The organism is Primorskyibacter flagellatus, assembly GCF_048268605.1.
In the GTDB taxonomy this organism is placed as follows: Bacteria; Pseudomonadota; Alphaproteobacteria; order Rhodobacterales; family Rhodobacteraceae; genus Primorskyibacter; species Primorskyibacter flagellatus.
The window spans coordinates 173,015-283,419 of sequence record NZ_JBLWVF010000002.1 but is presented as its reverse complement, the minus strand read 5'-3'; the positions used below and the strand labels follow the sequence as shown (position 1 = coordinate 283,419).

115 protein-coding genes, 1 tRNA gene and 1 riboswitch (2 of these 117 running past the window's edge) are annotated in these 110,405 nt (G+C 61.2%); of the genes, 60 read left to right on the top strand and 56 right to left on the bottom strand.

The annotated features are described in order from the left end of the window. Positions 1-713: the 3' portion of a 2-hydroxyacid dehydrogenase gene (locus tag ACN0WV_RS04575; protein WP_417604045.1), read on the top strand. The gene continues 220 nt to the left of window position 1, outside the view; 713 of the gene's 933 nt are visible here — the last part of the coding sequence; its start codon lies beyond the left edge, outside the window; its stop codon occupies positions 711-713. Positions 714-745: 32 nt separating this feature from the next. Then, positions 746-1,435 (top strand): ribulose-phosphate 3-epimerase, encoded by a 690-nt coding sequence (gene rpe, locus ACN0WV_RS04570; protein WP_084350411.1) that lies wholly within the window; start codon positions 746-748, stop codon positions 1,433-1,435. Between the two features lie 153 nt (positions 1,436-1,588). Here the strand turns inward: rpe and uvrC are convergent, their stop codons facing one another. From uvrC to ACN0WV_RS04540, 6 genes are all read right to left on the bottom strand, one after another. Next, positions 1,589-3,466 carry an excinuclease ABC subunit UvrC gene (gene uvrC, locus ACN0WV_RS04565; RefSeq protein ID WP_084350412.1) on the bottom strand — a complete coding sequence of 626 codons (1,878 nt, stop codon included), beginning with the start codon at positions 3,464-3,466 and terminating at the stop codon, positions 1,589-1,591. A gap of 284 nt (positions 3,467-3,750) precedes the next feature. Beyond that, positions 3,751-4,533, bottom strand: coding sequence for an SDR family oxidoreductase (locus ACN0WV_RS04560; protein WP_417604044.1), 783 nt, complete (start codon positions 4,531-4,533; stop codon positions 3,751-3,753). A gap of 29 nt (positions 4,534-4,562) precedes the next feature. Beyond that, positions 4,563-5,519: a calcium/sodium antiporter gene (locus ACN0WV_RS04555; protein WP_417604123.1), complete on the bottom strand. Its 957-nt coding sequence runs from the start codon at positions 5,517-5,519 to the stop codon at positions 4,563-4,565. 1 nt (position 5,520) lies between these two features. Next, on the bottom strand, positions 5,521-5,709 hold the full coding sequence (locus ACN0WV_RS04550) for a hypothetical protein (protein ID WP_417604043.1): 189 nt from the start codon (positions 5,707-5,709) through the stop codon (positions 5,521-5,523). Beyond that, positions 5,690-6,487, bottom strand: a complete 798-nt coding sequence (locus ACN0WV_RS04545) for a S49 family peptidase (protein ID WP_417604042.1) — start codon at positions 6,485-6,487, stop codon at positions 5,690-5,692. Before ACN0WV_RS04545 ends, ACN0WV_RS04550 begins: the two co-directional genes overlap by 20 nt. Positions 6,488-6,592: 105 nt before the next feature. After that, entirely contained in the window at positions 6,593-8,791 is a 2,199-nt protein-coding gene (locus tag ACN0WV_RS04540) for a primosomal protein N' (protein ID WP_417604041.1), read from the bottom strand. Positions 8,792-8,889: 98 nt separating this feature from the next. On the opposite strand from ACN0WV_RS04540, the gene fsa reads away from it, so the two are divergent. From fsa to ACN0WV_RS04520, 4 genes are all read left to right on the top strand, one after another. After that, positions 8,890-9,543, top strand: coding sequence for a fructose-6-phosphate aldolase (gene fsa, locus ACN0WV_RS04535; protein ID WP_417604040.1), 654 nt, complete (start codon positions 8,890-8,892; stop codon positions 9,541-9,543). A gap of 240 nt (positions 9,544-9,783) precedes the next feature. Next, positions 9,784-10,491: a DUF484 family protein gene (locus tag ACN0WV_RS04530; protein ID WP_417604039.1), complete on the top strand. Its 708-nt coding sequence runs from the start codon at positions 9,784-9,786 to the stop codon at positions 10,489-10,491. Continuing rightward, positions 10,488-11,414: a tyrosine recombinase XerC gene (locus tag ACN0WV_RS04525; protein WP_417604038.1), complete on the top strand. Its 927-nt coding sequence runs from the start codon at positions 10,488-10,490 to the stop codon at positions 11,412-11,414. The genes ACN0WV_RS04530 and ACN0WV_RS04525 overlap by 4 nt, the downstream gene beginning before the upstream one ends. Before the next feature lie 133 nt (positions 11,415-11,547). Next, positions 11,548-12,156 (top strand): glutathione S-transferase, encoded by a 609-nt coding sequence (locus ACN0WV_RS04520; RefSeq protein WP_084350418.1) that lies wholly within the window; start codon positions 11,548-11,550, stop codon positions 12,154-12,156. Between the two features lie 105 nt (positions 12,157-12,261). On the opposite strand, the gene ACN0WV_RS04515 is transcribed toward ACN0WV_RS04520, so the two are convergent. Continuing rightward, positions 12,262-12,915: an outer membrane protein gene (locus ACN0WV_RS04515; protein WP_417604037.1), complete on the bottom strand. Its 654-nt coding sequence runs from the start codon at positions 12,913-12,915 to the stop codon at positions 12,262-12,264. 224 nt (positions 12,916-13,139) lie between these two features. On the opposite strand from ACN0WV_RS04515, the gene petA reads away from it, so the two are divergent. Genes petA through ACN0WV_RS04500 form a run of 3 tightly spaced genes read left to right on the top strand, consistent with a single transcriptional unit; the run spans position 13,140 to position 15,863 of the window. Further along, positions 13,140-13,709 (top strand): ubiquinol-cytochrome c reductase iron-sulfur subunit, encoded by a 570-nt coding sequence (gene petA / locus ACN0WV_RS04510; protein ID WP_084350420.1) that lies wholly within the window; start codon positions 13,140-13,142, stop codon positions 13,707-13,709. A 10-nt stretch (positions 13,710-13,719) separates the two neighbouring features. Further along, on the top strand, positions 13,720-15,048 hold the full coding sequence (gene petB, locus ACN0WV_RS04505) for a cytochrome b (RefSeq protein WP_084350421.1): 1,329 nt from the start codon (positions 13,720-13,722) through the stop codon (positions 15,046-15,048). Positions 15,049-15,065: 17 nt separating this feature from the next. Then, positions 15,066-15,863: a cytochrome c1 gene (locus ACN0WV_RS04500; protein WP_417604036.1), complete on the top strand. Its 798-nt coding sequence runs from the start codon at positions 15,066-15,068 to the stop codon at positions 15,861-15,863. A 127-nt stretch (positions 15,864-15,990) separates the two neighbouring features. Here ACN0WV_RS04500 and ACN0WV_RS04495 read toward each other — a convergent pair whose 3' ends face one another. From ACN0WV_RS04495 to ACN0WV_RS04485, 3 genes are read right to left on the bottom strand one after another with little or no spacing between them, the layout of a single operon-like run. After that, positions 15,991-16,686, bottom strand: coding sequence for a thiamine ABC transporter ATP-binding protein (locus ACN0WV_RS04495; RefSeq protein WP_417604035.1), 696 nt, complete (start codon positions 16,684-16,686; stop codon positions 15,991-15,993). Continuing rightward, entirely contained in the window at positions 16,673-18,190 is a 1,518-nt protein-coding gene (locus ACN0WV_RS04490; RefSeq protein WP_417604034.1) for a thiamine/thiamine pyrophosphate ABC transporter permease ThiP, read from the bottom strand. Before ACN0WV_RS04490 ends, ACN0WV_RS04495 begins: the two co-directional genes overlap by 14 nt. After that, complete coding sequence (locus ACN0WV_RS04485) at positions 18,166-19,149, bottom strand: thiamine ABC transporter substrate-binding protein (RefSeq protein ID WP_417604033.1); 984 nt, start codon at positions 19,147-19,149, stop codon at positions 18,166-18,168. The genes ACN0WV_RS04490 and ACN0WV_RS04485 overlap by 25 nt, the downstream gene beginning before the upstream one ends. 39 nt (positions 19,150-19,188) lie before the next feature. Further along, positions 19,189-19,288: riboswitch (TPP riboswitch) on the bottom strand. A gap of 92 nt (positions 19,289-19,380) precedes the next feature. Here ACN0WV_RS04485 and aroC point away from each other — a divergent pair. Together aroC and ACN0WV_RS04475 are read left to right on the top strand one after the other, a co-directional pair. Beyond that, a complete protein-coding gene (aroC, locus tag ACN0WV_RS04480) occupies positions 19,381-20,505 on the top strand; it encodes a chorismate synthase (RefSeq protein WP_417604032.1) in 1,125 nt (374 codons plus the stop codon). Next, positions 20,498-21,442, top strand: coding sequence for an AEC family transporter (locus ACN0WV_RS04475; protein ID WP_084350427.1), 945 nt, complete (start codon positions 20,498-20,500; stop codon positions 21,440-21,442). The genes aroC and ACN0WV_RS04475 overlap by 8 nt, the downstream gene beginning before the upstream one ends. Before the next feature lie 6 nt (positions 21,443-21,448). On the opposite strand, the gene ACN0WV_RS04470 is transcribed toward ACN0WV_RS04475, so the two are convergent. The 4 genes from ACN0WV_RS04470 to ACN0WV_RS04455 all read right to left on the bottom strand — a co-directional run bounded on the left by ACN0WV_RS04470 (position 21,449) and on the right by ACN0WV_RS04455 (position 24,931). Continuing rightward, positions 21,449-22,327: a DMT family transporter gene (locus ACN0WV_RS04470; RefSeq protein WP_417604031.1), complete on the bottom strand. Its 879-nt coding sequence runs from the start codon at positions 22,325-22,327 to the stop codon at positions 21,449-21,451. A gap of 99 nt (positions 22,328-22,426) precedes the next feature. Continuing rightward, positions 22,427-23,539, bottom strand: a complete 1,113-nt coding sequence (locus tag ACN0WV_RS04465; protein ID WP_417604030.1) for a site-specific DNA-methyltransferase — start codon at positions 23,537-23,539, stop codon at positions 22,427-22,429. A gap of 88 nt (positions 23,540-23,627) precedes the next feature. Next, the gene (locus tag ACN0WV_RS04460; protein ID WP_417604029.1) at positions 23,628-24,272 is read right to left on the bottom strand and encodes a ribonuclease HII; all 645 of its coding nucleotides are present in this window, start codon (positions 24,270-24,272) and stop codon (positions 23,628-23,630) included. A gap of 122 nt (positions 24,273-24,394) precedes the next feature. Beyond that, on the bottom strand, positions 24,395-24,931 hold the full coding sequence (locus tag ACN0WV_RS04455; protein WP_417604028.1) for a hypothetical protein: 537 nt from the start codon (positions 24,929-24,931) through the stop codon (positions 24,395-24,397). Between the two features lie 194 nt (positions 24,932-25,125). Between ACN0WV_RS04455 and ACN0WV_RS04450 the strand changes: the two genes are divergently transcribed. From ACN0WV_RS04450 to ACN0WV_RS04440, 3 genes are all read left to right on the top strand, one after another. Further along, positions 25,126-25,419 carry a hypothetical protein gene (locus tag ACN0WV_RS04450; RefSeq protein WP_084350432.1) on the top strand — a complete coding sequence of 98 codons (294 nt, stop codon included), beginning with the start codon at positions 25,126-25,128 and terminating at the stop codon, positions 25,417-25,419. Next, positions 25,391-26,095 carry a winged helix-turn-helix domain-containing protein gene (locus ACN0WV_RS04445; protein ID WP_235866531.1) on the top strand — a complete coding sequence of 235 codons (705 nt, stop codon included), beginning with the start codon at positions 25,391-25,393 and terminating at the stop codon, positions 26,093-26,095. The genes ACN0WV_RS04450 and ACN0WV_RS04445 overlap by 29 nt, the downstream gene beginning before the upstream one ends. A gap of 127 nt (positions 26,096-26,222) precedes the next feature. After that, positions 26,223-26,624: a hypothetical protein gene (locus tag ACN0WV_RS04440; RefSeq protein WP_417604027.1), complete on the top strand. Its 402-nt coding sequence runs from the start codon at positions 26,223-26,225 to the stop codon at positions 26,622-26,624. A 6-nt stretch (positions 26,625-26,630) separates the two neighbouring features. Here ACN0WV_RS04440 and ACN0WV_RS04435 read toward each other — a convergent pair whose 3' ends face one another. Next, on the bottom strand, positions 26,631-27,011 hold the full coding sequence (locus ACN0WV_RS04435; RefSeq protein WP_417604026.1) for a GNAT family N-acetyltransferase: 381 nt from the start codon (positions 27,009-27,011) through the stop codon (positions 26,631-26,633). Between the two features lie 268 nt (positions 27,012-27,279). Between ACN0WV_RS04435 and smc the strand changes: the two genes are divergently transcribed. Beyond that, complete coding sequence (smc, locus tag ACN0WV_RS04430) at positions 27,280-30,735, top strand: chromosome segregation protein SMC (protein ID WP_417604025.1); 3,456 nt, start codon at positions 27,280-27,282, stop codon at positions 30,733-30,735. Positions 30,736-30,809: 74 nt separating this feature from the next. On the opposite strand, the gene ACN0WV_RS04425 is transcribed toward smc, so the two are convergent. Beyond that, positions 30,810-31,886 (bottom strand): PRC-barrel domain-containing protein, encoded by a 1,077-nt coding sequence (locus tag ACN0WV_RS04425; protein ID WP_417604024.1) that lies wholly within the window; start codon positions 31,884-31,886, stop codon positions 30,810-30,812. Between the two features lie 63 nt (positions 31,887-31,949). On the opposite strand from ACN0WV_RS04425, the gene ACN0WV_RS04420 reads away from it, so the two are divergent. Together ACN0WV_RS04420 and ACN0WV_RS04415 are read left to right on the top strand one after the other, a co-directional pair. Then, positions 31,950-32,150 (top strand): hypothetical protein, encoded by a 201-nt coding sequence (locus ACN0WV_RS04420; protein WP_417604023.1) that lies wholly within the window; start codon positions 31,950-31,952, stop codon positions 32,148-32,150. 487 nt (positions 32,151-32,637) lie between these two features. Further along, entirely contained in the window at positions 32,638-33,006 is a 369-nt protein-coding gene (locus ACN0WV_RS04415; protein WP_417604022.1) for a response regulator transcription factor, read from the top strand. On the opposite strand, the gene ACN0WV_RS04410 is transcribed toward ACN0WV_RS04415, so the two are convergent. Together ACN0WV_RS04410 and ACN0WV_RS04405 are read right to left on the bottom strand one after the other, a co-directional pair. Then, complete coding sequence (locus tag ACN0WV_RS04410; protein ID WP_417604021.1) at positions 33,003-33,992, bottom strand: glutathione S-transferase family protein; 990 nt, start codon at positions 33,990-33,992, stop codon at positions 33,003-33,005. The genes ACN0WV_RS04415 and ACN0WV_RS04410 overlap by 4 nt on opposite strands. A 174-nt stretch (positions 33,993-34,166) precedes the next feature. Next, positions 34,167-35,345 (bottom strand): MalY/PatB family protein, encoded by a 1,179-nt coding sequence (locus tag ACN0WV_RS04405; RefSeq protein ID WP_417604020.1) that lies wholly within the window; start codon positions 35,343-35,345, stop codon positions 34,167-34,169. Between the two features lie 124 nt (positions 35,346-35,469). On the opposite strand from ACN0WV_RS04405, the gene def (ACN0WV_RS04400) reads away from it, so the two are divergent. The 4 genes from def (ACN0WV_RS04400) to ACN0WV_RS04385 all read left to right on the top strand — a co-directional run bounded on the left by def (ACN0WV_RS04400) (position 35,470) and on the right by ACN0WV_RS04385 (position 37,713). After that, positions 35,470-35,988, top strand: a complete 519-nt coding sequence (gene def, locus ACN0WV_RS04400) for a peptide deformylase (RefSeq protein ID WP_417604019.1) — start codon at positions 35,470-35,472, stop codon at positions 35,986-35,988. Then, positions 35,985-36,482 carry a peptide deformylase gene (gene def, locus ACN0WV_RS04395; RefSeq protein WP_417604018.1) on the top strand — a complete coding sequence of 166 codons (498 nt, stop codon included), beginning with the start codon at positions 35,985-35,987 and terminating at the stop codon, positions 36,480-36,482. Before def (ACN0WV_RS04400) ends, def (ACN0WV_RS04395) begins: the two co-directional genes overlap by 4 nt. A 77-nt stretch (positions 36,483-36,559) precedes the next feature. Continuing rightward, entirely contained in the window at positions 36,560-37,471 is a 912-nt protein-coding gene (gene fmt / locus ACN0WV_RS04390; protein WP_417604017.1) for a methionyl-tRNA formyltransferase, read from the top strand. 5 nt (positions 37,472-37,476) lie between these two features. Next, entirely contained in the window at positions 37,477-37,713 is a 237-nt protein-coding gene (locus tag ACN0WV_RS04385; RefSeq protein ID WP_417604016.1) for a hypothetical protein, read from the top strand. A gap of 103 nt (positions 37,714-37,816) precedes the next feature. Here ACN0WV_RS04385 and ACN0WV_RS04380 read toward each other — a convergent pair whose 3' ends face one another. The 6 genes from ACN0WV_RS04380 to ACN0WV_RS04355 form a co-directional block, all read right to left on the bottom strand. After that, the gene (locus tag ACN0WV_RS04380) at positions 37,817-38,440 is read right to left on the bottom strand and encodes a trimeric intracellular cation channel family protein (protein WP_417604015.1); all 624 of its coding nucleotides are present in this window, start codon (positions 38,438-38,440) and stop codon (positions 37,817-37,819) included. Continuing rightward, complete coding sequence (rnhA, locus tag ACN0WV_RS04375; RefSeq protein WP_417604014.1) at positions 38,437-38,913, bottom strand: ribonuclease HI; 477 nt, start codon at positions 38,911-38,913, stop codon at positions 38,437-38,439. The genes ACN0WV_RS04380 and rnhA overlap by 4 nt, the downstream gene beginning before the upstream one ends. Further along, positions 38,906-39,151 carry a hypothetical protein gene (locus tag ACN0WV_RS04370; protein WP_417604013.1) on the bottom strand — a complete coding sequence of 82 codons (246 nt, stop codon included), beginning with the start codon at positions 39,149-39,151 and terminating at the stop codon, positions 38,906-38,908. Before ACN0WV_RS04370 ends, rnhA begins: the two co-directional genes overlap by 8 nt. After that, complete coding sequence (locus ACN0WV_RS04365; protein ID WP_417604012.1) at positions 39,127-39,498, bottom strand: class I SAM-dependent methyltransferase; 372 nt, start codon at positions 39,496-39,498, stop codon at positions 39,127-39,129. The genes ACN0WV_RS04370 and ACN0WV_RS04365 overlap by 25 nt, the downstream gene beginning before the upstream one ends. A 100-nt stretch (positions 39,499-39,598) precedes the next feature. After that, on the bottom strand, positions 39,599-40,549 hold the full coding sequence (ispH, locus tag ACN0WV_RS04360) for a 4-hydroxy-3-methylbut-2-enyl diphosphate reductase (protein WP_417604011.1): 951 nt from the start codon (positions 40,547-40,549) through the stop codon (positions 39,599-39,601). 141 nt (positions 40,550-40,690) lie between these two features. Beyond that, positions 40,691-41,263, bottom strand: a complete 573-nt coding sequence (locus ACN0WV_RS04355; protein WP_084350447.1) for a LabA-like NYN domain-containing protein — start codon at positions 41,261-41,263, stop codon at positions 40,691-40,693. Positions 41,264-41,362: 99 nt separating this feature from the next. Here ACN0WV_RS04355 and folK point away from each other — a divergent pair, with 99 nt between their 5' ends. From folK to recO, 12 genes are all read left to right on the top strand, one after another. Beyond that, the gene (gene folK, locus ACN0WV_RS04350) at positions 41,363-41,974 is read left to right on the top strand and encodes a 2-amino-4-hydroxy-6-hydroxymethyldihydropteridine diphosphokinase (RefSeq protein WP_417604010.1); all 612 of its coding nucleotides are present in this window, start codon (positions 41,363-41,365) and stop codon (positions 41,972-41,974) included. A 78-nt stretch (positions 41,975-42,052) separates the two neighbouring features. Then, complete coding sequence (gene rpoZ, locus ACN0WV_RS04345; protein ID WP_084350449.1) at positions 42,053-42,406, top strand: DNA-directed RNA polymerase subunit omega; 354 nt, start codon at positions 42,053-42,055, stop codon at positions 42,404-42,406. 35 nt (positions 42,407-42,441) lie between these two features. Then, on the top strand, positions 42,442-44,583 hold the full coding sequence (locus ACN0WV_RS04340) for a RelA/SpoT family protein (RefSeq protein ID WP_417604009.1): 2,142 nt from the start codon (positions 42,442-42,444) through the stop codon (positions 44,581-44,583). A gap of 15 nt (positions 44,584-44,598) precedes the next feature. Then, complete coding sequence (locus ACN0WV_RS04335) at positions 44,599-45,261, top strand: DUF2062 domain-containing protein (RefSeq protein WP_084350451.1); 663 nt, start codon at positions 44,599-44,601, stop codon at positions 45,259-45,261. A 34-nt stretch (positions 45,262-45,295) separates the two neighbouring features. Next, positions 45,296-46,045 carry a pyridoxine 5'-phosphate synthase gene (locus ACN0WV_RS04330; RefSeq protein WP_084350452.1) on the top strand — a complete coding sequence of 250 codons (750 nt, stop codon included), beginning with the start codon at positions 45,296-45,298 and terminating at the stop codon, positions 46,043-46,045. Between the two features lie 76 nt (positions 46,046-46,121). Then, on the top strand, positions 46,122-46,559 hold the full coding sequence (gene acpS / locus ACN0WV_RS04325) for a holo-ACP synthase (protein WP_417604008.1): 438 nt from the start codon (positions 46,122-46,124) through the stop codon (positions 46,557-46,559). A gap of 100 nt (positions 46,560-46,659) precedes the next feature. Next, a complete protein-coding gene (gene lepB, locus ACN0WV_RS04320) occupies positions 46,660-47,508 on the top strand; it encodes a signal peptidase I (RefSeq protein ID WP_417604006.1) in 849 nt (282 codons plus the stop codon). Continuing rightward, positions 47,505-48,179 (top strand): ribonuclease III, encoded by a 675-nt coding sequence (gene rnc / locus ACN0WV_RS04315; protein WP_417604005.1) that lies wholly within the window; start codon positions 47,505-47,507, stop codon positions 48,177-48,179. The genes lepB and rnc overlap by 4 nt, the downstream gene beginning before the upstream one ends. Before the next feature lie 27 nt (positions 48,180-48,206). After that, positions 48,207-49,109 carry a DMT family transporter gene (locus tag ACN0WV_RS04310; protein WP_417604004.1) on the top strand — a complete coding sequence of 301 codons (903 nt, stop codon included), beginning with the start codon at positions 48,207-48,209 and terminating at the stop codon, positions 49,107-49,109. 16 nt (positions 49,110-49,125) lie between these two features. Next, positions 49,126-50,034 carry a GTPase Era gene (gene era / locus ACN0WV_RS04305; protein ID WP_417604003.1) on the top strand — a complete coding sequence of 303 codons (909 nt, stop codon included), beginning with the start codon at positions 49,126-49,128 and terminating at the stop codon, positions 50,032-50,034. A gap of 3 nt (positions 50,035-50,037) precedes the next feature. Next, entirely contained in the window at positions 50,038-50,370 is a 333-nt protein-coding gene (locus ACN0WV_RS04300; protein WP_417604002.1) for a DUF1491 family protein, read from the top strand. 175 nt (positions 50,371-50,545) lie between these two features. Then, positions 50,546-51,280, top strand: coding sequence for a DNA repair protein RecO (recO, locus tag ACN0WV_RS04295; protein WP_417604001.1), 735 nt, complete (start codon positions 50,546-50,548; stop codon positions 51,278-51,280). Here recO and ACN0WV_RS04290 read toward each other — a convergent pair. Then, complete coding sequence (locus ACN0WV_RS04290) at positions 51,243-51,650, bottom strand: META domain-containing protein (protein ID WP_417604000.1); 408 nt, start codon at positions 51,648-51,650, stop codon at positions 51,243-51,245. The genes recO and ACN0WV_RS04290 overlap by 38 nt on opposite strands. Before the next feature lie 83 nt (positions 51,651-51,733). Here ACN0WV_RS04290 and pgsA point away from each other — a divergent pair, with 83 nt between their 5' ends. Genes pgsA through ACN0WV_RS04275 form a run of 3 tightly spaced genes read left to right on the top strand, consistent with a single transcriptional unit; the run spans position 51,734 to position 53,087 of the window. Beyond that, positions 51,734-52,393: a CDP-diacylglycerol--glycerol-3-phosphate 3-phosphatidyltransferase gene (gene pgsA, locus ACN0WV_RS04285; protein WP_084350461.1), complete on the top strand. Its 660-nt coding sequence runs from the start codon at positions 51,734-51,736 to the stop codon at positions 52,391-52,393. Between the two features lie 4 nt (positions 52,394-52,397). Then, complete coding sequence (gene moaD, locus ACN0WV_RS04280; RefSeq protein WP_417603999.1) at positions 52,398-52,643, top strand: molybdopterin converting factor subunit 1; 246 nt, start codon at positions 52,398-52,400, stop codon at positions 52,641-52,643. Between the two features lie 3 nt (positions 52,644-52,646). Continuing rightward, positions 52,647-53,087 (top strand): molybdenum cofactor biosynthesis protein MoaE, encoded by a 441-nt coding sequence (locus tag ACN0WV_RS04275; protein WP_417603997.1) that lies wholly within the window; start codon positions 52,647-52,649, stop codon positions 53,085-53,087. A gap of 7 nt (positions 53,088-53,094) precedes the next feature. On the opposite strand, the gene ACN0WV_RS04270 is transcribed toward ACN0WV_RS04275, so the two are convergent. The 3 genes from ACN0WV_RS04270 to ubiA are packed head-to-tail and all read right to left on the bottom strand — an operon-like array spanning position 53,095 to position 56,372. Then, positions 53,095-53,427 (bottom strand): hypothetical protein, encoded by a 333-nt coding sequence (locus tag ACN0WV_RS04270; RefSeq protein WP_084350464.1) that lies wholly within the window; start codon positions 53,425-53,427, stop codon positions 53,095-53,097. Next, entirely contained in the window at positions 53,414-55,348 is a 1,935-nt protein-coding gene (locus ACN0WV_RS04265) for an OmpA family protein (RefSeq protein ID WP_417603995.1), read from the bottom strand. Before ACN0WV_RS04265 ends, ACN0WV_RS04270 begins: the two co-directional genes overlap by 14 nt. A 58-nt stretch (positions 55,349-55,406) precedes the next feature. Continuing rightward, complete coding sequence (gene ubiA, locus ACN0WV_RS04260; RefSeq protein ID WP_417603994.1) at positions 55,407-56,372, bottom strand: 4-hydroxybenzoate octaprenyltransferase; 966 nt, start codon at positions 56,370-56,372, stop codon at positions 55,407-55,409. A gap of 12 nt (positions 56,373-56,384) precedes the next feature. On the opposite strand from ubiA, the gene ACN0WV_RS04255 reads away from it, so the two are divergent. From ACN0WV_RS04255 to ACN0WV_RS04240, 4 genes are all read left to right on the top strand, one after another. Then, entirely contained in the window at positions 56,385-57,107 is a 723-nt protein-coding gene (locus ACN0WV_RS04255) for a 16S rRNA (uracil(1498)-N(3))-methyltransferase (RefSeq protein WP_417603992.1), read from the top strand. 22 nt (positions 57,108-57,129) lie between these two features. Further along, complete coding sequence (locus ACN0WV_RS04250; RefSeq protein WP_417603991.1) at positions 57,130-57,657, top strand: hypothetical protein; 528 nt, start codon at positions 57,130-57,132, stop codon at positions 57,655-57,657. A 69-nt stretch (positions 57,658-57,726) separates the two neighbouring features. Beyond that, positions 57,727-59,097 carry a glutamate--cysteine ligase gene (locus ACN0WV_RS04245; protein ID WP_417603990.1) on the top strand — a complete coding sequence of 457 codons (1,371 nt, stop codon included), beginning with the start codon at positions 57,727-57,729 and terminating at the stop codon, positions 59,095-59,097. Positions 59,098-59,323: 226 nt separating this feature from the next. After that, complete coding sequence (locus ACN0WV_RS04240; RefSeq protein ID WP_084350468.1) at positions 59,324-60,094, top strand: FadR/GntR family transcriptional regulator; 771 nt, start codon at positions 59,324-59,326, stop codon at positions 60,092-60,094. 115 nt (positions 60,095-60,209) lie between these two features. On the opposite strand, the gene ACN0WV_RS04235 is transcribed toward ACN0WV_RS04240, so the two are convergent. After that, on the bottom strand, positions 60,210-61,469 hold the full coding sequence (locus ACN0WV_RS04235) for a glycosyltransferase family 4 protein (RefSeq protein WP_417603989.1): 1,260 nt from the start codon (positions 61,467-61,469) through the stop codon (positions 60,210-60,212). 172 nt (positions 61,470-61,641) lie between these two features. Here ACN0WV_RS04235 and leuS point away from each other — a divergent pair, with 172 nt between their 5' ends. The 4 genes from leuS to ACN0WV_RS04215 all read left to right on the top strand — a co-directional run bounded on the left by leuS (position 61,642) and on the right by ACN0WV_RS04215 (position 66,430). Continuing rightward, a complete protein-coding gene (gene leuS / locus ACN0WV_RS04230) occupies positions 61,642-64,197 on the top strand; it encodes a leucine--tRNA ligase (protein ID WP_417603988.1) in 2,556 nt (851 codons plus the stop codon). Beyond that, the gene (lptE, locus tag ACN0WV_RS04225) at positions 64,187-64,669 is read left to right on the top strand and encodes an LPS assembly lipoprotein LptE (protein WP_417603987.1); all 483 of its coding nucleotides are present in this window, start codon (positions 64,187-64,189) and stop codon (positions 64,667-64,669) included. Before leuS ends, lptE begins: the two co-directional genes overlap by 11 nt. Beyond that, entirely contained in the window at positions 64,666-65,691 is a 1,026-nt protein-coding gene (gene holA, locus ACN0WV_RS04220) for a DNA polymerase III subunit delta (protein ID WP_417603986.1), read from the top strand. The genes lptE and holA overlap by 4 nt, the downstream gene beginning before the upstream one ends. Before the next feature lie 148 nt (positions 65,692-65,839). Further along, positions 65,840-66,430: a glutathione S-transferase family protein gene (locus ACN0WV_RS04215; RefSeq protein WP_417603985.1), complete on the top strand. Its 591-nt coding sequence runs from the start codon at positions 65,840-65,842 to the stop codon at positions 66,428-66,430. Between the two features lie 87 nt (positions 66,431-66,517). Here ACN0WV_RS04215 and ACN0WV_RS04210 read toward each other — a convergent pair whose 3' ends face one another. From ACN0WV_RS04210 to ACN0WV_RS04195, 4 genes are all read right to left on the bottom strand, one after another. Next, a complete protein-coding gene (locus tag ACN0WV_RS04210) occupies positions 66,518-67,690 on the bottom strand; it encodes a TIGR03862 family flavoprotein (RefSeq protein WP_417603984.1) in 1,173 nt (390 codons plus the stop codon). After that, positions 67,687-69,033: a mechanosensitive ion channel family protein gene (locus tag ACN0WV_RS04205; RefSeq protein ID WP_417603983.1), complete on the bottom strand. Its 1,347-nt coding sequence runs from the start codon at positions 69,031-69,033 to the stop codon at positions 67,687-67,689. Before ACN0WV_RS04205 ends, ACN0WV_RS04210 begins: the two co-directional genes overlap by 4 nt. A 236-nt stretch (positions 69,034-69,269) precedes the next feature. After that, positions 69,270-69,878, bottom strand: a complete 609-nt coding sequence (locus ACN0WV_RS04200; RefSeq protein WP_417603982.1) for an enoyl-CoA hydratase/isomerase family protein — start codon at positions 69,876-69,878, stop codon at positions 69,270-69,272. Further along, the gene (locus ACN0WV_RS04195) at positions 69,875-70,627 is read right to left on the bottom strand and encodes an SDR family oxidoreductase (RefSeq protein WP_417603981.1); all 753 of its coding nucleotides are present in this window, start codon (positions 70,625-70,627) and stop codon (positions 69,875-69,877) included. Before ACN0WV_RS04195 ends, ACN0WV_RS04200 begins: the two co-directional genes overlap by 4 nt. A gap of 208 nt (positions 70,628-70,835) precedes the next feature. On the opposite strand from ACN0WV_RS04195, the gene ACN0WV_RS04190 reads away from it, so the two are divergent. From ACN0WV_RS04190 to lpxK, 6 genes are all read left to right on the top strand, one after another. Beyond that, positions 70,836-72,347 (top strand): DUF2125 domain-containing protein, encoded by a 1,512-nt coding sequence (locus ACN0WV_RS04190; RefSeq protein WP_417603980.1) that lies wholly within the window; start codon positions 70,836-70,838, stop codon positions 72,345-72,347. 134 nt (positions 72,348-72,481) lie between these two features. Next, entirely contained in the window at positions 72,482-73,828 is a 1,347-nt protein-coding gene (locus tag ACN0WV_RS04185; protein WP_417603979.1) for a TldD/PmbA family protein, read from the top strand. Between the two features lie 26 nt (positions 73,829-73,854). Further along, on the top strand, positions 73,855-74,631 hold the full coding sequence (locus ACN0WV_RS04180; protein WP_417604122.1) for an inositol monophosphatase family protein: 777 nt from the start codon (positions 73,855-73,857) through the stop codon (positions 74,629-74,631). Between the two features lie 80 nt (positions 74,632-74,711). After that, positions 74,712-74,954, top strand: coding sequence for a DUF4170 domain-containing protein (locus ACN0WV_RS04175; protein ID WP_116597940.1), 243 nt, complete (start codon positions 74,712-74,714; stop codon positions 74,952-74,954). A gap of 2 nt (positions 74,955-74,956) precedes the next feature. Further along, on the top strand, positions 74,957-76,177 hold the full coding sequence (locus tag ACN0WV_RS04170) for a 3-deoxy-D-manno-octulosonic acid transferase (protein WP_417603978.1): 1,221 nt from the start codon (positions 74,957-74,959) through the stop codon (positions 76,175-76,177). After that, entirely contained in the window at positions 76,177-77,181 is a 1,005-nt protein-coding gene (lpxK, locus tag ACN0WV_RS04165; protein WP_417603977.1) for a tetraacyldisaccharide 4'-kinase, read from the top strand. Before ACN0WV_RS04170 ends, lpxK begins: the two co-directional genes overlap by 1 nt. Positions 77,182-77,268: 87 nt before the next feature. Here lpxK and ACN0WV_RS04160 read toward each other — a convergent pair whose 3' ends face one another. Next, positions 77,269-78,147, bottom strand: coding sequence for an N-formylglutamate amidohydrolase (locus ACN0WV_RS04160; protein WP_417603976.1), 879 nt, complete (start codon positions 78,145-78,147; stop codon positions 77,269-77,271). A 149-nt stretch (positions 78,148-78,296) separates the two neighbouring features. Between ACN0WV_RS04160 and ACN0WV_RS04155 the strand changes: the two genes are divergently transcribed. Both ACN0WV_RS04155 and ykgO read left to right on the top strand, forming a co-directional pair. Continuing rightward, positions 78,297-78,371, top strand: a tRNA-Val gene (locus ACN0WV_RS04155). 77 nt (positions 78,372-78,448) lie between these two features. Next, positions 78,449-78,574 (top strand): type B 50S ribosomal protein L36, encoded by a 126-nt coding sequence (gene ykgO, locus ACN0WV_RS04150; RefSeq protein ID WP_005850168.1) that lies wholly within the window; start codon positions 78,449-78,451, stop codon positions 78,572-78,574. A 138-nt stretch (positions 78,575-78,712) separates the two neighbouring features. On the opposite strand, the gene ACN0WV_RS04145 is transcribed toward ykgO, so the two are convergent. The 7 genes from ACN0WV_RS04145 to ACN0WV_RS04115 form a co-directional block, all read right to left on the bottom strand. Beyond that, positions 78,713-79,885: a phenylacetate--CoA ligase family protein gene (locus ACN0WV_RS04145; RefSeq protein ID WP_417603975.1), complete on the bottom strand. Its 1,173-nt coding sequence runs from the start codon at positions 79,883-79,885 to the stop codon at positions 78,713-78,715. Positions 79,886-79,999: 114 nt separating this feature from the next. Next, on the bottom strand, positions 80,000-80,824 hold the full coding sequence (locus tag ACN0WV_RS04140; protein ID WP_084350484.1) for an ABC transporter ATP-binding protein: 825 nt from the start codon (positions 80,822-80,824) through the stop codon (positions 80,000-80,002). 69 nt (positions 80,825-80,893) lie between these two features. Then, positions 80,894-82,186 (bottom strand): ABC transporter substrate-binding protein, encoded by a 1,293-nt coding sequence (locus ACN0WV_RS04135; RefSeq protein WP_417603973.1) that lies wholly within the window; start codon positions 82,184-82,186, stop codon positions 80,894-80,896. Between the two features lie 61 nt (positions 82,187-82,247). After that, positions 82,248-83,324: a branched-chain amino acid ABC transporter permease gene (locus tag ACN0WV_RS04130; RefSeq protein ID WP_417603972.1), complete on the bottom strand. Its 1,077-nt coding sequence runs from the start codon at positions 83,322-83,324 to the stop codon at positions 82,248-82,250. Between the two features lie 265 nt (positions 83,325-83,589). Beyond that, positions 83,590-84,543 carry a branched-chain amino acid ABC transporter permease gene (locus ACN0WV_RS04125; protein ID WP_417603971.1) on the bottom strand — a complete coding sequence of 318 codons (954 nt, stop codon included), beginning with the start codon at positions 84,541-84,543 and terminating at the stop codon, positions 83,590-83,592. Between the two features lie 93 nt (positions 84,544-84,636). Then, on the bottom strand, positions 84,637-85,392 hold the full coding sequence (locus tag ACN0WV_RS04120; RefSeq protein WP_417604121.1) for an ABC transporter ATP-binding protein: 756 nt from the start codon (positions 85,390-85,392) through the stop codon (positions 84,637-84,639). Positions 85,393-85,537: 145 nt separating this feature from the next. Beyond that, positions 85,538-87,517: an AMP-binding protein gene (locus ACN0WV_RS04115; RefSeq protein ID WP_417603970.1), complete on the bottom strand. Its 1,980-nt coding sequence runs from the start codon at positions 87,515-87,517 to the stop codon at positions 85,538-85,540. A 190-nt stretch (positions 87,518-87,707) separates the two neighbouring features. On the opposite strand from ACN0WV_RS04115, the gene ACN0WV_RS04110 reads away from it, so the two are divergent. Then, positions 87,708-89,597, top strand: a complete 1,890-nt coding sequence (locus ACN0WV_RS04110; protein WP_084350489.1) for a PAS-domain containing protein — start codon at positions 87,708-87,710, stop codon at positions 89,595-89,597. Continuing rightward, on the top strand, positions 89,594-90,298 hold the full coding sequence (locus tag ACN0WV_RS04105) for a response regulator transcription factor (protein ID WP_417603969.1): 705 nt from the start codon (positions 89,594-89,596) through the stop codon (positions 90,296-90,298). Before ACN0WV_RS04110 ends, ACN0WV_RS04105 begins: the two co-directional genes overlap by 4 nt. Before the next feature lie 28 nt (positions 90,299-90,326). Here ACN0WV_RS04105 and ACN0WV_RS04100 read toward each other — a convergent pair whose 3' ends face one another. Next, positions 90,327-91,499 (bottom strand): thiolase family protein, encoded by a 1,173-nt coding sequence (locus ACN0WV_RS04100; protein ID WP_417603968.1) that lies wholly within the window; start codon positions 91,497-91,499, stop codon positions 90,327-90,329. A 98-nt stretch (positions 91,500-91,597) separates the two neighbouring features. On the opposite strand from ACN0WV_RS04100, the gene ACN0WV_RS04095 reads away from it, so the two are divergent. Then, a complete protein-coding gene (locus ACN0WV_RS04095; RefSeq protein ID WP_417603967.1) occupies positions 91,598-91,936 on the top strand; it encodes an STAS domain-containing protein in 339 nt (112 codons plus the stop codon). Beyond that, positions 91,911-92,426, top strand: a complete 516-nt coding sequence (locus ACN0WV_RS04090) for an ATP-binding protein (RefSeq protein WP_417603966.1) — start codon at positions 91,911-91,913, stop codon at positions 92,424-92,426. The genes ACN0WV_RS04095 and ACN0WV_RS04090 overlap by 26 nt, the downstream gene beginning before the upstream one ends. Positions 92,427-92,862: 436 nt before the next feature. Here ACN0WV_RS04090 and hspQ read toward each other — a convergent pair whose 3' ends face one another. Next, a complete protein-coding gene (gene hspQ, locus ACN0WV_RS04085) occupies positions 92,863-93,189 on the bottom strand; it encodes a heat shock protein HspQ (RefSeq protein WP_417603965.1) in 327 nt (108 codons plus the stop codon). Positions 93,190-93,440: 251 nt separating this feature from the next. On the opposite strand from hspQ, the gene ACN0WV_RS04080 reads away from it, so the two are divergent. Further along, positions 93,441-94,028, top strand: coding sequence for a transglycosylase SLT domain-containing protein (locus ACN0WV_RS04080; protein WP_084350494.1), 588 nt, complete (start codon positions 93,441-93,443; stop codon positions 94,026-94,028). Between the two features lie 43 nt (positions 94,029-94,071). On the opposite strand, the gene ACN0WV_RS04075 is transcribed toward ACN0WV_RS04080, so the two are convergent. From ACN0WV_RS04075 to ACN0WV_RS04060, 4 genes are all read right to left on the bottom strand, one after another. Continuing rightward, entirely contained in the window at positions 94,072-94,674 is a 603-nt protein-coding gene (locus tag ACN0WV_RS04075; protein ID WP_417603963.1) for a LolA family protein, read from the bottom strand. Between the two features lie 300 nt (positions 94,675-94,974). Continuing rightward, positions 94,975-97,947 carry a DNA translocase FtsK gene (locus ACN0WV_RS04070; RefSeq protein ID WP_417603962.1) on the bottom strand — a complete coding sequence of 991 codons (2,973 nt, stop codon included), beginning with the start codon at positions 97,945-97,947 and terminating at the stop codon, positions 94,975-94,977. Between the two features lie 11 nt (positions 97,948-97,958). After that, positions 97,959-99,137 (bottom strand): aminotransferase class I/II-fold pyridoxal phosphate-dependent enzyme, encoded by a 1,179-nt coding sequence (locus ACN0WV_RS04065; RefSeq protein ID WP_417604120.1) that lies wholly within the window; start codon positions 99,135-99,137, stop codon positions 97,959-97,961. Positions 99,138-99,336: 199 nt separating this feature from the next. Beyond that, a complete protein-coding gene (locus ACN0WV_RS04060) occupies positions 99,337-100,665 on the bottom strand; it encodes an amidase (protein WP_417603961.1) in 1,329 nt (442 codons plus the stop codon). Between the two features lie 48 nt (positions 100,666-100,713). Between ACN0WV_RS04060 and ACN0WV_RS04055 the strand changes: the two genes are divergently transcribed. Then, positions 100,714-101,967, top strand: a complete 1,254-nt coding sequence (locus tag ACN0WV_RS04055; protein ID WP_417603960.1) for a UbiH/UbiF/VisC/COQ6 family ubiquinone biosynthesis hydroxylase — start codon at positions 100,714-100,716, stop codon at positions 101,965-101,967. On the opposite strand, the gene ACN0WV_RS04050 is transcribed toward ACN0WV_RS04055, so the two are convergent. From ACN0WV_RS04050 to ACN0WV_RS04020, 7 genes are all read right to left on the bottom strand, one after another. Beyond that, positions 101,912-102,313 carry a hypothetical protein gene (locus tag ACN0WV_RS04050; RefSeq protein WP_417603959.1) on the bottom strand — a complete coding sequence of 134 codons (402 nt, stop codon included), beginning with the start codon at positions 102,311-102,313 and terminating at the stop codon, positions 101,912-101,914. The two genes, ACN0WV_RS04055 and ACN0WV_RS04050, sit on opposite strands and share 56 nt — an antisense overlap. A 161-nt stretch (positions 102,314-102,474) precedes the next feature. Further along, on the bottom strand, positions 102,475-102,660 hold the full coding sequence (locus ACN0WV_RS04045) for a Trm112 family protein (protein ID WP_084350501.1): 186 nt from the start codon (positions 102,658-102,660) through the stop codon (positions 102,475-102,477). Then, entirely contained in the window at positions 102,657-103,298 is a 642-nt protein-coding gene (locus ACN0WV_RS04040) for an LON peptidase substrate-binding domain-containing protein (RefSeq protein WP_084350502.1), read from the bottom strand. Before ACN0WV_RS04040 ends, ACN0WV_RS04045 begins: the two co-directional genes overlap by 4 nt. Positions 103,299-103,325: 27 nt before the next feature. Next, entirely contained in the window at positions 103,326-104,237 is a 912-nt protein-coding gene (locus tag ACN0WV_RS04035) for a tetratricopeptide repeat protein (protein WP_417603957.1), read from the bottom strand. 135 nt (positions 104,238-104,372) lie between these two features. Further along, a complete protein-coding gene (locus ACN0WV_RS04030) occupies positions 104,373-105,161 on the bottom strand; it encodes an exodeoxyribonuclease III (RefSeq protein ID WP_084351127.1) in 789 nt (262 codons plus the stop codon). Between the two features lie 158 nt (positions 105,162-105,319). Next, a complete protein-coding gene (locus ACN0WV_RS04025; RefSeq protein ID WP_417603956.1) occupies positions 105,320-106,126 on the bottom strand; it encodes a nucleotidyltransferase domain-containing protein in 807 nt (268 codons plus the stop codon). A gap of 230 nt (positions 106,127-106,356) precedes the next feature. Further along, positions 106,357-107,043 carry a response regulator transcription factor gene (locus tag ACN0WV_RS04020; protein WP_084350505.1) on the bottom strand — a complete coding sequence of 229 codons (687 nt, stop codon included), beginning with the start codon at positions 107,041-107,043 and terminating at the stop codon, positions 106,357-106,359. A gap of 173 nt (positions 107,044-107,216) precedes the next feature. Here ACN0WV_RS04020 and ribA point away from each other — a divergent pair, with 173 nt between their 5' ends. Both ribA and ACN0WV_RS04010 read left to right on the top strand, forming a co-directional pair. Beyond that, positions 107,217-108,302 (top strand): GTP cyclohydrolase II, encoded by a 1,086-nt coding sequence (gene ribA / locus ACN0WV_RS04015; RefSeq protein WP_084350506.1) that lies wholly within the window; start codon positions 107,217-107,219, stop codon positions 108,300-108,302. Beyond that, positions 108,299-108,799, top strand: a complete 501-nt coding sequence (locus ACN0WV_RS04010; RefSeq protein WP_417603955.1) for a L,D-transpeptidase family protein — start codon at positions 108,299-108,301, stop codon at positions 108,797-108,799. The genes ribA and ACN0WV_RS04010 overlap by 4 nt, the downstream gene beginning before the upstream one ends. A 6-nt stretch (positions 108,800-108,805) precedes the next feature. Here ACN0WV_RS04010 and ACN0WV_RS04005 read toward each other — a convergent pair whose 3' ends face one another. Together ACN0WV_RS04005 and ACN0WV_RS04000 are read right to left on the bottom strand one after the other, a co-directional pair. After that, entirely contained in the window at positions 108,806-109,459 is a 654-nt protein-coding gene (locus tag ACN0WV_RS04005; RefSeq protein ID WP_417603954.1) for a YggS family pyridoxal phosphate-dependent enzyme, read from the bottom strand. After that, positions 109,459-110,405, bottom strand: partial view of a tetratricopeptide repeat-containing sulfotransferase family protein gene (locus ACN0WV_RS04000; RefSeq protein ID WP_417603953.1) — the 3' portion only. The gene runs 514 nt beyond the window's last position; only the last 947 of its 1,461 coding nucleotides appear in the window; its start codon lies beyond the right edge, outside the window; it ends in the stop codon at positions 109,459-109,461. The genes ACN0WV_RS04005 and ACN0WV_RS04000 overlap by 1 nt, the downstream gene beginning before the upstream one ends.

Below are 110,405 nucleotides of genomic sequence, written 5' to 3'. Positions count from 1 at the left end.
AGGGCGTCACTGGCAACGAAACCTTGAACGTGCCGCTGGCGCGGATGGTCGATCCCGGCCTGACGCAAGGCATGGTGGAATGGGTCACGGGCCACGTCCTGCGTCATCACCTTGGCATGGATGCGCATATCGTGAACCCCGACCATAGCTGGCACCACTGCGCTCCGCCTCTTGCGCAAGATCGCCCCGTGACAATCTTGGGGTACGGTGCCCTTGGTGCCGCTTGCGGAGAAATGCTGCGCAGCCTCGGCTTTCCCGTCACCGGATGGAGCAGACGACCCGGCGATGCGCCGGGCATCCGCCGCTTGCACGGTGCCGACGGCCTGATCCAGGCGCTTGAAACGGCTGAAATCCTCGTCCTGCTTCTGCCGCTCACCGGGGATACGGAAAACCTGCTGGATGCGACGTCACTCGCCCGCCTTCCAAAAGGTGCCGTCCTGGTCAACCCCGGTCGCGGTGCCCTGATCGACGATGGCGCTCTGATCGACGCGCTGACCAGCGGACAAATCTCTCACGCCACGCTCGACGTCTTCCGCACCGAACCCCTGCCCAAGGAGCACGCCTTCTGGTCGCTCCCGAACGTGACCGTAACGCCCCATGTCGCGTCGGAAACGCGCCCCCGCACCGCCGCCCTCACCATCGCAGAGAACATCCGCCGCGCCGAAGACGGCCAACCCCTAAAGCATCTTGTGGACCGGGCCCGCGGCTACTGATAAAGCGCCCCCAACCAGCGCAGGAGACCGCCATGACCTTCGACCGTTCGATCAAGATCGCCCCGTCCATCCTCTCCGCCGATTTCGCCGATTTCGGACGCGAGATCCGCGCCATCGAAGATCAGGGTGCCGATTGGGTGCATGTCGATGTGATGGACGGGCATTTCGTGCCGAACCTCACCTTCGGCCCTCCCGCCGTCAAAGCCTTCCGTCCACATGTCAAAACCTTCATGGATGTCCACCTGATGATCGCGCCGGTCGATCCCTATATCGACGCCTATGCCGAGGCAGGAGCCGATATGATCACCGCCCATGTCGAGGCCGGACCGCATATTCACCGCACGCTGCAAGCAATCCGCGCGACGGGTAAGAAAGCCGGTGTTGCGCTCAATCCCGGCACGCCGGCCTCCGCAGTGGAAACCCTGCTGGACCTCGCCGATATGGTTCTGGTGATGACCGTGAACCCCGGCTTCGGTGGACAGAAATTCATCCACAACCAGGTGGAAAAGGTAAAGACCATCCGAAACATGATCGGCGACCGCGAAATTCACATCCAGATCGACGGCGGAGTCGATCCGACAACCGCCCCCCTGGTCGCCGCGGCAGGGGCCGATGTCCTGGTCGCCGGATCGGCAGTCTTCAAAGGCGGCTCGGTCGATGCCCCACAGATCTACGGCGACAACATGCATGCGATCCGGTCAGCCGCGCAAAGCGTCGCCTGACCCCCGCCCTGCTTCTTCTTGGCAAAAATACTCACTGCGCGCCGCCCGCCAAACGGCGCGCGTCAAGAGCGTCGCGTCACCTCTCAAAACGCCCCTAAAAACAGAGTGCGCGAAAGCGCTCAATTCGGTCGGTTCGGCTCTGCCGAAACGACGCTAACCGTGCTCGTGAAAGAAGGCATAAATCCGCTCTGCAAGCGCGTCTGACACGCCCTCCACGGCCTTCAGATCCGACAGGTTCGCGCGGCTCACCGCCTTGGCCGATCCGAAATGCGCCAACAGCGCGCGCTTCCGGGCTGCTCCGACACCGGGCACGTCGTCCAACGGCGTCGCCCCGACGGCTTTGGACCGTTTGGCGCGATGCGTCCCGATGGCAAACCGATGCGCTTCGTCGCGCAGACGCTGCACGAAATACAACACCGGATCATTGTGGCGCAGCGCGAACGGTCGCTTGCCGACGCGGTGGAACTCTTCCCTGCCGGCATCGCGATCTATGCCCTTGGCCACGCCCACCATCGGAATATCCTCGACACCGTGTTCGCGCATGATCTCTGCCACGGCAGAGACCTGCCCCGCCCCGCCGTCAATCAACAGCAGATCCGGCCACATCCCCTTGTCACGATCCGGGTCCTCTTTCAGCAACCGCTTGAAGCGTCGGGTCAGCACCTCTTTCATCATCCCGAAATCATCGCCCGGCGTCAGGTCATCGCCGCGAATATTGAATTTCCGGTACTGGCCTTTCATGAATCCTTCCGGTCCGGCGACAATCATGCCCCCCACCGCATTGGTGCCCTGAATATGGCTGTTGTCGTAAACTTCGATCCGCTGCGGCGGAGCGTCCAGCGCAAAGGCCTCTGCCAGCCCTTTCAGCAACCTTGTGTGACTTGCGGTCTCTGCCAGCTTGCGCGCGAGGCTTTCGCGGGCGTTGCGCGCGGCACTCTCGATCAGTTCTGCCTTTTCGCCTCGCTGGGGAACAAGAATTTCGACCTTCCGGCCCAGCTTGCCTGACAGGGCCTCTTCCATCAGGTCGGTATTCTCGATCGCATGAGACAGAAGCAACATGCGCGGCGGTTCCTTGCTGTCATAGAACTGGCCGATAAACGCTTCCAGCACTTCGGCCTCTTCGACATCCGCGCCGATCCGCGGATAGAAATCGCGGTTGCCCCAGTTCTGGTTGCCGCGGATGAAGAAAACCTGAACGCAGGCCTGTCCGCCATCCATATGCAGCGCGATAATATCGGCCTCTGCCACGCCACGCGGGTTTATGCCTTGCGACGTCTGCACCTGCGTCAGCGCGCGGATGCGGTCGCGCAACGCCGCCGCGCGCTCGAACTCCATCGCCTCGGACGCTTCCTGCATCTGCCGCGCCAAAGTTTCCTGAATCTGGGTCGATTTGCCGGAAAGATAGCGTTCGGCCTCGGCCACGCTTTCAAGATAGTCGGCCTCTGCGATCTTGCCGACGCAAGGGGCGGAACACCGCCGAATCTGGTGCAGAAGGCACGGCCGCGTGCGGCTTTCGAACATCGCATCCGAGCAATTGCGCAGCAAGAACACCTTCTGCAACTGGTTCAGGGTCCGGTTCACCGCGCCTGCGCTGGCGAACGGCCCGTAATAGGCACCCTTCTCTTTTTTTGCGCCGCGATGTTTCTTGATCTGCGGAAAGGCGTGGTCTTTGGAGACCAGAATGTTCGGGAAGGACTTGTCGTCGCGCAGCAGCACATTGTAGCGCGGTTTCAGCTGCTTGATGAGATTCTGCTCCAGCAGCAGCGCCTCTGTCTCGGTCCGCGTGGTCAGAAACATCATCGAGGCTGTTTCGCGGATCATCCGGGCAATCCGCCCCGAATGCCCAGAAGGCCGCGCGTAGTTCGACACCCGCGCCTTGAGGTTGCGCGCCTTGCCGACATAAAGCACGCGCGCCTGTGCATCCAGCATCCGGTACACCCCCGGAGAGCTGTCAAGGGTCTTGAGATAAGACTGGATCAGGGCGTGTCCGGTCTTCTCATCGGCGGTCGTATGCGAAGCGTCGTCGGTCATCGTGTCCCTTGGCTGATTCTTGCATTTTGCTACATGCCTAGGCAGCGGAGGCAAGAGTTAAGACATCCACGGTTCTTGTGGATAACTCTGCGTACAAGTTTCGTTCACACGGAAATTTCCCTTGATTTCGGCCCGCTTCCTGCATTTGCCCATTTTTTAGGCGCTTCCCTAGGCTATTGTAATTAAATGATTTTATTTTTAACGGGTGCCAAATTATTGAAAACATTACAGTTTCTGTAACAGATTTGCGACCGGCAAGAGCGGCGTGTACAACTTTCCAAGAGTCAACCATCACCGCCCAGAATATCGGGTGTTTTCCAGCCCAGATGCTGCCCACCATCGACGCAGATCAATTGGCCCGTCACCCCCGGTGAATCGAGGAAAAACCCAAGTGCGGCGGTTATATCGGACCGATTCGCCCCCCGCTTCAGAACGGTCGCGGCCCGTTGTCTTGCAAAATGGTCGTCGCTTTGCCGCGCGCCTTGCATGGTCGGGCCGGGTCCGATGGCATTGACCCGGATGCGCGGCGCGAGCCCCTGGGCCGCGGTCTGGGTAAAGGCCCACAGGCCCATCTTGGCGATGGTGTAGGTCATGAATTCCGGCGTCAGCTTGCGCACCCGCTGATCGACCATATTGACGATAAGGCCCTGCGCCACCGGTTCGTCGTTTTCATCGGCGACTGGATCGGGAATTTCTGCCGCCATCGCCTGGGTCAACACGAACGGCGCGCGCAGGTTGCTTTCCAGATGCCGGTCCCAACCTTCTCGCGTGGCCGTTTCAATCCGGTCATAGTCGAAAATCGACGCGCTGTTGACCAGACAGGTTACGGGGCCGCCCAACGCGTCCCGACAGGCGGGCAGCAGGGCCTGCACCTGCGCCTCGTCCAGCAGGTCGGCTTGCAGGGGCACTGCACGGCACCCCATCGCGCGAACCTCTTCCGCGACGGCCTGTGCGGCATCAGCGGATGTGCCGTAATGCACGCCCACGTCATACCCGCGCCCTGCAAGGTAGAGCGCCATCGCGCGGCCCAGCCGTTTTCCAGCGCCGGTCACAAGTGCGATCGACATGACTTGCCTCCATTTGGCCTCTGCGGGCCTCAGAACAGAATTGCCACCACATAGATGACGTAAAGGGCGGTGAACACGCTGCCCCAGATGCGCGACATGTTCCACCCCAGCCACACGAACGGGAACAGGATCAGCGACGCGGCAAGCATGACCCAAAGATCAAAGCGAAGGAACTCCGGGTCGACCGGAATTGGCCCGACAAACGAGGCAATCCCGATGATCGCAAGCAGGTTGAACATGTTCGACCCGATCACGTTGCCAAGCGCCACGTCGGCTTGCCGCCGCAGCGCCGCCATCACGGTTGTCGCCAGTTCCGGAAGCGACGTGCCGACCGCAACCAGCGTCAGCCCGATCACGGTATCACTGACCCCATAGGTTCGCGCGATGACCGACGCATTGTCGACCAGAATATCCGCGCCCAAAGGCAGACCAATAAGCCCTAGAACAAGAAAACCGCAAATCCGCCACCAGGGCATATCCGGGTCTGCGCCTTCCACCTCGTCGAGGGTCTCCGCCGCCGTGGCCTTTGACGCACGACGGTGAGACATCGCCTCTCGCATGGCATCTGCCAACATGAAGGCCAGCGCCGCAAGCAGGATAAGCCCGACCTTCCAGTCGAACGTCCCGGTAAAGGCCAGCCCTATGAACAACACGGATGCGATCAGCATGAAGACATAGGTCTTGCGCGTCTTGCATTCAGAAGTGTCCAGGGTCGATATCAGCGCGGGCACACCCAGCACCAGCAGAATGTTGGCGGTGTTCGACCCCACGACATTGCCAAGCGCCAACCCCGGCGCGTTATCCAGCACGGCACTGATCGAAATCAGAAGCTCGGGTGCCGAGGTACCGAACGCCACCACCGTCAGGCTGACGATCAAAGCGGGGATACCGACCCGCAGGCTGAGGTTCACAGCCCCTTTCACCAGCGCATCCCCTGCCAGCAGCAGGATCACCAGTCCCAGCCCGCACATCAACCAAACCACGATGTCAGCCCTTTCCGTGTCCGCAGGAACAAGGCCCGCGTCCGATCTTGTAACGACCGCATTTTGGACATTTTGCCGACGCCAGTCGCTTGCTGCCCGGAAACCGCAACTTGCCGAACATGGCCATCACGCCCATACCGACCAGAAACAGGATGACGACCTTTACAACCACGTCAAAGGCCGAACCGCGCATAATGGGCGCGTTCTTCGATACCGGACAACGCGTCCTGTGCCAGCGACATCCCGAACCGTGACAGGAAAGGCCGCTTGATGCCGTAGCGGCGCAGACGGACCTTGTCGCCAAAGCGTTTTTTCAGTTCCGGCATCATATGGCCAACCGCATCCGCCAGTCCGACATCGACCGCGGATTTGCCGACCCAGATTTCTCCGGTGAAAAGATCCGGATCCTGCGCCAGCTTGGGCCCGCGTCGAGTCTGGACATGCGAGATGAAGTTATCGTGAATCTGGCCCAGCAGGCGGGTCAGACGGGCCACGTCTTCCTCTTCCTCCGGGCGAAACGGGTCCATCATGGATTTCGACTTGCCCGCCGTGTGCACGCGCCGCTCGATCCCTTGTCGCGCCAGAAACACATGCGCGCCGAACCCGGCAGAGATGACTCCGATCGACCCTACGATAGAGCTTTCGTCAGCAAAGATCTCATCCGCCGCCGCCGCCAACCAATAGCCACCGCTTGCCGCGACATCCTCGACGAAGGCCAGGACCGGCACGTTTTTTTCCTCGGCAAGCCGCCGAATGCGCGCGCCGATCAGCGAGGATTGCACCGGAGACCCGCCCGGAGAGTTGATCTGCAACGCCACGGCCGCGGGTTTGCCGCGCCGAAAGGCCTTTTCCAGAACCGGCCCGATGGTCTCGTCATTCAGGCTGACGCGCCCGGACGTGCCAATAGCGCCCGTCAGCCGGACAACCGCCACGGTCGGGGCCTTGTTCAGATAGGGGATCCACTGTTTCATGGCTTTGGATGTAGATTGCCGCCGCCCGACAAACAAGGTGGCAGGCATACAATCCCGCGCGAAGTGGCGCGCTTGCCCGTATTCATCGGTGGAAAAGCGGAGGTTTCAATAAAAACTCTGCGGATCAATGTCCACCGCCAGCCGCATGTCGCCTTTCAGGCGGAACTGCCCCACCCATTGCCGCAGGGCTGTTTGCAGCGGCGTGCCACGGTCAGCCTTGACCAGCAAGCGCACGCGGTGCCGGCCACGGACCCGCGCGATGGGGGCCGGGGCCGGGCCGAAGACCTGCGCCCCGATACGGCGCAGGGGCGCATCCTGCCGGGCCAATGCGTTGCCAAGGTCGAATGCCTCCTGCACATCCGACGAGGACAGGATGATCCCCGCCATTCGCCCGTAAGGCGGCACACCCGCATGACGGCGCTCGCCCGCCTCGGCCTTCCAGAACCCTTCCTCGTCGCCCGACAGGATCGCGCGGATCACCGGATGTTCGGGCTGGTAGGTCTGCAACAGCGCCACCCCGGACTTTTCGGCGCGTCCGGCCCGGCCCGCGACCTGACGCATCAATTGAAAGGTACGTTCCGCGGCCCGCAAGTCCGACCCTTGCAGTCCAAGATCCGCATCAATCACGCCCACTAGCGTCAGAAGCGGAAAGTTATGCCCCTTGGCCACCAGTTGCGTGCCGATGATGATGTCGGCAGAGCCTTGCGCAATGCCCTCGATCTCGGCCTTCAGCGCGCGGGCCGATCCGAACATGTCCGAGGACAGCGTTGCCACACGCGCGTCCGGGAACAGCTTTACCGCCTCTTCGGTCAGCCGCTCCACACCCGGCCCGACTGCTGCCAACCGCCCCTCTGCCTCGCAAGAGGGGCAGATTTCCGGCATCGGCTTGGTCTCGCCGCATTGATGACAGACAAGGCGTTTCAGAAAGCGGTGCTCGACCATCCGCGCGTCGCAATGGTCACACCCGATCTGATGCCCGCAAGCCCGGCAGATCGTGACAGGCGCATAGCCACGGCGGTTGATGAACAACAGCGCCTGTTCGCCCTTCTCGATCCGCGCGTTCACCGCCGATTGCAGCGCGGTGGAAATCCAGCGATCCGAGGGCAGTTTTTCCGCCCGCATGTCCAGGCTGCGCATTTCCGGCATCACGGCGGGCCCGTAGCGCGAGGTCAGTTCAACCTTGTCATACTTGCCCGCGTCAGCATTGGCCCAGCTTTCCAGCGACGGCGTGGCCGAGGCCAGCACCACCCGCGCCCCGCAAAGCGAGGCCCGAAGCACGGCCATATCGCGGGCGTTATACAACACACCCTCTTCCTGTTTGTAGGACGTGTCGTGTTCCTCATCGACCACCACCAGCCCCAGATCGCGGAACGGCAGAAACAGGGCAGAGCGCGCACCAACGACAAACTGCGCGCCGCCCTGCCCGATCATCTTCCAGACCCGGCGGCGTTCGGTCATGGTCACACCGGAATGCCACTCCGCCGGTTGTGCGCCGAATCGCGCCTGCACACGGGTCAGGAATTCCGCCGTCAGCGCGATTTCCGGCAGCAACACCAGCGCCTGACGCCCCCGGCGCAGGCACTCGGCGACGGCCTCCAGATACACTTCGGTCTTGCCGGACCCGGTGACGCCTTTCAGCAGCACCGTACCGTAACTGCCAGATGCCACGCCTGCCCGAAGCGTTTCAGCCGCCGCCGCCTGATCGCCGGTCAGATCCTTGCTGCCCATATCCGGGTCCAGCCGCGGGAAGGGCAGATCGCGGGGGCTGTTTTCTTCGGCGACAACCCCGTGCTTGACCAGCCCCTTGACCACGCTGGTCGTGACGCCCGCCATCTCGGCCAGTTCCTTGAGCGTGAAGGACAGCCCGCCATAGTCGCGCAATGCCTCCAGCACGCGTCGGCGCGCATCGGTCATACGCTCTGGCTCTGCATGGCCCAGCCGGTAGACCTTGCGCATCGACGGCGGGTCGCCCAGCCCCGGCGCGCGCGTTGCCAGCCGCAACATCGCGGACATGGGCGTCAGCGTGTAATCGCCGGCCTTTTCCAGAAAGGCGCGCAGCTCGTCGCGCATCGGGGCGGCATCCAGCACGCGGATGACGTGGCGCACCTTGGCGATGTCCCAGTCGCCCTTGCCCGGCCCCCAGACCACGCCCAACACCTTGCGCGGCCCCAGCGGCACCTCGACAAACGCGCCCAATTGGCAGCCACCTTCGGGCGCACGGTAGTCCAGAACCCGGTCGAGCGGCTGTGCCGTCAGCACGCCGATCAATGCGCCTTCGTCGAAATACCCAGCCTCCATGACCATCCTTGCTGTTAGCGCTGACCGAAAGGGGTTTTGCTCTGCCCCCTGCTTGGGGTATGACAGCCGCAATCGAAAGCCAAGCCAACCAAGGATGTGCTGCCATGAAATTCTTCGTAGACACCGCCGACACCAAAGCCATCGCCGAGCTGAACGACCTGGGCATGGTTGACGGCGTCACCACCAACCCTTCGCTGATCCTGAAATCCGGACGTGACATCCACGAAGTCACCAAAGAGATTTGCGACATGGTTTCCGGCCCGGTTTCGGCCGAAGTCATCGCGCTGAAGGCCGATGACATGATCGCCGAAGGCCGCAAACTGGCGGAAATCGCCGACAACATCGCCGTGAAAGTCCCGCTGACTTGGGATGGTCTCAAGGCCTGCAAGGTGCTGACCGACGAAGGCAAGATGGTCAACGTCACGCTGTGCTTTTCGGCCAATCAGGCGCTTCTGGCGGCCAAGGCAGGGGCGACGTTCATCAGCCCCTTCATCGGCCGTCTTGACGACCTGAACCTAGACGGGCTGGACCTGATTTCCGACATCCGCGAGATTTATGACAATTACGGGTATGAGACCAATATCCTTGCCGCGTCGATCCGCTCTGCCAACCACATGAGCGAATGCGCCAAGATCGGTGCCGATGTGGCGACCGCCCCGCCGAATGTGATCAAGGCGATGGCCAACCACCTGCTGACCGACAAGGGTCTGGACCAGTTCGTCAAGGACGCCAAAGAGGCGGGCATCAAGATCGTCTGAGCCGGTCGATATGACTGACTTATCGGTGCCGCGCGGTTCTACCGTCGCGGCGCTTTTTCGTTGTAAATCCGACAAGTGTGACTCAGGCGCGCCGGTTTCGGGCGGACATGGGCCGAAACCGGTGCCCGCAGTTGACACATTGGCCCATTGCGGGGAAACCAGAGGGACAAGCCGAAAAAATCGGCATCTCGCAGGCTGGTCTTCGCGCCGCTTCGGGAACCCATAAAACCAGAGGCACGCATGAACAGCAGCCCCCAAATCGACGACTCCCTTCGGGAGACGATTATCTCGCGCCCTGACGTGATCCTTGACGATCAACATGTCATGCAGGCCCTGATCGGCGCGAATGACCGCAGCATGGGCGGCAATATTGTCGATCTGCGCGGCATTGCCATGGAACGGCTGGAGGCGCAGCTTGCCCGGCTGGAGGACACCCACCGGTCGGTGATTGCGGCGGCCTACGACAATCTGGCCAGCACAAATCAGGTGCATCGCGCGATTTTGCGGATGCTGGACCCGACCGGGTTCGAAAGCTTCCTGCGTGATCTGGGCGGGCCGGTGGCGGAAATCCTGCAAGTGGACCGGATCAAGCTGGTGCTGGAAACAGCGCAAGAAGAAGAGGGCGCGGCGGTCAAACGTCTTGGCGACGTGCTGTCGGTCTGTGCGCCCGGATATATTGACGACTATGTGAACGGCGCACGCGGCGGCACCCCGCGTCAGGTCACGTTGCGCGGCATTCAGACAGGCGATGCACGCATTTACGGAGACATTGCAGCGTCCATCCGGTCGGAGGCCTGCCTGCGGCTTGATCTCGGAGAGGAGCGCCTGCCCGGTCTTCTGGTCATGGGGGCAACAGACGCGAACCAATTCACGTCGCAGCAAGGCACTGATCTGCTGGCCTTCTTTGCCGGCGTATTCGAGCGCGCCATGCGGCGCTGGCTGGCATGACACTGGCCCTGTCCCCCGCCGCGCGTGACGCGTTGGAGGACTGGTTGAGCGCGCAGAAATCGCTGCAAGGCGCTGCGGCCAACACGCTGACGGCCTACGCTGCGGATGTGCGCGATTTTCTGGTGTTCCTGACATTTCATCAGGGTGGCCCGCAGGGGCTGGCACCGCTGACGCGAATCAGCATTTCCGAAATGCGCTCCTGGATGGCAGGCTTGCGTGCCGAGGATGTGGGCGCACGATCGGTGGCGCGCAAATTGTCGGCGGTCAAATCCTTCTACCGCTGGCTGGGCGAGCGCGAAGGCTTTGAGCCCACGGCTGTCCTGTCCACGCGCGCCCCGAAGTTTGAAAAGAAACTGCCGCGCCCGTTGAGTGTTGATGCGGCGCGCAATCTGATCGCCTCCGTTGAGGCACAGTCGCAAACGCCCTGGGTCGCAGCGCGGGATGTGGCCGTGGTGACACTGCTTTACGGATGCGGGTTGCGGATTTCCGAAGCGCTTGGCCTTACGCCTGCACATTTGCCGATTGGCGATGTGCTGCGGATCATCGGGAAGGGGAACAAAGAGCGTATCGTTCCGGTAATCGGCCCCGCGCGCGACGCGGTAGAGGCGTATTTGCGGTTGTGCCCGTTCGACCTGACCGAGGATACCCCCATTTTTCGCGGCGTTCGGGGTGGCGCACTGAACCCGCGCAGCATGCAACAGCTTATGTCCGGATTGCGGTTGCAGCTTGGCCTGCCCGCCACGGCCACACCCCACGCGCTACGCCACAGTTTCGCGACGCATCTTCTGGCCGCGGGCGGTGATCTGCGCGCAATCCAGGAGCTTTTGGGCCATGCATCGCTGTCCACTACCCAGGCCTATACATCGGTCGATTCTGTGCATTTGATGACCGCCTACAACAAGGCCCACCCCAAGGCGCACTAACGCCCTTTTCCCAAAATCCTGCGGGTTGTGCGCGATTCTGTGCGCTCAAAATCCATACGCCCCGGTTTCCACCGTCCGGATTCCCGCCTAGGCTGATGTGTATATCAAAACGCCGAGCAGCGAGGTCCCTCCGATGAAGCTCTATCACAGTCCGACATCGCCCTATGTCCGCAAGGTCATGGTGGTTCTTCATGAAACCGGACAGCTGGAAGATGTCACGCTGGAAGCCACGACCGGCACACCTCTGGCGCCGGCTGCGGGGCTTGTGGCGAAAAATCCGCTGACCAAGGTGCCCGCGCTGGAGCGCCCGGATGGTTGCACGCTGTATGACAGTCGGGTGATCTGTCGTTTTCTGGATGCTCGCGCCAAGGCCGGACTGTATCCACAAGGCGCGCGCGGCTGGGAAACCCTGACGCTGGAGGCGACGGGCGACGGAATTACCGATGCGGCATTATTGATGACCTATGAAGCGCGGCTGCGCCCGGAGGGACAGCGCATGGATGCGTTTGTCGATGCGCAATGGGAGAAGATCGAAAATGCCTGCGCGGCCTTGAATGCGCGCTGGATCAGCCACCTGTCCGGGCCGCTTGATGCCGGTCAGATCGCTGTGGGCTGTGCGCTGGCTTATGTGGATTTCCGTCACGAAGCGCGCGGCTGGCGCAATGGCAATGACGCATTGGCGGCGTGGTATGCAGGTTTTGCCGAGCGCGGGTCGATGCGGACGACAACCCCGCCAGCGTAACACGGGCCGTGGGCCGAAAGGCGCCGCGTCAAGCGCGGCGCGCGTTGTGCATGAATGCGATCTGTCGCGCGGCATTGCATAAGGCGCGCATGGCCGCAGCGACGATCAGAACTTCAGCGTCACACCGAAATTGAGCGCATTGGTCTTGATTTCGGTCTCAAGCGATCCGCCGCCATCAAGATCGGCCTCGTTGTTGGAATAGGTGAACTGATATTCGCCAAACACGGCAAAACGCTCGCTCAGATCATAGTTGACGCCGGCCAGCAACCGCACCGCCGGACCTGTCACCTGATAGCCGAAGGTCTTTTCGCCGCCCGCCGATTCGACATCCACATGCGGAATGGACAGGCCGATGCCGCCGCCAACATACGGAGTGACATCGCGCCACTGATTCTGCCAGCGACGATAGGCATTCACGGTAATCAGGTTGATCCCGTCGGTGAATTCCATCCGGTTGAAGCCGATTGCTTCTTTCTCAGAATCAGGCGCGTAAACCTTGGCATGGGTGAATTCCAGACCGAAGCCCAGTTTCTCATCCCGCCACCAGGTGCCGCGAACACCGTAATAGGGCGGTGCCTCGAAGGAGCGGCCTTCCCAGCCGATAAGCGCGTTATAGCTACCGCCATCAGGGTGATCGCCCGATGCGCGGCTATGCGGCGCAGTTTGCCAGCCGGAATAAAGACTGACCTCCATCTCTGCCGAAGCAGGCGCAACGCCCAGGCACAGGGCCGCCACGGCCGAGAGAATCACCAGTTTCATATATGGACCTCTGTCCTTCCGAGGGAGAATATTGACCCATTCATATAGGCTGTTTCGCGTCGGCTCAACCGCGACACATCCGCGCTAATCGACTTCCGCCCATTTTGTGTTCTGGACGGCCCTAGTTAGCCCCGTTAAATACGCCCTCGGAAACGCTGCGGCCTTTGGCTGCGGCCAGAACCCGTATTGGCCGCACTCAAGGCCCAACGAATGGAGTTAACCTCGTGTCCCACGCAGAAGATCACGAAGGCACCCGTAGGGATTTCCTCTACTACGCCACGGCGGGCGCCGGAGCGGTTGCCACTGGTGCCGCAGTCTGGCCTATGGTCAATCAGATGAACCCTGCCGCCGACGTGCGCGCGCTGGCGTCGATACAAGTCGATATCAGCGGTGTCGAAGAGGGCACACAATTGACGGTGAAATGGCTGGGCAAACCGGTCTTCTTCCGTCACCGCACTGCCAAAGAGATTGAAGAGGCCCGCGCGGTTGACGTGGACACGCTGATCGACCGGACTGCACAGAACCCCAATCTGGGCAATGGTGCCCCCGTACCCGCGACAGACCAGAACCGCGCCCTTGATGAGGACGGCAAATGGCTGGTCATGATCGGTGTCTGTACGCATCTGGGCTGTGTGCCGATCGGCAACGGTTCGGGTGAATTCGACGGCTGGTTCTGCCCGTGTCACGGTTCTCACTACGATAGCGCTGGCCGCATTCGTAAAGGCCCGGCCCCGCAGAACCTCCATGTCCCGGTCGCCGCATTTGTCGACGATACCACGATCAAACTGGGTTAAGGAGAGATCCATGTCAGGAATTCCTCACGACCATTACGAGCCGCGCACCGGGGCCGAGAAGTGGGTTCACTCACGGCTTCCCATCGTTGGCTTGCTCTATGACACGCTGATGATCCCCACACCCAAGAACCTGAACTGGATGTGGATCTGGGGCATCGTTCTGACGTTCTGCCTTGTGTTGCAGATCGCCACCGGCATCGTTTTGGCAATGCATTACACACCGCATGTCGACATGGCCTTTGCCTCGGTCGAGCATATCATGCGAGACGTCAATGGCGGCTATATGCTGCGCTACCTGCACGCCAATGGCGCGTCGCTGTTCTTTGTGGCGGTCTATGCGCATATTTTCCGGGGTCTGTATTACGGGTCCTACAAATCCCCGCGTGAGATCACCTGGATCATCGGCATGCTGATCTACCTGTGCATGATGGGCACGGCGTTCATGGGCTACGTTCTGCCCTGGGGCCAGATGTCTTTCTGGGGTGCGACGGTTATCACCGGCCTGTTTGGCGCGATCCCATTCATCGGTGAGCCGATCCAGACATGGCTTCTGGGCGGACCGGCGGTGGACAACGCAACGCTGAACCGCTTCTTCTCGCTGCACTACCTGCTGCCCTTCGTGATCGCGGCGCTGGTGGCGGTGCATATCTGGGCTTTCCACTCGACCGGCAACAACAACCCCACCGGGGTCGAGGTACGCCGCGCATCGAAGGCCGAGGCGGAAAAGGACACGGTTCCGTTCTGGCCCTATTTCGTGATGAAGGACCTGTTCGCGCTGGCCGTGATCATGGTGATCTTCTTTGCCATTGTCGGGTTCATGCCGAACTATCTTGGTCACCCGGACAACTACATCGAAGCCAACCCGTTGGTAACGCCCGCGCATATCGTTCCGGAATGGTACTTCCTGCCGTTCTACGCGATCCTGCGTGCGTTCACCTCCGAAGTTTGGGTCGTGCAGATCGCCTCGTTCGTCACCGGCGGCCTGATTGACGCGAAGTTCTTCGGTGTTCTGGCGATGTTCGGTGCGATTGCCGTCATGGCGCTGGCACCCTGGCTTGACACATCCTCGGTGCGGTCCGGTCGCTACCGGCCGATGTTCAAGTGGTGGTTCGTCCTGCTGGTCATCGACTTCTTCGCGCTGATGTGGCTGGGCGCGATGCCCGCGGAAGAACCCTACGCGTCGTTCTCGCTGATCGCATCGGCCTATTGGTTCGGCTATTTCCTTGTCATCCTGCCACTGCTTGGCGTGATCGAAAAGCCGCGTGCCCAGCCCGCGACGATCGAGGAAGACTTCAACGCCCACTACGCCAAGCCGTCCGACACGGCGCCGGCGGAATGAACAGGGGACTGACAGGCATGTTCAAGAAACTCACCATCGCGGCTGTCACGGTCCTGGGCCTTACCTCCGGCAGCGCCTTTGCTGCCGGTGCCGAGGGCCATGTCGAAGACTTCGCCTTCTCGTTCGAGGGGCCCTTCGGCAGCTATGACCAGAACCAGCTTCAGCGTGGCCTCAAGGTCTATACCGAGGTCTGTTCGGCCTGCCACGGGCTGAAATTCGTCCCGCTGCGGACCCTCGGTGACGAGGGTGGACCCGGCTTTTCTGAAGAGCAGGTCCGCGCCTACGCTGCGGCAAACTTCGAAGTTTTCGACCCCGAGCTGGACGATTACCGCCCCGCGGGCCCGGTTGACAAATTCCCAGCCAATACGGCAGCCGGTGCGCCGGACCTGTCGCTGATGGCCAAGGGGCGCGCCGGTTTCCACGGGCCTTATGGTTCTGGCATCAACCAGTTCTTCCGTGGCATCGGCGGCGCAGAATACATCGCGTCGCTGCTTGACGGTTATACTGGCGAAGAGAAGGAAGAAGCGGGCACAATATTTTACGAAAACACCGCCTTTCCCGGCGGCTGGATTTCGATGGCCCCACCGCTGTCGGACGAGATTGTCGAATTTGACGACGGCCACGACAACACCGTTCATCACATGTCGCAGGACGTCGCGGCCTTTCTGATGTGGACGGCAGAGCCGAAAATGATGGCGCGCAAGCAGGCAGGCTTTGTTGCCGTTCTGTTTCTGACCGTTCTGTCGGTGCTGCTCTATCTCACCAACAAGCGCATCTGGGCACCGCTCAAGGGCAAGCACAAGCCCGAAGCCTAAAGCCGTCTCCGGATTGAAAAGTTTGAAAGGCCCTGCTGACGCGGGGCCTTTTTACGTTCGGGTGCTGGTAAGGGGTCGCAGGCCTGCGCCGTGTACCACCTGCCATTTTTCTGCCGACCCGGTTGTTTTAGCGCCCCAGATAGGCGCGCAGCGCCTTTGGCGGATCGGAAAACAGGGCGTCGGTGTCAAACGGCCCCTGCGCCACCCCTGCATTGACAAAGACCGTCTGTCCGGCAAAGCGCATCGCGTCCTGTGGATCATGGCTGACCATCAACACAAGCGCCCCGATTTCGGCGGCGACCTGCGCGACCACATCAAGCATCTCGATCTTCAACGCAGGCCCGAGTGCCGCGAAAGGTTCATCCAGCGCCATGATGGGCCGCGCCTGCAACAGCACCCGCGCCAGCGCCGCGCGACTGATCTGCCCACCGGACAGACCAGAGGGGCGACGGTTTTCCATCCCTGCCAGCCCCACACGGTCCAACGCAGCGGCAATCGCTGCGTGGTCGGCACTGGCAAGCCGGCCGTCCGGGCGCAGCGCAAGCGCAAGGTTCTGCGTTACAGTAAGATGCGGAAAAAGGTTATTGTCCTGAAACAGCATGCCCACGGGCCGTTTGCCCGGCGCATCGCGGGTGATCTCCTGCCCGTCCCAAAGAATGCGGCCCGAAAGCGGGCTGCGGAATCCGGCAATCGCATCCAGAAGCGTCGATTTCCCTGCGCCCGACGGCCCGATGATGGCAACGGACGCGCCGGAGTGTAGGGTTAGATCCGCTGTCACACGAAACGCCCCTGCCCCGATCACCAGATCTTCAAGAACCAGCATTTGCGCGGCCTCCTCGGTCAAAAATCCAGAACAGCCCAAGGCTGAGCGCCAAGAGCAGGACCGCCGCCGCCGAGGCCTGATCCATCCGGTAGGCACCCATCAGACGGTAGATCTGCAAGGGCAGCGTTGCGCGGTCAGGATCGGCAAACAGCGCGATCACGCCCAGGTCGCCCATCGAAAGCGCCGCGCACAGACCCGCGGAAAACCCCAATGGGCGGCGCATACGCGGCAGATAGACCCAGCGCAGCCACGCAAGCGGGCTTAACCCCAGCGCGCCGCCAAGGCGACTGAAATCCTGCTGCAACGCCTCTGCCTCGGGCCTCAGGATGCGCAGCACGAAAGGCAGCGACAGCAGCGCATTAACCACGCCCGTCACCGGCAGGGCCAGCGAGAACGGATTGACGAATGCGCGCAGGATCAGGAACAATCCGGTGCCCAGCACCAGCGGGGACAGCGCGATGCCCGCAAGGCCCAGCAGCTCTCCGCGCCGTGTGGCCAGCGGGATGGCCCAGAAGATGCACAAAGCCGTGGACCCCAGCGCCACCGCCAGCGAATGCGCCGCTGCCGTCCAGACCGGCTCCGGCAGGCTGAACACGCCCAACGCGCCGCGCGCGGCCACCAATCCAAGCGGCGTCAAAAGAAACAGCGCCACCAGCATCAGCCAAAGCGTATCCAGAAGCCGCAGGCCCGTGCCGCCCGCATCCCAGCGCGGCACGACCCGGTCCATCCCTTCGGCCCCCAGACCCGTGCCTGACAGACGCAGCGCAACCAGACCGGCGACAAGTGCCAGTCCAAGCTGCACCAGCGCAAGCGAGGCCGCATGGGCAAGGTCGAAATCGAACCGCACCGCCTGATAGATCGCCAGTTCCAGCGTCGTCGCACGCGGCCCCCCGCCCAGCGTCAGCGCCACCGCGAAGCTCGACAGGCAGATGACAAAGATCACCGCGAAGGCACCGGGCAGAATCGAGGTCAGCATCGGCCGTTCCAGCACCCGGAAGACATCGCGCGAGGTGAATCCCAGCGTCGCGGCCAGCCGGAAGCGCTCGCCGGGAATCGCCAGCCACCCTTGCAGGATCAGCCGCGTGGCCAGCGGCAGGTTGAAGAAGACATGTGCAAGAACCACGCCGTGCAACCCGTAGATCGAGACTTCGGGCAGCCCAAACGCCTCAAGCACACGGTTCAACACCCCCGCCCGTCCGAAAACGGCCAGCAAGCCAAGAATGGCCACGATCACCGGCAGGATGAACGGGGCACCCAGCAAAGCGATCAGCAAACCGCGACCGGGAAAGGCGCGCCGCGCCAGCGCCCGCGCGACCGGGATCGCGAAGGCCACGCTTAGCGCTGCCGACAGAAGCGCCTGCACCAGCGTGAAACGCAGCGCGGCCCAATCGGCCGGCTCCAGCCCCGTCAGGACGCCTGCGCGCCACGCCACCGCCGCCACTGGCCCGAGCGTCAGCCCGGCAACCAGTGCCCCGGCGATCAGCGCGACAGGGCGCGTCGCCATTCCTCGACCGCTTCTTTCTGCACTGTGGCGGCTTCCGCCTCGTCAAAGAACAGCGTCTTTTCCGGCAGCGGCAGCGTGTCGAACCCTTCGGGCCACTCGGACCTTGGCAAGGCGGCGGGCAGCGACCAGTTGCCGGTCGGGATCATGCGCTGGAACTCTTCGCTGAGGACGTATTCCATGAACTGATCGGCCAGCTCCGGCTGATCGGTGGCCGCGATTTTGCCAACCAGTTCGACCATGAAATAGTGGCCTTCGGGAAAGATCGCGGCGACCTTGCTGTCGTCATCTTCCGCGATGATGTGATAGGCTGGCGAGGTCGTGTAGCTGAGCACCATGTCGGCCTCGCCATCGGTGAACAGGCCGTAGCTTTCCGACCAGCCCTTGGTGACGGTCAGGATCTTCGGCGCAAGCTGCTCCCACACGCTTTCCGCCTTGTCGCCGTAGATCGCCTTGACCCACAGCACCAATGCCAGACCAGAGATCGAGCTGCGCGGATCCTGAATCACGATCTTCAGATCATCCGGCGCGGCAAGAAGCGCCTCGAAACTGTCGGGCGCGGTGTCCACGCGCGTCTTGTCGTAGACAAAGGCCGTCTGGCTGTAGTTGAACGGCAGGAAGGTTTCGTCCGTCCACTCAATTGGCAGCGTCAGGGACGAAAGATCCTGCCCATGCGGTCCGAACAGCCCACTTTCGCGTGCCTTGGCCGTCACGTCGGTGTTCAGCCCGATCACCACATCGGCGCGGGTCTTGTCGCCTTCCAACATGATGCGTGGCAGCAGGTCGCCGGGCTTGTATTGCAGATCACAGCCGCAGAGCGCCTCGAATCCCGCCTCGATCGACGGGCCGGGGCCCCATTCGGATGTGAAGTAATCCGGAGCATAGACCGTCAGCACGGGCGTCTGTGCGCCTGCCGTGCCGGCAATCATCATTCCCGCAGCAAATGTCAGGGCCTTTTTCATCGGCATCCTCCTTATTGCGGCAGATGGGCAAGATAAGGAGCGTGTGTCCGATACCTTCCCTCCGCCGGTGTTAACCGGGTCAGGTTCAACGGGTTCGCGTCATGCATCTCAGCCTTTGCAGGCACCCCGAGGCTCAGCAATTGGTAAGGCTGCGATGCCCCGGTTTCAAGCGAAATCCCTTGAGGGTCCGGCGGCTCTGGCCTAACACCAACGCCCAAAGGAGCCCGTCCCATGAGCATGAATTCGTTTGGCCAACTTTTCCGCGTCACCACCTGGGGCGAAAGCCACGGGCCTGCACTTGGTGCCACGGTGGATGGCTGCCCGCCGGGGGTAAAGGTGGACGAGGCGATGCTTCAACACTGGCTGGACAAGCGCAAACCGGGCCAGAACAAATTCACCACCCAGCGGCAGGAGCCCGATCAGGTACGCATCCTGTCCGGCGTGTTCGAGGGCCAGACAACGGGAACGCCGATCCAGCTGATGATCGAAAACACCGATCAGCGCAGCAAGGATTACGGCGACATCGTCGAAAAGTTCCGCCCAGGTCATGCCGACATCACCTATTGGCAGAAATACGGCATTCGCGACTATCGCGGCGGGGGTCGGTCTTCGGCGCGCGAAACGGCGGCGCGGGTGGCGGCGGGCGGCATTGCGCGCGCCGTTATCGACGCGCTTGCGCCCAGCGTGAAGATCACCGGCTACATGGTGCAGATCGGGCCGCATACGATCACGGGCGAGCGGGACATGTCGCAGATTGACCAGAACCCTTTCTGGGTGCCCTCGGCAGAGACGGCTGAAACATGGGCCGACTATCTGAACGGGTTGCGCAAATCCGGCAATTCCGTGGGCGCGATGATCGAGGTCGTGGCGCAGGGCGTCCCCGCCGGTCTGGGCGCGCCGGTCTATGCCAAGCTGGACACCGATTTGGCCGCCGCAATGATGAGCATCAATGCGGTCAAAGGCGTGGAGATCGGCGAAGGCATGGCTGCCGCGATGCTGACCGGTGAAGAAAATGCCGACGAGATCTTCATGGGCAATGACGGCAAGCCGGTGTTTTCGTCCAACCATGCGGGCGGCATTCTGGGGGGCATATCGACCGGGCAGGATGTCGTGGTGCGCTTCGCGGTCAAGCCGACCTCTTCCATCCTCAAAACCCGCCAGACAATCACCAAATCGGGCGAAGCAGCAGAGATCATCACCAAGGGTCGGCACGATCCATGCGTGGGTATCCGCGCCGTACCGGTGGGCGAGGCGATGATGGCCTGCGTGATCCTCGACCACATCCTGTTACACCGAGGCCAGATCGGCGGCGAAGTCGGCGAGACGCGCGGCAAGGTCGGCCCAACGCTTGGCTGACATCTTTGCGATCACCTTCCCGATCTTTGCGTTGGTGGCACTGGGCTATGGCTGCGTCAGGGCTCGGGTTTTCAAACCGTCGGACATGCGGGTTCTGGGGCAGTATGTCCTGATGATCGCCCTGCCCGCGCTGCTGTTCAACGCCGTGGCGACGCGCAAGATCGCCGAGGTCATCGTGCCGTCATACATCGCGGTTTTCGCGCTTGGCGGGCTGGCGACGATTGCAATTGTCTACATCCTCGTAACGCTGCAAGGCACCGGACCTGCCCGCCGGGCGATTGCCGTGATGGGCTCTGCCTGTCCCAACTCTGCCTATATCGGCTTTCCGATGATGCTGCTGGTTTTTCCGGATCTCGCGGGACTGATCCTGGCGATGAACCTGGTGGTTGAGAATTTCGTGCTGGTCCCGATCAGTTTTGCCTTGCTGGAGCTGTCACGACCGCGCCAGGGCATGTCGCTGTGGTCAAGCGGCTGGCAGACATTGCAATCGGTTCTGAGACGACCGCTCGTCATCGGACTTCTGGCGGGTATGGTTGTCTCGGTGCTGGGGGTTTCCATTCCCCCCGCCCTTAGCCGCGTTTTGGAGATGACGGCAGCCTCTACCAGTGCCATCGCGCTTTTCGTCATTGGCGGAACATTGGCCGGATTGCCGATTGTGGGCAATCGTCTGCTTGCCGGTCAGATCGTCTTTGGCAAGCTGATCCTTCATCCGGCGATGACGGCACTATGCGTGCTGGCCGTTCCTTTGCTCGGTCTACCTGCCCTGTCATCGGATCTGGCCACGGCGGTGGTGATTTCCGCCGCCGTACCGATGATCGGCATCTATACGATCATTGCGCAGGATTATGGCCATGAAGGGCTGGCCTCGCTCGCGTTGCTGGCGGCGACTGTCGGCGCGTTTTTGACGCTGAACGGGCTTCTGATCTTGCTGACGTGACGCGCCCTATGGCTTGCCGGGATGCTGCTTGGCGATCTGAACGGCCAGAATACCGGCCGCGATGATCGCCACACCCAGAACGTCCAGCGGGCCGATTGCCTCTCCCAGCAGGACGGCGGCAGTGGCGACACCGAAGAACGGGTTTAGGAAATGGAATGTCGCGGCCTTGATCGCGCCGATATGGTTGACCAGCGAGAACCAGACCACAGTTGCCAACAAACCCGGCACCAGCGTGGTGTAGATGAAGGCAAGGATCAGCGGCGTCGTCATCTCGACAGTCAACGGCCATTCCAGCAGCGCCGAAGCCACCGCCAGCACGATTGCCCCCACGAACATCTGCAAACCGACGATCATCATCACATTGCCACCAGAGGATGCCCCGCGCACCGACAACGTGGCAATTGTCAGGGCTGCCGCGCCGATGACGCAAAGCCCGATGCCCCAAAGGTCGCCGCCCGCTTGCAGACGCGCGCCCATGATCAGCGCCACGCCCAGCATCCCTGCGATCAACCCGGCAACCGCAAGCCAACGCAGCCGGTCGCGAAAGACGATCCAGCCTGCCAAGGCGACCATCAGCGGCATGGTTGACGCAATGATCGAGGCAAGCGACGCCTCCACCGTCTGCATCGCCACGAAATTCAGCCCCAGATACAGCGCGTTCTGGCAAACGCCGAAAATGATCGTCGCGCGCCATTGGTTGCGGGTAAGACGAAAGCTCTGCCCCATGGCTTTCGCGATCAGCACCCCGATCACACCTGACACGAAAAAACGAAGCGACAAGGACGCGAGCGGCGGGGCGTATTCCACGATGATCCGTGCCGACGTGAAGGCCGACGACCACATGAACACAAAGGCCAGACCCATCAGAATCGCGCGCAGATCCATGTTCAGCCCCTTGACTTGAAAACGAAAAAAGACCCCGCCAGACCGGCGGGGTCAAGTCGAGTGCCTTGTGTTAAACACAGGCACCGGCGGTGTTCAATTCTAATGAGGGCGTTCGACCATCTCGGCCCGGACCTGTTGGCGCAGCACGTCGATGGACACGGTCTTGCCCTCGCGACGGAAGTGCCAATAGGTCCAGCCATTGCAGCTTGGCGCGCCTTCCAGATGGGCCCCGACCTGATGGATCGACCCCTTGACGTCATCGCCGATCAGCGTGCCATCGGCACGCACCTTGGCGATCTTGCCCGATGGCGAGGTCAATGTCTCACCGGGGCGCAACATACCACGTTCGACCAATTGGCCGAAGGGAACGCGCGGCTCGGCGCGTTTCGAGGTGCTGACCTGAAGGGCTTCACGGTCGTATTTGCGCACCGATGCGATGCGACGGGTGGCGACCTCTCGGTAGGCCTCTTCGCGCTCGATCCCGATCCAGTCGCGGCCCAGCATCTTGGCAACGGCACCCGTCGTTCCCGTGCCGAAAAACGGGTCCAGCACAACATCGCCGGGGTTGGTCGAACCGACGAGAATGCGGTGCAGCAGGCCTTCGGGCTTTTGCGTCGGATGCGCCTTGTCGCCATTGGAATCCTTCAACCGTTCGCCGCCATTGCAAATCGGCAGCACCCAGTCGGATCGCATCTGGATGCCCTCGTTCAATGCCTTCAGCGCCTCGTAGTTGAACGTGTATTTGGCACCTTCGGATTTGGACGCCCAGATCATGGTTTCATGCGCGTTGGTGAAACGTTTGCCGCGGAAGTTCGGCATCGGGTTGGATTTGCGCCAGACGACATCGTTCAGGATCCAGTAGCCCTCGTCCTGAAGGGTAGCCCCGACGCGGAAAATGTTGTGATACGATCCGATCACCCAGATCGCGCCATCCGGTTTCAGCAAGCGCCGCGCCGCCTTCAGCCAGGCCTTGGTGAACGCGTCATAAACCGCAAAGGACGAAAACTGGTCCCAATGGTCATCAACCGCGTCCACACGGGAATTGTCAGGCCGGTGCAGATCGCCCTTCAGCTGAAGGTTGTAGGGCGGATCGGCAAAAATCAGATCCACGGATGCCTCCGGAAGACTGTTCATCGCCTCGATGCAGTCCCCGGCCAGAATCGTATTGAGAGGGAGCGCCGAAGCGCCCTTTTTCTTTGTCATGGTTCTCATCTCTGCCTCTGTCCCCGGCGCTTTTTGCGCTCGTTGGTTGGCTATGAAGATGAGTCAAAGCTGATTCGTGGTCAATTTCTTTTTTGAATCAGCCACTTATCATTTCATCTTGATACAAGATATTGTGTACCGGTTTAAACGAACGTCTATGGTGTGGGGTTACACCAATATTTTCCAATGCCGATTTGTGACATTTTGACGGATATCCCATATTCGTCTCCCAACCATAGCCGGGATAGTGTTGCGCCAAATCCCACATGATCCGGTCGCGACAGATTTTCGCAATGATCGACGCCGCCGCAATGCTGACGGAGCGCGCATCGCCACGCACCACAGTCTCTGCCGAAATACTCAACCCACGCGGAACCATGTTGCCATCAATCAGGACATGATCGGGGGCAACCGCCAAGCCGAGAATGGCGCGCTCCATCGCAAGATGGCTTGCACGGAGGATGTTGAGCGCGTCAATTTCTTCCACCGTGGCATGGGCGATGGAAACCTGCGCGACCTCTGCCAGCTCTGCGGCAAGCTCTGCACGACGCTTTGCCGACAGTTTCTTGGAATCGTTCAGCCCTTGCGGGATGCGCGCGGGATCGAGAATGACGGCCGCCGCTGTCACCGGTCCGGCCAGGGGACCGCGCCCGACCTCGTCCACGCCAGCAATCAGCCGCGCACCGCGTTTCAGCGCGTCAGCCTCAAGGGAATAATCGGGGGATAGAAGTGATTTTGTCATGGCTTGTTGAACCCCACGGAGCCGTTTTTGCCAAGCGGAAAACGGAAGAAGGGGCCAGACCCTGACCCCTTCCCCTTGGAACGCGGCGCTGGGGTGCGGCCACGCACCTGCTCGACGCCGCCCTATTCCGAGCGGTGCCAAACTTGGCGACCTGCCGTGGTGTAGCCACGCGCACGCAGGCAATGCCCGCTATAGGCCTGTCGTTCACCCCGGAACGAACGCACATCGCGCAAGCATTCGCCGGGTAGACGTCTTGCGCTTTGATAGCTGCGGTCAAGGCACCGTGCACCGAACAGGGTTTCATGGCCGCTCCGGGTGCGGGCGGTCACCTGACAGTGTTGCGGCAGCGGTGCAGGCCGGTTGCCATAAGACCGACGGCCATGGTCATGGCGATCATAGCGGTCGTGTTTCCCCGACATGTGTTTCTGCGGTTTGTAGCGATCACGATCTTTGCGGTCCTTGTACGATTTGCTCTTCTTCTTGTCGTCCTTGTCATTGTCGCGGCTGCTCTGGATCGCTTTGCCGATAATGAAAATAGTGGCCGCGCCCGCCAGAATGCGGGCTATATCCTCTTCACTGGCCGCCTCTACGGGCTTGGCAGCAAAGGCGGTGATGGCCAAACTGGCGGCGAGAACGGTGGAAATGAATTTGCGTGACATGAACGGGGGTCCTTGTGGTTGGATCGTGCGAGTCCTTGGGTCTAATCTGGCGTGGCCTGCATGGCACCGCTTGTGAACTCACCCTCCCCCCGAGGCCGAAAGTCAGGCAATAGCGCCCCCTTGCTATCGGATAACATCACGCTTTTTTCGCTTGGTTATTGAATTGCCGCCGGGCTTTGCGCAGAGTTCATCGCATGACACATACGCGCCCCCTTCACGCATTGATCCTGACGCTGCTGCTGGCCCTGCCCGCTGCCGCGCAGGCCGACTGCTACGCCGATTACAAGGCCAAACGCGATGCGCCCCTGCGTCTGCACTATGGTGTGGCTCGGATCACAGGGGCCTGTTCGCAATCTGCCGCCCAGGCACAGCTGACACCGCGCCTTGCCGCTGATGGCTGGACGCTTCTGACAATCCTGTCCGTATTCGACGATGTCGGGCTGGCCGAAAGGAGAGACAGTGCCGGACAGTATTACCTCCGCTACTGACGCGCGGCGGTCCGGCACCCGCATCGTCATCGGCGGGATAGCCGCCATCGTCATCCTGCTGCTTGGGGCGGCGATCTGGCTGTTTGCTTCCCTGCCGGATGCGGGCGCGTTCAACGAACGGGTGGAACAGCTGTTCGTTGCCAATGACGATCTGACCGCGCAGGCAGAGATCAAGCTGCTGGAAATCCTCGCGCAGTCCGGCACCTCCTTTGCAGAAACGCTTGCCAGCTACCGGATGGTGATCTTCGTATTGCTGATTTTCGCCACGGCCCTGCTTGTGGCCGCGCTGGTATTTCTGGTGATGCTGGTGACGCTGAACCGTCGCATGGCGCAAATTGAACGCTCGGGCATTCAGGTATCGTCGCTTCTGATCAGCCGCGAGGAAAAGACCGTCTATCTCAACAATATGGGGTTCAAACTGACCGAGGCGGCGATGGAAACGCTGAGCGTGCTGGCAGAGGCGCGCATGGATGACGATGTGATGACCGGAGCAGAGATAGAGGCGGTGATCTCTGGCCGTGATGCGTCGGATTGCGAGGAAGCAGCCGGTGCCACGAGGATCAAACGGTTGCGCGACGGGCTGGGCAACCAACTGGTTAGCGAATTGCTGGTCAAGAACATCGCCCGCCGCGGCTATATGCTGACCATCGACAAAGCTGTGATCAAGGTGGTCTGACAGGGCAGTTCCGTCCAACAACAGCGGTTGCGCTGCCGTTGGTTTCGCAAAAGCACAGGGCAGACGCCTGGGCGCAAAACCATGCGGCTTTACTCAATCTTAATTGCAGATGCGCAAATATCGGACCATGCGTGTTCTGCTTGTCCTGTTCGTTATGCTGAGTGCCTGCAACATGGCCGGTCCCGGCTTTCGCGGCGCGCCGGCAACGCGGGCAGAGGCCGGAGGCAGCCATTTCCTGCTGCGTTACAGCGACGGGATGGTAGAGGTTACGCGCACCTCCCGCGCCTTTCTTCCCCGCTTTCCGGTGATCGCATCACATGCGGCAGAGGCGATCCTGATGCAAACCGGCTGCGAAAGCCGTTGGTTCGTGGGCGATCCGGCCATGATGATCGCAGGCCTGTCCTGCAATGGTGGACGTGCCCCGCCAAAACCACGCAAGCGGCGCAGCTATGTCTGCGATGTGACGGGCGGTTATCTTTCCGGGCGTCGCGGCGTATCAGAGTTGGAACTGGAGTGCCGCCGTAGTTGACGGCAGTCAGGCCAGCTGTTTTTCCATGAAAATGCTCGCCGATGTGTCTGCATAGTCGCCGAAAGGTTCACATAGATCAAACCCTTGCCGGGCATATAGCCGATGCGCTTCGTGCAACAGATCGCCGGTTTCCAGCCGCAGCAAAGGATAGCCGCTCTCGCGGGCGATCTCTTCAAGACGGTTGACCAGACCGGCGGCAATGCCACGCCCACGCGCTTCTGGCAGGGTGAACAGGGACTTGATTTCGCCATAGCCGTCCATACGTCTCATCGCGACACAGCCCAGGATGCGCTCGTCTTCCTCAGCGACCAGAAAGACGACACTCTCCGCACACAGAACCTCGACTGTCAGGTAGTAGTTTTCTTCGGCTGTAAACAAATCTTGCATAAGCCGCTGACTGCTTTCCAGCAACGCGGTTGCCTGAGGTTCATGCGGTGATCCGGCTCTGATCCTGAAGGGCATTATCCTACACTCATCAAGTTATTGGATTTGAAGATAAAAAATTTCACGCGTCAAGATGTGCTGTTATTTCAAAATAATCTATATCTTGTGGACAAAATGCAAAATGCCGCCATATGCAGCGCGCAACACTTGACTCACCCCCGGCTCAACCGTCACTCTCGGTCGACACGAGGGAATCACGGAACCCGTTGTCTTGCGCTTTTCAAAACTCAGACTCACCGGCTTCAAAAGCTTTGTCGACCCCACGGACCTGATCATCGCCGATGGGTTGACTGGGGTTGTGGGGCCGAACGGCTGTGGCAAATCCAACCTGCTTGAAGCACTGCGCTGGGTCATGGGCGAAAATCGTCCGACTGCCATGCGCGGTGGTGGGATGGAGGATGTGATCTTTGCAGGTGCCGCGACACGTCCGGCGCGCAACTTTGCCGAAGTTTCCCTGAGCATCGACAATTCCGACAGGCTGGCACCCGCCGGTTTCAACGACAGCGACATGCTGGAGATCGTGCGTCGGATCACCCGCGACGTCGGATCCGCCTACAAGACCAACAGCAAGGATGTGCGCGCACGCGATATTCAGATGCTGTTTGCCGATGCGTCGACCGGGTCGCACTCTCCGGCGCTGGTCCGGCAGGGTCAGATCAGCGAATTGATCAACGCCAAGCCCAAGGCGCGCCGGCGCATTCTGGAAGAAGCCGCCGGAATTTCGGGGCTGTATGCGCGCCGCCACGAGGCCGAACTGAAGCTGAAGAATACCGAAACCAATCTGACCCGCGTCGATGACGTGGTCGAACAGCTTGCCACCCATTTGGCGCAGTTGGAGCGACAGGCCAAACAGGCCGCACGCTACCGGTCCATCGGCGAAGATCTGCGGCGCGCCGAGGGCTTATTGCTGTACCGTCGCTGGAAAGAGGCGGATGTCGCCTGTACCGAGGCGGAGACCGTTCTGCGCGAACGCACCACTATGGCCGCACAATCGGAAACCGCGGCGCGTCAGGCCGCGAAGATCCGCGCAGAACGCGATACCGGACTGCCCCCCCTGCGCGAGGAAGAGGCGATCGCCACAGCTGTCCTGCAACGGCTACAGGTCCAGCGCGACACGCTTGCCGATCAGGAAAAGCGGGCTTTGGATGCCATCGAAAGCCTGAAACGAAGCATCACCCAGATGATGATGGACATGGAGCGCGAGACCGGACTGAACCACGACGCGGGCGAAACCATCGCGCAACTGGAATGGGAAGCCCGCGAACTGGACAAGGCCGGAGACGGCCATGACACGCGGCTGGAGGAAGCCTCTGCCGCCTCGCATGAAGCGGCAGAAATCCTGCAAGCCCGCGAATCCGACCTGTCGCAACGCACCGAAGACGTGGCCCGCCTGGCAGCGCGGCATCATTCCGCCATGCGTTTGCTGGAAGACAGCCGCAAGACGCTGGACAAGAACGAGGGCGAGGCGACGCGTGCGCGCGACGCCATGACCGCCGCCAAAGAAGCCATGGAAGCCGCGAACGAAACGATGGAACGCGCCGCCCATGCCGAAGATCTTGCCCGCGAAAACGCCGAGCGTGCAGAGACCGCGCTGACCCTCGCCGAGGAGGCCCGTTCCGAGACGCAATCACGAGAGGCGGATGCCCGCGCTGAACGGTCCGAGGCAGAGGGCGAGGCAAACGCGTTGCGCGCCGAGGTCACAGCTTTGGCGCGTCTGCTGGAACGTGACACGGCCGAGGGCGGGCAGGTGCTTGACCGTTTGCAGGTTGAGCAAGGGTTTGAAAAGGCGCTTGGTGCGGCGCTTGCCGACGATCTGCGTGCGCCCGAGGTTGACGCCGATGGCCCGTCGGGCTGGACAACTCTGCCGGACTATGACGCGCGACAGACCCTGCCCGAAGGTGTGACGCCGTTAACCAACCACGTCTCGGTGCCCGAGGTTCTGCAACGCAGAATGGTGCAAATCGGGCTGGTGGGCGACGGCGACGGCCAGCGCCTGCAAAAGTTGCTGAAGCCCGGCCAGCGCCTTGTCAGCCTTGAAGGCGACCTTTGGCGTTGGGACGGCTTCCGCGCTTGGGCGGCAGATGCGCCCTCGGCTGCGGCGTTGCGTTTGGAGCAGCTGAACCGGCTTGAGGCACTGAAACAGGAAAACGCCCATGCCGAGGCCCGCGTTGACGGGGCACGCGCGGCCCATGAAACGCTGACCGCCCGCATGGCAGAACTGTCCACCGCCGACCAAGAGGCCCGCAAGGCGCGGCGCGAGGCTGACGCGCAGGTCAATGAGGCCAGCCGCGCCCTGAGCCGCGCCGAAGCGGATCGCGATCTGTCGCAGGGCAAGGTGGAAAGCCTCGCCATGGCGGTGACCCGCTACGAAGAAGAGGCGATTGCTGCGCGCAAGCAATTGACCGAGGCCGAACGCGGCGCACAGGGTCTGGAAGATCTGGAAAGCGCCCGCGCCGAGGTCGAAGATATCAAGATGACGGTCGAGGCCGCACGCATGACCATGATGGCGCGACGCTCTGCCCATGATGAAATACGCCGTGAGGGCGAGGCCCGGCGTGCGCGCCTCCAACAGGTCACGAAGGATCTGAGCGGCTGGCGGCACCGGCTGGAGACCGCCAAGACGCGCAGTCAGGAATTGCTGGACCGTAAGCAAGCCGCCGAAGAGAAACTGCAAGAGGCCAGCGCGGCACCCGAAGAAATCGCCATAAAGCGTGACGAGTTGACCCAAGCGATTACCGAGGCGGAGGCGCGCCGGGCGAATGCGTCCGATGCGCTCAGTACGGCCGAAGGTGCCTTGCGCGAAGCCGAAACCGCCGAACGCGATGCCGAGCGCGCTGCGTCAGAAGCCCGCGAATCCAGAGCCCGCGCAGACGCCCGCGCCGAGGCTGCGCGCGAAACCGCCACTGCCGCCGCGGATCGCATTGAGGACGAACAAGAAACCACGCCACAAAAGCTGCTCGAACAGCTGGATGCCGACCCTGACAAAATGGCGGATTCCGACAGTATAGAAGCGGATGTAAACCGTTTGAAACGCCAGCGCGATGCGTTGGGGGCAGTAAATCTCCGCGCCGAAGAGGACGCCCGCGAAGTCCGCGAAGAGCATGACACGCTGGTCACCGAAAAGGCCGACCTGGAAGAGGCCGTGCGGACCCTGCGCAACGGCATTGCCAGCCTGAACCGCGAAGGGCGTGAACGCCTGCTGACCGCCTTCGAGCAGGTCAACAGCAACTTCCGGCTGCTCTTTACCCATCTGTTCAACGGTGGCGAAGCCAATCTGGTGATGGTTGAATCGGATGATCCACTAGATGCCGGGCTGGAGATCATGTGCCAGCCACCGGGCAAGAAGCTGTCGACGCTTTCGCTTTTGTCAGGCGGCGAACAAACCCTGACCGCGATGGCGCTGATCTTTGCGGTGTTCCTGGCAAACCCGGCGCCGATCTGTGTACTGGACGAGGTCGATGCGCCGCTGGACGATGCCAACGTCACACGGTTCTGCGATTTGCTGGACGAGATGTGCCGCCAGACCGATACGCGTTTTCTGATCATCACCCACCACGCCGTCACGATGAGCCGCATGGACAGGTTGTTTGGTGTCACCATGCAGGAACAGGGCGTCAGCCAGTTGGTATCGGTCGATCTGAAGCGGGCAGCAACACTGGTCGCGTGACAAAAAAAAGGCCCCGGAGTTTCCTCCGAGGCCGATACTGTTAAAACAAGTTACTCGTTAGCTTCAAAAGTGGTTTACTTCTCGTAATCTTCCATGGCTTCCAGTTCTTCTTTGGTCGCCGCGACGTAGACACGCAGATCGTCACCACCATCTTCTTGTTGCAGGTTCAGCTGGTCGAACGGCATCGAGACGTGCTTTTCGCCAATCCCAAGGAAGCCGCCGACATCAAGGATGACGTTGCTGATCTTGCCATCTTCCGAAACGATCACTTCCGAGATCTCGCCGACCCGTTCGTCGCGACCGTCATAGACTGCCGCACCGTCAATCTGCTCGGCGGTCATGGTCGTCGCATCAACGGCCATGTAGCCTTCGGGCGAGTAGGTCATGCCATCGATGATCTCGCCATCTGTTTCAGCGGCCATCTCAGTTTCTGTTTCAACGGCCATCTCGCCGTCTGTCTCAGCGGCCATCTCGTCGGCTTCCTGCTCCATCTCTTGACCGGCGGCCTCGGCCGATTCGGCGACCTCGTCACCAGCTTCGACAACTTCGTCGCCCGCTTCATTCAACGCGGCACCTGTGGCCACGACCGCACCTTCGGCATTTTCGCCAGCTTCGGTTGCAGCGCCTTCAACGGCAGCAGCAGTCTGGTCCGTGGTTTCTTCAGCCATATCGTCTGCATTCTCACCGGAACGCTCGGCCGCATTCCACGCACCAATCAGGTCGGTGTCGAATTCTGGTGCATTCTCCAGTGTTTCACGGTCACTGTTCACAACGACAAAGAAGTCACCAGCCGCGTCTGTGTCAGAAACGAGTTTCAGATCCGACAGGTTAACCGCGACGGTGCGCTCGCCGATGCCCAAGAAACCACCGATGTCGAGAAGCACGGCTTCCATGTCACCGGACCTTGACAGGATCACATCGTTAATCTCACCGATGCGTTCCCAGTTGTCTCCGGCATCGACCATGCCCTCATCACCGACTTCGTCTTCGGTGGAATAGACACTCATACCGATCAGGCGCGAGGCGCGCAGGTCAGCCGTAGTTTCCATGGCAGAGCTGTCGACGAACGGGCCACTCATGCTGTGTTGTTCGGCAAAGGCGGGGAATGTCCCGGCCATCACGATGGCTGTTGTAGCGAGAAGAGTTTTCATGTTTCATTTCCTCCAGATTCATTTCGTCCTGAGCAGGATGTGTTTGCTGCCCGGCTATGGAGGATGAACACGCTCGACGGCGGGAATGTTCCTCGGCGGTTCGCCAAAAAGTCTTCATCGACGGGGCTTGAAGTGGGGCGGCACCAGACTATCGCGAAGCGACAACCAAGCATTGTTCGCGTGCTTTTCAGAACTGATCTTCTTTCTATTGGCAGCATCGAGGCGACGATAGATCTCTGGAAATTGTCTATTTCTATATTTTAAATCAATATGTTATTTTTATTTCGACAGGCAGACACCGGGCAATCGCTTCGGGGTTGCACACCATTTCCGCCTCGTGCCCGTCGCTTCATTAAAAGACGCGCGGAATTTCGCTCACGGCTGATATACTGCTCTTCACGACTGAAAATGCGGCGACGCGGTTTGCGAACTTCGCGGCAGCGGACACCGGTGAGACCTGAGGTCGACAAGAATCCGACGTTAGTAACTGCGGGCGAGTATAGCATCTGCACCGAAATTCATGCCTTCGACCTGTCATTAAGCATGATGTCGGCCCGTTGCAGACAGATGCAACGGATATGTTGATACAAATGCGAGGTCGTGCCATTTTACATAATGCTGTATTTCTACGGTATCATTAGGCGGATTTACGCTTCCTCCATCAAGATTACGCAGACGTTAACTTTTTGTTATGATCAAACCTTTCAGATTACCCGCAAAGGCGGCGCGGGCATTGTGCCGGAGATTGTGAATGAATGTTCTTATTGTTGAGAGCCGGGCAGAGCTTGGTAAAATCTGGAAAAGCCATCTGGAACGATTGGGTGCACAGGTCTGGCTGGTGACGTCGCAAGACGAAGCTGTGTCACTGTTGAGGGCCACTATTTTTGACGTGCTTGTGCTGGATCTGGTGCTGAAAGATGGCAGCGCCATGGCAATCGCCGATTTTGCAAGCTATCGCCAGCCGGGGGCAAAGGCGATTTTTGTGACCAACACATCTTTCTTTTCGGACGGATCCATTTTCCAACACTGCTCGAATGCCTGCGCGTTCGTTCAGAGCGAAACGCCGCCAGATGATCTGGCGGCGATGGTCGAGCATTACGCCCGTCACGAGCCGACCTAAGCGGCGTTCAGTCTTTCGCGATCTTGCGGTGCCATAAAATCCGGGTCCGGCGTGATCGGCACGATCCGGTGCGGATTGATGGTGTCGTGACTGTAATAGTAATGCCGCACGATATGATCGAAATGGACAGTCTCTGCGACACCCGGCCACTGGTAAAGTTCTCTGACATAAGCCCACAGGTTTGGGTAATCGACGATCTGCCGCAAATTGCATTTGAAATGCGTGTGATAGACCTTGTCGAAACGCACCATTGTGGTGAACAGTCGCCAATCCGCTTCGGTAAGACGGTCGCCCATCAGATAGCGGTTGCGCGACAGAATGTCCTCGATCCAGTCCAGACTGTCGAAAAGCGGATGCACGGCCTCGTCATAGGCCTCTTGGCTGGTCGCGAAACCGGCCTTGTAGACGCCATTATTGACCGTATCGTAGATGCGCGCATTCACCGGTTCTATCGCGTCGCGCAGGTTTTCGGGCCAATAGTCATCGTGGTTGCCGGTCACATCGTTGAAGGCGCTGTTGAACATGCGGATGATTTCGGCGCTTTCGTTCGAGACAATTGTGTCGCGCTGTTTGTCCCACAAAAGCGGCACGGTCACGCGCCCGGTCATATCTGGCTCTGCCTTCAGGTAGACGTCGCGCAAAAACGGCAGCCCGTACAGCTTGTCACCTGTGGTGCCCGCGAAACCGGTCTTCAGCTCCCAGCCTTCCGAAAGCATTTCGGGATGTACGACGCTGACACCGATGTGATCCGTCAGGTCCTTGATCGCGCGGAAAATCAACGCGCGATGCGCCCAAGGGCAGGCATAAGAGACATATAGATGATACCGCCCGGATTCGGCCTTGAACCCACCTTCACCCGAAGGTCCGGCGCTTCCGTCGGCGGTGATCCAGTTTCGGAAACTGGCCTCTGATCTTTCGAATTTACCTCCAGTGGATTGCGTATCGTACCACTTGTCTTGCCACGCACCGTCAACCAGCAAACCCATTTTGCCTACTCCCTATCCATTCAACTCTCTGTCCACCAGATAGAGCTTTCGCAGCTCGCATGAAGAGCAAATGACGCGCAACGCATGTGCGCAGGTGAACGGAACTCGCATATCAGCGCTGCGATCATCACATGATCGCACGTCTTGGACATTATGCTGTCGCGTTTTGGATAACTACTGAAGGTCTGAAAACGCCTCCTGCAAGCGCGCGGCTGCTTCGGACACGCGGGCGTGCTGGGTCGCGAGGTTAAAGCGCATGAAACTCTCGCCGCCTTGACCGAAATCCGGACCGGGGCTGGCGGCGATGCGGGCGGTGCCTTTCACGCGGGCCTCGACCTCGGCATAGGTCATGCCGGTGCCGGAAAAATCCACCCAAGCAAGATAGGTTGATTGCAGCGGCAGCGACCGCACACCGGGGATGGCATTGATCGCCTCGTCAAAATCCTGTCGGTTGCGATCAATATGCGCCACTTGCGCGTCGACCCATTCGGCCCCTGTTGGAGTATAGGCGGCGGTGACCATCTCCAGCCCCAGACGGTTGGGGCCCAGATCCAGCGCCCGCATCCGGTTGTTCATCGCCCCGCGCAGCATCGCATCGGGGATGATCATGTTGCCCGTCTTTTGTCCGGCAATGTTGAACGTCTTGGAGGACGCCGTCAGCACGATCAGGCGGTCGCGTATCTCTGGCGCGGCTACATCCATGGGCACAAAGATATTGCCCGGCATGATCAGATCGTGATGCACCTCGTCCGAGACAAGTACCAGATCATTGGCGCGGGCAAATTCCGCCACGGCGCGCAGTTCATCCCCGGTCCAGATCCGGCCAGAGGGGTTTTGCGGCGAACACCAGATCAGCATCTTCTCGGCACCGGTCAGCAGGGTCTGCGCCGCGTCCAGATCAATCTGGTAGCGATCCCCGTCAAGGATCAGCGGAATTTCCACGACCTCGCGCCCCGCCCTGCGGATCTTGCCGGAAAACTCGTGATAGACCGGCGAGAAGATCACCACCCCGTCACCGGGATCGGTATAGACATCAAGGCAAAGCCCGATCGCATTGCCCAGCCCGGCAGAGGTAAGGATCCAGTCCGGCTCTATCTGCCAGTTGTGGCGCGTTGTCATCCACCAACAGATCGCAGCGTTATACGCGCCGGGGTCCGCGAAATAGCCGAATATGCCCAGATCAGCCGCAGCCCGGACCGCGTCGATCACGCAAGGGGCTGTCGGATAGTCCGAATCTGCCGTCCACATCGCCAGGCCGTCTTTTGGAGAAACCCCGAAAAGCGGCTCCATCGCGTCCCATTTCGACGAATGGGTTCCACGACGATCAATAAGGCGGTCGAAATCGAACGTCATGGACGGCTCCTGATTGGCTTGTACCGGTATGTGCTGCGCGCAACGTCGGGGACGCTATCTTATTGGTCATCAAGTGCAAGCGCCGGATATTGCGCCTTAGCGTTTCATCGCCTAAATGATTGCCATGAAACGGCCCATTCTCATCCATCCCGATCCGCGCCTGAAAAAGGTCTGCCCGCCCGTTGCCGATATTTCGGACGAGTTGCGTGCGCTTGCCGATGACATGCTTGAAACCATGTATGACGCCCCCGGTATTGGCCTTGCGGCGCCGCAGGTCGGTGTGCTGGACCGGCTGATCGTGCTGGATTGTGTCAAGGACGAGGCCGCGCCCGCGCAACCCATGGTGATGTTCAACCCCGAGGTGCTGGCGGTTTCAGACGACTTGAACATCTACGAGGAAGGCTGTTTGTCGATCCCGGATCAATATGCCGATGTCGAGCGCCCGCGCGAGGTGCGGATTGGCTGGCTGGACCGTGACGGCAATCCGCAAGAGCAGGATTTCGACGGGCTGTGGGCGACATGCGTGCAGCATGAGATCGATCATCTTAATGGCAAGCTGTTCATCGACTATCTCAAGCCCCTGCGCCGTCAGATGATCACCCGCAAGATGCAAAAGCTGAAGCGAGAGAAGGCCCGCGCGTGACCGTCCGGCGCTGCCTGCCCTGGCCTGACAAGCGTTTGCGGACCCCGGTCGCCCCTGTGGATGCCATCACGGACGAGATCCGTGCCCATTGGCAGGACATGATCGACACGATGGACGCAATGCCCGGTGTGGGCCTTGGCGCGCCGCAGATCGGCGTGATGCTGCAACTGGCCGTGGTTGATGCGTCCGAGGCGCGCGGTCAGGCCGTGCGCATGGCAAATCCCGAAGTGTTGCACGCATCCGCCCGAGGTCGCGATCACGAGGAGGCCAGCCCGAACCTGCCGGGTTTTTCGGCCAGGATCACCCGGCCCCGCGCGGTGACCGTGCGGTTTCTGAATACAGATGGCGAGATTGAGGAAAAGGATTTCGTCGGGCTTTGGGCAACCTCGGTACAGCACCAGATCGACCATCTGAACGGCCGGATGTATTTCGATCACCTGAGCAAGGTGAAGCGGGACGTTTTGCTGCGAAAGGCGCGCAAGTTCGGGCGTTAGTCTGTCATACCGATCTCGGAGCGGGGGCCAACCCCCGCACCCCCGGAGTATTTTGCCAAGAAGAAGGAGGGATCAGGTTGCGGATCGTGTTCATGGGGTCGCCCGAATTTTCGGTTCCGGTGCTGGAGGCATTGGTCGCGGCCGGGCATGAGATCGTTTGTGTCTACTGCCAGCCGCCCCGCCCTGCCGGGCGCGGCAAGAAGGATCGTCCGACGCCCGTTCATGCCCGCGCCGACGCGATGGGGCTGGAAGTGCGCCACCCGGTCAGTCTGAAGTCCGAGGAGGCGCTGGCGGCATTTGCGGCGCTTGACGCAGATATTGCGGTGGTGGTGGCCTATGGTCTGATCTTGCCGCAGGCGGTACTGGACGCGCCCCGGCTTGGCTGTCTGAACATCCACGCGTCGCTTTTGCCGCGCTGGCGGGGGGCCGCGCCCATCCACCGCGCGATCATGGCCGGGGATGCCGAGACCGGCGTTTGCATCATGCAGATGGAGGCCGGGCTGGACACCGGCCCGGTCTTGTTGCGCCGTGCCACGGCCATTGGCACCGAAGAAACGACGGGCGTGCTGCATGACCGTTTGTCAGCTATTGGTGCCGAAGCGATTGTCGAGGCGCTGGACGTGCTGCCAAGCCTGACGCCGGAGGCACAACCCGATGGAGGGGCGACCTATGCCGCCAAGATCGACAAGGCGGAGGCTGCGGTTGACTGGACGCGCACAGCCGCCGATGTCAGCCGTCAGATCAGAGGGTTGTCACCCTTTCCCGGTGCCTGGACACTCGCTGATGGCGCGCGGATCAAGCTGCTGGGGGCCGCGCTGGCACTTGGCAACGGCCCTGCGGGAACCGTGCTTGACGACGCGTTTACAGTGGCTTGCGGCACGGGCGCGGTGCGCATCACCCGCGCGCAGCGGGCTGGCAAGGGGGCGCAGGATGCCGAGACCTTTCTGCGCGGAAATCCCATCCCCAAAGGTACACAGTTAGGAGGCTGAGCCGCATGTTTCCAACCCTCATCGGTACGGTGGTCATCGCCGGGATCGTCGGCTATCTGTCCGAACGCACGGGCTTTACCCGCAATGGCATTCTGCAAAGCATCATCATCTGTATCGGCGGGGCGTTTCTGGCCTATTTCGTCCGGTTGATGTTCGGAATCGGGTTCGGGTCGCCGGGCCTGAATGCGGTTGCGTCCTCGATCGGGGCGTTGATTATCGTTCCGACGCATTGGCGCAGATAGGCGGCGCGCAAGGCTCGGCCGTTATCCGACATCCGACGCTGGATGTGACGGTTTGGTGCGGCATTGACCGGCATGGATTGTTGAGAGGCATTACCCGGAGCGGTCACACGCGCGGCGGGCGGCTGCGGTAGACCGGCAATCGCCAGCCGAACGCGAGAGAGCCTGCCCGCAATGCCAGTGTCAGCCCTGCGCAGGCCGCGAGGACAATCCATTCCGTTCCGATCAACGTGTCGACGACCACGGCTGCGACGGATCCGGCAAACGCGGCCGTCACATACAGTTCGCCCGCCTTCAGGACCAGCGGCACCTCGTTGCAGACCACATCGCGCATGAGCCCGCCCATGCAGCCGGTGATCATGCCCATCAAGACCACGACCAGTGGTGTTTGCGCCATGGCCATCGCCACGCCGGTGCCCGCTGCAACCGCGATTGCCAGCGCGCAGGCATCAACCCAGAGCAAGGCGCGGTAACGACTTTCCAGAAAATGCGCGCCAAAAAACACCACGATGGAGGCCAGCACAGCTATGCCGATATAGGTGGGGGTGCCGATCCAGAATACCGGATCACGCAGCAGAAGAACATCGCGGATCGTCCCGCCCCCGACCGCCGTCAGGCAGGCCAGAAAGGCAAACCCAACGATGTCGAGCTGCGCCCGGCTGGCAACCAGCGCACCGGTCAGGGCAAAGACCAGCACCGAGGCGTAATCGAGCAGGGCAAGCAGGCTCACGCGCCGGCCTTGCCTGATCGGGATGCCTTGAAAGGTGCCATTCCGGCGCGGGCCAGTTCGTCTGCGCGCTCGTTCTCGGGGTGGCCCGCATGGCCCTTGACCCATTTCCAGATCACGTCATGCCGGGCCTGTGCCTCGTCCAGCCGCTGCCATAACTCGACATTCTTCACCGGTTTCTTCGCCGCCGTTTTCCAGCCGTTGCGTTTCCAGCCGTGAATCCAGGTTGTGACACCGTTTTTCACATAGGCAGAGTCGGTAACGATCGTGATGCCGCTCGGACGACCCAAGGCTTCAAGCGCGTTGATCGCGGCCAAAAGCTCCATCCGGTTGTTGGTGGTGTCGGCCTCGCCGCCTTGCAACTCGCGTTCCTTGACGATCTCGTCGCCCGCCATGGCGCGCATCAACACCCCCCAGCCGCCCGGTCCGGGGTTTCCGCTGCACGCGCCGTCGGTATATGCAAAAAGCTCAGCCATGAGCGGTCAGGGTGAACCAAGCCGCGACCGTGCCGTCAAGCCCTTTATCGGCCCCGGTTCGCAGATCGCTGACAGAAAGCCCGATTTGCGCAAGCAATTCGCGGATTTCGGCGACCGTGTAGTATGTGTAGAAACGGCCAAGACTGTCGCGCGCCTCACCGGTGCCTTCCTTCAGGCCAAGATGTAGCCGACCGTCGGACCTGAGGGCCGTTTTCAACCGAGCCAGATGCGCGGGCATTTCCGCACGCCGGGCGTGCAGGAGGCTGAAGTTTGCCCAGATCCCATCATATTTCGCGACGTCCTGAATATCGCTGAAATCCGCTTGCCAGACGTCAACCCCTCTATCGCAGAGGCCTTCTCGACCATTCCGGCGCTTGCATCTATCGCGTCCACCCGGAAGCCCGCCTTGACCATGTAGCGCGCCCAACTGCCCGGGCCGCAGCCCAGATCCAGGACAGTACCACGCTCGGGCAAAGCCGAAAGGAACTTGTTCAGCGCGGTCGGCGCTAAGGCGTCGTGGTCCATCAGTCGCGCGTAATCGCCCGCCTTCTCATCATACACGCCGAGGGTCTTGTCGTCGGTCACAAGACTACCGCGACTGCAAGGCAAGCGATGGCGACCAGCGCGGATGTGGGGATTGAGCGGTTGCTGGCAGGGGCGGACATGCCTGACGGCTCCGGCGCGCTTATGCCGGTTCGCGCAGAACGCGCGGAACCTTGAACTCGACGTTTTCTGTCGCGGTCTCGATCGTGCGCAGCGTTACGTCGAACCGATCTTGGAAGGCGTTGATAACCTCGTCGATCAGCACTTCGGGCGCAGAGGCACCAGCCGTGATGCCCACGGCCTGCGCGCCATCCAACGCGCGCCAGTCAATATCCGTGGCGCGCTGGACCAGTTGCGAATAGCCGCAGCCCGCCTTGCGACCGACCTCGACCAGACGCTGCGAGTTTGACGAATTCGGCGCGCCGACCACCAGTATGGCATCAACCTGAGGGGCCATGGCCTTGACCGCCTCTTGCCGGTTGGTCGTGGCGTAGCAAATGTCTTCCTTATGCGGGCCGACGATATTCGGAAACCGCGTCTTCAACGCCGCGACAATCCCCGCCGTGTCATCGACCGACAGAGTGGTTTGCGTGACAAAGGCCAGCCGGTCAGGATCACGCACTTCGACATCGGCGACATCCTCCTCGGTTTCGACCAGCAAGACCTCACCAGGCGGCAACTGCCCGATCGTGCCTACGGTTTCCGGGTGGCCGTCATGGCCGATCATGATCATCTGAAGGCCGCTATCGGCATGGCGTTGCGCCTCGATATGCACTTTCGAGACCAGCGGACAGGTGGCATCAACGAAAACCATCTCGCGGCGCGCGGCCTCTGCCGGTATGGCCTTTGGCACGCCATGCGCGGAAAAAATCACCGGGCGGTCACCGGGGCACTGGTCCAGCTCTTCTACAAACACCGCGCCCTTGGCACGCAATCCGTCGACGACGAACTTGTTATGCACGATTTCATGGCGAACGAAGACCGGCGCGCCCCATTTCTCCAGTGCCATCTCGACGATCTTGATCGCACGATCGACACCGGCGCAGAATCCGCGAGGGGCGGCCAGACATAAGGTGAGGGTCGGTTTGGTCATGTGCGTCTCCTGTCATCGCAACAGGTAAGGCGCGCAAGGCATATCGTCCAGAGCCTGCAACGCCGCAAATGCAAGACGGCGACCGCCCGGTCGCCGCTTGCGTCGCAAATTTGCCAATTCGATCAGCGAAAATTCCGCTGATCAGCTGCTGCTGGCAACTTCAAAGCTGCGTTCTGCCGGGTGCTCACGAGGCGGACGCCCGATAACCTCTTTCAACTCATCGAGTTCGATGAAGTTGTCGGCCTGACGGCGCAGTTCATCGGCGATCATCGGCGGCTGGCTGCGGATCGTCGAAACGACCGAAACGCGAACGCCCTGACGTTGCAAGCTTTCAATGAGCGGACGGAAATCACCATCGCCTGAGAACAACACAATGTGATCGACACGCGGGGCAAGTTCCATGGCATCGACTGCAAGCTCGACATCCATATTGCCTTTGACTTTCCGACGGCCCTGACTGTCAGTATATTCCTTGGCAGACTTGGTCACCATCGTGAAGCCATTATAGTGAAGCCAATCAACCAAAGGGCGAATGGGTGAGTATTCGTCATTTTCCAGAAGCGCGGTATAGTAAAATGCCCGAAGCATCTTTCCCCGACGCACGAACTCTTGTCGCAAGAGCTTGTAATCGATGTCGAACCCAAGCGCCTTTGCCGCAGCGTACAGGTTCGATCCATCGATGAACAGCGCAAGCCGTTCGTCTTTGTAAAACATAAAATGTCCTTCCGATAATTTTAGGTCTTGCCTGCATGGTGGAGTGTGAGTGGAATTCCAGACAAAACCGGATAACCTAGAATTTAAGGATTTATACGAATGCTTCAAGCCCGAAGACCTGACGTTAAGAATAGCAAAATATATGAAACCGATCAAGAATTGCTGATTGCCGTAGGGTCAAATCTGGGTTCGCAATATGGTAACGCTACGGAAACCGTCGCCGCCTCTGTAAACGCGATCGCAAATTCGGGAAGGCAGATCAGGGCTATCAGTCGCTTTTATGCAACGCCCTGCTTTCCAAAAGGTGCCGGTCCGGATTATGTGAACGCCGCTTTGGTATTGCGCGCGGCCGGGAAATCCATAAGCGGAGAACTGCACAACCTACACGCGATTGAGGCGGAATTTGGCCGATCGCGCAAGACACGCTGGGGAATGCGCACTCTGGATCTGGACCTACTGGCCGCAGGCGCTACCATTCGGCCAGACCGCGCGACTTTTGATCAGTGGCACAATCTGGACGAAGCCGCACAGCGGCGCGACGCGCCTGACACCCTGATTCTCCCGCATCCGCGCCTTCAGGATCGTGCATTCGTACTGGTCCCGCTTTGCGACGTGGCACCCGACTGGCGACACCCCGTTCTGGGACGATCCGTCGCAGAACTTTGCGCGGATCTGCCGGAAAACATGCGGCGCGAGGTGGTCGCGCTTTGAATCCCGGCTTGTCAATCGTGATTTGCCCCATTACATACACCGCTTGCCTAGGTGATATGAAAAACCACGGAGAGTTTAATGGCCCGCGTGACCGTCGAAGACTGCGTAGACAAGGTACCGAACCGTTTCGAGTTGGTGATGCTTGCATCCCACCGGGCGCGCGAAATCTCCTCTGGCGGGGCGATAACCGTGGACCGCGACAACGACAAGAACCCGGTTGTTGCGCTGCGCGAGATCGCGGACGAGACCCAATCCGCTGACGAACTGCGCGAGCGTCTGATCGAATCCAACCAGACCCAGATCGAGGTCGATGAGCCTGAAGATGACGCCATGGCGCTTCTGATGGGTGCTGAAGCTGACAAACCGGCCGATGACGACCTGTCCGAAGAAAAGTTGTTGCGCGCATTGATGGAAGCCCAAGGTCAGGGCTGATCTCGCGCAAGCGACCAGGGGATGAGGATAGGGGAATGATCCCGGCAGAAGACCTGATCGCGCTGGTTCATAACTATAATCCCAAGACCAACGAAAAACTGATCCGGGCGGCCTATGACTATGGCCGCCGGATGCATGACGGCCAGATGCGCCGCTCTGGCGAGCCGTATTTCACCCATCCCGTCGCCGTTGCCGCCATTCTGACAGAGCAGCAGCTTGACGATGCCACGATCATCACAGCCTTGCTGCATGATACGATCGAGGACACCAAATCCACCTATTCCGAAATCTCGCAGCAGTTTGGCGACGAAATCGCGATGTTGGTGGATGGCGTGACAAAGTTGACCAACCTTCAACTATCTTCGACAGAGACCCAGCAGGCCGAGAATTTTCGCAAACTGTTCATGGCGATGTCCAAGGATCTTCGGGTGATCCTGGTCAAGCTGGCCGACCGTTTGCACAATATGCGCACCATAAAGGCGATGCGCCCGGAAAAGCAGGTCCAAAAAGCGCGCGAGACAATGGACATCTATGCGCCGCTGGCCGGTCGGATGGGCATGCAATGGATGCGCGAAGAGCTTGAAGATCTGGCATTCCGCGTACTTAACCCCGAAGGCCGCGCCAGCATCATCCGCCGCTTCATCACCTTGCAAAGGGAAACCGGCGACGTCGTGCACCGGATAACCGGCGACATGCGCAAGGAGCTGGAAAAAGTCGGCATTGATGCCACAGTTTATGGCCGCGCGAAAAAGCCGTACTCAATCTGGCGCAAGATGCAGGAAAAAGAGATGGGCTTTTCCCGCCTCTCGGACATCTACGGCTTTCGCATCATCACACGGTCTGAAACCGACTGCTACGGCGCGCTTGGCGCGATCCATCAGCGCTGGCGTGCGGTGCCGGGACGGTTCAAGGACTATATCAGTCAACCCAAGACCAACGGCTATCGCTCGATCCACACCACTGTGTCGGGGCGCGACGGCAAAAGGGTCGAGGTGCAGATCCGCACCCGGCAGATGCATGACGTGGCCGAAACCGGGGTGGCGGCGCATTGGTCCTACCGCGACGGCGTACGCTCGGAAAACCCGTTTGCGGTAGACCCGGCGAAGTGGATTTCCTCGCTCACCGAACAGTTCAACGCCGAAGAGGATCACGACGAGTTTCTCGAAGCCGTGAAGCTGGAGATGTATTCCGACCAGGTTTTCTGCTTCACGCCCAAGGGCGACGTGGTCAAACTGCCCCGCGGAGCCACGCCTCTGGATTTCGCCTATGCGATCCACACCCGCATCGGCTCTGCCTGCGTGGGTGCCAAGGTGGACGGGTTGCGGGTGCCAATGTGGACGCGGCTGAAAAACGGCCAGTCGGTCGAGATCATCACCGCCGAGGGACAGGTGCCGCAAGCCACCTGGCTGGAGATCGCCATCACCGGCAAGGCCAAATCGGCGATTCGCCGGGCGCTGCGCGAGGTTGACCGGGAGCGGTTCATCAAGCTGGGGCGCGAACTGGCTCGTTCGGGGTTTGAGCATGTCGGCAAGAAGGCAAATGACAAGGTTCTGGAAACCGCTGCGCGCACATTGCGGCTTGAGGACCGGCAGACCTTGCTGGCCCGCCTGGGCAGCGCGGAACTGTCGGTGCGGGCCGTGGTTCAGGCCGTTTATCCCGACCTGGCCCCCAAGGAAGGCGAAAGCATCGAGCCGAAGCGTGCCGTCATCGGCCTTGCGCCGGGCCAAAGTTTTGAACGTGCGCCCTGTTGCCAACCCCTGCCCGGCGAACGGATTGTCGGGTTGACCCAACGCGGCAAAGGGGTGGTCGTGCATTCCATTGATTGCCCGACGCTGGCCTCTTACGAAGATCAGCCTGTCCGCTGGCTTGACCTGCATTGGCACTCTGGCAGCCATCCGGCGGCCTACACGGCGACGCTGGAACTGACGATAGGCAATGACGCGGGTGTGCTCGGTCGGATTTGCACATTGATCGGCGAACAGAAGGCCAATATCTCTGACATGCAATTTGTCGATCGCAAACCGGATTTTTACCGTCTTCTGATTGGTGTGGATCTGCGCGATGCCGAACATCTGCATTCCGTCGTCACCGCTTTGGCGGCGGAAAGCGATGTCGCGGCGATTTCGCGGCGTCGGGAGACAGCCCTGAGCATTGCGCAGGACAGCGCGGCGGAGTGAACGAAAGGACAAGGCTTGGTCTTCAAGCGGCGCGACAGACGGCCGATCTGGAAGATCGCACTCGAAGGTCTTTGGCCTCGTGGCGGGTGGGGCCGTGCCGCGCAATATGTCAAGCATCGCCTGCGCCGCCTGCCAGATTCCCCTGAAAAAATCGCGCGCGGCATTTTTGCCGGGGTCCTGACGACATTCACGCCATTTTACGGCATGCATTTTGTCGTCGCGACCCTGCTGGCCCTGACCGTGCGCGGCAATATCCTTGCCGCTTTGCTTGGCACGTTTTTCGGCAATCCGCTGACCTATCTGCCGATCGCCGTGATTTCATTGAAGACCGGCAACTTTCTGCTTGGCAACCGCCATCATCCGGCCAGTGCAGATCACGAATGGCTGGGCCGTAAATTCGTGGGCGCTGCCGCGGATCTAAAGAACAATCTGGTGGCCGTGTTCAGCGACAAGACTGCCGACTGGCACAACCTGTTGCGATTCTACGATGACATTTTCTTTCCCTACCTGATCGGGGGCATCCTGCCGGGCATCTGCGCCGGGTTGGTGGCCTATTACCTGTCCGTTCCGGTGATCCGGGCCTATCAGAAACGCCGCACCAGCAAACTGCGCGCCAAGTTGGAGAGCTTGCGAAAAAAAGCGGCGGCCAAGGCTGACGAGGCTGCAAAAGGCGAATAAGGTCCGACGAAAAGCACCTGAAAGGAACTCTGTCATGCCGCAATTGGACAAACTCCGTCTTGGCGTGAATATTGATCATGTCGCGACCGTAAGGAATGCACGCGGCGGCGGCTATCCCGACCCGCTTCGGGCGGCGAAACTGGCAGAAGACGCAGGTGCCGACGGCATCACGGCGCATCTGCGCGAGGATCGTCGACACATTTCAGACGCCGATATCGACGGGCTGATGGACGTGCTGACCGTGCCGCTGAACTTTGAAATGGCCGCCACTGACGAAATGCAGCGCATCGCCCTGCGTCACCGTCCGCATGCCGTCTGCATCGTGCCGGAAAAGCGCGAGGAAAAGACCACCGAGGGCGGGCTGGAAGTCGCGCGCGAGGAAAACCGGCTGGCGCATTTCATCGCTCCTCTGCGCGAGGCCGGTTGCCGCGTGTCCATCTTCATCGCCGCCGACCAGCGCCAGATCGAGGCCGCGCACAGGATCGGCGCTCAGGTGATCGAATTGCATACAGGTGCGTATTGCGATGCCCATGCAGAGGGACGCATGGACGATTGCACAACGGAGTTGGAGCGTATGCGCGAAATGTCCACCCTGGCGCATTCGCTGGGCCTAGAGGTCCACGCCGGGCACGGGTTGACCTATGACACGGTCAAACCCGTCGCGGCCTTTCCGGAAGTGATGGAGTTGAATATCGGTCACTTCCTGATCGGCGAGGCAATCTTTCGCGGCCTGACCCCGGCCATTGCCGAAATGCGCCGCCTGATGGATGAGGCACGCGCGTGAAAAGTGCCGGGAGTTTCTTTGTCGACCTTTGGCAAGGCCGATCAAAAAGCCCAGATGTCAGGCTCGTGCGTGCCGGATGATCCTCGGCATTGGCACTGATTTGGCGAATATCGACCGCATACAGGGCACGCTGGACCGGTTCGGCGACCGGTTTCGCAATCGTGTCTTCACCGAGACGGAGCAGCGCAAGGCAGAGCGGCGGGCCGATACGGCGGGCACCTATGCCAAACGCTGGGCCGCGAAAGAGGCGTGTTCGAAGGCGCTTGGCACCGGGCTGCGCATGGGGATCGCGTGGAAGGACATGGCAGTCAGCAACCTCGCGACCGGCCAGCCCGTCATGCAAGTCACCGGATGGGCCGCCGAACGGCTGGCGCAGATGACGCCTGCGGAACATGAGGCGATCATTCACGTCACCCTGACGGACGATCACCCTTGGGCGCAGGCTTTTGTCGTGATCGAGGCCCGGCCAGTCGCAGCCGGGGTTCATATCAGCGCTCCACCACCCAAGCCATGACGCTACAGCGCGCAAGCCCCGGCGCGGCAGGGCATGGCCGCTTGACACCCTTCGCCTGCCCCCTCATGTAGCGCCAGACCCACCTAGATCGGAGACCATCATGGCCGAAGCCAAACAGGGTAATTCCATTATCGAGACGATCAAGACCATCGTCTATGCCCTGCTGATAGCCGGTGTCTTTCGCACCCTGTTCTTTCAGCCCTTCTGGATCCCGTCCGGGTCGATGAAGGACACGCTTCTGATCGGCGACTTCCTGTTCGTCAACAAGATGGCCTATGGGTATTCCTACGCGTCCTGCCCGACGGTCCTGATCCCCGCGATCGGCATCAATATCGACGCCGAGGATATTTGCGGCTGGATGAAATCCGGCGATCCGTCCAAGGGCGGCGAACGGTTCATGGCCGGCGCGCCGGAACGCGGCGATGTGGTGGTTTTCCGTCACCCGGTGACAGGGCGCGACTTCATCAAACGGCTGACCGGTCTGCCGGGCGACAAGATCCAGGTCAAGGCAGGCGTGTTGCAGATCAACGGCGAGCCCGTGAAGCTAGAGCCCTCAGGCACGTTTGAAGAGATTGCAGAGCCGCAAGGCCCCCAACGGCTGCGCCCGCGCTGCGAAAACGGCCCCGTGGGCACAGGTGGTCTGTGCACCAAATCACGCTTTACCGAAACGCTGCCCAACGGCGTCAGCCACGATATTCTGAACATCGCCATGCAGAATTCCGACAACACGCCGGTCTACACTGTCCCCGAGGGCTTTTACTTCTTCATGGGCGACAACCGCGACAATTCCTCTGACAGCCGCGTGCCGCAGCAGGTCGGTGGCGTTGGCTTTGTGCCTTACGAAAACATCGTCGGCCGCGCAGATCGCATCATGTTCTCGTCCTCCGGGCGGTCGATGCTGTTTTTCTGGACCTGGCGGAGCGATCGTTACTTCAAGAGGGTCGAGTGAAACTGTCAGCCGACCTAAAGGCCCTTCAAGGCCGTCTCGGGCATGAGTTTTCCGACCCCGAACTGCTGATCCGTGCGGTTACGCATGGCTCTATCTCGTCTGCCCGTGGTGACAATCAGCGGCTGGAATTTCTCGGCGACCGGGTGCTGGGTCTGGTGATGGCCGAAACCCTGCTGGCCGGCGACAAAACCGCCAGCGAGGGCCAGCTTGCGCCGCGCTATAATGCGCTGGTGCGCAAAGAGGCCTGCGCAGACGTCGCGCGCCAGATAGATCTGGGTGCCGCGCTGAAACTTGGGCGCTCGGAACAGCTTTCCGGTGGGCGGCGCAAACAGGCGCTGCTGGGCGATGCGATGGAAGCGGTGATCGCGGCTGTCTACCTTGATGCTGGGGTCGAGGCGGCACGCGCAATGATCCTGCGGCTCTGGGGCGTCCGCATCGACACCGTTGACGAAGACGCCCGCGACCCCAAAACCTCGCTTCAGGAATGGGCGCAGGCACGCGGCATGCCCCCGCCCCGCTACGAGGAAACCGCCCGCACCGGCCCCGATCATGCCCCGGAATTCACCATCCGCGCGTCGCTGGCCGATGGCACCAGTGCCGAAGCAACGGCACCGTCAAAGCGGCAAGCCGAACAGGCCGCAGCCAGAACCTTGCTGGACGGTCTGGCGTGAGCGCTACCTGCCTCTCGCGGCGCAGCCATGAGTGACAACCTGCGCGGCAGTCTGTTGATGATCTTCGCGATGCTGGGATTCGGCATCGAGGACGCATTCTTCAAGGCGGCGACCGGGACAGGCGGGATCACCGCTGGCATGGCAACGCTGCAATTCGGCCTTCTGGCGATGGTGCTATACGCCGTCTATGCGAAGGCGCAGGGCGTGCCGGTCTGGACCACCGCGTATCTGAAAGCCGGCTTGATGATCCGCACCGGGTTCGAGATCGTCGGCCGCTTGTTCTTTGCGCTCAGCCTCGCCTACACGCCGCTTTCAACCACCTCGGCCATCCTACAGGCGGCGCCGCTTGTGGTGATGCTTGGCGCTGTATTCGTGCTGGGTGAACGCATTGGCCCCCGTCGCTGGGCCGCCATGGTGGTAGGCTTTGTCGGGGTTGTGCTGATCGTGCGCCCCTCGCCTTCGGGGATCGAACCCAACGCGATCTTCGCCCTGCTTGGCATGATCGGCTTTGCGGGCCGCGATCTGGCCACCCGCACCGCGCCCGCAACCGTTCACGCGGCACAGCTTGGGGTGCTGGGATTTGCCGTCGTTTCGCTGGCGGGGGTGGTCATCCTGTGCTTTGAGCCCGGAATGCCTGCGCTGCCCGCGCCGGGTGCCGCATTGTTGATCTGCGGCACGGCTGTGTCGGGCGTGCTTGGCTATACGGCCATGACCTACGCCATGCGCACCGGAGAGGTCGGCGTGATCGCGCCCTTCCGCTATTCCCGGCTGATCGTCGCGCTGATCCTCGCCTACACGCTGTTCGGCGAACGGCCCGACGCGATGACGCTGTCGGGCGCTGCGCTGATTGTCGGCGCAGGGATCTTTTCGCTGTTGCGTGATCGCAGGGCTGGCGCGAAGCCCGACTCTGCGCTACATCGCCTGTCTTGATAGCCAAGGAACCCCAATGACCACACGCGCCGGATTCGTCGCCCTGATCGGAGAGCCCAATGCGGGCAAATCGACGCTGACCAACCAATTGGTCGGCGCCAAGGTCAGCATCGTGACCCACAAGGTCCAGACCACGCGCGCGCGTATCCGCGGCGTGGCGATGGAAGGGGACGCCCAGATCGTGCTGGTCGATACACCCGGCATGTTCCGTCCGCGCAGACGGCTGGACCGCGCCATGGTTGCCGCCGCGTGGGGCGGTGCTGCGGATGCCGATATCGTCGTGCTTCTGGTCGAGGCGCATCGCGGCATCACGCCCGGCGTCGAAGCCATCCTGGAACGTCTGGCAGAGATCGGACAGGACGGCCACATTGCACTGGCGATCAACAAGATCGACCGGGTCAAATCCGACGTGCTTCTGGCGCTGTCCAAGGAACTGAACGACAGGTTTGCCTTTGCCAATACCTTCATGATTTCCGCCGAAAAGGGGTTTGGCTGCGCGGATCTGAAGGCCTGGCTGGGCGCGGAACTGCCCGAAGGCACATGGTTTTACCCCGAGGATCAGATCGCTGATCTGCCGATGCGCATGATCGCCGCCGAGGTCACCCGCGAAAAGCTGACGCTTCGTATGCATCAGGAATTGCCCTATCAGTTGACGGTCGAAACCGAGAACTGGGAAGAGCGTCCCGACGGTACGGCGCGTATCGACCAGATCATCTATGTCGCCCGAGACGGCCACAAGGGCATCCTGCTGGGCCACAAAGGCGAGACCATCAAGGCCGTGTCCAAGGCGTCACGCGAGGAGCTCGAAGAGTTTCTGGGCCGCCGTGTTCACCTGTTTCTGCAAGTCAAGGTGCGCGAGAAATGGCTGGAAGAGGCCGAGCGTTATTCCGAAATGGGACTGAATTTCCGCGACGGCAACGCCTGATCCATGGCTCGTCTGACGGCCGAGTTCTGGGTGCATGCCTATCTGGCACGGCTGCGGTTCCAAAACATCCCGGCCTTTGTGACGGCCCATGGGGATGACACCGCTGGTGCGGTTCTGGTCAAACTCAACACATTGAACGGGCGGGCCCAGGCGTTTCAACGCAGCTTTGATCTGATGAGCGGCGCGCGGGCCTGGGTCACGCTGGCCGAAGGTGATGAGGCGGAGGTTGATGCGGCAATCAGCAGGCAGCGGCGGTTCGATCCCGACCTTTGGGTGATCGAGGTCGAGGACCGTGACGGGCACCATCTGCTGGATGAGCCGGGTCTGTCCGACTGAGTGTTCCGTGCGCTGAAAGGGACGGAGCGAGGGGCCAGCCCCTCGCGCTCCCCGGAGTATTTTTACCAAGAAGAAGACAGGGGCGTTTTTGCGCGGTAACATACGCCCGGGCTGAAGCGGTGCGGCGGATAAGAACCCGCTTGCAGGCGGCACGGATTGCAGCACATTCGTACAGATGGATTGGCGCGACACAGGCATATTGCTTTCGGCCCGCAGGCATGGCGAGACAAGCGCCATTCTGGAGGTCTTTACGCCGGAGCGCGGGCGGCATGCCGGTGTCTTGCGCGGTGCGTCCAGTCGCAGGATGGCCCCGCTGCTGCAACCCGGCGCGCAGCTTGATCTTGCATGGCGGGCGCGGCTGGAGGATCAGCTGGGCAGCTTCACGGTCGAGCCGATGCGCGGGCGGGCGCATGAGGCGATGTCGGATCGGTTGATGCTGGCAGGGCTGAACGCCGTGACGACGCTGTTGCTGTTCTGCCTGCCCGAGCGTGAGGCCCATCCGGCGCTGTACCGCGACACCGAGACTTTGCTGGACCTGCTGGACCAGCCCCAGATTTGGCCGCTGGCCTATATGCGGTGGGAGATGTCGCTGCTGGAAGAACTGGGCTTTGGTCTTGATCTGCGGGTGTGCGCGGTGACGGGGACAACCGAGGGGCTGATCCATGTCTCGCCGCGGTCCGGTCGGGCGGTATCGGCCAAAGGCGCGGGCGAATGGGCGGACCGCATGTTACCATTGCCGCCGGTTTTGCGGGGGCAAGGCAGTGCCGAGGATGGCGAGGTGGCGCTGGCGCTTGGTACGACAGGGCATTTCCTGGCCCATCGCATCGCCGCAGATATGCTGCACAAGCCGTTGCCCGCAGCGCGGGCACGCTTCATCGAGGCGCTTCAGCGTCGGGCGCGACAGCAGTGAAAATCATTTCGCGCCCGGCATCATTGGTCAGAAGCAACGTGTCGCCCGCAACCTCGGACAGTGTCATCTGCGACAGCGCCGTGAAAAAGGCGGTTTCGGCCTGAAGTTCAGGGCAGGCGCGCCGGGTCGATATGATCGGTGACAGATCAAACCACGGATAGGGCGCGGACTGCGTCGCGCTCCAGCTGTTGCAGGGGGCTTTGCCGGTGACCGCGCCAGCGGTGCCCAAAGTCATCGTCGCCTCGGCGCTGTAATCGGCGCCATCCATGGCAGACAGACGCCACGTGCCTGCGCCACCATAGGACACAAGCGTTTCATCCTGATCACAGGCGGCCAGAGCCAAGAGCGGAACAAGCAGGAGTTTGTGCATATCAGGCACGTTATCCGATTCTTTCAGGGATGCAATTCAGCACCGCTCTTCCCTGTCCCGGTCAACCGCGCTAGAGCTAAGGCATGAAATGGACGTTGCCCAATATTCTGACCGTTTTGCGCCTGCTGGCCGCGCCCGGCATTGCCGTGATGTTCCTGTACTTCACGCGCCCCTATGCCGACTGGTTCGCTCTGGTGCTGTTCATTGCGGCCGCCGTGACAGACTGGTTTGACGGGCATTTGGCGCGCACGTGGAAACAGGTCACCAAGCTTGGCACCATGCTGGACCCGATTGCCGACAAGGCGATGGTGGTGATCGCGCTGATGGTGATCGTAGGGTATTCCTCGATGTCGCCCTGGCTGGTGTTGCCTGCGACGGTGATTCTGTTCCGCGAGGTCTTTGTCTCGGGTCTGCGCGAGTTTCTGGGCGACACGGCGGGCACGCTGAAGGTGACGAAGCTGGCCAAGTGGAAAACCACCGCGCAGATGGTGGCGATCTCGGTGCTGTTCGCGCAAGGCGTGTTCGAGCATTATCTCGGCATGTCGACCTTCGGGCTGGACCAGCCGCTGTTCGAGGAAATCATGGCGGGCCGCGAAGAGGATGTGCTGGGATTACGCTGGAAATATCAGGGGATGATCTGGGCCGGAAATCTCGGGGTCGCGTTGCTTTGGGTTGCTGCAACCCTGACGCTGATCACCGGTTGGGACTATTTCCGCAAGGCGGTCCCCTTTCTGAAGGATTGATGACATGGATGTGCTGTATTTTGCATGGGTGCGCGAGCGCATCGGCATTCCAAAGGAAACCGTCGAAACGCAGGCAAGCACAGTGACCGAACTGGTTGCTGAACTGAGTGGGCGCGAAGACCGCTATGCCGCTGCCTTTGCCGACATATCCGCGCTGCGGGTGGCTTTGGATCAGGAACTGTCGGATTTCGATGCCTCTCTGACCGGTGTGCGCGAGGTCGCGTTCTTTCCCCCGATGACCGGAGGCTAGGCAATGCGCATCGTTGTGCAGGAAAAGCCATTCGATTTCGGTGCAGAGGCCGCTGCATTTGCGACGGATCGGCACGATATGGGGGCTGTGGTCACATTTACCGGCATCGTGCGTGACATCTCCGGTGATCTGTCTGCCATGGAGATCGAGCACTACCCCGGCATGACCGCGAAGGCGCTGGAAAAGATCGCGACAGAGGCCGTCACCCGCTGGTCACTGGGCGATGCGCTGGTGATTCACCGCTATGGGCGCATGGTGCCGGGCGAGATGATCATGATGGTTGCAACGGCCGCCCCCCACCGCGCCGACGCGTTTGAGGCGGCGGAATTCTTGATGGATTACCTGAAATCACGGGCACCCTTCTGGAAAAAAGAGATCGGCAAGGACGGGGCCGAATGGGTCGCGGCCAAGGATGCCGATGAGGACGCGCTGACCCGCTGGTAGCAACGCCTCAGCTTTTGCCTTGGCTCATCCGTTCGACATAGGCGCGAAGCTCTTCGGATTCGTAGCGCGCATCACGCAGACCTTCCATTGCGGCGCTGCGCTCTGCCTCTGACTGCGCCAACTGGTTGGTCAGTTCAGCTTCGCGCTGTTGCAGATAGGTGATGGCCTGATCGCGGGTCTCTTCCGCATCGTGCAATTCCTGGCTCATCCGTTCCAATTCATCGACATCCGATTTGGAAACGCGGGTGAAGCGGTGCAGCAACCAATTGGCAAACCAACCCATGCAAAATGCCACGAACAGAATGATGGCCGTGGCCACCACAAATTCAGTTCTGTTCATCCTCTTGGGTCTCCTCGTTCTGGTCTGCGGCCGCGTCGGCCTCTGTCTCTGCGTCGGCCTCTGTCTCTGTCTCGGAACCGTCCTGAGATTCGGCATCTTCTTCTGTCACGTCCGGCCGGACCAGTTTGAATTCAATCCGGCGGTTGGCTTCGCGTCCGTCGGCACTGCCATTATCGGCGATCGGCTGGTCTTCACCGTAGCCCACCGCCCGGTATGAGGCGGTCAGGACCCGGCGGTTGCGCAGCGCATCCAGCACCGCTTGCGCGCGTTCCTGACTAAGCTGCTGGTTCATCGTTTCGCGGCCCTGACTATCGGTATGTCCGCCGATCTCAAGCGGGATGTCACCGCATTTCTTCAACAGTTCGGCAATATCGTCCAGGATGTCCTTGGCCGCACTGTCAAAGGTCGACGCGCCGGGCTCAAAGCTGATCTTGCGGTTGCCGATAATCTCGACGATGCCCGCCTCGCATTCATCGGGGGTAGGTATACCCAGCGTCGGATCAAGCTTTTCGAGGTAGGTCACCTTGATGTCGAAATCGGCACCTTCACCCAGCTTGGTCGACAACAATTGCGCAATCGTCGCGTTGGCGTCGACCAGTCCGGTATCGCCCGCAACCACGAATGTGTCGGGCGTGATCGTGACCGCGCCGTTTTTAAGTTGCGCCAGCGCTTCCAGCCCGGCCAGAACGCGGACCGACCACGAGGCGGGAAGCGTCTCGTCGATGCGGGCGGACATGCGGGACGCGCCGCTGCCGAACCGTGCCTTCGCATAGCTTTCGGCGGTCTGGCGTTCCAACGCGCCGGCAACCCGGCCGCGCATCTGCACGGCACCTTCGGGGCTGAGGGTGGCAACGAACTCGGGCGGTCCCTGTTCGCCCTCGTCCGGCGTTTCGGGCAGCACTGCCGTCAGTGCGAAAACCTCCGGCAGCGCGTTCTCCAGCTCTCCGACCACATGATCGAACACCCCGCGATCCGTGCCTTCGGGCACAAGCAGCGAAATATCGGCATCCGAGAAGGTGACGCTGCCGCCGCCGACCTCGGCCAGCGCGTTGATTGCCAGCTCCGCGGCCTGTGGCCAGGTCTTGGACGGAATGCCCAGTCCGATCGTGCAGCTGGCCTTTTCGTTCAGCCCGGCAGCATTTGCAGCGGCAAGGATACGGTCACGCCCCTCCTCGGTCCCGGCAGAGCAGGCATCGAATTTGGCTTTGCCGTCTTCGATCAGGAATCGCAGTGTGAAGGGGCTGATCACCGGGCGCGGGGCAGACAGATCCAGCGACAAGGTGACCTTGTCACCCGCCCGGCGCACCAGATCGCTTTCCATCTTGCGGCGCGTGGCATCGCTGTCAGTCATCGCGGTAATCTGCACCTGATCCGCCCCGACAGAGATTTTGGATCGCGGCAGATCTTCCAACGCCCACAGGCTGAAACGCAGCGCATCGGCCCATCCGTCCGGCGCATCGAAGCTGGCAACTTCCAGAAGATCGGACACCTGACCCGGATCATCGGCGATGTCGCGGACCTGGGACAGCAATGCCTCCCGGTCAGTGCTGGCCGGGACCAGACCGATCAACGAGATACCGGCATCGTTGCGCAGGATCTCGACCGAGAACCGGGGCGGTGCCAGATCGGCCGTGTCGGCCACGCCCATCTGATCCAGCACCCGAGAGGCATCGACCACGCGACCGGCGGCGCTGAGCGCATCAAAGCGGGCGGCTTCGGTCGGGGCCGTGCCGATCAGGAAAATCTGCAACCCGTCGGAATCCACATCCGCCCAGGTCAGTGCGGCCTTGTCGAGTTCCTGACGCACCTCTTTGATGGAATTGTTTTCGATGACACGGACAGAAAAGTAGGCCGCGACCAGACAAAGCAATGCCGCGAGGCCAAAGGCCAATAGCGAAATGAACAACTTTGACAAACGCATGGGCATTCCAAGCAGCGTGGAGTTGGCTTCTGATACAGCCAGCGCCGGAGGGGTGCAATCACGCGAAAAGCGCTACGGCGAAAAACAGCACAGGCAGCAGGCCGGCATTTCGGTTGGACCGGAACAACATCAGCAGCCGGTCATTGTCGTCGGGGTCGAAAAGGCGCAACTGCCACAGCATATGCCCGACAAAGCCAAGCGCGCCTGCGATGGCCACGACCAGCGTCAGCGTCTCTGCGCGCGGAATCGCGGCAAGGATGGCCAGCACCATCAGGGCCACGCTGAGCTTCATAAAGCGCGCCAGCCATTTCGGGCTGGTCTCGCCGAACAGGCGCGCGGTGGATTTTACCCCGATCAGCGCGTCATCCTCGGCGTCCTGATGGGCATAGATCGTGTCATAAAACAGCGTCCACGCCATCCCCGACAGATACAGGATCACCGCGGGCCATTCCAGAACACCGCGATGCGCGGTCCAGGCCAGCAACGCGCCCCAGTTGAAGGCGATGCCCAGAAACACCTGCGGCCACCATGTGAAGCGTTTGGCAAACGGGTAGATCGCCACAGGCCCCAATGCGATCACGCCAAGCAGGATCGCCATCGGATGAAAGCTGAGCAGGATGGCGAAGGCCACCAGCGCCTGCGCCGCCAGCCAAGCCAGCGCTTGGCCGACGCTGACCTGCCCCGATGGGATCGGCCGCGACGCCGTGCGCACCACGGAGCCGTCGATATGACGGTCGGTGATGTCGTTCCATGTGCAGCCCGCGCCGCGCATCAGAATCGCACCGATGCCGCAACCCGCAAAGATCCACAGATCCTCCCACCGCGTCTGCCCGTCCGACAGCATCGCCAGCAACAGCCCCCACCAGCACGGCAAAAGCAGCAGCCATGTGCCGATCGGGCGGTCCAGACGGCTGAGCCGGAAATAGGGACGTGCGGGTTTGGGGGCGAGCCTGTCCACCCAATTGCCGCGCACGGCGTCGGAAACCTGTCCTTCGGCCTCTGGCATCGGCGGTTGGTCGGGCATATGTTGCGCTCCATGACGGCAAAGATACGGCTCTATGTAGATCACCCGCTGGGGGAAGGGCAATCACTCGCCCTGACGCGCGACCAGGCACATTACCTATTTGCGGTGATGCGGCTAGCCGTGGGCGACGGTGTGCTTGTGTTCAACGGGCAGGATGGCGAGTGGCGCACCGATGTGGCGGTCGCCAACAAGCGCAACGGCGTGCTGGTTTGCCGCGCGCAGACCGCGCCGCAGCGCAACCCGCCCGACCTGTGGCTGCTCTTTGCCCCGATCAAGAAGGCCCGCACCGATTTCATCGTTGAAAAGGCGGCAGAGATGGGCGCCGCGCGGATCATGCCCGTCCAGACGCGCTTCACCAATTCCGAACGAATTCGGCAGGATCGGCTGCAAGCCCATGCCGTCGAGGCCGCCGAACAATGCGGCGGAACATTCGTGCCCGAAGTCACCGATCTGGCCAAGCTGGACGCCGTTCTGGACGACTGGCCCGCGGATCGCCAGTTGATGTTCTGCAATGAGGCCGAGGCCGGCGCGGCCACGCGGCTCGCCAAAGCGACGCCCGGCCCTTGGGCGATTCTCATCGGTCCCGAGGGGGGATTTTCCGAAGCAGAGCGCGCGCGCCTGTCCGCTCTGCCGCAAGCGCATGTCGTCAGTCTTGGTCCCCGCATCCTGCGCGCCGACACCGCAGCCGTGGCCGCGATGACGCTTTGGCAAATGGCGCTGGGGGACTGGCAATGACGTCGCGCGCCAAGGCTGCGACATGACCCTGCTGCGCCGCGAGGCCAAGGCCGCGCTTTGGCGCTGGCGCGAAACCATCACCGGGGTCGCGGTGGCCGCACTTGGTCTGCATTGGGTCGTCAACCTTTGGGGCCTTCTCAACTGGATGGGGTATCCGGTGCTGCTGATCGGCATCGCACTGACCGTCATGGGCGTGCAGCGTGCGCGCTTTCGCACCAAGGAGGTCGCGCCGGGCGTGGTGCAGATCGACGAGGGCCGGATTTCTTATTTCGGGCCATTGTCGGGCGGCATTGCCGACCTGGCCGATCTGCGCTCGCTGGCCATAGATCCGGGATCGAAGCCCCCGCATTGGGTCTTGTCGCGACGCGGCGAACCTGACCTGCACATCCCGCTGGGCGCTGCCGGTGCCGATGCGTTGTTCGATGCATTTGCCGCCCTTCCCGGCATCCGTACGGAACATATGTTGCGGCAAATGCAGGCCGGTGGCACCGAGCGCATTATGATCTGGCACCGCGCCGACATGCCCCGCCCATCCGCCCGGCTGCATTGACAGCCCCGCCATTTCCCCCCATCCCTGTGATCTGACACGAACAGACCCTGCAATTCGGAGCCTTGCCAAATGTCCATTCCACAGTCCGGCGGCGGCCCGGTTGAACACAAAGATCAGCTGACAGACTACCTCGCCTCCGGCTGCAAGCCGAAAGAGGACTGGCGCATCGGCACCGAGCACGAGAAATTCGGCTACTGCAAGGACACGCTGAAACCCCTGCCATATGAGGGCGAACGGTCCATTCTGGCGATGCTGGAGGGTCTGCGCGACCGCCACGGCTGGGCCCCTGTCGAAGAGGCAGGTAAGCTGATCGGGCTGGAAAAGGACGGTGCCAATGTCAGTCTGGAACCCGGCGGCCAACTTGAATTGTCCGGCGCACCGCTGGAAACCATCCACGAGACCTGCGACGAGGTGAACGCCCACCTGCGCGACGTGAAAGACATCGCCGATGCGGTCGGCGTGGGGTTCATCGGTCTGGGCGCGGCCCCGATCTGGACGCATGACGAAATGCCGATGATGCCCAAGGGCCGGTACCGGCTGATGAACGAATACATGGACCGCGTCGGCACCATGGGCAAATCCATGATGTACCGGACCTGCACCGTGCAGGTGAACCTCGACTTCTCGTCCGAGGCGGACATGGTCAAGAAGATGCGCGTGGCCCTCGCCCTGCAACCCGTAGCGACAGCGCTTTTTGCCAATTCACCGTTCTTCGAAGGCCGCCCCAATGGCCACAAAAGCTGGCGCAGCCGGATCTGGCGTGACCTTGACCCGGACCGCACCGGCACGCTGCCATTTGTCTTTGACGATGGTTTCGGGTTCGAGGCCTGGGTGGATTATGCGCTCGATGTGCCGATGTATTTCGTCTACCGCGACGGCAAGTATATTGACGCGCTTGGCCAGTCCTTCCGCGATTTCCTGAAAGGCGAACTGCCCGCCCTGCCCGGCGAAATCCCGACCCTGTCGGATTGGGCCGACCACCTGACCACGATTTTCCCCGAAGCACGGGTCAAGAAATTCCTTGAGATGCGCGGTGCCGATGGCGGCCCGTGGCGCAGGCTTTGTGCGCTGCCCGCCTACTGGGTCGGGCTGCTCTACGATCAGACCGCGCTGGATGCCGCCTGGGATCTTGCAAAGGACTGGGACGCCGAAACCCGCGAGGCTTTGCGCGTGGCCGCCTCGCAGGACGCGCTTCAGGCCAAGGTCGGGGGGATCGACATGCATGACTTGGCCCGTCAGACCGTGGAGATTGCCGAAGCCGGACTGAAAGCCCGCGCGCGCCCCGGCGCAGGTGGGCTGGTGCCTGATGAAACCCATTTCCTGAATGCCCTGAAGGAAAGCGTCGAATCTGGCAAAACCCCCGCGGACGAGTTGCTTGAGCATTATGCAGGTGACTGGGACGGCGATCTGACGCGCGTTTACGCTCAATACAGCTACTGACGCCGCCGCGACATGCCACAGCACCCCAAATCATGGGGGCTGCGCGATCTTGCGACGCTATATTGCCAGGCGCGATCAAGATGAACCGCAAAGGGGGCCGGGGCGCAACAGATGCGGCGCAACCTTCATGGAACGTCCAACCCCTCCCGGAACACGGCGGTGCGATCCGCTTGCGCGCAACTGACAGCGGTCATATTGTTTAACCAATTCCCGAAGAGGTCAGCAGATGCCATTCCAGAAGGTTCAGCCAGAAAAGCTATCAACGTCGGTCGCGCGACAGATCGAAAAGCTGATCCTGCGCGGCGTATTGCGCCCCGGCGAACGCTTGCCCCCCGAGCGTGAGTTGTCGGAGCGGCTTGGCGTGTCACGGCCATCGCTGCGCGAGGCGGCAGCGGACCTGCAAAACCGTGGTCTTCTGGCCAGTCGCGCCGGTGCCGGTATTTATGTGGCCGACGTGCTGGGCTCTGCCTTCTCGGATGCGCTGATAAAGCTCTTTGCGACACATGATGAGGCGGTGTTCGATTACCTGTCGTTCCGCCGTGACATGGAAGGATTGGCGGCAGAGCGCGCCGCGCGCCTGGCATCGGACACAGATCTGAAAGTCATCCAATCGGTTTTCGACAAGATGCAGGCCGCCCATGCCAAGCGCGATCCGAGTGACGAGGCAGGACTCGATGCGGATTTCCACCTCGCCATCATCGAATCCAGTCACAACGTTATCATGCTGCACATGATGCGGTCGATGTATCAGCTGTTGCGCGAAGGCGTGTTCTACAATCGCCGGATCATGTTCCAACGACGGACCACGCGTGAAACGCTGCTGGACCAGCATCGTCAGATCAACAACGCCCTTCAGGCCCGCGATCCTGATGCCGCGCGCAAGGCGGTAGAAGACCATCTGAATTACGTCGAGAGCGCCTTGACCGAGCATCGCAAGGCCGAACGCAATGAAGAAATCGCCCGCCAGCGCTTTGAACACGAACAAAGCCGCACTTGACCTCGGCGCATCCCGGCTTGGCAAATCAACCGGTGGGCTTTGTCATCGCGTCACCTCCGGCAGCGGTGCTTATGGCATCGCCCGCAAACCCGGTCTGTTTCAGGCAACAAGCGCATCAGTCCGTTGGCGCACGCGGCTCCGTTCGGGACAATTTTTCCACCCATTTTAATTGCTTCGGCAGGCAGACCTTGCGCAAATCATAGTGCTCCACCACGAGTTCTCGTGCGGCCTTGCCCATGCGCGTCCGCGTCTCCGGGTCGTCCAGCAATTCGCAGAGTCTGTCGACCAAAGCGTCCTTGTCGAAGAAATCCACCATCCAGCCGGTTTCGCCCTCGGTCAGGACCTCTTTCACAGGTGCCGTATCGCTCGCCAGAATTGCGCTTTCGCAGGCCATCGATTCCAGCAGCGACCAGGACAGGACAAACGGATAGGTCAGGTACACATGCGCCCTGCTGACCTGCATCATCGACAGGAAGCGGTCATAGGGCACGCGGCCAAGGAAATGCACCCGCGCCCAGTCCTCATCTGAAATCTGCCCGCGCACCTCGTCAATATAGATCTGCTTCCATGTCTTGCCCGCAGGCGCGCGCGCGCCATAGCTGACCTCATCGCCGCCCAGCATCACCACCTGCGCCTCTGGCCGCCGTTTCAAGATCTGCGGCAGCGCGCGCATGAAGATGTGATAGCCGCGATAGGGTTCCAGATTGCGGTTGATGAAGGTCACAACCTCGTCGTCACGGGTCAGGACGCGACCGCCCGTCACCTCCAGCCTTGCCGCCGGGTCGGGCTTTACATCCTCGGTATTCACCCCGTCATGCACCACCGTGATACGCTTGCGGTAATGGTCGGGGAAGGTATCGGCCTGAAACTGCGTCGGGCTGATACCCAGATCGATCACTTCGGAATGCAACCGGTTGTTGAGGTTTTTCAGCCGGATCCGCAGCGCGTCCTGTTCGGCAGCAGGCGTCGGGAATTCCGGATCGAACCCCAGAAACGGTTGCGCGGACAGGTGGTAAAGCTCGCAATACAGACCCAGACGTGCACCCGGCCACACATCTTTGAGAAACAGGCTTTCGCCCCAGCCGTGATGGGCCAGGATCATGTCAGGCTCGAACCCCTGCGCCTTCAGCGCCATCGCCGCAGCGTAACAGCTGTGGCCGCGCAACAGTTTTGTCTCGAAGTCGGACAGCCAGGGATGAATATCGCGCGACGACGCACCGGTGATCTTGTAGGGGATGACCTGCACCCCCTGCCATTTCACAGGTTTGTCCACCTTGGGTGTCAGCGCCACGATCTGATGCCCCATCTGCACCAGAACCGGCGCAATATGCTTGTACTGACCGGGGAAATTCTGGTGGATCAGCAATATCTTCATGGCAATAATTTCCTGCAAACCGACACCGCCCTGTTATATCCGGCTGCCGGAAAGAGGCAAACTCTACGAGCCGGGCCGAACCGATTTGCCCAGAGGCACTTTACCCGGACGCCCCATGGTCCTATCACCCATGCGACTGCAAAGACGCCCGCCTGCCCAAAGGAATCCCCACATGTCCCGCTACACCCCCGCCGAAATCGAGCCGAAATGGCAACAGGCCTGGGAAGAGGCCGGAACCTTCACCGCCACGCGGGAGGGCGACAAGCCGAAATACTATGTGCTCGAAATGTTCCCCTACCCGTCCGGGCGCATCCATATCGGCCATGTGCGCAACTACACGATGGGCGACGTGATCGCGCGGTACAAGCTGTCCACCGGGCATAACGTTCTGCATCCGATGGGGTTTGACGCGTTCGGAATGCCTGCCGAAAACGCCGCCATGGCGATCGGCGGTCACCCCAAGGACTGGACCTATTCCAACATCGACACGATGGTTGAGCAGATGAAGCCGATGGGCTGGTCTCTGGACTGGACCCGGATGTTCGCGACCTGCGATCCGGAATATTACGGTCAGCAGCAGGCGCTGTTCATTGATATGCTGGATAGCGGACTGGTCTATCGCAAGAACGCCGTGGTCAACTGGGATCCGGTGGACATGACGGTGCTGGCCAATGAACAGGTGATCGACGGCAAGGGCTGGCGGTCGGGTGCCGAGGTGGAACGCCGCGAGCTGACGCAGTGGTTCTTCAAGATTTCAGACATGTCGGAAGAGCTGTTGGACGCGCTGGACGGGCTGGATGACTGGCCCGCCAAAGTGAAGTTGATGCAAGCCAACTGGATCGGCAAATCGCGCGGGCTTCAGTTCAGCTTCAGTCTGATCGACGGACCGCATGGCATGGACCGGGTCGAGGTTTACACCACACGCCCCGACACGCTGATGGGGGCGTCTTTCGTTGGTGTCTCGCCCGATCACCCGCTGGCCAAGCAGCTGGAGCGTGAAAACCCTGAAATTGCCGCCTTTTGCGCCGATGCGCGCCGCGGCGGCACAACCGCCGAGGCGTTGGAGACGGCTGAGAAAAAGGGCTATGATACCGGCCTCAAGGTCATGCATCCCTTTGATAACGGCTGGGAGCTGCCGGTCTATATCGCCAACTTCATCCTGATGGATTACGGCACCGGCGCAATTTTCGGCTGCCCGGGGCACGACCAGCGCGACCATGATTTCTGTGTGAAATACGATCTGCCGATCGTGGATACCTTCCTGCCGCTCGAAGGCGCGCATGACATTCAGGCAGACCCGTTCGTGCCCGCAAAGACCGAACAGGTCCGCTATACCCGTCTGATCGCAGGCACAGAGGTTCAGACAGGCGATGAGGCCGTAGATGCCGCCGTCGATTTCTGCGAAGCAAATGGCGTGGGTCAGGGCGTCACCAAGTTCCGCCTGCGCGACTGGGGTCTCAGCCGTCAACGCTATTGGGGGTGCCCGATCCCCGTCGTGCATTGCGAAACATGCGGCGTCGTGCCCGAGGCCAAGGAAAACCTGCCGATCAAACTGCCCGATGATGTCAGCTTTGACGTGCCGGGCAACCCTCTGGATCGTCACCCGACCTGGCGCGATTGCACCTGCCCGAAATGTGGCGCGGCGGCGCAGCGCGAAACCGATACGATGGACACATTCGTGGACAGTTCGTGGTATTTCGCGCGCTTCACCGCACCGCGTGCCACCACGCCCACAGATATGGCCGAGGCCGAATACTGGATGAATGTCGACCAGTATATCGGCGGTATCGAACACGCGATCCTGCACCTGCTGTATTCGCGTTTCTTCGCGCGTGCGATGATCCAGACCGGTCACCTGCCCGAAAAATGCGCCGAGCCGTTCAACGCGCTGTTCACGCAAGGCATGGTCACACATGCGATCTATCAGACGCGCGACGAAAACGGCCGCCCGGTCTATCACTACCCCGAAGATGTGGATCTGCGTGACGGCAAAGGGATTCTGAAGGACGGCACCGAGGTAGAGATCATCCCGTCGGCCAAGATGTCCAAGTCCAAGAACAACGTCGTCGATCCGGTGCAGATCGTCCAGCAATACGGTGCCGATACCGCGCGCTGGTTCGTGCTGAGCGACTCGCCCCCGGAACGCGACGTGGAATGGACCGCCAGCGGTGCCGAGGCCGCCAGCAAGCACCTTGCCCGCGTCTACCGCATCGCCGCAGAAATCGCCGGGGACCAGACCGGCCCACAGGACGGGGACGAAGCCCTCCTGCGAGAGATGCACAAGGCCATTCACGATGTGACGATGGGTGTGGAAAGCTTCGGCTTCAACGCCTCTATCGCGCGGCTTTATGCCTTCACCAATGTTCTATCCAAGGCCAAGGCCGGAGCGGCGGCGAAACGCGAGGCCATGCGGGCACTGGCGCAGCTGATGTCACCGATGACGCCGCATCTGGCCGAGGAAATCTGGCAACTGCTGGGCGGCGAGGGCCTGATCGCCAATGCGGCATGGCCCGTCGCGGATGACGCGATGCTGGTCGAGGACAGCATAACCCTGCCCATTCAGGTCAACGGCAAGCGCCGCGGCGAGATTACCGTTGCCAAGGACGCCGACAAAGCCGAAGTTGAGAAACTGGCACTGGCGCATGAGGCCGTGCTGCGGGTGCTGGATGGTGCCCAACCGAAGAAAGTCATCGTGGTTCCGGGACGGATCATCAACCTTGTCGTCTGATCGCCGCCTCTTCCTGCTGTCTGCGCTGGCCCTCGGGGCCTGCGGCTTCACGCCCGCCTACGGGCCAAGCGGCGGCGCATCCGCCTTGCAGGGGCAGGTGCGGCTTAACGCGCCCGGTGGCCGGGCCAGCTATCTGCTCAACCAGCGGCTGGAAGAACGCCTTGGCCACGCGCCAACCGGCAGATACGCTCTGAGCTATGCGCTCAAGACCGGACGGGACGACCTTGGGACAACCTCTGAAGGCGTGACCTCGCGCTATCACCTGTCGGGATCGGCCACCTGGTCGCTGACCGACACGGATGAACGTGTCGTGGCCTCCGGCAAGGTGGACAGCTTTTCGTCCTATTCGCCCACCGGATCGACCGTCGCAACGCGGGCATCGCAACGCGACGCCACCGCAAGGCTGATGATCATTCTCGCGGATCAACTGGTCGATCAGCTGCTTCTTCAGGCCTCGGACCTGCCGGCATGAAACTGTCCGCGCGCGATGCGGCGGGCTATTTTGCAAAGCCCGACCCGGCCAAGACCGGCCTGCTGATCTTTGGCGCGGATGCGATGCGCGTCGCGCTGAAACGTCAGCAGGTGATTGCCGCCCTGATCGGCCCGCAAGGCGAAGAGGAAATGCGGCTGACCCGCCTGCCCGCCGCTGATCTGCGCAAGGACCCCGCGGCACTGTCCGACGCGATCAAGGCGCAGAGCTTTTTTCCCGGTCCGCGTGTTGCCTTTCTGGAAGAGGCCACGGACGGGATCACCAAGGTGGTAACAGCGGCGCTTCAGGACTGGCAACCCGGCGATGCGCAGGTGATCGTCACCGCCGGGCAGCTAACCGCGAAATCCGCCTTGCGCAAACTCTTTGATGGGCACCCCAACGCCTATGCAGTTGGCATTTACGACGACCCACCCAGCCGGGCCGAGATTGAGGCGGATCTCAAACGCTCTGGCCTGCCCGCGCCATCGCCCGACGCGATGGAGGCTTTGACGATGCTGTCGCGGCAGCTTGATCCCGGCGATTTCCGGCAGACGGTCGAAAAGCTGGCGCTGTATCTGCTGGATCAGGATGCACCCGCAACGCCCGAGGATGTGGCAGCCTGCGCCCCCAGCTCTACCGAGGCAGAGGTGGATGATATCCTGAACATCGTGGCCGAGGCGCGCACCGGCGAGATTGGCCCGGTCATGGCGCGATTGCAGTCACAAGGCACCAACGCGGTTGCCCTGATGATCGGCGCGACGCGGCATTTCAAGATCCTGCACAAGGTCGCATCGGACCCCGGCGGCGCTGGATCGGGTATCGGCAAGCTGCGCCCGCCGGTGTTTGGCCCGCGTCGCGACCGTGTGATGCGTCAGGCGCAAAACTGGGGCACCGCGCGGCTGGAACAAGCGATGACAATGCTGACGGATACAGAACTGCAACTTCGCTCTGCCGGTCAGCATGCTCCGACCATGGCGCTGGTCGAGCGAGTGCTGATTCGGCTGTCGATGCTGGCGCGCCGCTAGCACCGGATTGACCACACCGTGGCGGGGGCAGGTTCGCAAATCTCAGCCGGACATTTGTTGCCAAATCTTGTCGCGACCCGTTTGCGGGCTTGTGACGGCAAGGCACAGCGCGCAGTCTGGCCACCAAAACGGCAGGAGAGATCTTCATATGTATACGGTTATCGGTGGCGTTCAGAGCCGCACGTTCAGGGTTCTGTGGTGTCTGGAAGAGTTGTGCGTGCCGTTTGAACATCGCCCCGCCGCGCCGCGTTCCGAAGAAGTGACCTCTGTCAGCCCGTTGGGCAAGATCCCGGTGCTGCTGGAAGGCGACGCGGTGATCCCTGATTCGACCGCGATAATGACCTATCTGGCGGATAAGCACGGCGCGCTGACCTGTCCGGCTGGCACGCTGGAACGGGCGCATCAGGATGCGCTGACCTTCCGTATCCTCGACGAGGTCGACGCGATCCTGTGGGCGGCAGCACGGCACAGTTTCATTCTGCCGAAAGAAGAGCGGGTTCCCGCGATCAAAGACAGCCTGAAGCTGGAATTTTCGCGAAATCTGGAACGTCTGACGGGTGAAATCCGTGGGCCGTTCCTGATGGGCGAGGATCTGACGATCCCGGACATCATTCTGGGCCATTGTGGTGGTTGGTCTCGCACCGCAAAGTTCCCCGATGCCCCGGCAGAGTTTGTGAACTACCTCAAACGCCTGCGCGGCCGTGCAGCGTTTCAACGCACCGTTGCCTATGGCGGCTGACCCCTCGGCTTGCCTGGCCCCGACCGCGCGCCCCGTTTAGCGCCCTGCCGTTGGCCACGAACTGCTCACGAACCGGCCAGGTCGGTGTCAGCCATGCGCCGCAGCAGCGCGGCCCGCATGCAGCCCCGTGGCAAGGCACGCCGTCAGGAGATAGCCGCCGGTGGGCGCTTCCCAGTCCAACATCTCGCCCGCAGCGAAGATGCCCGGCATCGCCCGAAGCATAAGCCCATCGTCCAGCGCATCGAACGGTACCCCACCGGCGGTGGAGATTGCCTCGTCCAGCGGGCGCAGCCCGGAATGACGGATCGGCAAAGCCTTGATCTGCTGGGCGAGCACTTCGGGAAAGTTTGACAGCGGACCTGCGTATTCCATCAACAGCGCGATTTTCTGGGGCTCCAATTTAAGCACTTTGCGCAGATGGTTGGTGTAGCTGGTCTTGCCGCGTGGTTTTGCAATACGGCTCGCGATGTCGCCCGCGTCACGATCCGGGGCAAGGTCGAGGATCAGGTCTGCGCCACCGCGCAGCGCTGGTGTCAGCGCGTAGATGCCCCCACCTTCCAAACCGCGCGCAGAGATCATCGCCTCGCCCCGCAGGCTGTCTTTGCCCGCCGTCAGAGCGATGTTTTTCAGCGGCGCACCAAAATGGCGGGTCATATGCGGCGTCCAGTCAATGCGAATACCCGCATTGGACGGCTGGAATGGCGCAAGGTCGACCCCCTGCCCGACAAGCATCGCCGCCCACGCCCCGTCAGAGCCAAGCCGCGCCCAGCTGGCACCGCCCAAGGCAAGCACCGTCACCTGCGCGTCGATTGTCTGTTGGCCGTCCGGCGTGTCGAACGTCGCCGCCGAGTCCTGCCAACCGGTCCAGCGCCAGCGTCTTTGCAACGTGACGCCCTTTTCGGTGAGCCGCGCCAACCAAGCCCGCAATAGCGGCGAGGCCTTCATCGCCTTGGGAAAGACCCGCGCCGTCGACCCGGTGAAAACCTCTTGCCCAAGATCACGCGCCCAGGCCTGCACGTCTTCAGGCCCGAACGCAGCCAGCGCCGCGCGCAGTTGCGGCGGCATTTCAGGATAAGAGGCCAGAAAGCTGGCCAACGGCTCGTCCCGCGTCAGGTTCAGACCGGACTTGCCCGCCATGAGGAATTTGCGCCCGAACGACGGTTTGGCGTCTGCCACGGTAACCTGGCGTCCGGCATCGGCCAGCGCCTCTGCCGCCATCAACCCGGCGGGACCGCCCCCGATGATCAGCGCGTCGGTCACGCCTCTGCCTGTCGTTCTGGCAGCTGCTGCGTGCCTTTCAGCTCGATCACGCGATGCGGATAGGGGATCTCGATGCCATTGTCCTTGAGCGCGTTCCAGATCAGGAACAGCACGTCGGAGGTGAATTTGTTCGGCCCGTCATCCAGCCCGTTGACCCAGAATTCGACGGCAAAATCGATGCCGGAATCGCCAAACCCGCGCAGTTCGCAATCCGGTGGGTAGGGCGCTTGCAGAATGCCCGGATGGGTGGCGACCGCAGTCTCGATGATCGCGGGCACGGCGTTGATGTCAGTGTCGTAGGAGACGCTGAACGGTGCCTCGTAGCGGTTTGCGGACCCGCTGTCAGAATAGTTGACGACGCGGGTGGTGATGAAATCCTCGTTCGGCACCACGACCCAGCGGCCATCGAAGGTTTCCAGGATCATCGCACGGGCGGTGGTCTTGACGATGGTGCCGGACTGGCCGTCATCCAGCTCGACAAAGTCGCCGACCGTGGCCTGCCCCTCGATCAGCAGGATCACGCCCGAGATGAAGTTCGCGGCGATCTTTTGCAGACCAAAGCCAAGCCCCACACCGATCGCCCCCCCCAGCACGGCGAGCGAGGTCAGCGAAATGCCCATGATGTTCATCAACAGCAGAAAGGCGGCCCCGAAAATGGCAATCTCGGCGGCTTTCGCGGCAAGCTGTCGTGTCGCCGGGCGAAGTTCTTCCTGCTTTTGCAGGTAGGCGGAGGATTGATCGTTGGACCAGCGCCCCAGCCAGAACAGCAACGCGCCCGCGATCAGCCCCCGCACCAGCGCCATCACCGAAAAGGTGATATTGCCCATCTGGATGGTCATCGCGTTCAACTGCGCAGAGGCCGCATCGAGCAGGCCCAATGTGTAAAGCGCCATCACCGGCAGCAGGACATACCGGCCTAGCAGCTTCAGGAACGGATCCCGGATGGTCTCGTTGACAAGGACGCGCGCCGCGAGGAACAGGAACACCCGTTTGCCAAAGGCGATGACGGCCGTGGCACCAAAGGCCGAAAGCGTGATTGCTTCGCCAATCGCGGTGAAGGCATAGGCAAGAAGCGGCAGTAGGAGCGGCAGAAACAGCAGCGCAAAACGACGCGCGCTTGCGATGATGTTGCGCTGTGCCGGTGTCGGCGTCAGAAAATTTCTCAGGAATGGGATCAGACGCCGCGACAACAGCACCGCCAGAACATAGGCAAGGGCGAGCAAGGCCAATTGCGACCACGAGGCCGGCTGCACGATCCACGCAAGCGCGATCTGCCAACCCTGCAACGCATAGGCAGCGACGGTCTGCACCAGTTCCGGCTGCTGCGACAGATCCCAGTTCATGTTCAAACCCCTGACGCCGCCCCTACCCGGTCACCGTGTAGCCAAACAGCCGCCTCGGCCACAAGAAAGATTTTGTGTCTCCAAGGCTTCTGGTCCTGCCTCCGCCAAATTGTGCCGACGGGAGCGGTTCGGCGTCATGCGGTTGTCATGTCCAGCGTGATGGAATGTTGAAGATCATCAACACCCGTATTGTCGCTTTGATGGAAAGCGACTTGCGAGATTTCTGACGTGCCCCTTCAGCAAAGCATCTCCTTGATCCCTCGGGCAATGGCGGGGTCAGCCGCCAGACTGTCAGCGCTAAGCGCGCGCGCTTCGTCGATCAAACTCTCGGGCGCGACCAGACGGTCTATCAGCCCCCATGTCTGCGCCTCTGACGCCTCGATTTTTTGTCCGGCCATCAGGATCATCGACGCCCGCGACCGCCCGATCAGATCAATCATGCGGCGCGGGTCCGAGGGTTGCGGCAGGAATCCCAGTTTCATCACCGGGTAGAACACCTTCGCCGACGGCACCGCGATCCGGATGTCGCAGGCCAGCGCCATCCCCATCGAACCACCGGCGATTGTCCCGTTCAGTGCGGCAATGCTGAGGCCCGGCAAGGCTGCGATGGCGCTGGACAAGCGTTCCCATAGCGGGCTGGTGGCCATGCCCGCGCGCGCGGCCTCCAGATCGGCGCCGGCAGAGAACACCTTGCCCGTACCAGTCAGGATGAGGGCCTTTGCCTCTTGGGCCGCCTCGGCAATCTCTGCCAGTTCTTCCAGCATTCCCGGCGTCAGCGAGTTTGCCTTGTCTGGGCGATTGATCCGCGCGATCCACAGCCCGTCCTCTTTTTCTAGAACGATCATGTCAAGCCGACCTGTTTGCGGATGTCTTCGTCGCGCAGCGAGATTTCGTCGCCCAGCCATGCGTCCGCTTCGGGGCCGCACATCCACAACAACGTCCGCGCAGGCCAATCGGGCGGGATATGATCGGACCAGTCCAGCTTGCTGACCGGGTTCACGCCGCTGGCCTTGATTTCGCGCTGCATCTGCGTGGCCACCGTACCGGGGCTTAGGCCGATGGCGCGAATGCCTGCCTCGCGGCCTTCTTTGTCGGCACAACGGGTCAGCATTGCAGCCCCTGCCTTGGACGCACAGTAATGTGACCAAGCCTCAACCGGGCCATGTGCGGCCCCGGAGCTGATCGTCAGGATCGTGCCGCCACCGGCTTTCATCATCACCGGCATCGCCGCGCGCATGCCGTAAAAGACGCCTTTGAGGTTGATATCTATGGTATGTCCCCAGTCTTCGGGGTCGGCCTCGGCCAGCAGGGAAATAGGCTCGATCACACCGGCATTGCCGATCAGCACATCGAGCCTGCCAAACGCCTCCAGACAGGCATTCACTGCTGCCTCGACCTCCCAGAAACGACTGACATCGCAAGGAATAGCGATGGCCTGCGGGCCGATCTCTCCGGCCTGATCCGCAACCGCGTCTTCGCTGCGCGCCACCAGCGCCAGCTTCGCGCCCGCTTCGGCAAAGGTCCGGGCTGCGGCCGCCCCGATCCCGCGACTGGCACCGGTGATCATCACGACCTTGCCATCAAGATTCTGCATTGCCACTCTCCCTGCGTTTCGTTCTACCGTCCATTGCTAGCGCAGCGGTGCCGCAAAGGTCCATATGCTGCATGCGCCGCAAATGACCGGGATGGGTGCCGAAATCCGACTTCCGGATTCCCAGACCTTGACCCTGCCCGCTGCGCAACCGAAGTTGAGGGAGACTAAGAAATTGGAGAAGCCCGTTATGTTCCGCCGTTCAAATTTGATGTATTCCGCCGTCGCCTCGGTCGCCGTGATAGCCGCACAGCCCGCTTGGGCGGATGTGACTCCACAGCAGGTCTGGGACGATCTGGAAGCCTATATGACCAGCTTCGGCTATAGCGTGACAGGCACCGAGTCGTCATCCGGCAACGCCCTGACCGTCACCGATTTGGGCCTGTCTATGGACATCCCCGAAGGCGAAGGCACCATGGCCTTTTCCGCGTCCGAGGTCACGTTCGAAGATCTGGGCGACGGAAGCGTGCGCGTGACCTTTCCCGAAAACATGCCGATCAAGCTGAAGGTGAATGACGTCCCTGATGGCGAGCCTTTCGATCTGACCATCGACTATGCCCAACAGGGGTTGCAGATGGTCGTGTCCGGCGAACCCGGCGACATGGTTTACGATTACACCGCCGACAGCCTGGGCATGCGCCTGTCAGAACTTATCGTGGATGGCGAAACGCTAGACCGCGATGCCGCTCGCGCCGATTTCAACTTGAAAGACATCACCGGCACCGCGCGCGTCTCTGTGGGTGACCTGCGTGAGATTTCGCAATCGATGACCACGGGCGGCCTGGATTATGACGCCGCGTTCAAAGATCCGGAAACCGGAAATTCGGTGGAGTTCACCGGGACAGTTTCCGGGGTGTCGTTCGAAGGCGACACCACGATCCCGCTGGATATGGACCCCGAAGACATGCCCGCCATGCTGGCCGCAGGCTTTGCCGTCAATGGCATGATCAACCACACTGGCGGATCAGGCACCTTTGCCGCGAGCGAGGACGGCGATGCGACAACTGGCAAGACCAGCTCGGGTGGAGGCAGTCTTCAGCTACAGATGGACGCCGATGCCATCAGCTACGCGGCAGGTGCAACCGACCTTACCACAAGCTTCGCGGGCAACGAATTGCCCTTCCCAATTGAATCCGCGATGTCGGAAGCCTCGGTCAACCTGACGATACCGGTCTCCAAGAGCGAAGAGGCCAGCGACGTCGCCTTGGGCGTGAACCTTGCCGGGTTCACCATGTCGGACATGCTTTGGAACATCTTCGATTCGGACAAGGTATTGCCGCGCGATCCGGCGACCGTGGCGTTTGATCTGACCGGGAAGGTCAAGATGCTGGTGGACCTCATGGACGCCGAGCAGATGGCCGCCGCCGACAGGGGCGAGATCACACCCGCAGAGCCGCAATCGCTGTCGCTGAGCGGGCTTCTGATCGAAGCGATCGGCGCACGCGTGACAGGTGACGGCGACTTCACCTTCGACAACTCGGACCTCACAACCTTTGACGGCATGCCGCGCCCCGAAGGCACATTGAATGTCACTGTAAACGGCGCAAACGGGGTCATCGACAAGCTGATCCAGATGGGACTGATGAAGGAACAGGACGCGATGGGTGCCCGTATGATGCTGAGCATGTTCTCGGTGCCCGCCGGGGGTGAGGATGAGTTGAAATCAACCATCGAGATCACCGAGCAGGGCCATGTTCTGGCCAACGGCCAGCGCATCAAATAGCCCCGCTGCCAACCCCTGTGAACGAGGCTGGCTAAGGCTGGCCTCTTTTGCTTGAAAGCGCCCGTTAAGCTCGCTCCCCTTGCGCAGCCGCACGTCACGCAATAGTTGCAAGCCAACCAACCGCCGGAGATCCGATGACGCATGATCTGGAAACCCTGACACAGTCCCTTCTGGACGCCGCGAAACAGGCCGGGGCAGACTGCGCAGATGCGATTGCCCTGTCAGGCGCGTCTGTTTCCATCGACGTCCGTAACGGGACGCTGGAACAGGCGGAACGCTCGGAAGGCACCGATATCGGATTGCGGGTGTTCGTGGGGCAGCGTCAGGCGAATGTCTCGGCCTCGGACATTTCCCCGCACACGATCACGGAAATGGCAGAGCGCGCCGTTCTGATGGCGCGCGAGGCACCCGAAGATCCCTATGCCGGCATTGCCGATCCCGATCAGCTTGCACAATCCTGGGACGTGGCCGCGCTGGAACTGGCCGATGACACGCCAGAGCCATCCCCCGCCATATTGCAGGAAGACGCCGAACGCGCCGAAGCTGCGGCACTGGCCGTGACCGGTATCAGCCAGGTGCAATCGGCTGCGGCCGCCTATTCCAACCGCCAGATGCATCTGGCGGCCAGCAACGGGTTTTCCGGCGGCTACCGGCGCACCGACCGCTCGCTTTATTGTGTGGCCATCGCCGGGACGGGGGCCGGGATGGAGCGCGACCATGACGGCGACAGCCGGATCTTTCAGTCCGATCTGCGCAGTGCCGAAGATATAGGCACCAGCACCGCCGAACGCACGCTCGCGCGGATGGGTGCCACCAAACCCCCGACCGGCAGCTATCCGGTGCTGTTTGACGAACGTATCTCCGCATCACTGATCGGGCATTTGCTGGCGGCCATCAACGGCAGCGCCATTTCTCGTGGGGCCAGTTGGCTGCGTGACGCGATGGGAGAGCAAGTGCTGCCCGACGGGGTTGACCTGATCGAGAACCCGCACCGGCCCCGTGTCAGCGGCTCGCGTCCGTTCGATGCCGAAGGGCTGCCGACCCGGTCCCGCGACATCGTCAAGGACGGCGTGCTGCAAGGCTGGACGCTGGATCTTGCCACCGCCCGCAAGCTGGGGATGCAAAGCACCGGCAATGCGGTGCGCGGAACAGGTTCTGCCCCTTCGCCCAGTCCGGGCAACGTCACAATGACGCAAGGTACGCAGAGCCGCGAAGAGCTGATCCGCGATATGGGCACGGGCCTGCTGGTGACGTCGATGATCGGCTCGACCATAAACCCCAATACCGGCGACTATTCGCGCGGGGCCTCTGGCCTGTGGATCGAGAACGGCCAGATCGCCGGGGCGGTCAACGAATGCACCGTCGCAGGCAACCTGCGCGACATGCTGCGCGGGCTGCGTCCGGCCAATGACGCGCGCCCGTGGTTGTCGCGTGTCGTACCGTCACTGCTGGTCGAGGGGCTGACCCTCGCCGGGAGCTGAGCGGGGTGGACGCACCCGTGGATAGCTTGCCCGCACAGGACCTGTCTTTGCTGATCCACGCTGCCCGCGCGGCGGGACAGACCGCATTGGCCTTCGCTGGTCCGACGGCGCGGTTCTGGGAAAAACCCGATGGTGCCGGCCCGGTGACAGAGGCGGATCTCGCCGTCAATGAAACCCTGAAACGGATCCTGCGGGACGCCCGGCCGGATTATGGCTGGCTGAGCGAGGAAGATGTGGACGGCCCTGCCCGGCTGACGACGCGCCGCACCTTCGTCATAGATCCAATCGACGGCACCCGCAGCTTTATGAAAGGCGATGCCGCCTGGGCGCATTCCATAGCCGTGGTGGAGGATGGGCGCGTGACCGCTGGCGTGATTCACCTGCCCATGATGGACAAGCTTTACGCGGCGGCACAGGGCGGCGGGGCTGTCCTGAACGATGCGCCGATCCACGTCAGCGATGCGCGTCAGCTTAGCGGTGCAGAAGTGCTGGTGGCGCGCCCCACGATGTTGGACAAAAACTGGATCGGCACGCCACCAAAGCTGAACCGGCACCATCGTCCGTCGCTGGCCTACCGCATGGCCTTGGTGGCGCAAGGCCGGTTCGACGCCATGGTGACGCTGCGTGCCAGCTGGGAATGGGACATCGCGGCCGGTGCGGTGATCTGCGCCGAAGCCGGCGCGCGTGTCTCGGACCGCTTCGGCGATCCGTTACGCTTCAACGGGGCGCATCCGCAGACGCCCGGCGCGCTTGTCGCCGCTCCGCCACTGCACGACGCGTTTCTCGGCGCGTTGCGGCCGTGACCTGACACCCCGGCGGACTGTGGCTTGACCCTGCCCGGCCAACCCGTACCCTGTAGAAGACACGCCTGAAAGGACATGACATGACCCAGCGCCTGCATCTCGTCTTCGGAGGCGAATTGGTCGATCCGACAAAATCCGAGTTCAAGAATATGGACGATATTCACATCGTCGGCATGTTTCCGAATTACGAAACCGCCTATAACGCCTGGAAATCAGAAGCGCAGCGCACCGTCGACAACGCCCATATGCGCTATTTCATCGCGCATCTGCACCGGCTGCGCGACGAAGAAACAGAAGCATCCTCGACCGAGGAACTTGGCTGACATTGGCCCGCGCTCCGCTCAGCCTTGCCGCCTACCTTGCCCTGTCGCGTGGCCGCGCGTCCGAGATCAGCAGCGCGCCAATGCCAAGCCGCCCGGCAGGGGCGCTGGTCTGGGCGCATACCGAGGACGCAAGCCAACTGCGGGCGCTGTCGGATATTTGCCAGCGGCTGGGGCAGCAGCGCAACGGGTTCGTCTGCCTGCTGACCTATTGCAAGGGCGAACCGCCAAGACATGATCTGGCCGGCGTGATCTGCCTACGTCTGCCCCCCGACACTGTTGCGGATTCAGCCGCATTTCTTACGCATTGGTCCCCGACTGCCTGCTTGTGGACCGGATCGGAATTGCGCCCCGTCCTGTTGCGGGCCGCGGCGGAACGCGGCTGTGCGTTGGCGCTTCTTGATATTCAGGACAAAGCGTTTTCCACCCCTGCGCTGCGATGGCTACCTGACACCGTGATCTCGACGTTGCGGCTGTTCGACAGGCACTTCGCAGTCAATGGCAACGCCCTGCGACGCCTCAGACGGCTTGGATTGGGCGGCAATTCGATCCGCGTCGCAGGCCCACTTCTGGAAACACCGTTGCCGTTGCCTTGTAACGATGTCGATCATTCCGACGCGGCTGCGATGTTGTCCGGGCGCCCGGTCTGGCTGGCCGCAAGGGTCCAGGCGAACGAAGTGGACATCGTACTGAACGCCTTTCGGCAGATCAGGCGGCTGGCGCATCGGCTGCTTCTGGTGATCGTACCCGAAGTGGGTGTCGATGCCGGAATTATCCTCAATAAAATTGAAGAAAGTGCGTTGCGTCATGCCTGCTGGGACATCGGCGAACAGCCCGACGAAGCGACAGAGATCCTGCTGGTCGTGGACATTGCCGATCTGGGCCTGTGGTACAGGCTGGCACCGGTCAGTCTGGTCGGATCCTCGCTGTTGACGGGCCAGAAAGGGCGCAATCCGTTCGAAGCGGCAGCTCTGGGATCTGCGGTCCTGCACGGCCCCGATGTGGGGTCTTATTTGCCAAGCTATTCGCGGCTTGCAAAAGCGGGGGCAGCGCGCGTCGTCCGGGACGCTGAAACGCTGGCCGCCGCCGTAGCACAGCTCATTGCCCCGGATCGCGCCGCCCAGATGGCCCATGCGGGGTGGGAAGTGGTCTCGGAAGGGGCAGAACTGACCAATCAGGTGATCGCGTTTCTCAACGAGGCGCTGGACGCGGCGGAGGAGGATTGATGCAGGCGCCGCTGTTCTGGGATAATTCGCCCGACGCTCCGGGCTGGCGCGCGCGCCTGCTGACACCACTGTCGCGGATCACTGCGGCGGTCACGGCACGGCGCGTGGCAAAAGCGGGAAAACGACTGTCGGTGCCGGTGATCTGCATTGGCAACATCAATGCCGGCGGGACTGGCAAAACCCCCACCGCCATCGCGCTGGTGCAACGCCTGATGGAAAAAGGCCACAGCCCGCATGTGGTGTCCCGCGGGTATGGCGGGTCAGAGCCGGGACCGCTGCGGGTGGATCCCGTTGCGCATACCGCAGCGCGGGTCGGGGACGAGCCATTGCTGCTGGCGGCGTTCTGTCCGGCCTGGGTCGCGCGGGACCGCGCCGCCGGTGCCCATGCGGCAATTTCTGCCGGCGCGGATGTGATCGTGCTGGATGACGGGTTCCAGAACCCCGCCATCGAGAAGGATCTCAGCATTGTCGTCGTGGATGCGGCCCGCGGGTTTGGCAACGGGCGCTGTATGCCCGCAGGCCCCCTGCGAGAGCCGGTGGCCTCAGGCATGGCACGGGCAGATCTTGTGCTGTCCATCGGCGCAGCACCCGCACAGCGGCGTTTTACACAGACGTGGGGCAACGCGATCACCGTCCCGCAGATAGCAGGCGCGCTGGAACCGCTGCCCACCGGGATGGATTGGGCCGAAACCCGCGCGCTGGCATTTGCGGGCATCGGCCATCCCGAGAAATTCTTTGCAACCCTTCGCGGCCTGGGCACCGACGTGATGCGGGCAGAGGCGCTCAGCGATCACCAGCCACTGACGCCTGCCTTGATGGCCCGGCTGGAGACCGAGGCGCGCTTGCTGGGGGCCGAGCTTGTGACCACAGAGAAAGACGCCGTCCGCCTGCCCGCAAACTTTCGGCAGAAGGTGGTGACGCTGCCCGTCCGGCTGGAGATCCCCGACTGGATGGTTCTGGACCGGGCGCTTGACCGTGTTTTGGGACCATCATCCGGCGCTTGATGCGCCATTCGGCGTAAGGAAATGCGCCTCATCTCGCCCACCATCCCGCAACCTTTGCGGCGCGACAGGCGTCCCGACGATCGCCGCTCATTCCGCCGCGAGCGGTCTGTCGGTGGGCAATTCAATCGCAGGCTGGCCGATCAGGGCAATGTCGGCAATCACGCCACGCAGAAGTTTTCGGAACTCGTGGAAATCGCTGTTCGGCCGGATTGCCTTTTCATCAAGATAGATGGCGCGATCAATCTCGATCTGGATAGCGTGCTGCCCCCGGTTCGGACGCCCGTAGTGCTGAGTGATGAACGCACCCGCGAAGGGCGCATTGCGCACCACGCACAGCCCCGCGGCGGTAAAGGCGGCCTCTACCCTATCGACCACGTCGCCATCGGCGGAGGCCCCAAACCGGTCGCCCAGCACAATATCCGGGCGACGCGCCCCGAAACGGGTGATGCCGTCTACCGCCTCATGCGGCATGGAATGACAATCCACGAGTATCGACTGACCGAACTGCTGCTGTGCCTGATCCAGAAGCGTCTGCATCTGTTCGTGATAGGGCTGCCAGTAACGGGTCAGGCGGCGATGCGCTTCTGCCAGTGGCAGCTTGCCACGATAGATGGCACGGCCATTGGCCACCACGCGCGGCACCACGCCAAGTCCCGACGCAACACGCGGGTTGTGAACAGAGCGCCGGACACCCTCGATCAGGGCCGGGTCAAGCTCTTCCGCGCTGCGGTTGTAGTCGATGAACGCGCGCGGTGCGCCGGCCTTCAGAAACGGTGCCCCGAACAGTGGCACGCTTTCGAACAGCTGATCGACATACGCATCCTCGGACGTGCGGATCGAATGCTCGTCCAGCTGGGTGCTGCGCAGAAACGACCAAGGGTAGTCTCGACCGCTATGCGGCGAGGCAAAGACCACGCAGGATGTGCGTGCGTCCGGGTGCATGACGTGATAGGCGGCCTTCGGCATCGGTTCTCCTCTTCGCATTAGCATAGCCCGGTTTCATGCTGTGCCAAAAGCCCCTTGATCTTGTCTGCGACTCCTTTTAAAGACCCCTCTACCGGCGCGGGTTTCCGCGCCCCATTCATGTTGGGGCACGTATATTGCATCGGTTTCATGGGCGGTTAGCTCAGCGGTAGAGCACTACGTTGACATCGTAGGGGTCACTGGTTCGATCCCAGTACCGCCCACCATGAATTCACCGCCACCGTGCAAACGGCGGCACCCGTAACCAATGGCGCTTGCGCGCCGCGACGTCAGGAGAGACCCAATGAAGGTCAGAAACTCGCTCCGCTCGCTCAAGAACCGCCACCGGGATTGCCGTGTGGTGCGTCGCAAGGGCCGCGTGTACGTTATCAACAAGACCCAGCGACGGTTCAAAGCCCGCCAGGGCTGAAGACCGCTTTTGCGGCCCCCTTGCGGGGACAAGCGAAAAGGCCGCCCCGACGGGGCGGCCTTTTTCGTGTCCGGCTGAATGGGTGGAAAAGACGCTCAGGCGCAATCGCAGCCGGACCACGACAAAACCAGTGTCAGGTCATTCATAAACCCGCTGATCGTCGATAACCTTGCCGTCATTGGGAAGGGTGCCCTTGGCGACAACCTCTATCTGACCTTTCAGTTTCAGCACCTCTGCCACCGATTTCTCATAATCCTCTACGGCGGGCGCGTCGCTTTCCAACTGCACGGTCATCACATCCATCTCGCCGTCGCGGGTGGCGATGACGCGGGCGCGGCTTATTTCGCCATGTTTCGCAACAAGGGCCGCCACCTGTTCGGGACGCACGAACATGCCTTTGATCTTGGTGGTCTGGTCGGCACGCCCCATCCAGCCCTTGATCCTTGTGTTGGTACGGCCGCAGGGGCTGCGGCCCGGCATCACAGCAGACAGATCGCCCGTGGCAAAGCGGATCAACGGATAATCGGGGTTGAGCGTGGTGACAACAAGCTCGCCGACATCGCCGGGCCGAACCGGCGTGCCGGTGCCGGGGGTGACGATTTCCACGATGACATGCTCATCCAGAATCATGCCTTCCATCGCCGGACTTTCATAGGCGACATGCCCCAGATCGGCAGTGGCATAGCATTGCATGCAAGTGATCCCCCGGTCGGCATATTCCTGTCGCAGAGAGGGAAAGAGCGCCCCGCCACCGACCGCCGCCTTGGTGATCTTCAGCGCAACACCCATCTCGCCAGCCTTGTCGAGGATCAGCTTGAGATAATCCGGTGTGCCCGCATAAGCGGTGGTGTCCACGGCCTGCGCGGCCTGCACCTGAAGCTCTGTCTGGCCGGTGCCAGCGGGCAGCACTGTGGCCCCCACGGCGCGCGCGCCATTCTCGAATATCATGCCGGCCGGGGTCAGGTGATAGCCAAAGCAGTTCTGCACAACATCACCCGCGCCGATGCCGCAGGCATGCAAGAACCGCCCCATGCGCCACCAGTCATGGCCCACGCCCCCCGGTTCATAAATCGGCCCAGGCGATTGAAATACATGCGCAAAACCCGACACGGGCAATCCGCCGAAAGGCGGATTCTCTGCCTGACGCGCGGCCAGTTCGGATTTGCGAAGCACCGGCAACGCCGCCAATCCGCCCAGATCCGTGACCGGATCGTACCCGTTGCGCTGAAGCTGTGCGTTCAATGCCTGCAAATGCGCCGCCTCTCGCGCATCCTGACTGCGGGTTTCCAGATTGTCGAAATAAGTGGTCATGCCGCGTCTCCCCTGATGGGCCGTATATTGAAATCAAGACTTGCAGCGCCAAGTCTGGCAGACATCCCAAGACCGGATTGAAGTGGCCAGATCATGTGGTTCACCAAAGGCCGGTCACGCCAGCCACCGTTTCCGGCGGCGATAGCTGCGCACGTCGCGAAAGGACTTTCGGCCCTCGTCCGACATGCCCAGATAGAATTCCTTGACGTCCGGGTTTTCGCGCAGCTCAGCGGCGGGTCCGTCCATCACCACCCGCCCGCTTTCCAGAATATAGCCGTAATGGGCAAAGCGCAGCGCCACGTTGGTGTTCTGTTCGGCCAGAAGAAAGCTAACACCCTCGTTCTCGTTCACCGATTTGACGATGCCGAAAATCTGTTCAACCAGTTGCGGTGCCAGACCCATAGACGGCTCGTCCAGCAGGATCGTTTCGGGTCTGCTCATCAACGCGCGCCCGATGGCGCACATCTGCTGCTCCCCGCCCGAGGTATAGCCGGCCTGAGATTTGCGGCGCTCCTTCAGACGCGGAAAATAGTCGTAGACCATTTCCAGATCCCGTTCGACTGCGGCCCGCCCATCGCGCCGCGTATAGGCGCCGGTCATCAGGTTTTCCTCGACCGTCAGATGCGAAAAGCAGTGCCGCCCCTCCATCACCTGAATGACGCCCTTGCGGACAAGCTCGGCGGGATCACGGTCCTGCACGCTTTCGCCGCGGTAGATGATGGATCCCTTGGTGACCTCGCCGCGTTCGGAATGCAGCAGGTTGGAGATCGCCTTGAGCGTCGTCGTCTTGCCCGCGCCATTGCCGCCCAGCAAAGCGGTGATCCCGCCTTTGGGAACTGACAGGGACACACCTTTCAGCACGAGGATCACGTGATTGTAGATCACCTCGATATTATTGACCTCAAGAAGCATCTCTTGCGTGTTTTCGGCGTCCGGCATGGGTCTACTTCTCTTGCAGGAGTTCAGATTTCCCGGCGGCAGCATGCGCCGCCGCCGGGACAGGGGCGTTTAGCCCTCGCAGTCTTCGTTCACCGGCCAAGGCGCGTTGGCGTCCGCATATTCAGAGGCGCTCGACGCGATCAGTTCGGCATAATTGTCGACATTCGCGGTCAGCAGATCGGACACTTTCACGAACTTCTCGCCGTCCCATTCCAGCATCCAGCCGCCAGAATGCCCGGTGTGGTTGGAACAAGAGGTCGAGAACGGCGGCACCATGCCATCAAGGCCCAGTTCGGAAATCCGCTCTTCGGTCATGTTGATGTTCTCCAGTCCCCAGCGCAGCTGACCGGGGTCGATCTCGGCGGTGTCGAAATGTTTCTGCGCAGTAGCGATGCCTTCACCCAGAATGGCAGAGATGATGATCCCGCGCGAATAGAACACACCGGACATTTCCTCTTCGTTGGACTGGCTGTTTCCGGCATCCACGACGTGCTTCTTGATGTCGGCCATGACCGGCGCATCGGCATTGGGGAAGGACCAGCTGATCGATTTGTAACCCTTGCCGTCTTCGCCGACGATCTTCAGGTCAGCGTCATGCCCGGCCCACCAGACGCCCAGCATGTTTTCCATCGGGAACTTGGTCTTCACTGCTTCGGTGATGGCACCTGCATTCATCGCGCCCCAGCCCCACATCACAACGTAATCGGGACGTTCGCGGCGGATCTGCAACCACTGTGCCGACTGGTTCTGCATTTCCTTCAGTCCGACCGGAACCGGCACGAGTTCAAAGCCTTTCTGCTCGGCAAGAGACTCCATCAAAGGCAGCGGCTCTTTACCGAACGGGTGGTCAAGATGCAGGAAGACGATCTTCTTGCCATCCAGTGACCCCTGTCCTTCAATATACTGAACGATCATGTCGGCAGCGTCCCAATATCCTGCCGGGATATTGAACGCCCACTGAAAGACCTTGCCATCGGCCATCGGCGAGAAGCCATAGCCGGGCGCGAGGATGGGAATTTCGTCAACATTGGTCTTGGGCAAAACCTGAAGCGTGATACCGGTCGACCAAGGCTGCGTCACGATCGCCTTGCCCTTGGTCTTTTCGTAGCATTCGACACCTTTCTCGGTCGAATAGCCGGTCTCGCATTCCTCAAAGTCGATCATTGCACCGCCGATGCCACCATCGCGCGCGTTGAGCATCGCCATATAGTCGGCCTGCCCGTTCATCAGCGGAATGCCCGTGGCCGCGAAAGGCCCGGTCCGGTAACTCAGGTTCGGCGTGTACAGCCCTTCGGCAATTGCGGCGCCCCCGCCAAGCGACGCAATCACCGCAGCGGCGGCCAGTCTGGTAAAGTGTTTCATCTATATTCCTCCCATTGGATTTCGACAATTTTTGGTTTTTTTGGTTTCTTGGGCCGTTCGCTTAGTAGGGAAACGGCCAGATGATCAGTTTTTCGCGGATCAGCGCCCAAAGCCGGGCCAGCCCGTGCGGCTCGATGATCAGAAAGAAGATGATAAGCGAGCCAATGATCATGATGTTGAGATGTTCGACCATGGCAGATGAAATCGGGATGCCCAGGGTTTGCGGCAAGGTGTTGAGCACCACCGGCAGCCCGACGATCAGGATCGCGCCAAGGTAATTCCCCATGATGGACCCCAACCCACCGATGATAGCGATGAACAGAATTCGAAAGCTCAGCGGGATGTCAAAAAGGTTCGGCTCTGCCGCGCCGCGCCACATGAAGACAAACAGCGCACCCGCTACACCGACGATATAAGACGACACCATGAAGGCCGTCAGCTTGGATTTCATCAGGTTGATCCCGATAAGCTCTGCCGCGATGTCCATGTCGCGCGTCGCTTTCCAGGTCCGCCCCAGATTGCCGCGGGTCAGATTGATGCACAGCAAGGTCAGCAACGTCACGATGCCGAGAACGACGAAATACTGGATCATCGAATCTGCCTGCGGCCCGGCGATATAAACACCGAACATCTTCAGATTGGGCACCTGGATCGCGCCGGAGGCGTTGTAATTGTACAACCACGCCCATTTCTCAAACAGCCAGACCAGAAAGAACTGCGCCGCCAGTGTCGCGATCGCAAGGTAGAACCCCTTGATCCGCAGGCTGGGGATACCAAAGGCCACGCCGACGCCCGCGCTGAACACACCAGATAACAGAATTGCCACAACCGGGTTCATCCACGGCATGATTGTGACCATCTTGTAGCAGGCATAGGCGCCCACGCCCATAAAGGCCGCTGTCCCAAGGCTCAGCTGCCCGGCATAGCCGGTCAGGATGTTCAGCCCCATCGCCGCCAGCGAATAGATCAGGATCGGGATCAGCAATGTCTGAAAAGTGAACTCCGAGGCGGTCAACGGGAAAACCACCCAGGCAAAGATCAGGATAATTCCCAGCAGATAGGCATCCTGCCGGATCGGGAACAGTGCCTGATCCGCAGTATAGCTGGTCTTGAATTGTCCGGCTGTTCTGTAAAGCATCCGTTGATCTCTTTCCTTGCCAGCGCGACAACTGCCATCACGCCCAATCCGGTCTTCTGGTCGGCGCGCCAGCGCTCCACCTCTTCACGTCGGCCCCGCAGCAGCCAGCAGAACCACAATCATCACACGCGTCGTGCATCTCGGGCTCTGCCAAAAGCGTCTAACTGCCACGTCCCGAACTGCCACCTTCTAGTCTGCGCACCCATGCTTCTTCTTGGTGCCAAATACTCCCGCCGGAGGCTCCCGAACGTGCCTCCGGCGGTCGCTAAACCCTCTCGATAATTCGTTCGCCAAACAGACCCTGAGGACGGAACAACAAAACGATCAGCGCCAGTACAAAGGCGAACCACGTTTCGGTATTGCCCCCTAGCAGCGGCTGGCCCCAATAGATCTCGAAAAGCTTCTCCAGCATCCCGATCATCAACCCGCCGACGATCGCCCCGGTAATGGATTCCAGACCGCCCAGCATCAGAACCGGCAGCGCTTTGTAGGCGATCACCTCCAGAGCAAAGCTGACACCGGCCCGCGCACCCCAGGCGATGCCCGTCACCAGTGCGATGATGCCCGCGATAAACCAGACCAGAACCCAGATCGTCTGCAATGAAATACCGACCGACAGGGCTGCCTGATGATCATCCCCAAGCGCCCGGATCGCACGGCCCATGCGTGTCTTGTTGAGAAAGATCAGCAAGCCGACCACCAGCAAAGCCGCGACGATAACCGCCGTAATATCCTTCTGCTCCAGGATCAGCAGCCCGCCAAATGGTTCCAGAAGGACCGAGCCCGTGGGAATCCCCAGCTCTTCCGTGATCATCACCTTGTTCTCGCCGCCAAAGATGATCTCGCCCAGTCCGATCAGGAACAGGGTGATCCCGATGGTCGCCATGAACAGAATGATATCCGGCTGGCCCACCAATGGCCGCAGGACAACCCGCTCGATAACCACCGCCAGAACGAACATCACACCAAGCGTCAGCAGAATGCAGATCCACGCAGGCACACCCATTGCGTGCAGCCCTACCAGCGTCAGCGCAGCAAAGACCACCATAATGCCTTGAGCGAAGTTGAAGATCCGGCTGGATCGGTAAATCAACACGAAGCCCAGCGCGATCAGCGCATACAGGATGCCCGAGACCAGCCCCTCCCACAGCACTTGCATTAGAAAGTCCGGCGCTGCGAACATGTCCACGAACGGCGCTACAAAAATGTCATTCAACATGTATTTCACTCCCCGCCCCGGGCTTGACCCGGGGCCTCTCAGCTTGGGCCGCAAGGTCCCGGGTCAAGCCCGGGACAGGTGGTCTGCGATGTCTCAATGTTGCACTCCCAGATATGCGTCGATCACGTCTTGATTGTTGCGCACCTCGTCAGGCGTGCCATCACCAATCTTCTTGCCGTAATCCATCACCACGACCCGGTCCGAGATATCCATGACCACACCCATGTCATGCTCAATCAGCGCAATCGTGGTCCCGAACTCATCATTCACGTCGAGAATAAAGCGGCTCATGTCCTCTTTCTCCTCGACATTCATCCCGGCCATCGGCTCATCCAGCAGCAGGATCGACGGCTCTGCCGCCAGCGCCCGCGCCAGTTCCACGCGCTTCTTCAACCCGTATGGCAAACGCCCCACCGGGGTCTTGCGAATGCTCTGGATCTCCAGAAAGTCGATGACTTCCTCGACCTTCTCGCGATTGGCAATCTCTTCGTCGCGTGCCTTGCCCCACCACATCGCCTGAGAGACAAGCCCCGCACTCATATGCGTCAGCCGCCCGGTCATGATATTGTCCAGAACCGTCATCCCCTCGAAAAGAGCGATGTTCTGAAAAGTCCGCGCCACGCCTTGCCGCGCGACCTCATAGGGTTTCATCGGCGGACGTTTCTCGCCCTTGTACCAGACCTCGCCCTCGGACGGCGTATAGAAGCCCGAGATGATGTTCAGCATCGACGATTTACCCGCACCGTTTGGCCCGATGATCGCCCGAACCTCACCTTCGCGTATGTCGAAAGAGATCTCCTTGATCGCCACCACACCGCCGAATTTCAGCGTGATGTTCCGCATTTCCATCAGCACGCCGCCAATCTGGCGACCATCTGCGGTGACGTATCCTTCGGTATCTTTCACCGCCCGTCCCCCTTGTTCACATCAAACTGTCTGCCCAGCGCGTTCGCGGGATGGCGGGTGGGGTGTCGCCGCAGGCGCACGTCACACGTCATTCTGCCGCCATCGCTTTGGGTGCCACCGGCATGACCTTGGCATCGCGGATCTCCAGCGTCGCCTTGATCTTGCCCTTCCGGCCGTCCTCATAGGTCACTTCGGTCTCGGTATAGATGCTGTCTGACCCGTCATACAAAGCTTCCACCAGATCACCGAACTTCTCGCCGATGATCTTGCGCCGCACCTTGCGGGTCCGGGTCAATTCACCGTCATCGGCGTCCAACTCCTTGTGCAGCACCAGAAACCGATGCACCTGACAGCCCGAAAGCATCTCGTCCTGCGCCACGCTCGCATTCACTTCCTCGACATGCTCCTGGATCATATCCAGAACGCGGCTATGCCCCGCCAACTCCTGATAGGACGCATAGGCGATGTTGTTGCGCTCGGCCCAGTTGCCCACCGCGGTCAGGTCGATGTTGATGAAGGCACAGCACCGGTCGCGTCCCGCTCCCATCACCACCGCCTCAAGGATGTTGGGGTAGAATTTCAGCTTGTTCTCGACATATTTCGGCGCGAACATGGCCCCGTCCGCCATCGCGCCCACATCCTTGGCGCGGTCGATGATCCGCAGATGCCCCGTGCTTTCCTCGATAAAGCCCGCATCGCCGGTCGCCACCCATCCCTCGGCATCCTTGGTATCGGCAGTTGAGTCTGCGTTCTTGTAATACTCCACGAACACGCCGGTGCTGCGATAGAAAACCTCGCCATTCTCGGCGATGCGGATCTCGACACCCGGCGACGGTACACCCACCGTATCGGACCGCACCTGCCCATCGGGCTGCTGCGTGATGAAAACCGAAGCCTCCGTCTGCCCGTATAGCTGCTTTAGATTGATCCCGAGCGCCCGGTAGAAATCAAAGATCTCCGGACCGATCGCCTCACCTGCCGTATAGCCCACACGCACCTTGGAAAACCCCAGCGTGTTCTTCAGCGGACCGAAGACCAGTGCCTCGCCAAGTTTGTAGTGAAGACGATCCAACAGCCCCACCGGCTCGCCATCCAGAATTTTCGGACCAACCTTGCGGGCATGGGACATGAAGTGATGAAACAGCCGCTTTTTCAACGGGCTGGCATCCTCCATCCGGATCATGATGCTGGTCAATTGTGTCTCGAACACCCGCGGCGGCGCAAAATAATAGCTGGGCGCAATCTCGCGCAGGTCCGTCATCATCGTCTCGGGGCTTTCGGGACAATTCACGCAGAACCCCGTCCAATAGGCCTGCCCGATCGAGAAGATGAAATCGCCCACCCAGGCCATCGGCAGATAGGCCAGAACCTCGTCATCCGTCTTCAAATGATCGAACTCGGCGGAATTTTTGGCCGTCTCGATGATATTGCGATTCGACAGCACGACACCCTTGGGCTTTCCGGTCGTGCCAGACGTATACAGCATGACGCAAATGTCGTCGTAATCCTTGCCCGCCTGGCGGCGCTCCAGTTCGGCGCTGAAGTCCTCACGCGCGGCACGTCCCTGATCCTGAACCTGGCTGAACTGATGCAAATGGCTGTGGTCGTATTTGCGCAGGCCGCGCGGGTCGAGATAGATCATATGCTCGAACTGATGCAGCCCTTCCTGCACCTCGATCACCTTGTCGACCTGCTCCTGATCGGCAACGATCACAAAACGCGCGCCACAATGGCCCAGCACATAGGCCATCTCTTCGGCACTGGCATCCTGATACAGCGGCACGGGAACCGCCCCCACCATCTGCGCCGCGACGATTGACCAGTAAAGATAGGGCCGGTTGCGGCCTATGATGGCGATAAAGTCGCCCTCGTTTACACCCAGCTTCAACAGACCCAGTGCCAGCGCCTCAATCTCGCGCTCTGCCTCGGACCATGTCCAGCTTTGCCAGATGCCGTATTCCTTTTCACGATATGCAGGCGAATCGGCATGGATCTTCCCATTGCGCCCAAGCAGCGCAGGAATCGAGCGCAAACCCTCTACACCCTCGGTGAGATGTGCCAAATTCATTCCTCCCAACGTCCGGACTTTGCCGAACAAGACCACTTGATGCGGTTCTGATGTCCATTTGGACAGTGCCCACGCTGCCGGTCAACTTTTTCCTGAACATTTCCCAATTCTTACGAATTGTAACAGCCGCCATGTCGGGCTTTGCGATGCCCGCCCCCGGTGCTAGCCATAAAGGCAAAGAGGACGCACCATGCAAAAGTCAGTTGCGATGACCCGCGCCGGGCTGAACCTGATTCAGCAAGCATTGACGATTTACGACAGCGATCTGCGGCTCGTCGTCTGCAATCGGCGGTTTCAGGAAATGTTCAACCTGCCGCAGGCGCTGTGTACCATCGGTGCCGAATTTGAAGATACGGTCCGCCATCTGGTGATGTGCGGCGAATATGGCGAAGTCGACGATGCCGCGGGCTTCGTGCGCATTCGTGTCGAACAAGCGCTGGCGTTCGAGCCCCATTACATGGAGCGCACCCGCGCGAATGGGCGCGTCATAAGCGTCGAGGGCGCGCCGCTGCCACAGGGCGGCTGGGTCACGGTCTATACCGACATCACCCAGACCCGCAGGCAGGAAGAGCTTCTGCGCACACATTCCGAACATCTGTCCGATCAGGTTCTGGCCCGGTCAGAAGAGCTTTCGGCGATGAACCGCAAACTCGCCGCCACCGTCACCGCTCTGGAGGAAGCCAAGCGCGAATTGACCGAAATGGAGGCCCGCACCCGGCTGGTGGCAGAGATGATGCCCGCGCATATCGCGCATCTTGATGCGGATGGACGCTACACCTATTCGAACCGGCGCCTCAGCACGGTGATTCCGGGACGGCCGTCGGAAATCCTCGGTCTGCATATCTCGGAAACGCTGGGGCCAGAGGCTTTCGCAACGGTAGAACCTTATCTGACGGCTGCCCTTGAGGGACAGCAATCAACGTTCGAATTTACCGATATCCGAAGTTCCCGGCGGATCCGGGCGGCTTTCAATCCCGATCAGTCCGACAATGGTGTCTATATCCTGTCGATGGACGTCACAGAGGAAACGCAGGCGCGGGCTGCGCTGCAACAGACCCGAAAACGAGAATTGGGGGCGCAACTGACATCCGGCCTCGCGCATGATTTTTCCAACCTTCTGACGATCATCCTTGGGATGCAATCACGTTTGCAACGGCTGGACCTGCCGGAAACGGCCGAACCGCTTGTCACCGGCACGGTTCAGGCGGCACGGCGCGGCGGTGCGCTGCTGCACCGGATTGCTGACATGACTGGCCACCGCGCCTTTTCGCCAGAACCGACCTGCATGCCGCAGTTCCTGCGCGATCTGCAAACCCTTGTCACGCCCTCCTTGTCCGATGGGCTGTCGCTGACCGTGGACAATACGTTTTCCGGAGCTTTGCTGCTGGATCCGGGAATGTTGCAGGATTCGATCCTCAATCTGATCCTTAATGCCCGCGATGCCTGCTGCGGGGCCGGCCAGATCACACTTCACGCCCGCCCCCATATGGACACATGGGCCGAGTTTGTTGTCAGCGACACGGGGCCGGGATTTTCGGATCAGGCCCTGACACATGGGCTGGATCCGTTCTTCAGCACCAAGGGTGGCGAGGGCATGGGGCTGGGTCTGGCGATGGTGTACGACATGACAAAGCTGGCGGGCGGTGAGGTCCGACTGGGCAATTCCGACACCGGCGCGCGTGTCACCTTGCGGCTACCATTGCGCCGGGCGCAAACCACGCCAGCGCCCGGTCTTGTCCTGCTTGTCGAGGACAGTCCCGACCTGCGGGCAGGCGTCCGCGAAATGCTGACCGATATGGGTCATGCAGTGGTCGAGGCCGCGTCGGTCGCTGAGGCCGTGCTGCTGGCCAAGGGGCTGCCGGACATTGCCCTGGTGCTGTCGGACGTTTCGCTGGAAGGCCCCGAAACCGGGCTTGCACTGCTTGACCTTCTGCCCGATCACCGCGTCAGCCTGATGACGTCGCTGCCCCCCGACAATCCGCTGCACCGCGAGGCATCGGACCGCGTACCGGTGCTGGCCAAACCGTTCACGCAGGCGCAACTGATGGGGTTCCTGATGCTGCAAAGATCTGCCGCATGACTGCCCTTGTCTCCATCCTCGATGACGAACCGGCGATCCGCCAGATGCTTGCCGATGCATTGGAGGAGGCCGGGTTCCGCACCATGAGCTTTGGCCGCGCGACAGAGTTCGAGGCTGCCTTGCAACGCAACACGCCCGATGTCTGCCTTGTCGATCTGGGGTTGCCGGATCGTGACGGGCTAAGCCTTGTGCACAGGCTGGCGCTGGAACGTGGCGCGATTGTCATCATCATCTCGGGGCGCGCGCAGGTTCAGGACCGGGTGACCGGGCTGGAACTGGGTGCCGACGACTACATCATCAAGCCGTTCGATCCGGCAGAGGTGGTGGCGCGGATCCGCGCCCGCCTGCGCGGCGCGAAACCTGCCCGCGCCTCGGCCAATACGGCGGAATTCAGCGGCTGGACCGCGCATTTCGACCGCTATGTGCTGGAGGATGCCAGTGGCACCGAAACGCCGTTTTCCCATGCCGAGGGAGAGGTTCTGCGGCTGTTCCTGGACAGCCCCAACCGGCTGATAAGCCGCACCCATATGCAGGAAAGTCTGGGCGGCGCTGCGGGCGAAAGCTTTGACCGGGCGATGGACGTCCGCATCTCTCGTCTGCGCACCAAGCTGCGCGAAGACCCCAAGAACCCGCGCCTGATCAAGACGATCTATGGCGCGGGCTATATCTTTCTGGGGGATGTTGTCTGGCGTCAGGGCTGAAACCTGTCGCAGGGTGGAAGCAACGCCGCTAGGGGCGCTCGATCGCGATCGCCGTGCCTTCACCGCCGCCGATGCAAATCGCCGCGATGCCGCGCTTCAACCCGCGAGTCTCCAGCGCGTTGAGCAGCGTCACCATGATCCGCGCACCGCTTGCCCCGATTGGATGACCCAGCGCACAAGCCCCCCCGTTGACGTTCACAATATCGCGCGGCAAGCCCAATTCATGCATGAACGCCATCGGAACTACGGCAAACGCCTCGTTCACCTCCCACAGATCAACATCCGACACCCGCCAACCCAACCGCTCCATCAGTTTCTTCGCGGCAGGCACCGGGGCCGTGGGAAACAGGGCCGGGGCCTGAGCATGGCTGGCATGGCCAAGGATGCGCGCGCGGATCGGCATATCCTGCGCCTCTGCCGTGGACCTGTCGGCCAGGATCAGCGCCGCCGCCCCATCCGAAATTGACGAAGAGTTGGCGGCTGTCACCGTGCCGCCCTTGCGAAAGGCAGGTTTCAACTGTGGGATCTTCTCAGGCCGCGCCTTGCCGGGTTGTTCGTCCTTGGTGATGACCTCTTCGCCGGTGCGGGCATGGACCGTGACCGGCGTGATCTCTTTGTCAAACGCCCCGCTGCGTTCGGCGTCCAATGCGTTCGACAAAGAGGCCAGCGCGTATTGATCCTGCCCCTCGCGGGTGAACTGAAACGCCTCGGCGCAATCTTCGGCAAACGTGCCCATCAGACGGCCCTTGTCGTAGGCATCTTCCAACCCGTCCAGAAACATGTGATCCACGACCTGCTGATGCCCGATCCGCGCCCCATCGCGCATCTTGGGCAGCAGGTAAGGCGCGTTTGTCATGCTCTCCATCCCGCCGGCTGCCATGACCTGCGACTGTCCCAGGGCGATCTGGTCAAAGCACAGCATCGCCGCCTTCATGCCAGAGCCGCACATCTTGTTGAGCGTCGTGGCAGGCACCTCTTCGCCCAGACCGGCCGCAAACCCCGCCTGCCGCGCCGGGGCCTGCCCCTGCCCTGCGGGCAGCACACATCCCATGAGGATCTCGTCCACCGTGCTTCCGCCGGACTGTGCCAAAGCGGCGCGCAGCGCAGCCCCACCCAGGTCAGCGGCACTGACGGCGGAAAACGCGCCTTGAAATCCGCCCATTGCCGTGCGGGCGGCACCCGTAATGACGACTTCGTGCATGCGATCCTCCATGAATGATGTGTCTGACACCTGCATACAGAATAGTAAGGAATGGAATCTAGTGTCACCTGACAAGGAACAAAGCAGGATGACACGACATGAACCTGTCGAGCAGCATTATTGGTGCCACGCAGATCATCACCGTAGAGGAAGCCCGCATTGATGCCGCCGTGGCGATCCAGTTCAAGGACCGGATGCGAGAGGTCAGTGATGGCGGCCCCGCACGCATTGTCCTGAACCTGTGCAATGTGGATTTCATCGATTCAAGCGGGCTTGGCGCAATTGTTGCCGCAATGAAGCAGCTAGAAGACGGCCGCACTCTGGACCTGTGTGCCCTGACGCCGAATGTCGACAAGGTTTTTCGATTGACCCGTATGGATACAATCTTCGGCATTTTTGACACCATCGATTATGCCGTTGCCCAACGTAGCAACTGAACGCCACCGCAGTTTCAACGCATTGGAAGCAGCGACGAAGATGTGCGACTCGATCCCGCGATCCTTATTGAGCCTGTCGTTTCAAAGTACGTCCGATGCCGTGCGCAAGACGCTGGAGTGTATCGCGCAGGCCGTCGCCGATGCCGGACAAAATCCGACCGCCACCAACAATATTGAACTGGCAATGGCAGAAGCGTTGAACAACGTCGTTGAACATTCTTTTCGGGACAGGGAAAACGGACAGATCCTGCTATCCATCATGTTGCTGGAGGACAGTTTTCGCATCAGCATCCGTCACGATGGAACCCCGATGCCAGGATTGCGCCTGCCCGCAGGAAAACCTGCCACGATCGGGAATGAAATCGCCAATCTGCCCGAGGGTGGTTTTGGCTGGTTTCTGATCCGTTCCCTGATTATTGACGCCACATATAGTCACCGGGAGAACTGGAACGAATTGGTGCTGCGCTTTTCCAGACATCCGGCCAACTGAAGATCTTCAGCGCGCCGCTCTACATGCGGTCACCGCACAGCGCATCCGTTAAAGAGCACATCCGGTTCGGAGACGGCCATCCTGGACCGCACCCTGCAATTACCATTGATGCGAAGCAAAAAGGATTATGCCCCAAAGAGGCCTGATTTGCTCCGTATTTCGGTCAGGAATATTGGACAAAACAAAAGGGTAGCTGCAAATAGCTTCCCTTGGCGTCACGCGTTTACAGCCCCCACCAGTGCGTGACGCCAAGGTACTTTCCGAAATCGACGGAAAGCCCCCGGCAGGCAAAGGCCGTGACCCCTGTAGAGCATTGGGGAACGCGCACAAAATCAACGACGAACCGCAAGGCCAATCGCAGGAGATGTCGAATGACTGGGGTGATCTCGTCTCGCCGAACGCTCAGATACCTAACCACACTCGGCTGACACCTGCCTCAGTTCATCTGAAAATGAAGCTCATAGCTGCCGTCTTGAAAAGCCCCGAACAGATCGGAAATATCGGGGTGATCGACCGGGTCGCCGGAATAATCCGCAACAAGGTTCTGCTCTGACACATAGGCCACATAGAAACTTTGGTCGTTTTCAGCCAACAGGTGATAAAACGGCTGATCCTTCACAGGACGGCTGTCCTCGGGGATGGCTTCATACCATTCCTCGGTATTGGAAAATTCCGGATCGACGTCAAAAACCACACCGCGAAACGGATGTTTCCGGTGACGGACGACCTGACCGAGATGGTATTTGGCGCTTTGCGTATGCATGGAACTTGTTTCCCTCAATACAATCTTAGCCTGTTCATCCACCCAATGTCCAATATCGGCCGGGAATCCAATAGAAACAGACTGTGAACCTTTCCATTACAGTCACGTTTGTGTCAAAATCGCCCTTCTGGCGACAAAGGCTGCGCGGCGACAATTTTGAACTGCCCGGCACGACCGACGGGATTGTGATTTCCTCAGACGCCCGGATCAGCTAACATGCCCTCAAAATACTACAAAAAAGCGAGAGGCAGATGAGCAGAACTCTTCGCGCGATGGTGATACTGATTTTGGTCGCGTCCTGCGGCGGCGGCAACTATACCGCGCCCCGTGATCTGGACAACGCCTGTTCGATCCTCACCCAGCGCCCAAAATATATTCGCGCCATGCGTGCCGCTGAACGCCGTTGGGGTGTTCCGGTCCATGTGCAGATGGCCACGATCTACCAGGAAAGCAAATTCGTCGGCAACGCCCGCACCCCGCTGCGCTATTCGCTGGGGGTGATTCCCATTGGCCGGCAAAGTTCTGCCTACGGGTATTCACAGGCGCTGGATGCGACCTGGGATGAATATCGCCGCGCCAACGGAAAGATGAGCGCCAAGCGGGACAATATCCGCGATGCCACTGATTTCATGGGTTGGTACATGAACCAGACCCGCTCTCGGAATGGGGTGCAGCTTTGGGACGCACGCAACCAATATCTTGCCTATCACGAAGGCCATACCGGTTTTGCCCGTGGCAGCTATAATTCCAAAGCGTGGCTGGTGCGGGTCGCAAGCGAGGTTGGCAGCCGTTCGAACACCTATCAGGCGCAACTGATCAACTGCCGCGCGGCCCGCTGACGGGCGGCGGCTTCCCGCGGCGGATCGGCGCCGCGGGATTGTCCTAGCGGCTCATCTTGGCGACTTCGGCATTGATGTCGAAGATCCGATTGGACAGGCCCGAAGCTTCTTCCAGATCTCCCAGAACAACCGTCGTGGTGCTGCCGCTGTCATCGCGTATGATCCACTGACGCAGTTGCACCGGCGGACCTGTGAACTTCAGCTGAATGTTTCCGTATTCGGGATGGTCGGGATCCTGCGCTGTCACCGTAGTGGCAGTGCCGTCATAGCCCTGCCCCGTCACCATATTGGCGCGTGCCAGATTGACATTACGATCCAGAATGATGCTGAGCGGGGTGCGGGCCAGCGGGTAACGGTCGGGCCCCTGGCCCGTCTTCTTGTCGAAGATCGCCACCTCGCCGGCATAGGCCAGCACCAGCGCCTGTTCGGGCGGATTGTATTCGAATCGCACCTTTCCGGGCCGCTTGATATAGATCGTACCCGTCGAGATCGTACCGTCATCATTGATCTGGGTGAACGCCCCCTTGGCCGATGTCAGGCCATTCAGGTAGTTGGAAATCGCATTCAGAGATAGCTTTTCCGCCGCTGCGGGCATCGCCAGAAAGGCAACGGCACTGGCCGCAGCCAAGGTGCGAAGAAAGGTCATATGTCGTCCTCAATCGTTGTTTCTGTCCAGCGCATCTAGGGCACGAACCCGGTGATATGCGATAACGGTCGGCGTGTCAGAGATATCACCTCGCCGTTGCCGCATATCAAGGGGAGCCCGACGCCGCAGGCATCAAAACGCCGTCAGCGGACAGTTGGTTCCGGCAGGGGAGGGGGCGGCAGGGGGCATATCGCAGATTTCAGCCCTACGCAGACGCGGGTTCATCCGACAGGGCAAGGCCGTGTTGGAACGCCAAGGCCCGTGCGCCGTGCCGGATGAGTTTTATTGACCGAAGACCTATCAGCCCTGTTCGGGAACCAGGATTTCACGCTTGCCGACATGGTTGGCCGCCGAGACGATGCCCTGATCCTCCATCTGCTCTACCAGACGCGCAGCCTTGTTGTAGCCGATCGCCAGTTTGCGCTGGATGTAGGAGGTCGAACATTTCCGGTCGCGAACCACGATAGCCACCGCGGTGTCGTAAAGGGCGTCCTCACCATCGGTATTGCCGCCGGTATTCAGCCCCAGGACGGCGTCGATATTGTCGGCCTTTTCATCATCCGGACCTTCGACCACGCCACCGATATAGCTGGGTGGGCCGTAAGCCTTGAGATGGTTGACGATCTCCTCGACCTCTTCATCCGAACAGAACGGCCCGTGGCAGCGGGTGATCTTGGCTCCGCCAGCCATGTAAAGCATGTCGCCCATGCCCAGAAGCTGTTCGGCCCCCATTTCGCCCAGAATGGTGCGGCTGTCGATTTTCGAGGTCACCTGAAACGAGATCCGCGTCGGGAAGTTCGCCTTGATCGTACCAGTGATAACGTCCACGGACGGGCGCTGCGTGGCCATAATCAGGTGAATACCAGAGGCCCGCGCCATCTGTGCCAGTCGCTGGATGCAGGCCTCGATCTCTTTGCCCGCGACCATCATCAGGTCGGCCATCTCGTCGACGATGACGACGATATAGGGCATTTTCTTGGGCTCGATCTCTTCCGTCTCGAAGATTGGCTCGCCGGTTTCGTCGTCAAAGCCTGTCTGGACGGTGCGTTCGAACATCTCGCCTTTGGACAGTGCCTCTGCGACGCGGCCGTTATAGCCGTCGATGTTGCGCACGCCCATCTTGGACATCTTGCGATAGCGCTCTTCCATCTCGCCCACGGTCCATTTCAGCGCGACCACGGCTTTTTTCGGGTCGGTCACAACGGGCGACAGAAGATGCGGGATGCCGTCATAGACCGACAGTTCCAGCATCTTGGGGTCGATCATGATCAGGCGACATTCATCCGGCGTCAGCTTGTAAAGCAGCGACAGGATCATGGTGTTGATCGCCACCGACTTACCCGAACCGGTTGTCCCGGCAATCAGCAGGTGAGGCATCTTTGCAAGGTTCGCCACGACAGGATCGCCACCAATATCCTTGCCCAGCGCCAGCGGCAGCTTGTGGTTGCCATCGCCGTAATCGCGCGTTGAAAGGATCTCGCGGAAGGACACCATCTCGCGGTTCTCATTCGGCAATTCGATACCGATCACGCTGCGCCCGGGAACGGTGGACACACGCGCCGACAGTGCCGACATGCTGCGCGCGATGTCATCCGCCAACCCGATCACACGGCTGGCCTTGAGGCCTGCGGCTGGTTCCAGCTCGTACATGGTGACGACGGGACCGGGACGGACCGAGACGATCTCTCCTTTCACGCCATAATCGTCGAGCACGGATTCCAGCATCCGGGCATTTTCCTCCAGCGCCTCGTCCGCCAGAACATGGCGCTGGATCTTGTCGGGGCTCATCAGCAGGTTGAGCGGCGGAAGTTCGTATCCGTCGGGATTGTCCTCGAATTTCAGGCTGGGTTGCGCCTCTTGCTTCGCACGGCGCGAAGGCTGCATCGGCTTGCGCACCGTTTGTTGCACGACTTTCTTTGCATCCGGAATGGGAAGCGGTTGAGTCTGCATTGGTGGCTCGAAATGGTAGTGATCGTCCAGCATCTCTGCCTCGTCCAGATCGGCATCTTCTTGCGGCAGAGGCTGCGGCTCGGGGGCCGCAGCGGGTATATCGGCACGCGGGCGTGGCGTGATGATCCGGCCGGTTTGCGGCGGGGTTGGCGTGTCGGGAGATGCGGATGGCTCTGGCGTTGCGGCAACACCTGCGGCTGCGCTGGTCAACGGTGGTTCCACCGGAAGGCGCGGCATGCCGGAGGTCAGCGGCGGTTCCGGCGGCAGACCAGTCCGCGGCGTGATGATCAACGGATCCGGCCCGCGGCCACGCCCCTTGGTCAGCGGTGCGGCGCTTTTGACCTGCATGGCAGGGTTCTTGCGAACGCGCGCCTTGATGACATCGGCGATCTTCGCCTTGATCCGGTCATCGCTGGGCCCGTCGCCCACATCGGCATGGGATTCTGTCTCGATCAACTCGGGTTCCGGCATCTGGTCAAGCGGACGCTTGATGAGCGCAGGCATCCGCGCGAGGAAGCTGGATTTCTCTGTCGAGTCTTCGGGATCGAAATCCGGCGCGGGAACGGAGGTCTGCGCATAGGCCCATTCAGCGGCCTCGGCAGCGTCTGCCTTGCTCCGGGCACGACGTTCCGCAAGACGAGTCTGTGTCGCCTGCGCCGCGCGGACCGAGGCACCGGCCCCACGTCCCAGAAGCGTCAGGATCGTGGCATAGGTCATCACGATACCCACTATCAGGAAACGGCCGATACTGCGCAGCTCTAGCATGGTGAAGCCCAGCACGAAGGCACCCAGCGCCAGAAGTCCCACCCCCAGCAAGAGCTGCACCAACTTCAGACCGAAGGTCGCGCCGACGGGCAGGATGTTCAGCAATGTGCCCATCATCATGTCGCCGAACAAGCCACCCAGGCCAAAGCTGTGGGTCCAGTCCGGGCCGATATTCTGACCAGCGGCATAGACCGCTGCCAGTGCAATCCAGATCGGAGCAAAGATCACGCGGGCGGAGACGCGCTCATCACCCCGGTGCAGCGCAAACCGCACGCCCCAGGTGACCAGAACCAAGGCCAGCCCCCAGCTTCCCCAGCCGACGATCATGAACAATGGCGCGGCAATCGAGGCCCCCAGCCGACCCAGCCAGTTCTGCACCGGGGCATCCGTGGCCGACAGCCAGCTGGGATCGTCCGGCGTGTAGCTGGCAATCATCGCCGCCGCTGCGCAACCCAGAATGACCAGCAGCACGCCGATCAGTTCTTTTCCGCGCTTTTCGATCGCCGCCTGCATGTTGCTGTCGAAAAGGGGATCACGCCCCCGTGCCTGATATGCCATTTTCCCTCGCCTCAATCGTACAGACAGTCACGGAGCCGGATCAGCCCGCGCTGCATCTCTTCTTTTGGGGCCACCATGGCGACCCTGATAAACTCATGTGCCGGGTTCACCCCGTCAACTTCGCGGCCCAGATAGGCACCCGGCAGAACCCGGACGCCGGTCTGGGTCCACGCCTTCAGGGCCGCCTCTTCGCCATTGCCGACGCGCAGCCACAGAAAGAACCCTGCCTCTGGCCCTGAGTAGCCGGGCACATTCGCAAAGATCTCGTCCGCAAGCGCGTATTTCTCTTGGTAAAGCGCCCGGTTTTCCACAACATGCGCATCGTCCGCCCAAACACGGGCCGAGGCGGCCTGAATGGGCAGCGGCAAAGGTGCCCCGGAATAGGCGCGCAACTGACGGATGCGGGCGATGCATTGCGGCCCGCCGGCGACAAAGCCTGACCGCAGCCCCGGCAGGTTGGACCGCTTCGACAGCGAATGAAAGATCACCACACGCTCCGGGTCCGCTCCCATGGCCTGCGCGATCTGCAATGCGCCAGCGGGCGGTGCATCGCGGTAGATCTCGGAGTAGCATTCGTCGGCCATGATGCGGAAATCGTGCTTTTCAGCCAGCGCAATCAGATCGCGCCAATAGGCCTCACTCGCGACCGCACCCTGCGGGTTGGAGGGCGAGCAGACATAGGCCAGCGCCACACGGCCCAGCAGCTCTGGCGCAAGCTGCGTATAGTCGGGCAAATGGCCGGTCGCTTCGGTGGCAGGCACAAAGACCGGCTCTGCACCCACCGAAATCGCCGCAATCATGTAGACCTGATAAAACGGGTTGGGGATCAGGACGACGGGCCGCTTGCCGCGCACCGTCTCGGGGCAAAGCGCCATCGCGGCGTTATACAGCCCCTCGCGGGTGCCGTTGAGCGCCATCACCTGCATGGCCGCGTCCAGCGTCACGCCGTAGCGGCGCCCTACGAAACCCGCAATCGCCTCAAGCAGTTCAGGCGTGCCGTCATTGGCAGGGTAGCGCCCGAATCCGGCGGCATTTTCCGCGATGATCTGGGCGACCCAGGCCGGAAAATCATGCTTGGGTTCGCCAATGGTCATATGCACCACGTCGCCGCCAGGCGCGTGATGGTCCAAAAGCGCCCGCAAGCGTGGGAACGCGTAGGCCGGAAGGTTCGAGAACCGCTCGGGAAACATATTCAACTGCCTCAAACTGCGGGGTCATTAACGCCCCGCTTTGCGCCAGAATAGCCAAGCCCCCGCGGGCCGTCCACTGAAAGCCGGGGGAAAATCAGCGCTGTGGCAGTAACATCGCAATGGCCGTGGGCGACCCTGCCCCCGGTCCTGAAGGTCTTGACAGGGGATCACGCGCTATTGGCGCGGCGGGCGGGGACAATCAGCGCAAGACGGCCTCTGCGGCGCTGCCCAGACGCAACAGATGGTCTTCGCCGTAAGCTTTGCCCATGAACAGAATGCCGCAGCTTGGCACGCCGGTCGGCAGGGTCAAACCCGCGCCACCCATCAGGTTTCCGATTCGCGTGTTCCGCAATGTCATCAGGTTTTCGGAGACATAGTAATCCGGATCGTTCATCAGCCGGTCGGCATTCGGCGGCAGATTCGGCGCAGTTGCACAGATCACCGCGTCAAACCCGGCCACGCGTTTGGCCCATGTGGCGCGGTGCGCGTCCAACCGTCGCCAAGCCGCGACAAACTCCGGCCCCGAGACCTCGGCCCCGGCGCGGAACCTGTCCAGAATACGGGCAAACATCTTGTCCGGCGCGGCCTCGATCGTGTCACGCCAGTGGCCATAGGCCTCGCCGGCATAAAGCGTGGGCGTGTCGGCCATAGCCTCGGCAACCTCCGGCGCGTCGATCTGGACGACCTCCGCGCCTGCCGCCTGCAACTTTTCAACGGCGGCGCTATAGGCGGCGGCGGGCGTGTCGCGCAGATCGTCGCTGGCGATGGTGCGCAAAGCGGCAAGGCGGACGCCCTTCAGCGAGGCCCCGCGCAGATCAGCAGGCCCCCTGCCCTCCAGCACCGCCAGCGCCAGCGCGGCATCCTCGACCGTGCGGGTCAACGGACCGACCGTATCGAAACGGGTGCATAGCGGCACTGTGCCCGACAAAGACAGCCGCCCGGAGGTGGTCTTCAGCCCGACAAGATCGTTCCACGCCGCAGGGACGCGCACGGAGCCGCCCGTATCGGACCCGATGCCCATCGGCGCAAGCCCGAAGGCGACAGACGTGGCGGTGCCCGAGGATGATCCGCCCGACACCGCGCTTTCGTCATTCACGCAAGGCGGACTCTGCGTCATGGGGTTCAATCCAAGACCGGAAAACGCCAGTTCTGACTGATGGGTTTTGCCCAGACAGACCAACCCCATCGCGGTCGCTATGCGCAGCACCTCTGCATCGCGGTCAGGCACCCGCCCTTCCAGCAATCTGGAGCCAGCTTCGGTCGCGACACCGGCCGTGTCGAACAGGTCTTTCCAACTGCACGGCACCCCGTCCAGCGGCGACAGGCGTCGGCCTGCCTTGGCGCGCGCAGACGCCGCCCCCGCCTCGGCCATGGCGCGATCCGGGGTCATCCGCGCATAGATCCGGTCTTTCAGCGGATGTGCGGCAATGCGGTCCAGAAAAAACTCTGCCAGCGCCACCGGATCAATCTCGCCCGCGCCAATACCGCGACCCAGTTCCGCCGCGCTTTGTTCCGACCATTGCTGCATGTCTGCTTCCTCTGATTTGACTGCCCGAGGGTAGCGGCAGCGCGGCGCATGGACAATCCCGCGCCGCCGACCATATTGGCAGACATGAGCGATATATCGGATCTTCTAATTGTGGGTGGCGGGCTGAACGGCCCGGCACTTGCGCTCGCCAGCGCGCAGGCCGGCCTGTCCGCCACCGTCATCGACGCGATGCCCGTGGATAAGGCCACGGCACATGACTTTGACGGGCGATCCTACGCGCTTGCGCTGGCCTCGCAACGGATGCTGGCGCGGCTGGGGCTTTGGGACGTACTGGAGGATGACGCCCAGCCGATGCTGGAGATCAAGGTCAGTGACGGACGCGCGGGCGAAGGTGCCGCGTTCCTTGGGCTGCATTTCGACCATTCCGAGATTGAAGAAGGCCCGATGGGCTACATGGTCGAAGATCGTTACCTCCGCCGCGCGTTGATGCAGGCCATGGGAACGACGGACCTGATCCGCCACTTGCCCGACACCAGGGTGACCGGACAGCAAACCGATGCGGCGGGTGTCTCGGTGACGCTGGACAGCGGTGAGGTCTTGCGCGGACGCATCCTGATCGGCGCCGATGGCAGGCAAAGCGGAACAGCCCTGCGCGCGGGCATCCGGCGCACCGGTTGGCGTTACGGTCAAACCGCGCTGGTCTGCGCCATCGCCCACGACCGCCCGCATCACGGCATCGCGCATCAGCTTTTCATGCCCTCGGGGCCACTGGCGATCCTGCCGCTGACAGGCAACCGGTCCTCGATCGTCTGGAGCGAGAGCGACGACGCCGCAGCCCCGATCAACGCCCTGCCGGATGAGGGTTATCTGACCGCCCTGCGCCCCCGGTTCGGTGATTTTCTGGGCGAGATCAGCCTTGCCGGGGACCGGTTTACTTATCCGCTGTCGCTGAGCCTTGCGAACAGCTTTGTCGCCGAGCGGCTGGCCCTGGTCGGCGATGCGGCGCATGGTGTGCATCCGATTGCGGGTCAGGGCCTGAATGCGGGCTTTCGTGACGTGGCCGCATTGGCGCATGTGCTGGCCCACGCGCAACGGCGCGGTGAGGACATCGCGCAATCCGACGTTCTGGCCCGGTATCAACAGTGGCGACGCTTCGACACTGCCACGCTCGCGGGGGCTACGGACATCTTCAACAGACTGTTTTCAAACGACAACCCGCTTCTGCGGGCGGGGCGCGATCTGGGCATGAAAGCGGTTCAGTCCGTCCCTGCCCTGCGCCGCGGCTTTATCCGAGAGGCGGCGGGGCTGACGGGCGACCTGCCAGACCTGATGCGCGGCTGAACAGCGCGGCTATCGCGAGTGCAGCCCCTATGAAAATCGTGATCCAACCGTAATACCATAACGCACCGGAAAACAGATCTTCGGCATAAGAGGACGCAAACGCCATCTTGCCGCGCATCGCCATCACAAGACCCACAATCAGGATTGCAGCCCCAGCCAATAAAGCGGCGCCGCTGCGCTCAAGCCAGCCCAACAACATCGCGATCAGCGCACCGATCGGGGCACCGACCAGCGCCACCTGCACATCCCAGAACGGATGCGCGCCCAATAGCTCTCCAAGACCCAACCAAACCGTCAGGATGACTGCGAGAGCGCCGAAAAGAGCAGAAATAATAGGTCGATACATCGGACAGCCCCCCTTTTCGGGCAGAGCTTAGCTCAGTCCCTGTCACAGCAAAAATCACCTTCAGGTGATGCCCGAAGAGATCGTCCAAATCGCTTTAGAGAAGAGATTGCATTGGCGAAGATACGCCCGAAGCAAGCACCGGAACAGCGGCTTACCCCAGCCTAATCTTCCAGCCTGCGGGCTTCGTCCAGCAACATTACCGGGATGCCGTTGCGCACCGGATAGGCAAGACCTGCATTGCGGGAGATCAGCTCCTGTGCGTCCGGATCATAGACCAGCACGGCGTGGGTGTGCGGGCAGACCAAAGCCTCCAGCATCCGGCGATCAAATTCAGGGGTCGCATTCATTGCATCAGATCCTCTCCACCGCCGCGCAGGGCATATTCCAGAAGCGTGACCAATGTCTCGCGGCGCGTGGTCAGCGAGGGCGCTTCCAAAAGGGCCTGTTTGTCCTCGGGCGCAAATTCCAGCAGCATCGACAGGGAATTGATCAGCAGCTCGTCATCGGCCTCGGCCAGCGTGTCCCAATCGGCGGACAATTCCCGCGCGTCAAAATATCGGCCCAGTATCTTGAGAAAGCTGTCGCGGCAAAACGTGTCATCCGGCACGGCGTGGGCGGTCCGGTCCTGTTCGAAGCCCTCCCAAGACACTTCGCAACGTCGGTAAGGGGGAAACCCGTCAAGCTCACGCTTGACACGGTAGCGCGACACGCCGGCAAGCGTGATCATGTAGCGCCCGTCCTCGGTTTCCGAAAACTGCGTCACCCGCCCCGCGCAGCCGATACTGTGCAACGCGTCCTCGCCATTCGGCGTGTCAAACGGCTGCACCATGCCGATCAGCCGCGAAGAGGTTTTCAGCGTGTCCTCCAGCATTTGCAGGTAGCGTGGTTCGAATATGTGCAGCGGCAGCCGAGCACGCGGCAGCAATAGCGCCCCCGGAAGCGGGAAAATCGGGATGATGTCCGGAAGATCGAGTTTGCGGCTCATGTCGCTGAAACTAGCGTTGCGACACGATCAGGCAAATATCATCGAGCTCAGTTTGCGACGACCGTTCAAAACAACCGGATCATTGGGCTTCAGCGCCTCGAAAATGGTGAACAGTTGCGCCTTGGCAGCGCCGTCATTCCATTCGCGGTCCCGGCGGAAAATGTCCAGCAATTCGGCAACCGCCGCTTCCGCATCGCCATTGGCGTGCAACGCCAGGGCGAGATCAAACCGCGCCTGATGGTCGTCCGGGTTTGCATCGACCTGCGCGCGCAATTCCGACACCGGGCCAGCATTCTCGGCCTGTTTCGCCAGTTCAAGCTGTGCATGGGCCGCCTCAAGTTCCGGTGCCTTGCTGATCTCGGCAGGCGCGCCGTTCAGCACGGCCTCTGCCTGTTCCAGATCCCCCGCCGCGATATGCGAACGGACCATGCCGCCATAGGCCGCGGCGTGGTTGGGGTCTTCGCCAAGAATTGCTCCGAATATCTGGGCAGCATCGGCAGCCGCGCCTTGTTCCAGCATTTCCTCTGCGGCGGTCAGCGCCTCGTCCAAGCCACCGGACGCATCGCCGCCGCCTGCCTGCACGACACGTTCGACAAATGCCTTGATTTCGGATTCAGCGACCGCGCCCTGAAACCCGTCAATGGGCTGACCCTGCCAGAACGCATAGACCGTGGGGATCGACTGAATGCGCATCTGTCCGGCGATATTCTGCGCCTCGTCGACATTGACCTTGGCCATCCGCACGGCACCCTTGGCGGCTGTCACCGCCGCTTCCAGCTGCGGCCCCATCGTTTTACAGGGGCCACACCAAGGTGCCCAGAAATCGACGATCACCGGTGTGGTCTGGCTGGCCTCGACAACCTTTGCCATGAAGTCGGCTTCGGTCACGTCCTCGATCAGCGTTGCATCAGCTTGCGGAGCGGCACCAAGTTCAATCATTTCCCAAGTTCCATATCTATCGCTTGCGTTGCGGTCTAGATGGCCCATGCCGACCCATGTTGCAAGGGGCGCGCCCTGTCCGGAGCAGCCTGACCCGAGCCATTACCTGCGAACAGCGCCCCGCGCCCGGCGCGATCACAGATCGAAAGTGGCAAAGACCGGCGCGTGATCCGAGGGCTTTTCCCACCCGCGCACATGGCGCAGCACACGGCTGGAATGGCCGGCATTGGAAATGTCGGACGTGGCCCAGACGTGATCCAGTCGGCGGCCCTTGTCGGCGGCATCCCAATCCTTGGCGCGGTAGGACCACCAACTGTAAAGCTGACCCTCGGGGATGTCCTGCCGGGTGATGTCCACCCAATTGCCCGCGTCCTGTGCCTGCGCCAGATGTTCGACCTCCACCGGTGTATGGCTGACGATCTTCAGAAGCTGCTTGTGGCTCCAGACATCATCTTCGCGCGGGGCGATGTTCAGATCGCCCACAAGGATCGACTTTTCCGGGCGGTCACCGTGGAACCAGTCGCGCATCTCGGTGAGGTAATCCAGCTTCTGGCCGAATTTCAGGTTCACCTCGCGGTCCGGCACGTCGCCACCGGCCGGCACATAGAAATTGTGGATCGTCACGCCGTTTTCCAGCTTTGCCGCGACGTGCCGGGCATGGCCCAGCCCGACAAGATCATGCCCACCCACATCTTCGATCGGCAGCTTCGACAGGATCGCGACGCCGTTATAGCCTTTCTGTCCTCGCGCCACGATATGTTCGTATCCAAGGGCGCGAAACCCTTCCAGCGGGATCTTGTCGACCGGGCTCTTGCACTCTTGCAGGCACAGCACGTCCGGCGCTTCTTCCTGCAACAGCTTGCAGACGATGGGTTCGCGCAGGCGGACGGAGTTGATGTTCCATGTGGCCAGGGTGAAGGTCATCGGCAAGCTCCGGTTTGGGCGGCAATCGCGGCAGGTCAGGAAGCGCGACCTTGCCCGCATCAACGCCGGGGTGCAAGCCGGTCTGCCTGCGCACCACGCCGTGTCACCTGCGCAAAGGGGCCACTTGACCCATCCGGCCCAAAGCCCGATTGCGCCCGTCACTCCGGATCGTAGGGACGCTTGATCGACAAGGTTTTATTCAGCTTCGCCCAAGTCGCTGCCTCGAACCGTTCCGGCCATTCCACACCCAAGTGCCGCGCCCATTTGCGCGCCCGCGGCAAATAGGCCTTTGCATAGGCCAAATGACCCTCGATCATCGCCTTGCGGTTGGGAACCGGAGGCGGCAGCGACGTCAAAAGCGCCTTTTGCTCATCGGTGATCAGACGGTTGAGATGCAGCACACCGCCGCGATGCGGCGCGTTGGTTTCCTCGATCAGCAGATCGACCAGAAGGTTGCGCAGATGAAAGATCCCAAGCACGCCGTTGATATATTCGCGGCGACCGTCCGCCAGATGCAGGAGGCCCAGAATGCGGATGAACTCTTCAATCTGGTATTTGACTTTACGCAGATTCGGACCGGTATCCGCCACGGCCTCGGGCAGCCCGTCATAAATCTGCGCATGGTCAAAAAGCGGTTTCAGACTGCTTTGGGTATGCGCGCGCATCTGGTCGGGCTTGAGGATGATGACATCGGTGCGCGTCCAATCTTCGGTAATGGCATTGATCAGCACGGGGACCGTCATCCGATCCCACCACAAAACGATATTGCCGGTCTTTTCAATGGCATTCCGCCAAACAGAAGCCACAGCATCGGTCGCCCCCTCATCGGCGACCAGCACGAAATCAAGATCACTGTAGGCGTCAGCCATTCCGGTCGCATAACTGCCGCTCAGGAACAGCGCCCGAATACCCGGAGCGTCGCTGATCGCGTCAACGATCGTATCAATAGCCTTTGCATGGTCCATTCTACGCAGCCTAGTGTGGATCAAAATGCGTCATCAAATCATGTAGGTTCCGCCACAAGATACAACAGTGAATGCCGATCCGCCCCCGGACAAAAAAAAGACCCAGGCCGAAGCCCGGGTCAGTCCAACAGGGAGGTGCATGCGATAACCCGCACATGCAACGGGAGGTCGGAATCTCTATGGTTGTGTCGAACCCGACACAACGGCTGGGATTAATATACTCTTTTTCCCTACGCAATCAATCTATAACCGCCTGATTCAGTCACCAGAAGGCGCGCATTGGAGGGTTCCGGCTCGATCTTCTGGCGCAACCGGTAGATGTGCGTCTCAAGCGTGTGTGTCGTCACGCCGGCATTATATCCCCAGACTTCGTGAAGCAGCGTGTCGCGCGCCACCACCCCATCGTTGGAGCGGTAGAGGAACTTGAGAATGTTCGTCTCTTTCTCGGTCAGCCTGATCTTGCGGTCTTCATCCGTAATCAGCATCTTCATCGACGGCTTGAACGTATACGGCCCAAGCTGGAAAACCGCATCTTCGGATTGTTCGTGCTGTCGCAACTGGGCGCGAATACGGGCGAGAAGCACCGGAAACTTGAATGGCTTGGAGACGTAGTCATTGGCACCCGCGTCCAGCCCAAGGATGGTGTCAGAGTCGCTGTCATGGCCGGTCAGCATCAGGATCGGTGCCTTCACGCCTTGCTTGCGCATCAGGCGGCACAACTCGCGCCCGTCGGTATCCGGAAGCCCCACGTCCAGCACGATCAGATCGTATAGTTGCTCCTTGACGCGGATCATTGCATCCGCGCCATTACCAGCTTCGAAAACCTCGAAATCCTCTGTCATCACAAGCTGTTCAGACAGGGCCTCGCGCAGGTCGTCGTCATCATCGACCAGCAAAATGTTCTTGAGTTGTGCCATTTGGCGTCCTCCATGTTCTGAGTGAAAGATGTGTGCCGCCACGGTGCAGGGCAAGATTTGCTGCAACTGCCTCACGTCCTCGTGTAAAGGAAGGGCCAAGTCCGCGAATATGTTTCAATTCCGGAGTAAATTCGTTACATGCCAAAGCCATCTTGCAACAATCGAGATCTCCCATGCCCTTCGCCCCCGACCCAAAGGAGATGTTGGCCCGCGCCCGCGCAGATCTGCGGATGGGCGTGCCGGTTGTTATGGACGGGCCGGCACCCGCACTGATTCTGGCGACCGAAACGCTGACACCCGAAAGACTGGCCTTTGCGCAAACGCTGGGGCCGGTTGATCTGGCGCTGACGGGGCGACGTGCGGCCACACTAAAGGCGCGTGCCTATGACGGGGATGTGGCGCGCGTGGCTTTGCCGAACGACGCGACGCTGGGCTGGGTGCGCGGACTTGCCGATCCGGCGGATGATCTGCGCAAGCCGATGAAGGGGCCGCTTGTGACGCGCCGGGATGGCGACGCCAGCCCCCACCGGTTGGCTGTGTTGCTGATAAAATCCGCGCAGTTGCTACCAGCCGCGCTGGTCCTGTCCTTGGATGACGCGGGTGGCTTTGCACAAAAACACGGGCTGACACGGCTTCAGGCCGCAAGCGTCGCGCCCCTGCTGCAAAGCCTCAGCCCGCTGTCAGAGGTTGTCGCCGCTCGCTTGCCAATCGCTGTGTCAGAAGCGGGCCGCCTGCATGTCTTCCGCCCGGAGGACGGCAGCGAGGAACATTACGCGATGGAAATCGGCAAGCCCGCCCGCAACGCACCTGTTCTCGCGCGTCTGCACTCGGCCTGCTTCACCGGCGACCTGATGGGCAGCCTGAAATGCGACTGCGGCCCGCAATTACACGCGGCCCTCGCCCAGATGGGCGACGAGGGCGCGGGTGTTCTGCTGTATCTCAACCAGGAGGGGCGCGGCATTGGTCTGGCCAACAAGATGCGCGCCTATTCGCTTCAGGATCAGGGTTTCGACACGGTCGAGGCCAATCACCGGCTGGGGTTCGAAGATGACGAGCGTGATTTTCGCATTGGCGCGGACATTCTGAAGAAGCTGGGGTTTTCCTCTGTCCGGCTGCTGACCAACAACCCGGCGAAGATTGCGATAATGGAAAAGCACGGCATCCATGTTGCCGAACGGGTACCGCTACAGGTCGGGAAAACCGCGCATAACGAAGCCTACCTCTCTACCAAGGCAACAAAATCCGGGCATCTGTTTTGACCGCGGACGATCTTGTCCTGACCCCACAGGGTGTTCGTTTCATCGGCAGGATGTGGCCTTGCACAATAGGCCGTGGCGGCATCCGCACGGACAAGCGCGAAGGTGATGGGGCCACTCCCGTGGGCACCCACAGGATCACCGGGATACTGTATCGCCCGGACCGGATTGCGCCGCCGTCTCACTGGGCGCGCCCGATACGGCCCGGCGATCTTTGGTCAGATGACCCGGAGCGACCCGATTACAACAGGCTCGTTCGTGCGCCCTATCCCTACAGCCACGAAAGCCTGCGCCGTGCGGATCCGCTTTATGATCTGATCCTGCTGACCGATTGGAACTGGCCGGATGCAAAACCCGGTGCCGGATCCGCGATCTTCCTGCACAGATGGCGTCGCCCCGGCTTTCCGACCGAAGGTTGCGTTGCGTTCCGCCCAGATCACCTTTGGCAGATCGCACGCCGGATCACGCCGGCAACCCGGCTGACCGTTCGGGCGCGATAAAACGCGTCAGCCCGGCACACGTTCGCCAAAGATGGCCGAGCCGACACGGATATGCGTTGCCCCCAACGCGATCGCCTGCTCGAAATCGTCGCTCATCCCCATCGACAGGCCATCAAGCCCGTTGCGCGCGGCGATCTTCGCCAGCAATGAAAAATGCAGCGACGGTGCCGCGTCGACCGGCGGGATGCACATCAACCCGCGCACTGGCAGGTCGAGGCCCCGGCATTCGTCGATGAACGCATCCGCCTCGGCGGGCAGCACACCGGCCTTTTGCGGCTCTTCGCCGGTGTTGACCTGAAGAAACAGATCCGGGCAGCGTCCGATCTCCTGCGCGATCCGGGCAATCGTTTTGGCAAGCTTGGGCCGGTCGACCGAATGGATCGCCTCGAACAGCTCTATCGCCTGCCGGGTCTTGTTGCTTTGCAATGGCCCGATCAGATGCACCTGAACGCCGTCATACTCATCGCGGAAACCCGGCCATTTGCCAGCGGCTTCCTGCACCTTGTTCTCGCCAAACAGCAGGTGGCCTTCGTCCAACACAGCGCGCACCCGGTCGTCAGGCTGCACCTTGGACACCGCGATCAGTTTGACCGAGCCGGCCTCTCGTCCTGCATCCGCCTCGGCCTTGGCGATGCGCTCCTTGATTTCCGACAGTCCCATCACGGCTCCTTCATTGCGTCGATGAACGGGGCCAGATCGGCCTCGTAGCGTTTCCAGGCGGCCGCCGATGTCTGGTAGATCGGCTGGCGCACCTGATGCAGGCTGAGCGTGCGAATATCGCCCGCGTGTTTGTGAAACTCAAGGCAGGCGTCCTGCCAGTCCAGCCCGACCGCAGCGATCAATGCGCGCGACTGGGCTTCTGGATTGGCGACAAGATCCTCGTATCGCACCTCATGGAACGCGCCCGGCATGCGGTCGCGCCAGAAGGCGATCACCCGGTGAAAGGTCTTCACATAATGCGCGATGTCCGGCAACGAATTGGAATAGCGGTGCACCCCATTCTCAAAATAGTTGCGGTAGATCGACAGCGCCACATCGCGCGGATCGCGATGCACGATGACAAACTGCGCGCCGGGAAGGGCGCGGCGCAGCAGACCCAGCACCAGATAGGTCTGGATCGACTTGTCGGTGACAATGCCACTATCCACGCCGACCATTCGCATCACCGCATCGGCATATGTCCGGGCCAGCATGGCCAGCTTGTCCGGCGCGATGTCGCGCAGCGGGGTCATGTCACGCGGTCCGCCAACGGCCTGAAAGGCCAGACGCGGGAACAGCGTCAGCTCGCCCCCGGCGGTCACATCCGAATGGCTGGCGATGATCTGCTCGACCAATGTCGTACCAGAGCGCGGCATGCCAATCACGAAAATCGGCCGCAATGCCTGCGTTCCCGTCGCTGCGGATATGTCAGCCCCGTCCTGCGCGGCAAGCAGCGCGTCCACGTCCCTGGTATATTCGGCGGGATCATAGGGGAAATATTTGCGTTGCAGCGCATTGGCGACGTCCAGATATCCGAAAACCTTGTCGGCCTCGCCCGTCTCTGACAGCGCCTTGCCCAGGGCAAAACCCAGATGCATCCGGCTTTCATCGCTTTGGCCCGCATGTT

What these genes read in the sequence shown, in the direction of transcription:
- rpe (WP_084350411.1), top strand. Translation starts at nt 746, where the DNA reads ATGACCTTCGACCGTTCGATCAAGATCGCCCCGTCCATCCTCTCCGCC.
- uvrC (WP_084350412.1), bottom strand. Translation starts at nt 3,466, where the DNA reads ATGACCGACGACGCTTCGCATACGACCGCCGATGAGAAGACCGGACAC.
- ACN0WV_RS04560 (WP_417604044.1), bottom strand. Translation starts at nt 4,533, where the DNA reads ATGTCGATCGCACTTGTGACCGGCGCTGGAAAACGGCTGGGCCGCGCG.
- ACN0WV_RS04550 (WP_417604043.1), bottom strand. Translation starts at nt 5,709, where the DNA reads ATGCGCGGTTCGGCCTTTGACGTGGTTGTAAAGGTCGTCATCCTGTTT.
- ACN0WV_RS04545 (WP_417604042.1), bottom strand. Translation starts at nt 6,487, where the DNA reads ATGAAACAGTGGATCCCCTATCTGAACAAGGCCCCGACCGTGGCGGTT.
- ACN0WV_RS04540 (WP_417604041.1), bottom strand. Translation starts at nt 8,791, where the DNA reads ATGGTCATGGAGGCTGGGTATTTCGACGAAGGCGCATTGATCGGCGTG.
- fsa (WP_417604040.1), top strand. Translation starts at nt 8,890, where the DNA reads ATGAAATTCTTCGTAGACACCGCCGACACCAAAGCCATCGCCGAGCTG.
- ACN0WV_RS04530 (WP_417604039.1), top strand. Translation starts at nt 9,784, where the DNA reads ATGAACAGCAGCCCCCAAATCGACGACTCCCTTCGGGAGACGATTATC.
- ACN0WV_RS04525 (WP_417604038.1), top strand. Translation starts at nt 10,488, where the DNA reads ATGACACTGGCCCTGTCCCCCGCCGCGCGTGACGCGTTGGAGGACTGG.
- ACN0WV_RS04520 (WP_084350418.1), top strand. Translation starts at nt 11,548, where the DNA reads ATGAAGCTCTATCACAGTCCGACATCGCCCTATGTCCGCAAGGTCATG.
- ACN0WV_RS04515 (WP_417604037.1), bottom strand. Translation starts at nt 12,915, where the DNA reads ATGAAACTGGTGATTCTCTCGGCCGTGGCGGCCCTGTGCCTGGGCGTT.
- petB (WP_084350421.1), top strand. Translation starts at nt 13,720, where the DNA reads ATGTCAGGAATTCCTCACGACCATTACGAGCCGCGCACCGGGGCCGAG.
- ACN0WV_RS04500 (WP_417604036.1), top strand. Translation starts at nt 15,066, where the DNA reads ATGTTCAAGAAACTCACCATCGCGGCTGTCACGGTCCTGGGCCTTACC.
- ACN0WV_RS04495 (WP_417604035.1), bottom strand. Translation starts at nt 16,686, where the DNA reads ATGCTGGTTCTTGAAGATCTGGTGATCGGGGCAGGGGCGTTTCGTGTG.
- ACN0WV_RS04490 (WP_417604034.1), bottom strand. Translation starts at nt 18,190, where the DNA reads ATGGCGACGCGCCCTGTCGCGCTGATCGCCGGGGCACTGGTTGCCGGG.
- ACN0WV_RS04485 (WP_417604033.1), bottom strand. Translation starts at nt 19,149, where the DNA reads ATGAAAAAGGCCCTGACATTTGCTGCGGGAATGATGATTGCCGGCACG.
- aroC (WP_417604032.1), top strand. Translation starts at nt 19,381, where the DNA reads ATGAGCATGAATTCGTTTGGCCAACTTTTCCGCGTCACCACCTGGGGC.
- ACN0WV_RS04470 (WP_417604031.1), bottom strand. Translation starts at nt 22,327, where the DNA reads ATGGATCTGCGCGCGATTCTGATGGGTCTGGCCTTTGTGTTCATGTGG.
- ACN0WV_RS04465 (WP_417604030.1), bottom strand. Translation starts at nt 23,539, where the DNA reads ATGAGAACCATGACAAAGAAAAAGGGCGCTTCGGCGCTCCCTCTCAAT.
- ACN0WV_RS04460 (WP_417604029.1), bottom strand. Translation starts at nt 24,272, where the DNA reads ATGACAAAATCACTTCTATCCCCCGATTATTCCCTTGAGGCTGACGCG.
- ACN0WV_RS04455 (WP_417604028.1), bottom strand. Translation starts at nt 24,931, where the DNA reads ATGTCACGCAAATTCATTTCCACCGTTCTCGCCGCCAGTTTGGCCATC.
- ACN0WV_RS04450 (WP_084350432.1), top strand. Translation starts at nt 25,126, where the DNA reads ATGACACATACGCGCCCCCTTCACGCATTGATCCTGACGCTGCTGCTG.
- ACN0WV_RS04440 (WP_417604027.1), top strand. Translation starts at nt 26,223, where the DNA reads ATGCGTGTTCTGCTTGTCCTGTTCGTTATGCTGAGTGCCTGCAACATG.
- ACN0WV_RS04435 (WP_417604026.1), bottom strand. Translation starts at nt 27,011, where the DNA reads ATGCAAGATTTGTTTACAGCCGAAGAAAACTACTACCTGACAGTCGAG.
- ACN0WV_RS04425 (WP_417604024.1), bottom strand. Translation starts at nt 31,886, where the DNA reads ATGAAAACTCTTCTCGCTACAACAGCCATCGTGATGGCCGGGACATTC.
- ACN0WV_RS04420 (WP_417604023.1), top strand. Translation starts at nt 31,950, where the DNA reads ATGAACACGCTCGACGGCGGGAATGTTCCTCGGCGGTTCGCCAAAAAG.
- ACN0WV_RS04415 (WP_417604022.1), top strand. Translation starts at nt 32,638, where the DNA reads ATGAATGTTCTTATTGTTGAGAGCCGGGCAGAGCTTGGTAAAATCTGG.
- ACN0WV_RS04410 (WP_417604021.1), bottom strand. Translation starts at nt 33,992, where the DNA reads ATGGGTTTGCTGGTTGACGGTGCGTGGCAAGACAAGTGGTACGATACG.
- ACN0WV_RS04405 (WP_417604020.1), bottom strand. Translation starts at nt 35,345, where the DNA reads ATGACGTTCGATTTCGACCGCCTTATTGATCGTCGTGGAACCCATTCG.
- def (WP_417604019.1), top strand. Translation starts at nt 35,470, where the DNA reads ATGAAACGGCCCATTCTCATCCATCCCGATCCGCGCCTGAAAAAGGTC.
- ACN0WV_RS04385 (WP_417604016.1), top strand. Translation starts at nt 37,477, where the DNA reads ATGTTTCCAACCCTCATCGGTACGGTGGTCATCGCCGGGATCGTCGGC.
- rnhA (WP_417604014.1), bottom strand. Translation starts at nt 38,913, where the DNA reads ATGGCTGAGCTTTTTGCATATACCGACGGCGCGTGCAGCGGAAACCCC.
- ACN0WV_RS04370 (WP_417604013.1), bottom strand. Translation starts at nt 39,151, where the DNA reads ATGCCCGCGCATCTGGCTCGGTTGAAAACGGCCCTCAGGTCCGACGGT.
- ispH (WP_417604011.1), bottom strand. Translation starts at nt 40,549, where the DNA reads ATGACCAAACCGACCCTCACCTTATGTCTGGCCGCCCCTCGCGGATTC.
- ACN0WV_RS04355 (WP_084350447.1), bottom strand. Translation starts at nt 41,263, where the DNA reads ATGTTTTACAAAGACGAACGGCTTGCGCTGTTCATCGATGGATCGAAC.
- folK (WP_417604010.1), top strand. Translation starts at nt 41,363, where the DNA reads ATGCTTCAAGCCCGAAGACCTGACGTTAAGAATAGCAAAATATATGAA.
- rpoZ (WP_084350449.1), top strand. Translation starts at nt 42,053, where the DNA reads ATGGCCCGCGTGACCGTCGAAGACTGCGTAGACAAGGTACCGAACCGT.
- ACN0WV_RS04340 (WP_417604009.1), top strand. Translation starts at nt 42,442, where the DNA reads ATGATCCCGGCAGAAGACCTGATCGCGCTGGTTCATAACTATAATCCC.
- ACN0WV_RS04330 (WP_084350452.1), top strand. Translation starts at nt 45,296, where the DNA reads ATGCCGCAATTGGACAAACTCCGTCTTGGCGTGAATATTGATCATGTC.
- acpS (WP_417604008.1), top strand. Translation starts at nt 46,122, where the DNA reads ATGATCCTCGGCATTGGCACTGATTTGGCGAATATCGACCGCATACAG.
- lepB (WP_417604006.1), top strand. Translation starts at nt 46,660, where the DNA reads ATGGCCGAAGCCAAACAGGGTAATTCCATTATCGAGACGATCAAGACC.
- ACN0WV_RS04310 (WP_417604004.1), top strand. Translation starts at nt 48,207, where the DNA reads ATGAGTGACAACCTGCGCGGCAGTCTGTTGATGATCTTCGCGATGCTG.
- era (WP_417604003.1), top strand. Translation starts at nt 49,126, where the DNA reads ATGACCACACGCGCCGGATTCGTCGCCCTGATCGGAGAGCCCAATGCG.
- ACN0WV_RS04300 (WP_417604002.1), top strand. Translation starts at nt 50,038, where the DNA reads ATGGCTCGTCTGACGGCCGAGTTCTGGGTGCATGCCTATCTGGCACGG.
- recO (WP_417604001.1), top strand. Translation starts at nt 50,546, where the DNA reads ATGGATTGGCGCGACACAGGCATATTGCTTTCGGCCCGCAGGCATGGC.
- ACN0WV_RS04290 (WP_417604000.1), bottom strand. Translation starts at nt 51,650, where the DNA reads ATGCACAAACTCCTGCTTGTTCCGCTCTTGGCTCTGGCCGCCTGTGAT.
- pgsA (WP_084350461.1), top strand. Translation starts at nt 51,734, where the DNA reads ATGAAATGGACGTTGCCCAATATTCTGACCGTTTTGCGCCTGCTGGCC.
- moaD (WP_417603999.1), top strand. Translation starts at nt 52,398, where the DNA reads ATGGATGTGCTGTATTTTGCATGGGTGCGCGAGCGCATCGGCATTCCA.
- ACN0WV_RS04275 (WP_417603997.1), top strand. Translation starts at nt 52,647, where the DNA reads ATGCGCATCGTTGTGCAGGAAAAGCCATTCGATTTCGGTGCAGAGGCC.
- ACN0WV_RS04270 (WP_084350464.1), bottom strand. Translation starts at nt 53,427, where the DNA reads ATGAACAGAACTGAATTTGTGGTGGCCACGGCCATCATTCTGTTCGTG.
- ACN0WV_RS04265 (WP_417603995.1), bottom strand. Translation starts at nt 55,348, where the DNA reads ATGCGTTTGTCAAAGTTGTTCATTTCGCTATTGGCCTTTGGCCTCGCG.
- ubiA (WP_417603994.1), bottom strand. Translation starts at nt 56,372, where the DNA reads ATGCCCGACCAACCGCCGATGCCAGAGGCCGAAGGACAGGTTTCCGAC.
- ACN0WV_RS04255 (WP_417603992.1), top strand. Translation starts at nt 56,385, where the DNA reads ATGACGGCAAAGATACGGCTCTATGTAGATCACCCGCTGGGGGAAGGG.
- ACN0WV_RS04250 (WP_417603991.1), top strand. Translation starts at nt 57,130, where the DNA reads ATGACCCTGCTGCGCCGCGAGGCCAAGGCCGCGCTTTGGCGCTGGCGC.
- ACN0WV_RS04245 (WP_417603990.1), top strand. Translation starts at nt 57,727, where the DNA reads ATGTCCATTCCACAGTCCGGCGGCGGCCCGGTTGAACACAAAGATCAG.
- ACN0WV_RS04240 (WP_084350468.1), top strand. Translation starts at nt 59,324, where the DNA reads ATGCCATTCCAGAAGGTTCAGCCAGAAAAGCTATCAACGTCGGTCGCG.
- ACN0WV_RS04235 (WP_417603989.1), bottom strand. Translation starts at nt 61,469, where the DNA reads ATGAAGATATTGCTGATCCACCAGAATTTCCCCGGTCAGTACAAGCAT.
- leuS (WP_417603988.1), top strand. Translation starts at nt 61,642, where the DNA reads ATGTCCCGCTACACCCCCGCCGAAATCGAGCCGAAATGGCAACAGGCC.
- holA (WP_417603986.1), top strand. Translation starts at nt 64,666, where the DNA reads ATGAAACTGTCCGCGCGCGATGCGGCGGGCTATTTTGCAAAGCCCGAC.
- ACN0WV_RS04215 (WP_417603985.1), top strand. Translation starts at nt 65,840, where the DNA reads ATGTATACGGTTATCGGTGGCGTTCAGAGCCGCACGTTCAGGGTTCTG.
- ACN0WV_RS04205 (WP_417603983.1), bottom strand. Translation starts at nt 69,033, where the DNA reads ATGAACTGGGATCTGTCGCAGCAGCCGGAACTGGTGCAGACCGTCGCT.
- ACN0WV_RS04200 (WP_417603982.1), bottom strand. Translation starts at nt 69,878, where the DNA reads ATGATCGTTCTAGAAAAAGAGGACGGGCTGTGGATCGCGCGGATCAAT.
- ACN0WV_RS04195 (WP_417603981.1), bottom strand. Translation starts at nt 70,627, where the DNA reads ATGCAGAATCTTGATGGCAAGGTCGTGATGATCACCGGTGCCAGTCGC.
- ACN0WV_RS04190 (WP_417603980.1), top strand. Translation starts at nt 70,836, where the DNA reads ATGTATTCCGCCGTCGCCTCGGTCGCCGTGATAGCCGCACAGCCCGCT.
- ACN0WV_RS04185 (WP_417603979.1), top strand. Translation starts at nt 72,482, where the DNA reads ATGACGCATGATCTGGAAACCCTGACACAGTCCCTTCTGGACGCCGCG.
- ACN0WV_RS04175 (WP_116597940.1), top strand. Translation starts at nt 74,712, where the DNA reads ATGACCCAGCGCCTGCATCTCGTCTTCGGAGGCGAATTGGTCGATCCG.
- lpxK (WP_417603977.1), top strand. Translation starts at nt 76,177, where the DNA reads ATGCAGGCGCCGCTGTTCTGGGATAATTCGCCCGACGCTCCGGGCTGG.
- ACN0WV_RS04160 (WP_417603976.1), bottom strand. Translation starts at nt 78,147, where the DNA reads ATGCCGAAGGCCGCCTATCACGTCATGCACCCGGACGCACGCACATCC.
- ykgO (WP_005850168.1), top strand. Translation starts at nt 78,449, where the DNA reads ATGAAGGTCAGAAACTCGCTCCGCTCGCTCAAGAACCGCCACCGGGAT.
- ACN0WV_RS04145 (WP_417603975.1), bottom strand. Translation starts at nt 79,885, where the DNA reads ATGACCACTTATTTCGACAATCTGGAAACCCGCAGTCAGGATGCGCGA.
- ACN0WV_RS04140 (WP_084350484.1), bottom strand. Translation starts at nt 80,824, where the DNA reads ATGCCGGACGCCGAAAACACGCAAGAGATGCTTCTTGAGGTCAATAAT.
- ACN0WV_RS04135 (WP_417603973.1), bottom strand. Translation starts at nt 82,186, where the DNA reads ATGAAACACTTTACCAGACTGGCCGCCGCTGCGGTGATTGCGTCGCTT.
- ACN0WV_RS04130 (WP_417603972.1), bottom strand. Translation starts at nt 83,324, where the DNA reads ATGCTTTACAGAACAGCCGGACAATTCAAGACCAGCTATACTGCGGAT.
- ACN0WV_RS04125 (WP_417603971.1), bottom strand. Translation starts at nt 84,543, where the DNA reads ATGTTGAATGACATTTTTGTAGCGCCGTTCGTGGACATGTTCGCAGCG.
- ACN0WV_RS04120 (WP_417604121.1), bottom strand. Translation starts at nt 85,392, where the DNA reads ATGGAAATGCGGAACATCACGCTGAAATTCGGCGGTGTGGTGGCGATC.
- ACN0WV_RS04115 (WP_417603970.1), bottom strand. Translation starts at nt 87,517, where the DNA reads ATGAATTTGGCACATCTCACCGAGGGTGTAGAGGGTTTGCGCTCGATT.
- ACN0WV_RS04110 (WP_084350489.1), top strand. Translation starts at nt 87,708, where the DNA reads ATGCAAAAGTCAGTTGCGATGACCCGCGCCGGGCTGAACCTGATTCAG.
- ACN0WV_RS04105 (WP_417603969.1), top strand. Translation starts at nt 89,594, where the DNA reads ATGACTGCCCTTGTCTCCATCCTCGATGACGAACCGGCGATCCGCCAG.
- ACN0WV_RS04100 (WP_417603968.1), bottom strand. Translation starts at nt 91,499, where the DNA reads ATGCACGAAGTCGTCATTACGGGTGCCGCCCGCACGGCAATGGGCGGA.
- ACN0WV_RS04095 (WP_417603967.1), top strand. Translation starts at nt 91,598, where the DNA reads ATGAACCTGTCGAGCAGCATTATTGGTGCCACGCAGATCATCACCGTA.
- ACN0WV_RS04090 (WP_417603966.1), top strand. Translation starts at nt 91,911, where the DNA reads ATGCCGTTGCCCAACGTAGCAACTGAACGCCACCGCAGTTTCAACGCA.
- hspQ (WP_417603965.1), bottom strand. Translation starts at nt 93,189, where the DNA reads ATGCATACGCAAAGCGCCAAATACCATCTCGGTCAGGTCGTCCGTCAC.
- ACN0WV_RS04080 (WP_084350494.1), top strand. Translation starts at nt 93,441, where the DNA reads ATGAGCAGAACTCTTCGCGCGATGGTGATACTGATTTTGGTCGCGTCC.
- ACN0WV_RS04075 (WP_417603963.1), bottom strand. Translation starts at nt 94,674, where the DNA reads ATGACCTTTCTTCGCACCTTGGCTGCGGCCAGTGCCGTTGCCTTTCTG.
- ACN0WV_RS04070 (WP_417603962.1), bottom strand. Translation starts at nt 97,947, where the DNA reads ATGGCATATCAGGCACGGGGGCGTGATCCCCTTTTCGACAGCAACATG.
- ACN0WV_RS04065 (WP_417604120.1), bottom strand. Translation starts at nt 99,137, where the DNA reads ATGTTTCCCGAGCGGTTCTCGAACCTTCCGGCCTACGCGTTCCCACGC.
- ACN0WV_RS04060 (WP_417603961.1), bottom strand. Translation starts at nt 100,665, where the DNA reads ATGCAGCAATGGTCGGAACAAAGCGCGGCGGAACTGGGTCGCGGTATT.
- ACN0WV_RS04055 (WP_417603960.1), top strand. Translation starts at nt 100,714, where the DNA reads ATGGACAATCCCGCGCCGCCGACCATATTGGCAGACATGAGCGATATA.
- ACN0WV_RS04050 (WP_417603959.1), bottom strand. Translation starts at nt 102,313, where the DNA reads ATGTATCGACCTATTATTTCTGCTCTTTTCGGCGCTCTCGCAGTCATC.
- ACN0WV_RS04045 (WP_084350501.1), bottom strand. Translation starts at nt 102,660, where the DNA reads ATGAATGCGACCCCTGAATTTGATCGCCGGATGCTGGAGGCTTTGGTC.
- ACN0WV_RS04040 (WP_084350502.1), bottom strand. Translation starts at nt 103,298, where the DNA reads ATGAGCCGCAAACTCGATCTTCCGGACATCATCCCGATTTTCCCGCTT.
- ACN0WV_RS04035 (WP_417603957.1), bottom strand. Translation starts at nt 104,237, where the DNA reads ATGATTGAACTTGGTGCCGCTCCGCAAGCTGATGCAACGCTGATCGAG.
- ACN0WV_RS04030 (WP_084351127.1), bottom strand. Translation starts at nt 105,161, where the DNA reads ATGACCTTCACCCTGGCCACATGGAACATCAACTCCGTCCGCCTGCGC.
- ACN0WV_RS04025 (WP_417603956.1), bottom strand. Translation starts at nt 106,126, where the DNA reads ATGGACCATGCAAAGGCTATTGATACGATCGTTGACGCGATCAGCGAC.
- ACN0WV_RS04020 (WP_084350505.1), bottom strand. Translation starts at nt 107,043, where the DNA reads ATGGCACAACTCAAGAACATTTTGCTGGTCGATGATGACGACGACCTG.
- ribA (WP_084350506.1), top strand. Translation starts at nt 107,217, where the DNA reads ATGCCCTTCGCCCCCGACCCAAAGGAGATGTTGGCCCGCGCCCGCGCA.
- ACN0WV_RS04005 (WP_417603954.1), bottom strand. Translation starts at nt 109,459, where the DNA reads ATGGGACTGTCGGAAATCAAGGAGCGCATCGCCAAGGCCGAGGCGGAT.